Raw genomic sequence first — 111,854 nt, forward strand, 5'->3', positions numbered from 1 at the left:
AAGGATGGAGCACCTCGCCCTTCAACCTCTTCCCCGCCAAGGGCCGCTATATGTGGCGCGACATGGAGCGGGAGGCCGAGCGGCTGGGGCAGCCTTGCGTCCAGCCCGATCCCTTCCCGCAGAACGCGCTCCTCGCAGCCCGCGTCGCGCTGGTCGGCGACGACCACCCCTGGGGCCCAACCTTCACCAAGGCGGTCTACTGGGCCGAGTTCGGGGAGGGGCGCACGATCTCCGATCCCGCCGTCATCCGCGACGTGCTCGTCCAGCTCGGCCTCGACGCGGACCAAATCCTCACCATGGCGGGGGAGGAGGCGAACAAGGCTCGCCTGAAGGAGCAGACCGAGGAGGCCAGGACCCGCGGGATCTTCGGCGCGCCCACCTTCGTCACGCCGGACGGGGAGATGTTCTGGGGCAACGACCGCCTGGAGCGGGCGCTGGAATGGACGGCGAAGGGCTAAGCCGGCAGGGGCTGGAACGGGAATGTTCCTCAGAGCGGGCGCGGGCGGGCGGGGGTGCCCGGCGGGCATTCCAGCGCCGCCCGCGCCCAGCCACCAGTGTCGGCCGCCGCCGCATAGGTCGCTGACAGGAAATCGAGCAGCGCGTCGTCCGGCGAGGGGGCGGTGCGCACGGCCTCATAAGGCAGGATGAACTCGCTCAAGGTCGTGTCGAAGAGCCCGCCGGACGGCGCCAGTCGGTCGGCGCTGCTCACCTCGTGCGAATAGGCCTCGCGGGTGACCGCGTCCGGCAGTCCCGGCACGCCGCCGGGATGGAGCGGCGCGGTCCGCCCGGAAACACCGCGAGGTCAAAGCTGCCCCAGAAGAACTGGACCGGGCTCGCCTTGCCCAAAAAGCTGCTGCGGAAGAGCTTGAAGACCCGGTCGGCCCGGACGAGCGCGCGCCAGAGGCGATGGGCCGCGTCGGGATCGTAGGAGGCATGGATCCGGTCCTGCGGGAAGGGGACGGGATCGGGGAACTCGTTGGGCATCTCGCTGATCCTGACGGAGATCCCGAGCTTCCCCAAAAGGTCGAGCATCCGTGCATGGAACGCCGCAACCGTCTGCGGCTCCAGGGCGAAGGACCCCTCCTTGCCGCTGCTGGTCCAGGCCGAGAGGCGGTGGTTCACGAAATCGAACTCGATCTCGAAGATCTCGCGGCCGAACGGGACCGGCGAGGTGCCGAGGCCCCGCGCGGTGACATAGAGCGGCACCTGCCAGCCATGGTTCATCCAGGGCGCCAGCGCCAGCCGGACCTTGCCGACGATCTGTGTCCACAGATGCAGCGTCGCGGCGGTGTCCCGCCAGGCGGCGAAGGGCAGTTCGGGCCAGTCCTGCGCGGGGTCGGTCATGGGCTCCGCTCCTTTGGCAAGGCATCGCGGGAGACAGATAGGCTTCGTGCCGCCGGAGGCGAGAGGTTCTCAGGCGAAGACCGGCCGGGGCGGCCCGGACTCACGATGGACGGTGCAGCGCCCTGAAACCCTTGTGATCCGAGACAAACTGGATTAAATGAACGCCTATCCGACAGGACATTGACGGTGTTCTCCCATGAGGGTGCGCGTGACGCGCCCTTGCGGCGTTACCGCAAGGTCCTGGGATGTAAAGCGTTTCCATCCGTCGATGATACGCCGGCCCGCTTGGATAAGCGGCATGCCTTGGACTTGGCCCTCGAGGGGCGTCCGAAGGCAGCGGCGGCTGGAAACGGCCCGTTCACACGAGCCGCCGGCGTTGCCCCTTAAAGACAAGGGCCATTCAGGAGAACATATGTCCGCAGCATATCAGCAAGCGCCGAGCCGTGAGGATTTCGCGGCCCTGCTCGAAGAATCCTTCCGCACGTCCGAGATCAGCGAAGGCTCGGTCGTGAAGGGCAAGGTGGTCGCGATCGAAAAGGACGTCGCGGTCATCGACATCGGCGCCAAGACCGAGGGACGCGTTGCCCTCAAGGAATTTGCCGGCCCCAACCGTGACCAGACGATCAATGTCGGTGACGAGGTCGAGGTCTATGTCGAGCGCATCGAGAACGCGCTGGGCGAGGCCGTCATCTCCCGTGACAAGGCCCGCCGCGAAGAGTCGTGGGTGAAGCTCGAGAAGGCCTTTGAGGCCCAGGAGCGCGTCAACGGCGTGATCTTCAACCAGGTGAAGGGCGGCTACACTGTCGATCTCGACGGCGCCGTGGCCTTCCTGCCGCGCTCCCAGGTCGACATCCGCCCGGTGCGCGACGTCACCCCGCTCATGGGCGTGGCCCAGCCGTTCCAGATCCTCAAGATGGATCGCCGCCGCGGCAACATCGTCGTGTCGCGCCGCACGGTCCTCGAGGAGAGCCGCGCCGAGCAGCGCTCCGAGCTCGTGGCGAACCTCGAAGAGGGTCAGGTCATCGACGGCGTGGTCAAGAACATCACCGAGTACGGTGCGTTCGTTGATCTCGGCGGCATCGATGGCCTGCTGCACGTCACCGACATGGCATGGCGCCGCGTGAACCATCCGTCCGAGGTCGTAAACATCGGCCAGACGGTGAAGGTGAAGATCATCAAGATCAATCACGACACGCACCGCATCTCGCTCGGCATCAAGCAGCTGCTCGCCGATCCGTGGGAGGGCATCGCCGCCCGCTACCCGGTCGGAGCCAAGCTGAAGGGCCGCGTCACGAACATCACCGATTACGGTGCGTTCGTTGAGCTGGAGCCGGGCATTGAAGGCCTGATCCACGTCTCCGAGATGTCCTGGACGAAGAAGAACGTCCACCCGGGCAAGATCATCTCCACCTCCCAGGAGGTCGAGGTCGTGATCCTCGAGGTCGATCCCGTGAAGCGCCGCATCTCGCTGGGCCTGAAGCAGACGCTCCAGAACCCGTGGGAGGCCTTCGCCGAGAAGCACCCTGTCGGCTCCGTTGTCGAGGGCGAGGTGAAGAACAAGACCGAGTTCGGTCTCTTCATCGGCCTGGAAAACGACGTCGACGGCATGGTCCACCTCTCGGACCTCGACTGGAACCGTCCGGGCGAGCAGGTCATCGACGAGTTCAAGAAGGGCGACATGGTGCGCGCCCAGGTTCTCGACGTGGACGTCGAGAAGGAGCGCATCTCGCTCGGCATCAAGCAGCTCGCAGGCGATCCCTTCGCGGATGCCGGCGAGATCAAGAAGGGCCAGATCGTCACCTGCGAGGTTCTCGAGGTGAAGGACGGCGGCCTGGAGGTGAAGATCGTCGATACCGACCTCAGCACCTTCATCAAGCGCAACGAGCTGGCTCGTGACCGCGCCGACCAGCGCCCCGAGCGCTTCGCCCCCGGCGAGAAGCTCGATGCCCGCGTCACGCAGTTCGACCGCAAGGCCCGTCGCGTCACCGTCTCCATCAAGGCCCTTGAGGTCGCTGAGGAGAAGGAGGCCATGGCCCAGTACGGCTCGACCGATTCGGGCGCGTCGCTCGGCGACATCCTCGGCGCCGCCCTCAAGGCTCGCACCGACAAGAAGTGACACGCCTCCGGGCGTGTCTCCCCGACGGTCCGTGAAAAGACCTGCGAGGGGATCCTGATCGAGAAACCCGCGCGATCCGTCGCGCGGGTTCTTTTTGTTGGAGGATGAGGGCAGCCCTATCTGAAAGAGGCTGCCGGAGAAGTGTCATCGGAATGCCGGTCATGCGAGACCCGAACCGACGGAGCATTGAGCGATGAGCGAAGGTCGTTCCCGTGGCCTCCTCGCCCGCATGAAAGACTGGGCCCGGACCATCAGGGCCGATGTCATCGCCCTCTATCTCGCGGCCCGGCATCCGCTCGTGCCCTGGTACGCCAAGCTCGTTGCAGGCCTCGTCGCCGCCTATGCCCTGAGTCCCATCGACCTGATCCCGGACTTCATACCGGTTCTCGGCTATCTCGACGACATCATCTTGGTGCCGCTGGGCATCCTGCTGGCGGTCAGGCTCGTTCCGCGCGACCTGATGAGCGAACTGCGCGCCGAGGCGCAGAGGATCGCGGAGCGCCCCGTCAGCCGGACGGGCGCCCTCCTCATTCTGGCGCTCTGGATCCTGGCTGCTGGCCTCCTGCTCTGGGTCTTCTGGCCGCGTCAGGCCGCGTGACCCGGGCGACACTATCGCCTTCCGACAAAAGGAATTTTGTTGGATTGATCCCTTGCCGCCCTATCTGCCTTCGCAATAGGGTGCGGCTCACCGCAACGCGACACGTAAGAAGCAAGAGACGAGAAGATGTCCATCGATGCCGAAGCCATCGCCGACCGCCGCCGTCTGCGCCGCAAGCTGTCTTTCTGGCGAAGTGCGGGCATTGCCGGACTGATCGCCGCCGTCGCCGCTCTCGGCTACGCCGCCGCGGACCGGTCCGGCTACGGCATCATCGGCAACCAGATCGCCCGCATTTCCATCGACGGCCTCATTACCGGCAACCAGCGCATGACCGACCTCATGGAGCGCGTCGGTAAGGCCGATTCCGTGTCCGGCGTGGTCATCGCCATCGACAGCCCGGGCGGCACGACGACGGGTTCCGAACAGCTCTACCGCAGCATCCGCAGCCTCGCCGCCAAGAAGCCGGTGGTCACGTTCGTCGACGGCACGGCCGCCTCGGGCGGCTACATCAGCGCCATTGCGGCCGATCACATCGTCGCCCGCGAGACTTCGATCGTGGGCTCCATCGGCGTGCTCTTTCAATATCCGGATATCTCCGGCCTCCTCAACCAGGTCGGCGTGAAGGTGGAGGAGGTGAAGTCTGCACCCCTCAAGGCGGAGCCGAGCGCCTTCAAGCCGACAAGCCCGGAGGCCCGCGCCGCCCTGCAGCAGGTGGTCAACGACACCTATGACTGGTTCAAGACCCTCGTGCGTCAGCGGCGGAACCTGACCGACAGCGAGATGTCCGTCGCCGCCACGGGCCAGGTCTTCAGCGGCCGTCAGGGCGTATCCCTGCGCCTCGTCGACAGGATCGGCAGCGAGCAGGACGCCATCGCTTGGCTGGAGCAGGAGAGGGGCGTCGCCAAGGATCTGCCGGTCCGGGACTGGGAGCCGCGCGCGGAAGGAGAGCTCTCGATCCTCGGTGTAACGGCGACCGTATCGGACCTGATCGGCTTCGAGAGCGTGGCGGGTGCGCTGCGCCGGGCCGTCGTAAATGTGCAGAAGGCGCAGCTTGACGGTCTCCTGGCCGTCTGGCACCCTTCGGAAAAATGAAGCAGTGCCAAACATATAGCCGTTCCATGATAAAATCCGAACTCGTGCTCAAGATCGCTGAGCAGAACCCGCATTTGTATCAGCGCGACGTGGAGAAGATCGTGAATGCGATCCTCGACACCATCGCCGATGCCCTCGCCCGGGGCGACCGGGTGGAGTTGCGCGGCTTCGGCGCCTTTTCGGTCAAGAAGCGGGATGCCCGCACGGGCCGCAACCCACGCACGGGTGAATCCGTTTCCATTTCCGAAAAGGTCGTTCCCGTCTTCAAGACGGGCAAGGAAATGCGTCAGCGGCTCAATACAGCCCCGCCCAAGGTGCTCAAGGCCGCCGCTGCACAGTAAACAGACGAGGTGTTCGTGATTCGGTTCCTGAAGGCGCTCATCCTCCTGCCGGTCGCCATCATCGTGGTCCTGCTCGCAGTCGCGAACCGCGCGCCCGTGACCCTGTCGCTCGACCCGTTCTCGCAGGAGGCGCCGGAGTTTTCGGCGCAGATTCCCCTCTTCCTCGTGATCTTCGCAGCCGTCATGGTGGGCGTAGTGATCGGTGGGGTCGCGACATGGCTTGCCCAGAGCAAGAACCGCCGCAAGCGCCGCCATCTCCGTCGGGAGGCGAACACCCTGCGCCACGAGACCGAGCGCCTGCGCGCCCAGCAGCAGGCGAACGCTACGCTGCCCGCCCTGCCGTCCACGCAAGCTTCCCGGATCTGAGCGCCTCGGAAGGCGGCGAGCCGCTTCCCGGCCGGATCGCGCCGCCAGAGAGTGTTCCATGCGCGTCATTACCTCCGCCGAGATCGACCGGGTTCTCACCTTTCCAGCCCTGATCGACGCTCTCTCCGAGGCCTTTCGGGGCGATATCGTCACGCCAATCCGTCACCATCACGAGATCGAGCGTCATGGGGCCGACGGCACGCTCCTGCTCATGCCGGCCTGGACCGGTCCGGCCACGGCGGACGGCTTCGTCGGCGTGAAGATCGTCTCCGTCTTCCCAGACAATGGCGCCAAAAACCTTCCGAGCGTGCTTGGGACCTATCTCCTCATGAAGGGCGAGACGGGGGAGCCCGTGGCTGCCCTCGACGGCACGCGCCTGACGGTCTGGCGCACGGCCGCCGCCTCGGCGCTGGCGGCGCGTTTCCTGGCTCGCGAGGATTCCAGCCGCATGGTCATGGTGGGATCGGGCGCTCTCGCACCCTTTCTCATCCGCGCCCATATGAGCCAGCGCCCCATCCGCGAGGTGGCGCTTTGGAACCACCACCCCGAGAAGGCGGAAAGCGTAGCTGCGGAGCTGAGGGCTCAAGGACTGCCCGTGACGGCGGTGGCGGATCTGGAAAGCGCCGTGCGGGAGGCCGACCTCATCTCCTGCGCCACGCTCTCGACAGCCCCGATCGTCAAGGGCGGCTGGCTGAAGGAGGGCGCGCATCTCGATCTAGTCGGCGCCTTCAACATGAAGATGCGCGAGGCCGACGACGAGGCGCTGCGCCGCTCGCTCGTCTATATCGACACCCCGGCGGCGAAGACCGAAGGCGGCGACGTGGCCGTCTCCCTGCACAAGAGCGCAATCCCGGAAGGCCATATCCGGGGCACCCTGACGGATCTGTGCAAGAGCCCGCCCCATCGGGGGCAAGAGGCCGTGACGGTCTTCAAGTCCGTCGGCGCGGCACTTGAGGATCTGGCTGCGGCGATGCTGGTATGGCGTCTCCTGGCCAAAACGTCATAAAGTCGGCCCATGGACAATTGGATCAAGATCTGCGGGCTCTCGACGCCCGAAACCCTCGATGCTGCGCTGGAAGCCGGCGCGGATGTGGTGGGTTTCGTGCGCTTCCCCAAGAGTCCGCGCCATGTGAGCCTCGACCTCGGGCACCGGCTGTCCCGGCAGGCGAAGGGGCGCGCCCGGCGTGCGGTCCTGCTGGTCGATGCGGACGACGAGGCCATCGCCCAGGCTGTCGAGGCGCTCAATCCCGACCTGCTGCAACTGCATGGGCACGAGACCCCGGAGCGCGTCGCTGCGATCAGGGAGAGTTTCGGCCGCCCGGTCATGAAGGCCGTCGGCATTGCGGAGGCCTCCGATCTTGATGCTCTCGCAACCTATACCGGCGGAGTCGAACACATCCTGCTCGATGCCAAGCCGCCCCGCCATCCCGAGGCTCTGCCCGGCGGCAACGGGCTCTCTTTCGACTGGCGACTCCTGAACGGGCTTGACCCCCAGCTTTCCTTCATGCTGTCAGGAGGGCTCACCCCCGCCAACGTGGCGGAGGCCATCAGGCTCACGAGGCCGAGGGCCGTCGATGTGTCGTCGGGAGTGGAAAGCGGGCCGGGGATCAAGGACCCGGCCAGGATCGAGGCTTTCGTCAAGGCAGCCCGGGCGGCGTTTGCCGTTCCCAACCCCTAAGGCAGGACAGGCGTGTCAGCTCAAGCTCAACCCAATTCCTTCCGCACCGGCCCCGACGAGCGCGGGCATTTCGGCCAATTCGGCGGCCGCTTCGTCGCCGAGACCCTGATGCCGAACATCCTGGAGCTGGAGAAGGCCTATGACGAGGCCAAGAACGATCCCGCCTTCCACGCCGAGATGGCCTATTTCTCGACCCATTACATCGGCCGGCCGAGCCCGCTCTATTTCGCGGAGCGCATGACCGAGCATCTCGGCGGGGCCAAGATCTACTTCAAGCGCGAAGAGCTGAACCACACCGGCGCGCACAAGGTGAACAATGTGCTCGGCCAGATCCTTCTCGCCCGCCGTATGGGCAAGAAGCGCATCATCGCCGAGACGGGAGCGGGCCAGCACGGCGTCGCCACCGCCACCCTCTGCGCCCGCTTCGGGCTCGAATGCATCGTCTATATGGGCGCGGTCGATGTGGAGCGGCAGAAGCCCAACGTCTTCCGCATGAACATGCTGGGGGCCAAGGTCGTGCCCGTGCAGTCCGGCACCAGGACCCTGAAGGACGCCATGAACGAGGCCCTGCGCGACTGGGTCACGAACGTCGCCGACACCTTCTACTGCATCGGCACGGTGGCGGGGCCGCATCCCTATCCGGCCATGGTGCGCGATTTCCAGGCTGTGATCGGCGAGGAGACCCGCAAGCAGATGATGGAGGCGGAAGGCCGCCTGCCGGATTCGCTCGTCGCCTGCATCGGCGGCGGCTCCAACGCCATCGGCCTGTTTCACCCGTTCCTCGACGACAAGGACGTGGAAATCTACGGCATCGAGGCCGCAGGCCACGGGCTGTCGAACCTCCACGCGGCCTCACTGTCGGGCGGACGTCCCGGCGTGCTCCACGGCAACCGCACCTACCTCCTCATGAACGAGGACGGGCAGATCGCGGATGCCCACTCGATCTCGGCCGGCCTCGACTATCCGGGAATCGGCCCGGAGCATGCCTGGCTGCACGAAATGGGCCGGGTGCAGTACATCTCCGCAACGGATGACGAGGCGTTGGAGGCGTTCCAGCTCTGCTCCAAGCTCGAGGGTATTCTCCCGGCGCTGGAGCCGAGCCATGCGCTCGCCAAGGTGATGGAACTCGCCCCGCAGAAGTCCAAGGATCACCTGATGGTGGTCAACATCAGCGGCCGCGGCGACAAGGACCTGTTCACGATCGCCGAGCACCTGAAGCAGGACATTGCCTGAACGTTTCCCTGTTCCCTCTTCTCCATGCTATGGGAGCGCCCATGATCCAGCGCATCGAAGCCCGTTTTGAGAAATGCCATGCGGAAGGCCGCGCCGCCCTCGTCACCTATGTGATGGCGGGCGATCCCGACCCTGAAACTTCGCTCGAGATCCTCAAGAGCCTGCCCGGGGCCGGAGCCGACATCGTCGAGTTCGGTCTGCCCTTCACCGATCCCATGGCCGACGGTCCGGCGATCCAGGCGGCGGGCTTACGGGCGCTGAAAGTTGGCCAGGACACGGCGAAGACCCTCGATCTCATCCGCCGCTTCCGGGCGGAGGACGCCGAGACGCCCGTGATCCTCATGGGCTACTTCAACCCGATCTTCGTCTACGGCGTCGACCGATTTCTTGCGGATGCCAAGGAAGCCGGAGTCGACGGCCTGATCGTGGTCGATCTGCCGCCAGAAGAGGATGACGAGCTGTGCCTGCCGGCGCTCAGGGCAGGCCTTGCCTTCATCCGGCTCGCCACCCCGACCACGGACGACAAGCGCCTGCCGGCGGTGCTCGCCAACACGGCGGGGTTCGTTTATTACGTTTCTATCACCGGCATCACGGGGGCGGCGACCCCGGATTTCGGCAAGGTCGCGGCGGCCGTGGAGCGGATCAAGCGCCATACGTCCCTGCCGGTGGTGGTGGGCTTCGGCGTGAAGAGCGGGGCACATGCGGCGGCGGTGGCGCAGGGGGCCGACGGCATCGTGGTGGGCTCGGCGCTCATCGACGCGCTGAAAGGCACCCTCGACGATCAGGACCGCGCCACCTCGCGCACGGTCGAGGCCGTCACCACATTGGTAAGGGAATTGAGCCAAGGCGTGCGCTCGGTCACGAAGCGCGCGGCGGCTTGAGAGAACAATTGGCCTCATCCCGAGGAGCCGCGTCAGCGGCGTCTCGAAGGATGATCCAGCGGGCACGGGAGACGCCCTCGTCCTTCGAGACGGCCTTTCAGGCCTCCTCAGGATGAGGGCTCGGGTTGTGCCTCTGAAAAGGAAGTAAGCGATGAACTGGATTTCCGAAGTCGTCCGTCCGAAGATCAAGACGCTCTTCAAGCGCGAGACGCCGGACAATCTCTGGATCAAGTGCCCGGATACCGGGCAGGTGGTCTTCCACAAGGATGTGGAAGCGAACCAGTGGGTCATTCCCGGTTCCAACCACCACATGCGGATTTCCGCCACCCAGCGCCTGCAGCTCATGTTCGACGGCAGCACCTGGATCGATGTGGCCCTGCCGGAAGTCGCTCCTGACCCGCTCAAGTTTCGGGACAGCAAGCGTTACATCGACCGCCTGAAGGACGCACGTACCCAGACCGGATTGCAGGATGCCTTCAAGATTGGCTACGGCCGCGTCGAAGATATGCCGATGACGATCGCCGTGCAGGATCTCGGCTTTATCACTGGTTCGCTCGGCACGGCGGCCGGCGAGGCTTTCATCAAGGGAGCTGAAACTGCCGTCGAGAAGCAGACGCCTTACGTGGTCTTTACAGCCTCCGGCGGCGCGCGCATGCAGGAGGGCATACTCTCCCTCATGCAGATGCCCCGCACCACGATAGCCGTCCGCCGTCTGCGCGACGCGAAGCTGCCCTACATTGTCGTTCTCACCAACCCGACCACAGGCGGCGTGACGGCGTCCTACGCCATGCTCGGCGACGTGCATCTGGCCGAGCCCGGCGCGCTCATCGGCTTTGCGGGTCCCCGCGTGATCGAGCAGACGATCCGCGAGAAGCTGCCCGACGGCTTCCAGCGCTCCGAGTACCTGAAGGATCACGGCATGGTGGACATGGTCGTGCATCGCCACGACCTGAAGCCTATCATTGCGCGCCTCTCTCGCCTTTTCATGAAGGCTCCGGCTCCGGCCGTAACCGCGCCGGTGACGACCGAAGTGGCGGCCGCGGCCGAGTAAGTTCGAGAGCAGGGCGATGGATTCCTCCGATGCGCTGATCGCGCGCTTTCTCGCCCTGCACCCGAAGACCATTGATCTCTCGCTCGGGCGCATCCAGCGGCTGCTCGCCCAGCTCGGACATCCCGAGCGACGCCTGCCGCCCACGATCCATGTGGCGGGCACCAACGGCAAGGGATCCACTATCGCCTTCATGCGGGCGATCCTGGAAAGCGCGGGGCTTGCCGTCCACGTCTATACCTCGCCCCATCTCGTGCGCTTTCACGAGCGCATCCGCCTCGGCCGCTTCGGCGGCGGGCAATACGTGACCGAGGACAGGCTGGTCGAGGCCCTCCGGCGCTGCGAGGCGGTGAACGGGGGCGAGCCCATCACGGTCTTCGAGATCACCACCGCTGCTGCCCTGCTGATCTTCGCAGAGGAGCCTGCGGACGTCCTCCTGCTCGAAGTCGGGCTCGGGGGGCGCTTCGACGCGACAAATGTCATCGACCGCCCCGCTGCCGCCGTCGTCACCTCCATCGGACACGACCACGCGGAATATCTCGGCACGACCCTGCCGGCCATCGCGGGCGAGAAGGCGGGCATCTTCAAGCGCGGCTGCCCGGCCGTAATTGCGCCGCAGGATTATATCGAGGCCGACCAGACCCTCTATGACGCGGCCGAGCGCATCGGCGCCTCGCCGATTCTCGTAGGCAAGCAGGACTTCTCCATCCATGAGGAGGGCGGGCGGCTCGTCTATCAGGACGAGCAGGGCCTGCTCGACCTGCCGCGCCCCAAGCTCGCGGGCCGCCACCAGTTCATCAACGCGGGCACCGCCATCGCCGCGCTGCGCGCCGCCGGTTTCGAGCATTTCGAGACGTCGGCCTTCGAGACGGGGCTTGCCCGCGCCGAATGGCCCGGCCGACTCCAGCGCCTCTCAAAGGGTCGTCTGCCGGAGGTTGCGCCTCCCGGCTGCGAGCTATGGCTCGACGGCGGACACAACGTGGATGGCGGCCGGGTGCTCGCTGCCGCCATGGCGGACCAGAGCGAGCGTTCGGACACGCCTCTCGTGCTCATCACCGGCATGCTCGGCACCAAGGATTCCGGGGCGTTCTTCAAGAACTTTGCGGGCTTGGCCCGGGAAGTGATCGCGGTTCCCATCGCGGGCCAGATCGCGGCGCGCCCCGCGGAGGAGGTGGCCGCCATCGCCGCAGGCGTCGGTCTCACCGCTTCGACCGCTGCAAGCGTCGAATCGGCCCTCGCCTCGCTGCACGACTATGTCTGGGATCGCCCGCCCCGGGTGCTCATCTGCGGCTCGCTTTATCTGGCCGGCGAGGTCCTGGCGGCCAACGGCACGCTGCCGGAGTAGCGCAAGCCGACGGGCCCGCATGGCCGCAAGCTGCAGCAACTCTCGGCGCTGTAGCCCCTTTGAGCAGTTGCAACTGCGAGACCCCAAGCAGAACCTGATGCAGCCTGACTAAGGTCTGACTTGGAAACAGGGGCGCCGACGGATCGGCGAAAGGATCATGCCGCAGTTTGTGATCGAGCGAAACATGCCCGGAATCGGCAATGCGTCTCCCGAGGATCTCAAGGGGGCCTCCCAGACCTCGTGCGGCGTTCTCCGTGACCTTGGTCCCGAAATCCAATGGGTTCACAGCTACGTCACGGACGACAAGATCTACTGCATCTATCGTGCACCGAACGAAGACATGATCCGCGAGCACGCCCGAAGGGGCGGATTTCCAGCCGACAACATTTCCCAGGTCCGTTCGGTGATAGACCCCATGACGGCTGAATAGCAGGCCGGGTATGAAAAAGGGGCCGAGTGGCCCCTTCCAGTTCCGCCGTCGCTGAGATCAGGCCGAGGCCTGGATCCACTTGGTGAGCTCACCCTTGGGGGCGGCGCCGACCTTCTGGGCGACGACCTTGCCGTCCTTGAACATCATGAGCGCCGGAATCGAGCGGATGCCGAGCTGGGAGGAGATCTGCGGATTCTCGTCCACGTTGAGCTTCGCGATCTTCACTTTGCCTGCCATCTCGTCGGAAATCTCTTCCAGGGCCGGGCCGATCATGCGGCAGGGGCCGCACCATTCCGCCCAGAAATCGACCACGACGGGCTCGGAGGACTGCAGGACGTCCTGCGCGAAGCTTGCGTCAGTCACCTTCACGGTCGCCATCACATCACCTTTGACTTTCAAGCGCGACTCAATACGGAGCCGCTCGAGGGTAGGGCCAAGGTAAGAACCGGCCTTTCGGGAATCAAGCAAGGGAAATTTCCCTCACGCCGCTTTGATGAGGGAAAGAGCCGTTTCGAGTTCCGGTTCCATCAGCTCGTGAATCACGGGCCCGGAGGTCCAGATCAGGAAGGTGCGGATGCGCTTGTCCGGATAGATCTCCGACAGGAGCATCCGGTAGAGGGCAAGCTGGGCCACGTAGGATTGAGGCGGCGGCTGCCCGGGACGGGGAGGGCGGGCCGTCGTCTTGAAATCGGCGACCAGCACCTCGTCCTCCAGCACGGCGAGACGGTCGATCTGGCCGGACACCATGATCTCGCCGTCCACCGTCGTCACCCGCCCCGCAATCGGGGCCTCTGCCCGGGAGCCCGCGCCGAAGAGGGGCTTGAGATCCTTGTGATCGAGGACGCCCTGGGTATTCGCGATCACCGCTTCCGCGACGTCCTTCGACAGGCGCGGCGCGCGGGCCTTCACATAGGCGCGGGCCATGGCCTCCCGGTGCTCGGAAGTAAGCGCCGGCAGGCGCTCGAGCAGGGCATGGACCAGGGTGCCGCGAAGCCGCGCCTCGGGGGCATAAGGGCCGTCGCCTGGGCGGGTCATCCGCTCTGCCGCGCCTAGCGCGCTGGACGGCCTAATCGGGGGCAGGGGCTCGGGTTCCGGCATTACGGGAGCGAGGAGCCAGCCGGGGACGGCCAGGGGATCGAGGGGTGCCACCTCCGATTCAGCGGCAAGGGTGCGGGCAAGCGGCGAGCCCTCCCGCCAGACCGAGATCGGGCCGTAGGGGGCCTCGTCCAGTTCCAGGCCGCCCGCCTTGGCGACGAGGCCCTCCCGGATCATCTCGCACCAGGCTTCCTGCTTGGTCTCGTTGCCGCTCGTCCGATAGGGCGCGATCACCAGCCGGTCCTTGGCGCGGGTCATCGCCACATAGAGCAGCCGGTTGTGTTCCTCGTAGCCTTTGGCGTGCAGGCGCTCGCGTGCCGCCTCCATCACGCGCGAATCAGAATTCTTGCCCGAGGACCAGACGGGGATCTTCTCGCCCGTGGCGGTCTCCAGCTGCAGCAGCGGCGGGTCCTTGCCCAGCACCTCGCAGCCGTCGATAAGGACGACGATGGGAGCCTCCAACCCCTTGGCCCCGTGCACGGTCATCACGCGCACCTCGTCGTTCACCGAATCGAGATCGCGCTTGATGGTGTGCGAGGCGGATTCGAAACGGTTGAGGAAGACGGTGAGCGAGGGCGTCTCCGTCATCTCCGCCTGATGTGCGAAGCACAGGAACGCATCGATAGCGTCGCCGGCTTCGCTCCCCAGTCGCGCCACGAGCTGCGAGCGGCCGCCGCGCGGCCCGAGCAGGGTCGCGAAGAAGCCGAAGGGGCCATGGATGCGGGTAAGGTCGCGCCATGCCTCCAGCGCTTCGCAGCCGCGCTTTGCCTTCGCGTCGCCGGCCTCTGCGTGGCGCTCCAGCGCCGCATGGAGCGATTCGTCGTCCGCGCGGCCGGCAGCGATGCGGATGAGATCGTCGTCGGTGAGGCCGACGAGGGGGGATTTCAGCGCCGTCGCGAGCGTCAGGTCATCGTCGGGCAGGAGCGCCGAGCGGCCCGCCGCCACAAGGTCGAGCACGGCGATGTGCTCGCCGATATTGAGCCGGTCCGCGCCCGCCACCGGCACGCCTGCCTCCTTCAACGCACGGATGGCCGCTTCGAAAGCCGCCCCGCGCTTTCGCACCAGCACGAGCACGTCGCCGGCCTTCCAGATGCGACCCGTCTCGTCGCCCTTGCTGGTCCAGCATTTCACGGCCTGCGCGATGCGCCGCGCCACGACGACGGGCGGGGATTGCTGCTCGGCCTCGTCGATGGGCAGGACCCAGGCTTCGGTCTCCTCTTCCTCGGCAGGAATCTCTACCGGCCACAACTCGACGAGGCCCGGCGCATGAGGCCGTGCGCTCTCGTGCACGGTGCCGATGGCCTTGTCCTCGAAGGACAGGCCCTTGAAGTTCCGGTCGAGCGCGAAGGTCGCGTCCACGGCCGAGAGAACCGCTTTGCCTGAGCGGAAGGACATGGTGAGAGAGACGTCCTCGAAGGCGAGTTCCGCCTCGCGCACCTTCTGCGACCAGCTCCTGCGGGTCTGCTCGAATTCCTGCGGGGCAGCGCCCTGGAAGCCATAGATCGACTGCTTGGGATCGCCCACTGCGAAGAGCGTGCGCACGCGGTGGGCTGCCGCGCCTGCGCCTGCGGTGAAATCCTCGGTGATCTTGCGCAGGATCTCCCACTGCTCCGGATTCGTGTCCTGAGCCTCGTCGATGAGCACATGGTCGATGCCGCGATCGAGCTTGTAGAGCACCCAGGCCGTGTCGCCGCGGGAGAGCAGCGCCAGCGTCTTGTCGATGAGGTCCTGGAAGTCGAGTGCACCGAGGCGCATTTTCTGGTGCTCGACGCGTGCATGAATTTCGCTCGCGAGCGTGAACAAAGCCTCCGTGCGCTCGAAGGCGCGTGCGGCCTTGCGCCTGTCGATGAGAGAGCAGACGCGGTCCTGCTCGCGCAGCAGTTCGTCCTTCAGGCTCTCGTTGACATCCTTCGTGAGAAAGGCCGAACCCTTGCGCGGCGTTCCGCCGTCCGTGAGGAAGACCGAGAGATAATGTTCGAGCTTGTCGGCGATTTCTCCGGCTTCGGCCGCTGCAATGAGGGATGCGGCCCGCTTCTGGTCGGTTGTTTTTCCCCCTAGCAGCTCCTGCGCGATGGCAGGCCAGCTCTCAGGCCCGATCCCGCCTTCCAGCATCTCCCGCTCGATGCTCTCCAGCGTCTCACTGACCGACAGCCCCAGCTCCTTGCGCAGCTTCGCCGGGCCTTGCCGATCGTAAAGGAAGGCCTTGCAGCTCAAGGCCGACTTGAGGGCGGAGGTAAGCGCTTCGCCCGCCGCCTCGACGCTGATGATGTCGAGCGCTTCCTTGAGCTTCGGGGCAAGGCCGTTGGAGGCGTCCGCCAGCACATTGCCGGTCGCCTGCTCCAGCATCTCCTGCATCTGGCTCTCGTCGAGCACGGCGAAGCGCGCAGGCACATTGGCCTCGAAGGGCACGAGATGGAGGAGCCGCTCGCAGAAGGCGTGAATGGTGTCGATCTTCAACCCGCCCGGCGTCTCCACCGCGCGGGCGAAGAGGGTACGCGCAAGCTTCACCTGTTTCCGCGTCGGCCTCACGCCTTCGAGCTCGGTAAGTTCCTTGACGAGGCTCTCCTCGTCCAGCGTCACCCAGCGCCCCAGGCGCTCGAAGACGCGGATCGCCATGTTGGCGGCAGCGGCCTTGGTGAAGGTGAGGCACAGGATCCGGCCAGGCAGCGAGCCTGCGAGCAGCAGGCGCACGACGCGGTCGGTGAGAACCTTGGTCTTGCCCGCGCCCGCATTGGCCGACACCCAGGCCGAAGCGCGCGGATTGGCGGCGCGGCGCTGCGCCTCCTTCGTATAATCCGGAATGACGAGATCGGTGCTCATTCGGATTCCCCGCCGGTTCCTGCGCTCGCCAGCGACCATTCCTTGACGCGCGCCAGATGATCGTATTCGGAGAAGCGGCGCGCATATTTCGGGAAAGGCCGCGAGACGTAAGCCGCCTCTCCTTTCGCGAAGCGCGCGATCATGCCTTCGAAACGCCTGCGGTGCTCCTCGACGATTTCAGCGACCGTGCGCTCCTCGTCACGCCCCGGCTTGATCTCGCGCGGTGTGAGGGGATCGCGCCCGCCGGTGGTGTGGATGTAGATCAGGTCCGGCGTTTCCTTCGCATTGGGAATATCCTTGAAGGCTCCCTTCATCAGCATCATCGCCTCGAGCGTCAGCTGCGGCGAGAAGCCGGCATAGACCTCCTTCACGCCGGGGGGCTGGCCCGTCTTGAAATCGATGATGGCGAAGCCGCCGTCCCGCCGCTGCTCGATCCGGTCGGCGCGGGCGCGAAGGTTGAACACGGAGCCGTCAGGTAGCGGGATCGACAGACGGCCTAAGCGCTCCGCAAAGACTTCCGCAAGATCGGGACGGCGCTCCTGCTCCCAATTCACGAAGGCTGCGGCAAGCCTTTCGAAGCGCGGCCACCATTCGGCATAGAGCTCGGGATAGGTCTCGGCGATCTCCGTGAAGGCATCGGTGCCGAGCGCGAGCAGCTCCTCCAGCGCATGGGCGGGAACGGCCTTCGGGTATTTCTGCGCAAAGGTTCCGACCACGTCATGAATGATCGTGCCGCGATCCGCCGCGCCCGGCATGACGGCGATGGAATCGAGCGCATCGAGCTTGAGGATGTGGCGCGCGAAGATGGAATAGGGATCGCGCACCAGCGTCTCGATTTCCGTGACGCTCAAGGAACGCGGGAAGAGGACCGGGTCGGGCTTGGGGCGCGGGCGGGGCAGGGGCGGCGCGGGCTCCGGCATGTCGAGGGTGCGCGCAAGGCGGCGATAATACTCGCCCGCCTTCACCATGCGCCCCCACACATCCTTGCCTGCAAAGGCCTTCAGGCGCTGCAGGAACCGGGAGGGCACCATGGGCGATCCGTCCCGCTTGTGCGCGCGGGTGATCACCACATCATGAGTGCCCAGCGCCTGCACGAAATCGTGCGCCGTCTGGCCGATGCGCCGTTCCGGCGGCATCAGGCCGACGCGGGCGCGCATGGGCCGATTGAGGAAGGCGTCCGTCACGGTGCGCGGGGGCCATGTGCCTTCGTCCAGTCCGCCGAGCACCACCCGGTCGACGGAGAGGAGGCGCGCTTCCAGAAGGCCCAGGATCTTCAGGCGGCGATGGGTCGAGCGGGGCGAGGGGCTCAGTGTCCGCTGCTTGGCGAGCGCCGTGAAGAAGGTGGGGTAATCCACGAAGCGGCCTTCCAGCGGCTGCCCCTCCTCCTCGCGGATATCCGAGTTCTCGAGGTCGTCGAAGAGGGCGGCCAGCGCTTCTTGCGAGGGATCGCCCTCCGGCGCTTCGTCATCGGGCGCGGCGCAGAGCAGATCGGCGGTGCGGTGATGATGCTCGACCAGCGCCATGAGATCGATCTGGCCCTCGCCATGGGCAGCAGGGGTGAACGTTTCGAAGGCGGTGCCGAGGCGCTGGAGCAACTCGTCGGTGAGATCCCAGTCGGCTTCCGTCAGGCGCTTGCGGGGGCGCGGCGTGCGGTGATCCTTATCCGCGCGGCGGCTGGCGAGCGCAACGCGCATGCCCTGGATGCCGGGCGCGGGAGCGGGACCACGCAGCACGCCGATTTCGAGCACGCTCGCTGCGTGTTCGACTATCGCGCGGGGGAGGCCCAGGCGCACCAGCGGATGCGCGAGGAGCGCCAGCAGGCGCACGGGCCGCAAGTCGTCGGCCGCGGCTTCCGCCGCCAGCCGCGCCAGCCGCCCGGCGGGAGTGTTGGAGAGGGAAACGCCCGCTGAATCCTCGACGCTCACGCCCCAGCGGGCGAGCTCTGCAGAAACGCGTGCGGCGAGCGCCCGGTCGGGCGTCACGAGAGCTGCGGTCTTGTATGGATCGGCGAGCGTTTCGCGCAGGGCGATGGCGATGGCGAAGGCCTCCTCGCGCTCGTCCATAGCCTCCACGATGCACAGGCCCTCGCAGCCCTTTGCGCTCAGGGCCACGCGCTCGTCGGGCGCGATCAGCGCCCAGCGGTCGGTGGTGTCCGCCGGGCGCAGGGCCTCCGAGAGAAGGTGGTTGCGCGCCTTCGCGGCCTCCGGCAGGTCGCCGAGGATCGCGACCGCGGAGCGCGGGATGCGCAGGTGCCGGTCGATCAGACGACGAAGGGAGGCCTGCGGATGGCCGTGGACCGGATCGGTCTCGTCGTCCCCGACGCCGCCGATGGCGGACCAACTCTCCTCGTCCAGATCGGTATCGAGGCCGGGGAGCACGACGGCTCCCTTCGGCAGCCGCGCGATGACGCCCATGAGATTGGCGGTCGACGGCACGGAGCCGGTGGAGCCGGCCACGATCATCGGCTTGTCCGGACGTTCGCGGGCAAGACGCCTGGCCTCTGCCTCGATGAGCGCGACGCGGCGCTGCGCCGGGTCGCTCGCCTGACGCTCGGCGAGAATGTTGGGCCAGTTCTCGCTTGCAATCTGCACGAAATGGCGGGTGATGCGGAAATACTCGGAATAATCCGCATCCACCGCGAGTTCGAGGGCGTGCCAGTCGATGCCTTCCGTCGTGAAGGCGTCCATCAGCGTTTCGAGATCGCCTGCGAGATTGACCGCATCGGCCGGCGAGGCCGGGACCATGAAGGGCACGCCGGGGCCGAGCTGCAGGAGCGCACGGTCCACCTGAGCCGACCAGCGCTGCACGAGGCGGGTCAGGATGAGGCGGCGCTCCAGGGGCGGAATCGGAGGCCTCAGGCTCGCGGCTTCCTGGAGCGGCGTTCCCTCAAGCCCCGTCAGCTCGAATTCCGCCTCGTCGGTTTCGCCCAAGGGAACGATGCGCGGCAGAAGCTGCGCCTTCGCTCCCGCCTGTTCCGCAAGCAGCGCGATCAGGGCGCGCGTGGCGCGTCGCGTCGGGACATAGATCGTAATGTCGGCGAGGGCTGCGGGATCGTCGGGCAGCGGGCCGACGAGACGGCCGTCAAGCAGCGCATCCACGAGGGTCGGCAGAAAGGCGCATCCCGGAGGGATGGAGAAGACGTTCGGCGCTCCGCTCGACATGAAACCTCATCGCTTGCTGGCGGCAAGGCACTTTTCCGCCTCGGCGATTGCGTGAGGCTCTCCAACATGCAGCCATTGCCCCTCCAGGCACAAGCCGTAGAGCCGGTCCTTCGCAATGGCCCTGTCGTAGAAGGCGTTGGCCGAGAACGGTCCTTCCGGCGTGCCGGAGACGAGTTCCGGCTTCACGATGGCAACGCCCGCATAGACGAAAGAGGCGGAAGGGTCGGTCCCGCGGCGGCGCAGGCGGCCCTCGGGATCCTGATGAAAATCGCCGTATCCCTCGTAGCCGATACTTGTGGATAACGGCGCGACGAGCATGAGAATGTCCATCCGCTCCGGGTCCCAGGCGGTCACGAGGCGCCTGAGATTCGGCTCTCCCGCCTCGATCCATAGGGAATCGGAGTTGAAGGTGATGAACGGTCCATTCCCCAGGAGCGGCAGCGCCTTCTTCACGCCGCCGCCGGTTTCCAGAAGCTCATCGCGCTCGTCGGAGATGACGATGCGGGGCCTCGTGCGGCTCTTCAGGTGCGCTTCCAGCATGTCGGCGAAGTGGTGGGCGTTCACCACCACCTGCTCGATGCCAGCCTCATCCAGCCTGTTCAGGGCGAAGTCGATCAGGGTTTCGCCTGCGACCTTCACGAGGGGCTTCGGCATGGTGGACGTGATCGGCAGCATGCGCTTGCCCAGCCCTGCGGCGAGGATAATGGCGGTTCGGGGCGCACGCTCAGAGGGCTGGGACACGGGTTCTGACTCAGGATGACGGGGGATCTTCGCCCGCAGCCGCGACGAGGCCGGGGAGATAGGCCTTGTACCAGCCCTTGAGCCGGCTCAGGCTCGGATGGGCGAGATTGCGGGCGAGATAGGCTTCGATCCGCGGCAAGTGCTGCAGGTAATGCGGCTTGCCATCGCGCCGGTCGAGGCGCGCGAAGATGCCGAGGATCTTGGTGGCGCGCTGTGCGCCCATGATGGCGTAGGCGCGGGCAAAGTCCGCCACGTCGAAAGCGGGATCCGCCGCCTTACGCTCGCGCAGATAGAAGCCGATCAGCTTCAGTTCGAGTTCGGCCGGAACGGTTACCCGCGCATCCTGCAAGAGCGATGCGACGTCGTAGGCGGGAGAGCCCAGGACCGCATCCTGGAAGTCGATGAGGCCGACGCGGGCGAGGCCTTCCCTGTCCGGAAGCCAGATCAGGTTAGGGGAATGATAATCGCGCAGGACCCAGGTGGCCGGGCCGGCGGTGACCCCGTTCAGGGCTTCGGTCCAGATGTTGTTGAACTCGGCCCGTACCGAGCCCGAGAGTTGGGTGCCGACGATATGCGGCACGTACCATTCGAGGAGCAACTCCGCCTCGATCAGCAGGGCTTCGAGATCGTAGGGCGGAAGCGGGTGATCATATCCGTCCGCGACCGGCAGGACCTGGGGCAGGGTGGTCTCGTGCAGCCTGACGAGGAGCCTCGCCGCCTCGGCATAGCGCTCCGGGATAGGCCCGTTCTCGTCGGCGACAGGTTCGGATCCGAGATCCTCGATCAGCAGCAGGCCCGCATCCAGGTCTTCGCCGTAGATGCGCGGTGCGCTGAATCCCAAGGCGCGCAAGCCCTTGTCCATGGCGACAAAAGCGTGGACCGTCTCGGCGAGCTTCGCGATGGTTGTATAGGGCTTGCCCCGCCGGACCGGGGGACCGGGCGGGCGCGGGGGCGAGATCATCAGGAGGGCGGTCTCGCCATCCGGCTTCACGAGGCGCTCGTAGGAGCGGGTCACGGAGGCGTCGCCCGACATCGGCGTACGGACCGCATCCGTCCAGCCGCAGCGCTCCACGAGATTGCGGAAGGCCTTTAGGCGCAGAAGGCGGGATGCGAAGCGGCCGGTTCCGGTGAGGACGGCGATGCGCCCCTGCCCCGTGCCGCCGGGAGCGAAATCGAGCTGGATGTCGAGCCGCTCGGCCTTCAGGCCGTCCTCGGCGCGTTCCGGCCACTCGACGATGGCGACGGCCTTCTCCATCATCTCGTCCCAGCCCAGCTCCACCAGTTCGTAGCCGCCGGAGAGACGATAGAAGTCCGCATGCACGATGGGGCAGAGCGGGCTCTCATAGACCTGCATCAGGGTGAAGGTCGGGCTCGGAACCTCGAGGGCCGGGTCCCCTGCCAGGAGCCGCACGAGGGCGCGCGCCAGGGTCGTCTTGCCTGCGCCCAGCCCGCCCGAGAGCGTCACGAGGTCGCCGGGCTTGAGCTCCTCGGCCAGGATCCGCGCGAACTCCTCCATCGCTTCATGATCGGGAAGCGTGACGATCCATGCGGCCTGGAGGGCATCTTTCTCGGGCATGAGGGCCAATCCGTTCATCATCGCCGACCTACTCGGCTGCGATGGGAGTTAGCGCGCCGGGCGCGGATCGGCCATCCGAGGGCGATTCCATCCGCTCGTTCGGAAAGATGCAGGTGACCGTGGTGCCGAGTCCAGGGGCGGAGGACAGTTCGATGCGTCCGCCGTGCAGCTCCACGAAGGAGCGCACGATGGAAAGGCCGAGGCCCACGCCCCGGTGGCGGGTTCCGAGCGTGTGGCTCTCGAAGCGCTCGAAAATGCGGGCCTTAATTTCCGGCGGGATGCCGCGGCCCTGGTCCTTCACGGCGAAGATCACCTCGCCGTCCTTCTTGCGGGCCGAGACCCAGATGGACTGCCCCGGCGAGGAGAAGCCGACCGCATTGGAGAGCAGGTTGAACAGGATCTGGCGCACGCGCTTGCCGTCGGCGACGAAGGTGCCGATGTCGTCCGGCGCGTCGATGACGAGATTGAGCGACGACTCGGCCAGCCGGTCCTCGAGCCCGCGCATGGCGGCCTCGATGGTCGAGCGGATGTCCACGATCTCCGGGCTGAGCTCCAGGGAGCCGGTATCGATCGAGGCGAGATCGAGAATGTCGTTGAGGATCGCCAGCAGCGCGGTCGAGGAGCGCTTGATGTGGTCGGTGTAGTCGCGTTGGCGCGGGTTGAGCGGACCCACGGTCTCGTCGCCGAGAAGCTGCGAGAAGCCGATGATGGTGGTGAGTGGCGAGCGCAGCTCGTAGGAGACGTGGTGCACGAACTCGTCGCGCAGCCGCGACGCTCGTTCGAGCGCATCGTTGCGCTCGGTGAGCGCACGCTCCACGTTCACGCTCGCGGTTACGTCGGTGAAGCTCAAGAGCGTTGCGCCGTCCGGCAAGGGCTGCGCCGTGCAATCGAGGGCGGAGCCGTCGCGCCGTTCGATGCGGCAGGTGAGACCCATGCGCATATCGGCGAGCCCCGCAACCGCGCCTCGGAGATCGACCCAGGGCTCCTCCTGCGGCGCCAGAAGGCGGCAGGTTTTGATGACGGCGTCGATGTGGGGATGCTCGGCGGGCATGTCCGGAGGCAGATTCCACATCTCCGCGAAGGCGCGGTTGTGCAGCTTCAGGCGCCCGTCGGAGCCGAACACGGCCACGCCTTCCTTCAGCGTGTCGAGAGTCTCGCTCTGCACGCGGGTGAGCGAATTGACCTGCGATTCGAGCTCGAAGCGCTCGCTCACGTCGTCGAAGAGATAGGTCACGCCCCCCTGCGGATTGGGGTTGACGACCACGCGCAGCGTCCGGCGGTCGGGCAGGTGCCACCAGGTCTCCTGCGGATCGACCGTGCGGTAGCCGGACAGAACATCCGCCTTCCAGGCGCGGAAATCCGCCTGCTCGGGCAGCTTGCGCCCCGCGCGCAGGCGGTCGAGCACCTCGCTGTCCGTGGGACGCGAGCCGAGGAAAGCCGGGTCCAGGCCCCAGAGCTGCTGATAGGCGGCGTTGCTGAAGATGAGCTGCTGCGAGCCGTCGAAGATCGCCACCGCTGTGGGCAGCTGATCGAGAGTGCGCACATGGGCATCCATCTGCCGCTGCAGATCGGTCCGCACCGCCTCGAGCTCGGATACGTCGACCGCGATGCCGGCGCTGCCGCCGGTCGTCGGACGCTCGATCACGTCGAGGACGGCGCGCTGGCCCGCCACCACCGCCGTGACGCGGGCTGTGTAGGTCGCGCCGGCCCTGCGCTGGCGGATTGCCTCGGTGCGGGTCTGCTGGCTCAGGAGTTCGAGGGAACGGTTGATCGCATCGTCCAGGTCCACGGCCTCGACTGAGCGCAGATAGGCCTGGTTCGCCCACATGAGCCTGTCGTCGGCATCGCGGATCCAGAGAGGATAAGCGACATCGTCGAGGAGCATGGTCATGGAGCGCAGGTCGCTGCGCGCGAGGGCCAGATCCGCCCGTGCCCTGAGCAGCTCAGCCCGGTCGCCGGAGACCTCCCGCAGGCGCAGGATCGCCCGCCCGCCGATGGTCCGGCCCTCCACGTCGATGAACCGGCTGCCGACCGTCCTCGCGGTCAGGCGGAAGATCTCGCCGCGCTGCTTGAGCTGCTCCAGGGCGCTCTCCACGGTCGCGGCATCTCCCGGCGCGAGCCAGGTTCCGAAGGCGAGTGCGCGCTTGGCCGGCGCATTCTCGCCGACGATGGAGGGATCGCCCTCGAAGCGAGGCTCTCCTCCCCGCCCGTTCCAGCTCACGAGGAGCTGGCGCTCCGAGCCCATGAGAAGGGTGGCGAGATCGTCCGCGCCGCGAAGGGCGGCAATCTCGCTTCTCAAGGAGCGCTGGATCTGGGCGGAGCGCCGCTGCTCGCGCAGCAGCAGCAGGGCCGTCGTGGTCGAGAAGGCCACGAGGCCCATGAAGATGCCGGAATAGGCGGCGTCATGCAGGTCGAAGCCCGGCAGGATGGTGAGGTAATCGAGAGCCCTGTCGATGAGTGAAGAGGGGAATTCGGCTGCCAGCGCCGGCTGGGACACCCCCGCGAGCAAGGCCAGGGCGACAGGCGCACGGAGGAGGTCGGAGAAACGGTTCGTCTCCCCCCTTGCCCTGTCCTGGTGCTCTTCTTGCCCGGCCATGCCGCGCCGCCCCTTCACTGATTTGCAGCCCGCTGCCGGGCCGCGCTCGTCCATCTCCAGTCACGCCTTCCGGCGCACAGAGGTGACCCCGCTTGATCCTGAACGGAACTGCCGGCGCGGTCACGACCAACCGATACAGCCGGTAGATTCGGGCACACTCTAGACCAGCGTCGACTCCGCCAGGAAGAGGGTTAACGCCGGCTTAATTCTCCTTTGGAGAAGCTGTGAGCAATTCGTCGGGTCCTATTGCATTCGCGACACACACATGCCGCTGGGGCAGGACTCTCCGAGTCGCGGAATCCCGATATGAAAAAGCCCGGCAGTGCCGGGCTTTCGATGTCCTGAACAGGTCCGGGATCAGTAGCGGTAATGATCCGGCTTGAACGGGCCCTGCGGCGACACGCCGATATAGGAGGCCTGATCGGGGCGCAGCGTGGTGAGCTTCACGCCGATCTTCTCGAGGTGCAGCATCGCGACCTTCTCGTCCAGGTGCTTGGGCAGGGTGTAAACCTTGCGCTCGTACTTGCCCTGGTTGGTGAAGAGCTCGATCTGCGCCAGAGTCTGGTTCGTGAACGAGGCCGACATCACGAAGGACGGGTGGCCCATGGCGTTGCCGAGGTTCACGAGGCGGCCTTCCGAGAGCAGGATGATGCGGTGCCCGTCGGCGAACTCGATCTCGTCCACCTGCGGCTTGATGTTGGTCCACTTGAGGTTCTTGAGGCCCGCGACCTGAATCTCATTGTCGAAGTGGCCGATGTTGCAGACGATCGCCCGGTCCTTCATCGCCCGCATGTGGTCGAGGGTGATGACGTCCTTGTTGCCGGTGGCGGTGACGAAGATGTCGGCGCGGGGAGCCGCGTCTTCCATCGTCGTGACCTCATAGCCTTCCATGGCGGCCTGAAGGGCGCAGATCGGATCGACCTCCGACACCAGCACGCGGCAGCCGGCCTGGCGCAGCGAAGCGGCCGAGCCCTTGCCCACGTCGCCGAAGCCGGCGACCATGGCGACCTTGCCGGCCATCATCACGTCGGTGCCGCGACGGATGCCGTCGACGAGCGACTCGCGGCAGCCATAGAGATTGTCGAACTTCGACTTCGTGACCGAGTCGTTGACGTTGATCGCCGGGAAGAGGAGCTTGCCCTCCTTCTCCATGATGTAGAGGCGGTGAACGCCCGTGGTGGTCTCTTCCGATACGCCCTTGATCGACTCGGCGAGACCGGCGAACCAGCCCTTCGGCTTCTCGGAGAGAAGGCGCCTGATGAGAGCGAAGAACACCTCTTCCTCTTCGGAACCCGGCTTGTCGAGGAAGGCGGTGTCGCCCTGCTCGGCGCGCAGGCCGAGATGCACCAGCATGGTCGCATCGCCGCCGTCGTCGAGGATCATGTTCGGCATGCCGCCGTCGTGCCAGTCGAACAGCTTGGCTGTGTAGTCCCAGTATTCCTTCAGGGTCTCGCCCTTATAGGCGAAGACCGGGATGCCGGCGGCGGCGATGGCCGCGGCGGCGTGGTCCTGGGTGGAATAGATGTTGCAGGACACCCAGCGGATGTCGGCGCCGAGAGCCCTAAGAGTCTCGATCAGCACTGCGGTCTGGATGGTCATGTGGAGCGAGCCGGCGATGCGGGCGCCCTTCAGAGGCTGCTTCGGGCCGTATTCCTCGCGGACGGCCATCAGGCCCGGCATCTCGGTCTCGGCAATCGAGATTTCCTTGCGGCCGAAATCGGCAAGGCCGATGTCTTTGACGATGTAATCCTGTGCCATGATGGCCTCTCTCTGCACCAGTTTGGGTGAATTGGCGCCGTCTCTACCAGAGAGCCGGGGAAGAGGCAATCAAGACATAAAGATGTCTTTATATGTTTCTCGCGTGTCCGGGCGAAGGGACGACCGGATCGCCGTCAAAGGTCATGCCTCTGAGGCGGATCGATCACTCATCCTCGCCGAACTTATTGGCGAGGAGATCGTCGATGGCCTGCAGGCAGGAAGCTGCGTCTGCGCCCTTGGCGGAAACGGTGATGGTGGTTCCCTGAGCGGCCGCGAGGGTGAGGAGGCCCATGATGGAGCGCCCGCCCACGGTCTCGCCGCAGCGGGTCACCGTCACGTCCGCATCGAAACGCTCGACGGTCTGGACGAACTTGGCGGAGGCGCGGGCATGAAGGCCGCGGCGGTTGATGATGGGAAGTTCGCGGACCTCGGCTCCCTCGGGGATCGGGGCAGGGGGGCAATCCTGGTCGAGGGGATGGTCCATGGCGCTTATTTTCCCGACAGGACGCGCGAGGCGATGTTGATGTATTTCCGGCCGGCTTCCTGGGCGTGACATACGGCGTCGGACAGGGTTTCCTCGTCCCGGACGCTCGCCAGCTTGATGAGCATGGGAAGGTTGATGCCGGCGACCACCTCGACGGACTGGCCGTTCATGCAGGAAAGGGCGAGATTCGAGGGCGTGCCCCCGAACATATCGGTCAGCACCACGACCCCCTGCCCCGAATTGACCCGGCTCACCGCGGCCATGATGTCCTTGCGCCGGGTCTCCATGTCATCGTCAGGTCCGATCGTGATCGTTTCAAGCTGCTCTTGAGGCCCCACGACATGCTCCAGCGCGGCCTTGAACTCCGTCGCGAGCTGCCCGTGAGTGACGAGCACCATTCCTATCATAATGTTCCCGGTCCGATCGCTCCTTGAGCGGAGCCGCTATTTTGTGCACTGCGAAGCCAAGCGCAAGAGCAATGAGACGAAAAGTTCATCACAGTGTCACGACCGTGTCGCAGACACCACTCAGGCAGGCCAGAACAATGTCCGCGGAGCTTAGCGCGGATTTCAAACGGATGCGAGGGATTGTGACGCCACACAGGCTGCTGCTTTTGTCGTGCTCCTCCGGATAGCGCGGCGGGTCCTCGACAAGGTCGACGATAAGCCGGATCACAGCGGCGGATTCGTGGGGCTGCGCAACGATGCCGATGCCGTGGATCTCGATGAGGCCCTCGATGGGCTCCACCGGGATAGCGACGAGGCGGCCGTGCCGCTCCCTGATGCGGGTCCTGTCGTCGCTGACGAGCCTGGCGAAGCGGCCATCCCGGAGGGCGCTGCGGACCACGTCGCGGGCGAGGGTCGACTTCCCGGCTCCGGAATCTCCGCGGATCAGGAGGCCGGCCTCGCCCACCAGGACACAGCTGGCGTGGATGGTCTCCGGATCGCTCAAGACTCCCTCTTCCCCTGATCCCGGCGTCCCTGATCCTTTCGGCTCTTCGGGCCCTCGGCCGGGAGGCGGATGATGAAGCGGGCTCCGAGCCTCGTCGGCTCCCCGTCCTCGTCCGGCGGGCCGAGGCGGTTCTCCGCCCGGATGGTGCCCCGATGCGCCTCGACGATCTGGCGGGAGATGGAGAGCCCCAGTCCCGAATTCTGGCCGAAGCCCTGCTCGGGCCGGTCCGTGTAGAAGCGTTCGAAGATCCGGCTGAGGGCGTCGGGCTCGATGCCCGGTCCGCTGTCCTCCACGAGGATCTCGGCCTCGGTCTTGCGGCGGCGGAGCGTGATCCGCACCGGCTCGTCGGGCGGCGAGAAGGAGCGGGCATTGTCGATCAGGTTGTTGAGAACCTGGCTCAGGCGGCTGTCGTGGCCGAGCACCAGGAAGGCGTCCTTTCCGCCCGGGTGCTTCTCGACGGACAGGGTGATGAGAGGATCCGTCTCCTGGCGCCTCTCATTGGCGATGGAGACGACCGCATCGAGAAGCTGCGCGAGGTTGAGCGGCTCCGCATCGGCGCGCGCCAGTTCCGCATCGAGGCGGGAGGCGTCCGAGATGTCGCTGATGAGCCGGTCGAGACGCCTGACGTCATGCTGGATGATCGACATGAGCCGCTGGCGGGAGTCGTCGCTCTTGGCGAGGGGCAGGGTCTCCACGGCGCTGCGAAGGGAGGTCAGTGGATTCTTCAATTCGTGCGCCACGTCCGCCGCGAAGCTCTCGATGGCGTCGATGCGGTTGTAGAGCGCTCGCGTCATGTCCCGCAGAGCGCCGGAGAGATGGCCGATTTCGTCCGCGCGGGCGGTGAAATCAGGGATCTCCAGGCGGGACTTGGTGCCCCATCGCACCCGTTCGGCCGCCTCCGCGAGACGGCGGACGGGGCCAGCGATGGCGCCGGCGAGCAGCAGGGACAAAACGATCATCACCACCACGGCCACGAGGAAGACCTGGAGCAGGGCGAAGCGTTCGGAAGCGATGATGGCGTCGATGTCGCCTTCCTGCGTGGAGAGCAGGAGCACGCCCTGGACCGTGCGGAAACGTTGGACGGGCACCGCCACGGACACGATGGTCTCACCCCGCGCATTCACGCGCACGACGCTGGTCGGCTGTCCGGTGAAGGCCTGCTGCACTTCCGGCAGGGACTTGCCGTTGGCCGGACCCGGCTCCTCGCGGACGGGACGGCGCTGACGGCGGAAGAGCTTGCGGACGGTATTCCACATGCGCTCGATGGAGCTCGTCGTGTCCTCGACGGTCGCGACCGGCGGCAGGTCTTGGCGCAGGATGTCCCCGCGGGAATAGAACGTGCCGGAATCGAGCAGCAGGGTGCCTTCCCGGTCGAAGATACGGGCTCGGGTCCGGGTCGGGGTCACGAGGCGTCGCAGGAGAGGAGCGACCCGCTCGGGATTGATCGAGAATTCGAGGAAGGAGAAGGCCTCCTCGTTGAAGCGCTCCGTATCGCCCGCCTGCATCTGCAGCAGCTTGTCCGGGTCGATGGCGATGGTGTTGGTCTCCACCGTGGCGGAGCTGGCGATGGCGCCGGCGATGATCTCGCCCTGGATCAGGAGGCTTTGGACCCGCGCCTCGATCAGGCCCTCGCGAAACTGGTTGAGATAGAGAAAGCCGACGAGGAGAGCCACGAGGCCGACGAGGTTGAGAACGATGATCCGTCGCGTCAGGCTCGACGAGAGGCGCTGCGAGATCATGCGGCCGAACGTCCTCAGTCGCGCCAGGGCGCCACGGGGGGGCGGCAGGTCGTCGAGCGCCGCCTCGGCGTGGATGGGATCAGCCTTCATGCCACTCATTCAGCACGACCCGGCGAAACGAGGCCGCATCGTGCACGTCTTTCCTGGTTTGCGCCCGCCCGTTCCGAGGGCCGGCATCCGTTGCGCCGAAACGGCCCTCGAGATGGCGCCGCTCGCAGCGTCAGGCTTCCTTGAAGCGGTAGCCGACGCCGTAGAGGGTCTCGATCATTTCGAAACTCTGGTCAACCGACTTGAACTTCTTGCGCAGCCGCTTGATGTGGCTGTCGATGGTGCGGTCGTCCACATAGACCTGATCGTCATAGGCCGCATCCATGAGGGCGTTGCGGCTTTTCACCACTCCAGGGCGGGTGGCGAGCGCCTGGAGGATCAGGAACTCGGTGACGGTCAGCGTCACCGGCTCGCCCTTCCAGGTGCAGGCGTGACGCTCCGGATCCATCTTGAGCTGGCCGCGCTCGAGCGCCTTCGGGTCCGCTTCCCGGGGAACGGTCTGGTCCTTGGGGGCGAAGCGGCGCAGCACCGCCTTCACGCGCTCGACCAGCAGGCGCTGGGAGAAAGGCTTCCGAATGAAGTCGTCCGCGCCCATCTTGAGGCCGAACAGCTCGTCGATCTCCTCGTCCTTCGAGGTCAGGAAGATCACGGGCAGATCCGATTTCTGGCGCAGGCGGCGCAGCAGCTCCATCCCGTCCATGCGCGGCATCTTGATGTCGAAGATCGCAAGATCCGGGGGGGCATGCTTCAACCCGTCCAGGGCGGAAGCCCCATCGGTGTAGGTCTGAATGCGGTAGCCCTCCGCCTCGAGGGCGATGGACACGGAGGTCAGGATGTTGCGATCGTCATCGACAAGGGCGATCGTTGGCATGAACTCTTCCTTGCTCAACCAGAGTCACTGTCAGGGCTTCGCCTGACAACGCAAAGGGCCTTAAGACGTGCCCAACTGCGCCTTTCTCATGGCATAAATATGGTTTCCTCCTCGAAGAACCAGAGGAGAGGCTGCAGAGGTGGAGGCTATAGCCCGCCACTTCAACCGGAGGTGAACGATCATGAGCGATCAAGAGCGGGCCGAATCCGACTTCGACGCGGTCGGCCTAGCCAAAAATCTGCTGCGGACGATCAGGTCCGGGGCCCTTGCCACGCTTGGGCCGGACGGGATTCCCTTCGCCACTCTTGTGACGGTTGCGACCGATATCGACGGCTCGCCCCTTCTCCTCACCTCGCGCCTGTCGAGCCACACGGCCAATCTCGACTGTGAGCCGCGGGTCTCGATCCTCCTGGCCCAGACCGGGAAAGGCGATCCGCTCGCCCATCCCCGGCTGACCGTGATCGGCCGTGCCGAGCGGGCGCAGGAGCCCCGTATCCGCGCCCGCTTCCTGGCACGGCATCCCAAGGCCGCTCTTTATGCAGATTTTCCCGATTTTTCCTTCTGGCGGGTGGAAATCCTGGGCGGTCACCTCAACGGGGGCTTCGCCCGGGCGGCAGGGCTGGCCGCCGCCGGGCTTCTCACGGACCTTGCCGGGGCCGAGGCCCTGGTCGAGGCGGAGCCCGGGGCCGTGGAGCACATGAACGAGGACCACCGGGAGGCCCTGGAGCTCTACGCGACCCGGCTCGCCGGGGCGCCGGCGGGGGAGTGGCGGACCACTGGCATGGACCCGGAGGGCATCGACCTCCTGCTGGGCGACAAGACGGCGCGGGTCGTCTTCCCGGAGCGGGTGGTCCATCCGAAAGACCTCCGCCGGGTCTTAAAAAATCTCGCGGATCAGGCCCGCAGCGGCTAGCGCGTGGGAAAATAGAATGCCATGGAACGCCGTCGGTTGACGGCGACGTCCGCTGACCTAAACATCCCTTGTTCAGGCGGATGTGCGGAGAGGCGGGCCGTCTTCGTCTGAGATTTGTTCATGTGACGGCCATCGGGCGGCGGCGCATCATGCCGGCCGGCGATCGGCGATCAGGAGAAGTCTTCCGTGGAAAACATCGGCGTCTTCAACAGCGCTCGGGGCGCTGAAGCCTTCGGCTTCCGCAGCCTTAAGAAGGTCTACTGGAATCTCGAGGCTCCCGCGCTCTACGAGCAATCCCTGGGCCGGGCTGAGACCAAGCTCGTCAAAGGCGGCGCACTCCTGGCCGAGACCGGCATCCATACGGGCCGCTCCCCCAAGGACAAGTTCGTGGTGCGCGACGAGGCCGCGGAGAGCACCGTCTGGTGGGACAATAACGGCGCGATCACGCCCGGCAACTTCGAGACCCTGCTGCAGGATTTCCTCGCCCATGCGGAGGGCAAGGAGCTGTTCGCCCAGGATCTCTACGGCGGCGCGGACCCGTCCTACCGGGTCAAGACGCGCGTCTTCACCGAGTTCGCCTGGCACTCCCTCTTCATCCGCAATCTCCTGATCCGTCCGGAGATGGGCGAGCTGAAGGACTTCCTTCCGGAGCTCACCATCGTCGACCTGCCGACCTTCAAGGCGGATCCGGCCCGGCACGGCTGCCGTTCGGAGACAGTCATCGCCTGCGATTTCACGCGCAAGATCGTGCTGATCGGCGGCACGTCCTATGCGGGCGAGATGAAGAAGTCAGTCTTCACCTATCTCAACTACGTGCTGCCCACGCAGAACGTCATGCCCATGCACTGCTCCGCCAATGTGGGACACGGGGGCGACGTGGCCGTGTTCTTCGGGCTCTCCGGCACGGGCAAGACGACCCTCTCCGCCGATCCGAACCGAATCCTGCTGGGAGACGACGAGCACGGCTGGGGGCCGAACGGCGTCTTCAATTTCGAGGGCGGCTGCTACGCCAAGACCATCCGCCTGTCCCGCGAGGCCGAGCCCGAGATCTACGCCACCACGGAGCGCTTCGGCACGGTGCTGGAAAACGTGGTGATCGATCCCATCACGCGCATTCCCGATTTCGACGATGCGTCGCGCACCGAGAACACGCGCTGCGCCTATCCGCTCGACTTCATTCCGAACGCGAGCGCCACGGGCCGCGCCGGGATTCCGAAGAACATCGTGATGCTTACCTGCGACGCCTTCGGCGTGGTGCCGCCCATCGCCAAGCTGACGCCGGCCGAGGCCATGTATCACTTCCTCTCCGGGTACACCGCGAAGGTGGCGGGCACTGAGAAGGGCGTGAAGGATCCGGAGGCGACCTTCTCCACCTGCTTCGGCGCGCCCTTCATGCCGCGACACCCTTCCGTCTACGGCAATCTGCTGCGCGACCTCATCGCCAAGCATTCCGTCGATTGCTGGCTCGTCAATACCGGCTGGACGGGCGGCAAGTACGGGGTGGGACGGCGCATGCCGATCCGCGTCACCCGCCGCCTGCTGACGGCGGCGCTGGACGGCTCGCTCAACCGCGCCGATTTCCGCCGCGATCCCTATTTCGGTTTCGCGGTGCCGACCTCGGTGCCGGGCGTGGAGCCGCATATCCTCTATCCGGTCAAGACCTGGCAGAACAAGGCGGAGTTCGCCGAAACGGCGAAGCGCCTGATCGACATGTTCAACGAGAACTTCAAGCGCTTCGAGGCGCATGTGGATTCCGACGTACGTTCCGCCGGGCCGCAGACGTCGATTGCGGCTTGAAGCATCCCGATTGAACGGTAAGACAGGCGGCGGCTCTCGGGCCGCCGTTTTGCATTGAGGGTCGTCCATGGAGGTTCTCGTCATCGGAGCCGGCGTCGTCGGTCTCGCCATCGCGCGGGCGATGGCCCTGCGCGGCCACGGCGTCATCGTCGCCGAGGCGACGGGCGGCATCGGCAACGGCGTTTCCTCGCGCAACAGCGAAGTGATCCATGCGGGGATGTACTACCCGTCGGGCTCCTTGCGCGCCCGTCACTGCGTCGCCGGACGTCGGATGCTCTACGAGTTCTGCGGGAGCCACGGCGTGCCTCACAGGAAATGCGGCAAGCTCATCGTGGCGACGAACGAGCTCGAACAGGCCAAGATCGAGGGCATCTACGAGCAGGGCATCGCCAACGGCGTGGAGGGACTGTCGTTGCTCTCCGGTGAAGAGGCTAGGGCCCTCGAGCCGAACCTTGCCTGCGCCGGCGCGGTTCTGTCGCCGGAAACCGGCATCGTGGACAGCCACGCCCTCATGCTCGCCCTCCAGGGCGACCTCGAGGCGGCGGGGGGAATGATCGCCTTCCATACGCCCGTCGAGCGGATCGCGCAGAACGGGGCGGGATGGTACGTGCATGTGGGCGGAGCGGAGCCCGCGGAGATCGCCGTCGACGCGGTGATCAATGCGGCGGGCCTCGGAGCGCAGGCGCTTGCCCGTGCGACGGATGGCTATCCGTCCGAGCGCGTGCCGCCGCTCGTGCTGGCCAAGGGCAATTATTTCGGCTGCCTCGGCAAGCCCGCCTTCTCGCGGCTGATCTATCCGGCGCCCGTCGACGGGGGGCTCGGCACCCATGTGACGCTCGATCTCGCCGGGCGCATGCGGTTCGGACCCGATGTGGAATGGATCGAGGAGGAGGCCTACGAGGTCGATCCGCGCCGCGCGGAGAGCTTCTATGCCTCCATCCGCCGCTACTGGCCGGGGCTCCCCGACGGCGCGCTGGTGCCCGACTATTCCGGCATCCGCCCGAAGCTCTCAGGGCCCGGCGAGAAGGCGATGGATTTCATGGTCGACGGCCCGGCCGAGCACGGCCTTCCCGGTCTCGTCCACCTCTTCGGCATCGAGAGCCCGGGACTGACGTCTGCGCTCTCGCTCGCGGAAGACGTGGCGGAGCGTCTGAACACGTAAGGCGTCATCCCGGTCGGGCTGGCCGATCCGGGGTGACCTCATCGATCAGGCCCCGAAGAACAGGAACGTGGCGACGAGGAAGACCGGCACCAGGATGCCGCCCGACCACAGGAGATAGCCGAAGAAGCTCGGCATCTTCACGCCGCCGTTGCGGGCAATCGCATAGACCATGAAGTTGGGGGCGTTGCCGATGTAGGAGTTCGCGCCCATGAAGACGGCGCCGGCCGAAATGGCGGCGAGAGTCTGGGCTCCGATCGTCATCAGAGCCTGCGGATCGCCGCCGGCGAGTTCGAAGAAGACGAGGTAGGTGGGCGCATTGTCGAGGAACGAGGAGAGCCCGCCGGTGAGCCAGAAATAGGCGGCGTGGTTGGGGCTGCCGTCCTGGTTCGACACGAGCGCGACGAGAGGTGCGAAGGCGCCGTCCGCACCGGCCTGGAGCATGGCGAGCACCGGGATGATGGCGATGAAGATTCCGGCGAAGAGCTTCGCCACCTCCGCAATCGGCCCCCAGGAGAACCCGTTCTCGATCCGGTTCTTGCGCGGCGTCAGCATCAGCGAGACCACGGTGACGGCGATCATGGTAGCATCGCGCAGAGCGTTGGAGGCTGCAATCTCCGTGCCGAGCACGGTGAAGCGGCCCATGTCCACCGTTGCGCTCATGAGGATTGCGCCGATGATGACAAGGATCAGCAGGAAGTTGATGCCGCCCATGATGCGCACGGGGTTGTCCGGCGTCGGGTCGGGCTTGACGCGGCCCTCCTTCTTGTAAATCGCGAGATCCACGACGAAGAAGAGCGCGAGCAGGACGCCGGCGACGAAGAGTGTCTCGGACAGAAGATGCGTCGTCGTCCAGAAGAAGTCTACGCCGCGCAGGAAGCCCAGGAACAGCGGCGGATCGCCCAGCGGCGTGAGAGAGCCGCCGATATTCGACACGAGGAAGATGAAAAAGACGATCACGTGCACGTTGTGCCGCCGGTCGTCATTGGCGCGCATGATCGGGCGGATCATCACCATGGAGGCGCCGGTCGTGCCGATCAGGCTCGCGAGCACCGTGCCGAGGGCGAGAATGGCGGTGTTGGTGCCGGGCGCGCCATGGATGTTGCCGCGCACCAGGATGCCGCCGGCCACCGTGAACAGCGCGAACAGCAGCAGGATGAACGGGATGTATTCCAGGAAGGCCGTGTGGGCCAGCGCGTGGATCGCCGCCTCCGGCCCCGCGACGAGGGCCATGGGAATGAGGACGAGGAGCCCCCAGAAGACTGCGATCTTGCCCTGGTGATGTTCCCAGAAATGGTGCGCTACCAGCGGGAGAACGGCGATGGAGAGAAGAATTCCGGCGAAGGGCAGGGCCCAGACGAGGCCGAGGCTCGCTCCGTCGAAACCTGCGGCGAAGGCTGCCTGAGGCAACAGGGTCAAGGCGGCGGCGAGCGCCAGGCGGTGACGGCGAAGCATGTCTCTAAAAGCCCCATTGCGCCGGTTGGCCAGCGTTTCTTGTCTGGTATGGCAACGGTTTAAGGGAAGGGGGGCAACCCTGCAACGGCCTAGCCGTTAACTGGTTGTTCACCTTGAGGGAAAGATAGTACAACAAGGTTGCAAAGCCTTGCTGCGCCAGGGGTTGGATGCCGATGTGCCGCTTTCTTGCCTACCGGGGAGAGCCGATCTTCCTCGACGATCTCGTCTGTGCTCCGGCCCACTCGCTGGTCCACCAGTCGCTGCATGCGGTCGAGGCGAAGACAGGCACGAACGGGGACGGCTTCGGCATCGGCTGGTACGCGGAGCGCCAGGAGCCGGGGATCTACCGGGAGGTCCGCCCCGCCTGGTCGGACGAGAACCTGAGAAGCCTGTGCGAGCAGGTGCGCTCCGGCCTTTTCTTCGCCCATGTGCGCGCCTCCACCGGCACCTCCACGACACGGGCAAACTGCCATCCCTTCTACCACGGCCGCCACCTCTTCATGCATAACGGGCAGATCGGCGGCTACGGGCGCATCAAGCGCCGCCTTGAGAGCCTGATTCCGGACGACCTCTACGACCGCCGCCTCGGCACGACGGATTCGGAGGCGATTTTCCTCCTCGCGCTGGCCAATGGCCTGGCCGAGGCGCCGGTCGAGGCCATGGCCCGTACGCTCAAGCAGGTGCGCGCCATGATGAAGGAGGCCGGGATCGACGAGCCTCTGCGCTTCACAGCCGCCTTCACCGACGGCGAGGATCTTTGGGCCTATCGCTGGGCCTGCGACGCCAAGCCCCCGACCCTGTATTTCCGGGAGGAGAACGGCAATCTGCTCGTGGTCTCCGAACCCATCGACGACAAGGCGAAGGGCTGGCGGGAGGTGCCGAAAGGCTGCAGCCTCATCGCCAAGGGCGGCCGCGTCGAGCTGGAATGCCTCAACGAGGCCATGAGCCGGCTGGCGGCCTGAAGCCCTCCGACCTGAGGCGGCTGTCCGGGGGGCAGATCCGCCCTCTAGGAATTCAGCCCGCCGGTCGCCTGGGAGATCAGCGGCAGCAGTGCCCCTTTCAGAGCTTCCATCTGCATCTCGGTTTCGGCCTGAACAGATCCCGCATTCGGGTTCAGGAGGGCGCGCAGGCGGGCGTTTTCCGCCGCGAGCCGGTCGTTATCGGCCATCAGGATGGCCACCTTCTCCTCGGCGATGCGCAGGCGGGTCTGAGCCTCGTTCCGCTCCTGCTCACGGATCTGGACTCGGTCGCGCCAGAGCCGGGTCGCGACGGTTTCGGCTTCGTGGTTCATGGGCGGCTCCTGATCGATCAATGGCACGAACACAATGACGAGCCATGGCTCAGCCCCAGCCATGTCTACGGACAGTACAATCTTATTGCGCCATGAGGAACTGGCGCCGTACCTTGCCAGGTGAGGGCAGTCGCGTCGGCTCGGCCTTCATGGATATGTGATTGTGCGCGCTGTACCTTAACAGATCGTTGCCGGACCTTACCCATCCAGCTCCGGATAACGCCGGAAGATGCCGTCCTCGTTGAAGGGGATGCGGCGCGGGCTTTCGCAATAGGCTTTGATGCGCGGTCTTGCGGCGACGGCCTCGTGCAGCGCCGCCACGCGGGGAAACTCCTTCAGGATCCGCTCGGTGGCTTTGGGAAACGCATAAGAGAGACCCTCGACCGTCTGGAAGAGGGAGAGATCGGCATAGGTCAGTCTGTCGCCGACGAGATGCTTCTCGCCCGACGGGTTGCGGGCCAGGATGTCCTCGAACCAGCCCAGAAACTTCGGAATCCTGTTCTCGCGAAAGTCCTCCGCGCGCCGGAGGGCCTCCTCCTTCTGGTCGTCGTAATAGAGGTTCACGCTCACCGGATGATGAGTGTCATGCGCCTCCGCGACGAGATCCGCGATCGTAAGCTGGATCTGGTGCGTCCACAGGCCCCCGACCGGGTCTTTCGGGGCGAGATCGTGCCGCGCGCCGAGGTAGAGCAGGATCCCTGCCGTCTGGCTGACGATGGTTTCCCCGTCCTTGAGGAAAGGCGGCGCGAAGGGTGGATGCTCCGCATTTTCCATGATCCGCATCATGGCCTGAATGCCCTTGGGGCCCCGCGCCACGTCGACGTAGTCCGCTCCCGCTTCTTCGAGCGCCAGCCGCACGAACTCGCCGCGTCCCTGGATGGTCGGCCAGTAATAGAGTTCGTAGGCCATGGGGCGCTCCCTTCCTGCGATGTCGGGCGGAGAATTAGGAGGCTGTGTCGGAACGGCCAGAGCCCTCCGCGTCCTCCATCCCTTTGCGCTTGAGGTCCGCCTGCAGGGCGTCGATGACCTGCCCCATCACACGCAGGAAGGCCTTCCGGGCCACAGGTGGCAGGGGGGCGAGCGCCGCCTCGTTGACGGCCCGGGCCGCGTCTGTGGCGGGAGCCTCCAGGGCGCGGGCCTTGACGGTCAGATAGATGCACTGCGCCCGCCCGTCCTGCGGATGGGGCCTGCGCTCGATGAGGCCGTCCCGCTCCATGCGGGTGAGGGTGTTGGCGATGGTCGCCTGCTCCAGGTCGAGGCGCTCCACCAGCTGCTTCTGGGTGAGCCCTTCCTCGCTCCAGAGCTGGAGCAGGATGGGGAACTGGCCCGTGCTTAAACCCAGCGGCTTGATGCGCTCGGTCAGCGCCGCCGCGAACAGGCGCGCCATATGGTTGACCACATAGCCGGCCGATTGGTCCTTGTCGAAACTCATGGAAGAACTCGGAAAGATAGCGTGCATTCTAATTTGCATAGCGTCCTATTCAATGATATATAGCGTGCTATATACATGCAGGAGGCTATCATGCGTTTCGCCACAATGCTTGCCGCCGCAACGATCGCGGCCGCCGTCCCCGGCAGCACCTTTGCAGAGGAGGGGCCCAAGCTCTCGGATTTAGCCAGAAGCGACGGCACAAGCTTTGCCGAGCAGCTCCGTTCCGCTCCCGCCGGGCCCATCGTGCTTCTCAATACGTTCCTGGTGCAGCAGGGTGAGGCCGAGGCCTTCAGGCGGGGCTGGGCAAAAGCCGCCGAAGTGCTGCGCCGGCAACCGGGCTTCGTCTCGACCACCCTTCACCGGCCGGTCGGCGGCTCGCGCCTGTGGGTCAATCATGCAGTCTGGGAAAGTGCCGGGGCCTTCGCAGCCGCCCTTGCGACGCCCGAGTTTCGGGCTGCCGCCGCCTCCATGAAGCAGACCGGCTTCCGCCGTCTCTACCACGCCGAGCCAGCGCTCGGGCCTGCCCTCTGATCGGGAGATCCGCCATGACGATGAGAAGCACTTCTGAGCGATACGGAACCGTCGCCCTCGCGCTGCACTGGACGAGCGCAGCGCTGATCCTGGCGCTCATTCCCTTAGGCTTCGCCATGCAATCGGCCCCCGATGCCGCACGTCTCGGTCTCTACCGGGTTCATGTGGGGATCGGGATCCTCGTCGGGCTTCTGACCCTGGCCCGTCTCCTCTGGTGGCTCGCCCTCGACCGCAGGCCGGTGCCTTCCGTCTCGCATACGCTCCTTCAACGCCGCCTCGCCAAGGCCGTCCATGCCGGGTTCTACGGCGTGGTGCTCATCCTGGCCGTCAGCGGCATCGGCATGATGGCGGCAAGTCCCCTGGGCGAAGCGCTCGCCTCCGGCAAGCTTGCGCTCATGCCGGCGGACCTGATGAACCTGCCGCCGCGTCTCGCACATGGAGCCATGGCGCGGCTCTTGATGGCGCTGCTGGTGCTGCACGTGGCCGGAGCGCTCTACCATCATTGGGTCGGGCGCGATGGGACGCTGGGACGGATGGCGGTCCGGTTGCGCTGATTCGACCGGCCTTACGCATCAAGCCTCGGAGGCGAGCGTTTCGAGCGCCTCGCCTTCCAGCCGCATGTGGCGGTGGTGGAGGTCGCGCATGCCAATAGCCTCGTAGAATCGGATGGCCGGGCGGCCTTCTTCGACGAACAGCTCGACCCGTATCCAGCCGCGCTCCAGCGCAATCCTGGCGACAGCAGCCATCAACATCCGCGCCGCTCCCGTGCGGCGCTCCTGAGGCGCCACATAGAGAGCATGGACGATTCCCATCGGCCTGCCGCGCCAGCCGGCATAGCCGCGGAAAAAGGATACACATCCCACGGGCGTGTCGTTGCGCAGGGCGATCAACGCCTCGAAGAGGGGATCCGGGCCGAACCGGTCCGCCCGGATCCTCTCGATCGACGTCCAGGGAGCCTGGCCCGGCAGATGGTCCTCGATCAGCCCGGCAACGAGGCCAAAGATCGCTTCCGAATCCTCGGCAGTCGCCGGACGAATCTTCAGGTCGCATGAGGCGTGCTCCGGCATTGCCTAATGCGCCTCGTCCCAGTTCTGCGCCGCGCGCGCCTCGACGGCCAGCGGCACCTTCAGCATGATCGCGGGGAAGGGGGCTTCGGTCATGACGCGGGAGATCACCGGAAGGGTCGCCTCCACCTCCTCGTCGGGCGCTTCGAACACCAGCTCGTCGTGCACCTGCAGCAGCATGCGGGCGGAGAGACGCTCGGCTTTTAGCGCATCCTCCATGCGGATCATGGCGCGGCGGATGATGTCGGCAGCCGTGCCCTGGATCGGCGCGTTGATCGCCTGGCGCTCCACGCCCGCGCGCTCCGACGGGTTGCTCGACCTGATCTGCGGGTAATGGCACACGCGCCCGAAGAGCGTGGTCACATAGCCCTTGTCCTTACAGGCCCTCTTTGTCTCGTCGATATAGGTGCGGATGCCCGGGAAGCGCTCGAAATACTGCTTGATGAAGGCGGAAGCCTCCGCGTTCGGAATGCCGAGGCGGGTGGCAAGGCCGAAGGCCGAGATGCCGTAGATGATGCCGAAATTGATGGTCTTGGCCTGACGGCGCAGGTCGGATGTCATCTGGTCGAGGGGCACGCCGAACATGGCCGATGCCGTGGCCGCATGAATATCCTGGCCCCTCGCGAAGGCCTCCTGCAATTGCGGGATATCGGCGATATGCGCGAGGATCCTGAGCTCGATCTGGCTGTAGTCGGCCGAGATGATCTTGTGCCCTTCCGGCGCGATGAAGGCGGTTCGGATCTTGCGGCCGGCCTCCGTGCGGATCGGGATGTTCTGCAGGTTCGGGTCGGACGAGGACAGGCGCCCCGTCGTGGTGGCGGCGAGCGAGAAGGATGTGTGCACCCGCCTGGTGTCGGGGTGCATGTGCTCCTGCAGGGTGTCGGTATAGGTCGATTTTAGCTTCGCGAGCTGACGCCATTCGAGGATCTTCGCGGGCAGCTCATGGCCGGCCTGCGCGAGCTCTTCGAGGAGGGTTGCGGGCGTCGCCCACTGGCCGGACGGCGTCTTCTTCGCGCCGGGCAGGCCCATCTTGCCGAAGAGGATATCGCCGATCTGCTTAGGGCTTCCGAGAGCGAACTTCTCGCCCGCCATCTCCTGGATCTCGTCCTCCAGCCGCGCCAGCGTCTGGGCGAAATCGCCCGAAAGACGACTGAGGATCTGCCGGTCCACCAGGATGCCGCGCATTTCCATGCGCGCGATCACGTCGATGAGCGGGCGCTCCAGCGTCTCGTAGACGGTGGCGCGATGCTCCGCCACCAGACGGGGTTTGAGAAGCTGCCACAGGCGCAGGGTGACGTCCGCGTCCTCTGCCGCATAAGCCGTGGCCTTGGCGATCTCGACCTTGTCGAAGCTCACCTTGTTGCGGCCCGTGCCCGCGACCTCAGAGAAGCTGATCGGCGCGTGGCCGAGGTGGCGGCGGGAGAGCTCGTCCATGCCGTGCGAGCCCTTGCCTGCATCGAGCACGTAGGAGATCAGCATGGTGTCGTCGTAGGGTCGCACGTCGATATTGTGGCGCTTGAAGACGATCCAATCGTATTTCAGGTTCTGGCCGATCTTGAGAACGGAAGCGTCCTCGAGCATCGGCCGAATGACGTCGAGCGCATCCGTCACCGGAATCTGCCCCGCCACAAGCCCGCTGCCGAAGAGATCGGATTCGTCCCGGTGCTGGAGCGGCACATAGGCTGCCTTGCCGGGCTCCAGGGCCAACGAGAAGCCCACGAGATCCGCGCGGTTGGCGTCGAGGTCGCTGGTTTCCGTATCGACGGCGACATAACCCTGCTCGCGCGCCTGGGCCACCCACTCCTTCAGGCGTTCCAGGCTCATGATCGTCTCGTAGGACGTCACGTCGAAGGGTGTGGACGAGGCTTCCGTCGCCCGTTTGCCTGCGAGCTGCGAAGGCGTGCCGATTCCCTCGACGGGTTTGCGCGCAGCGCCCGCCTCCGGCAGGTCGAGACCGGCGAAGGGATCGACCTCGCCCGAGGCGGCTCCGTCCTCGCCGAAGAAGGGCGTGGCCTCGGGATGGGCGCCTGAAGGGCCGTTGCGTGTCCAGGCGATCGCCTCGCCGCCCGGCATGAGGCGCGGATCGGGCTCGATGGCGGCAGGATCGGCCTCGTAGAGCTCCGCCACCCGGCGGGTGACGGTGCTGAATTCCATGGCCTTGAGAAAGGCGATGAGCGTTTTCGGGTCGGGTTCGGGCAGGCGCAATTCGTCGAGCGCCACCGGCAGCGGGGCCTCGCAGTCGAGGGTCACGAGCTTCTTGGAGAGCCGCGCGGCCTCCGCATTGTTGATGAGGGTCTCGCGGCGCTTGGGCTGCTTGATCTCGGAGGCGCGCGCGAGAAGCGTTTCGAGATCGCCGTATTCCTTGATGAGCTGCGCTGCGGTCTTCAGCCCGATGCCGGGCACGCCCGGCACGTTGTCCGAGGTGTCGCCCATGAGCGCCAGCACATCGCCGATCTTTTCCGGCGGGATGCCCTCCCACTTCTCGGTGACGGCGGCCTCGTCCAGGTTCCGCTCGGGCCGGTAGCCCGGCTTGCCCTTGGAGCCCGATTCGAAATCGTAGAAGCAGACCTTGGGACCCACGAGCTGCATCAGGTCCTTGTCGGAGGAGATGATGAGCACGTCCGCGCCCCGCGCCTTCGCCTCCTGGGTATACGTGGCGATGAGGTCGTCCGCCTCGTAGCGGGCCTGCTCGATGGGCTCGAGACCGAAGGCGCGGATGGCCTCGCGCATCAGCGGCATCTGGACCTTCAGGTCGTCGGGCGCATCCGGGCGGTGGCCCTTGTAGTCCTCGTAGAGCTCCTTGCGGAACGAGCCTTCGGACTTGTCGAGGATGATGGCGAGATGGGTCGGCTTCAGGCCCGCCGCCCCGTCGCGGACGAATTGCAGGAGCTTGGACACGAAGAGCCGCACGGCCCCCGTCGGCATCCCGTCCGACACGCGGGCATTGTACTTCTGGTCCTGGTTCATGGACTGGAAGTAGGCCCGGAAGATGAAGGAGGAGCCGTCGACGAGAAAGACGTGGTCGCCGGCTTGAACGGGACGGGAGGAGGGCATCTGGTCTCGGGGCTTATTGGGGCTGCTCTGAGGGGAAGAAATAGCGGGTTCGGGGGCGGATGGCTATGGGTGGCTGACGGGGAGACCTCGCGGGCCTGCGACAGCATGACCGCCCGTGAGAGATGCTCGTCCGAAGAGATGCGCGGATCTGCCGTTTTCTTCCATTTTGATGTCTCCAGGGCCTTGGGAAGAAAGGCGTTTCATCCCCTCCGGAGACCTGTTCCTTGCTCAAGGGAGGCCTTGCCTATGTGCGCAGCAGCACTTCAAAGGCAGCCAGCGAAACGACATAGTGTTGCGAATCCGACTTCCGTAAGGTATGTGGCTGCGACCGTTATACCGTCTCGTGAGGGATGGTGCCCCACAACAGGAATGCCGGGAGACAGCCATGACCAAGACCTGGAAAGCCGACGCCCTGATCACCGACCATGATCAGGCGCGCCCCACCATCACCATGCTGCCGAATGGCGGCTATGTGGCGACCTGGCAGTATCCCAATCAAAGCAGGATCAATATCCGGATCTATGACGGCGACGGCAATCCGACCGGCCTGAAAAAGCGATCGAGACAGGACCGGGAGCCCAGAACGTCAGCGTCCTTGCCTACAACGACCAGAACGGTGACTTCGCCCTGACCTGGAGCGAAGGGACGAAGGGTTCGGGAGACCGGTCGGTCAAGATCCAGGCCTTCAGCATCGACGGAAGCCCCAAGACCGAGAACCCGGTCACCATCGGCTCCAACCTGCAACTCGCAGAAACCAACATTCCCGCGGTGGCCCGCTATGACGACGGCTATCTGGTGGCTTCCAGCACGGATGGAAGCAGTGAAGAATGCATCCTGCTGACCTTCCAGGGCACCGACACGCCACGCGAGCCCATAAAAATCCTAGGCCCGAGCCCAGGTCGTCCGGACATCACCCAAATTGGCGCAGACCTCTTTGCGGTCACATACAAGGCCGGGGCGAGCGTTTGTGTCGTTACCGTAAATGTCGTCACTCGGACCATTAGCGCAGTCACGGGCGACGACACCTACCACGTGGATGGCGCCGACACCGTCTTCGAGTTCGCCGGCGCGGGCTACGACAAGGTGGTGGTGACCACCAGCTACACCCTGACCGAGGGCTCGCAGGTCGAGGCCATCGAGGTCGCCGCACTGGCAGGCGTCACCCTGACCGGCAACAGCGCGTGGAACACGCTGTCCGGCAATGCCGGCAACGATGCGCTCCACGGCCAGGCCGGCAATGATGTCGTCGACGGCGGCGTCGGCGCGGACGTGATGCATGGCGGGCTGGGCGACGACGTGTTCTACGTCGACAACGCCGGCGACCAGGTGGTGGAGGCAAAGGGCGGCGGCCGGGATACGGTCTACGCCAGCGCCAACTTCGCCAGCCGTTCGAGCTACGAGGTGGATGTCATCTACGCCACCGCCGGCCACTCCAACCTCTCGCTCGAGGGCGACAAGGCGGCCAACTCGATCTACGGCAACGCGGGCAAGAACAAGCTCTGGGGCGGGTCGGGCAACGACTATCTCAAGGGCGGCTCGGGCAAGGACACCTTCGTGTTCGACACCAAGCTCTATTCGGCGAAGACCAACAAGAGCAAGGACCTGGACAAGATCGCGGACTTCAAGGTCAAGGACGACACGATCTGGCTCGACAACAAATACTTCAAGAAGATCGGCTCCGGCTCGGAGCGCAAGCCCAAGAAGCTGAAGAAGGACTTCTTCACCGTCGGCTCCGAGGCCGAGGACCGCAACGACCGCATCGTCTACGACAAGAAGAAGGGCGTGCTGTACTACGATGCCGACAGCTCGGGCTCGAAGGACGCGGTGGCGTTCGCCAAGCTCAAGAAGAACCTCAAGATGACCTACAAGGATTTCTACGTCATCTGAGGCTGAGCGGATTGCGACGCGAAAAGGCCCCGGCGGCAACCCCGCCGGGGCCTTTTGCCGTTCGCAGGCCCGCGCGGAAGGCCTCACGCCGCCTTCAGCCGCGCCAGGTCGAAATCAAGCTCGCGCAAGGCCTGCATCACCACGCCTTCCGTCAGCAGGTCCATGGAGGAGTCCACCACATGGATGGCGGCGAGGTCCCGCAGCTCCGGGATGGTCTGGATAGCGAGCGCCGCTTCGAAGGAGGGGCGCAGCAGGTCCATGGCCCGCGTGCCGGGGCCGCAGATCACGATGTGGTCAGGCTCGAGCGTCTGGACCAGGATGCCCACCGCATCGCCCAGAACTTCGCCCGCCGCCTGGAACAGGTTCAGGAGCGCGGGGTCGCCGGCGCGGGCCTGGGCGACGATCGCCTCCATGGAGTCTTCGCTCGGGATCAGCGTGGTCGGAGCCGGGCGGTGGTCGATGAGCTGGGCGTCCCGGTGAAGAGCGTAATCGGCGAGATAGGCCTCGATGCAGCCGCGCCCACCGCAGCGGCATTGCGGGCCGCTCCGGCGCAGGCGCACATGGCCGAACTCGCTGCCGCCGGATCGCGCGCCGCGATAGAGCTCCCCCTGGACGAGGAGGCCCAGGCCCACGCCGTCCCCCACCATCAGGCAGGCGGTCCGCCCGGAGCGGAAGTCGGGATTACGCTGGGCGATGGCGAAGGCCATGGCGCTGGCGTCGTTCTCGATCAGGACCGGCTTGCCGAGCCGGCGCTCCAGGCCCGCCGCGAGCGGCAGATCGCGGGCGCCGAGCACCGGGCTCCAGGCCACGATGCCGTCGCGGGTGTCCACATAGCCCTGGCAGGCCAGCCCCACCGCCTTCACGTCGGACGCGCCTGTCTCTGCGGCGAAGGCGGTGATCGTCTCCGCCAGGACGTCCATCAGCTCCTCGGCCTCGAGATTGCGCAGGGGGCGCTCCACGTGGCGGCTTGCCCGGTTGCGCCCGGCGCTGTCCACGAGCCGCAGCTCGATGCGGTTGAAGCCGGTCCAGACCCCCACCACGAAGCCGAGTGTGTCGGCGAAGAACAGGCGCACCTTGGGGCGGCCCCGCAGCAGGCCCGACGCATGCTCGCCGCTCTCCTCCGTCACCAGGATGCCCTCGTCCAGAAGGCTGGCGGTCAGGTCGGAAACGCTGGCCGGGCTCATGCCGAGGCGCTGGCCGATCTCCACCCGCGCCAAAGGGCCCTCGCGACGCAGCACGTCGAGCAGACGGCGCCGGGCGGATTCGCGGGGGGAGAGAGGGATCATGGTGGGGACTGCACTTTATTCGCGAAATGAATAAAACAATTCCGATCTGATAGCATATCCGACGAAAATATAACCGGTAACTGGCTTGAAGACCGGATCGATTACGGTAATTATTTTCCCGCTCGAAAAATTAAGAATGGCAGGCGAGCCATGTCCGTCCACCCTCAACGGGTCGACAGCCTGCCAGAAGCAGAAGGGGCACGGCGAGGAATGCGCCGCCCAGGAGGAAACGATGGTATTGAAAAATCTCGCTCTGATCAGTTTCGCCGCCCTGACGCTGTCGGCCACGACGGCCCTCGCGCAAGGGAAGGGTCCCACCGTCGGCGTCAGCTGGTCCAACTTCCAGGAAGAGCGCTGGAAGACCGACGAAGCAGCTATCAAGGCCGCTATCGAGAAGGCCGGCGGCACCTATGTCTCGGCGGACGCCCAGTCCTCGCCGGCCAAGCAGCTCACCGACATCGAGAGTCTCATCGCCCGCGGCGCGGATGCGCTGATCGTGCTGGCGCAGGATTCGGACGCCATCCGCCCGGCCGTGGAGAAGGCCATCGCCGAGGGTATCCCGGTCGTCGGCTATGACCGCCTCATCGAGATCCCGCAGGCCTTCTATCTCACCTTCGACAACGTCGAGGTCGGCCGTCTCCAGGCCCGCGAAGTAATGAAGGTGAAGCCCGAGGGCAACTACGTCTTCATCAAGGGCTCCGGCTCCGATCCGAATGCGGACTTCCTGTTCCAGGGCTCGATGGAAGTGCTCAAGCCCGCCATCGACGCCGGCAAGATCAAGAATGTCGGCGAGGCCTACACGGACGGCTGGCTCCCTGCCAACGCGCAGCGGAACATGGAGCAGTTCCTCACCAAGAACAACAACAAGGTCGATGCGGTCGTCGCGGCCAATGACGGCACGGCGGGCGGCGCCATCGCGGCTCTTGCCGCGCAGGGCATGGCAGGCTCGGTGCCGGTCTCCGGTCAGGACGCCGACAAGGCGGCCCTCAACCGCGTGGCGCGCGGCACGCAGACCGTGACGGTGTTCAAGGATGCCCGCGACCTCGGCCGCAACGCGGCGGAAATCGCGGTGCAGCTCGCGGGCGGCAAGAAGCTCAACGAGATCCAGGGCGCGACGACCTGGAACCAGGGCCCGAAGAAGCAGAACATGACCGCTCTCTTCCTGCGCCCGGTGGCGATCACGAAGGACAACCTCAACGTCGTGATCGACGCGGGCTGGGCCTCGAAGGACGTGGTCTGCCAGGGCGTCGAGAAGGGCACCGTCAAAGCCTGCGACTAAACCTCTGGCCTGAAAAGCTCCGCCTCCGTGTCATCCCCGGCTGGAGGCGGCCATAACGCTGGGGGAAGGGGATCCATCGCCACGTCCTCGTGTTTGTGGATCCCCTTTCTGCACCTGCGACGCGCCGGGGATGACACCCTCTTGTGTGAAGCCATGACCGTACCCGCCGCCACGACCGCCCCACCGCAGAGCACGGCTTCCGGCTCGCTCCTCTCGCGCCTCGAGATCGACGTTCGCATGCTTGGCATGGTGGCGGCGCTCGCCGTCATCTGGGTCCTGTTCGACCTCCTGTCGGGCGGCCTGTTCCTGACGCCGCGCAATCTCTGGAACCTGTCGGTCCAGACCGCCTCCATCGCAGTCATGGCGACAGGCATGGTGCTCGTCATCGTCACCCGCAACATCGACCTGTCGGTCGGCGCGATCCTCGGCGTGGTCGCCATGATCATCGGCGTGGTGCAGGTGCAGCTGTTGCCGTCCTGGCTCGGCTTCAATCACTGGCTCACGGCTCCCATCGCCGTTCTCGTCGCGGTGACCGTCGGCGGGCTGATCGGCCTCTTCCAGGGCTGGCTCATCGCCTACCTCGCCATTCCCTCCTTCATCGTGACGCTCGGCGGTCTGCTCGTCTGGCGCGGCGCGGCCTGGTGGGTCACGACGGGCCAGACCATCGCCCCCATGGACGCCAACTTCAAGGCGCTCGGCGGCGGCATCGAAGGCGCGCTCGGCGCAACAACCACCTGGATCATCGCCGCCGTCGCCTGCGGGCTGATCGTCGTGGCGCTCGGCTTCTCCCGCCGTCGGCGAGTCCGTTTCGGCTTCCCCGTTCGCCCGGCCTGGGCGGAGGCCGCCATCGCTCTCGTCGCCTGCGGCGCAGTGCTCGGGGCGGCGGCCATCGCCAATTCCTATCCGCTTCCCGTCCGCACGGCCCGGCGCTGGGCCGAGGCCAACGGCATTCCCTGGCCGGAAGGCGGGCTGTTCATTCCGCACGGCGTCGCCCTGCCTGTGCTGGTCGCGATCCTCGTCGGTCTCGTGATGACCTTCCTCGCGCGGCGCATGCGCTTCGGCCGCTATGTCTTCGCCATCGGCGGCAATCCGGAGGCGGCGGAGCTGTCGGGCATCAACACCCGCTGGACGCTGATGAAGGTGTTCGGCCTCATGGGATTCCTGTGCGGCATCTCCGCCTGCATCTCGACCGCGCGCCTCAACGCGGCGACGAACGCGGCGGGCACCCTCGACGAGCTTTATGTGATCGCCTCCGCCGTGATCGGCGGCACCTCGCTCGCCGGCGGCATCGGCACCATCGCGGGCGCGATGCTCGGCGCCCTCGTCATGCAGTCCCTGCAATCGGGCATGGTGCTGCTCGGCGTCGACGCACCGCTGCAGAACATCGTCGTCGGCGCGGTGCTGGTGCTCGCGGTCTGGGTCGATGGCCTCTATCGCCGCCGCATCAAGTAAGGAAAGACGCGTCATGCAAGGAAATGGAACGACGCCTCTCGTCGAGATGCGCAACATCTCCATCGCCTTCGGCGGCATCAAGGCGGTGGACGGCGTGTCCGTCGACCTGCGCCCCGGCGAGGTGGTGGGGCTGCTCGGCCACAACGGCGCGGGCAAGTCGACCCTCATCAAGATTTTGTCGGGCGCCTACAAGCCGGATGCAGGCGAGATCTATGTCAATGGGGAGCGCGCCGATATCGACACCCCGCGCGACGCCAAGGGCTACGGTATCGAGACCATCTATCAGACGCTGGCGCTCGCCGATAACATCGATGCCGCCGGCAACATCTTCCTCGGGCGAGAGGTGCTCACGACCTACGGCACGCTGGACGATGCCACGATGGAGGCCGAGACCCGCAAGGTGATGGCGCGCCTCAACCCGCATTTCCGCCGCTTCAAGGAGCCGGTAAAGGCCCTGTCCGGCGGCCAGCGCCAGTCGGTGGCGATTGCGCGCGCGATCTACTTCAACGCCCGCGTTCTCATCATGGACGAGCCGACGGCGGCGCTCGGCCCCGCCGAGACGCAGCAGGTGGCCGATCTCGTGCTGCAGTTGAAGAAGGAAGGCATCGGCATCTTTCTCATCAGCCACGACATCCACGACGTCTTCGGCCTCGCGGATCGCGTCAGCGTGATGAAGAACGGCAAGCTCGTGGGCTCTGCCAATGTCCAGGACGTCACACAGGACGAGGTGCTCGGCATGATCATCCTGGGCAAGTGCCCACCGGGTGCCGTTCCGGGACCGGGCGCAAGCTGATCGTCAACAATTCCGCAAGAGAGATTCCATGACCCAGACCATCTATCCCTCCCTGAAGGGCAAGGCCGTTCTCGTCACCGGTGGTGCAAGCGGCATCGGCGAGAGCATCGTCCGTTCGTTCCATGCTCAGGGGAGCAAGGTCGCGATCCTCGACTACAATGCGGAGGCGGGCGAGGCCCTGGCGAAGGAGCTGGGCGAGCGCGTTCATTTCGAGCACAACGACGTGCGCGATGTTCCCGCGCTCCAGGCGGCGATCCGGCGCGCGAGCGAGGCGCTCGGCCCCATCACGATCCTGGTGAACAATGCCGCGCGCGACGACCGGCACACCGTCGATCAGGTGACGCCCGAGTACTGGCGTGAGCGCTTCGCCACCAATCTCGACCACCAGTTCTTCGCGGCGCAGGCCGTGCTGCCGGACATGGAAAAGGCCGGCGGCGGCTCCATCATCAACATGGGCTCGACGAGCTACATGGTGAGCGACGATTCCTTCGCGGCCTACAAGACTGCGAAATCCGCCGTCGTGGGGCTCACCCGTGCGCTGGCGCGCGAGCTCGGATCCAAGGACATTCGCGTCAACTGCATCGTGCCGGGCTGGATCATGACGCAGCGCCAGATCGACCTGTGGCTCACGCCCGAAGGCGAAAAGGAGCTGCTCAAGCGTCAGTGCGTGAAGCGCAAGCTCGTGCCACAGGACATCGCCAACTTCGCCCTCTTCCTCGGCTCGGAGGATTCCAGCGCCATGTCCGCGCAGACCTATCTCGTGGATGGCGGCTGGGTTTAAGCGCGCGACCCGGCGCCGAGAGCGGGAACGGCCTTGTCTTCCGGCGCCTCGTCCTTCTCCCTCACAGTCTTCAACGTGTCACGCCGCACGACGAAGCACAGGATTACCAGGGGGATGCCGATGCTGGCGGTGGCGGTGAAGAGCAGGGGATAGCCGTAGGCGTCCACCACCGCTCCTGAGGCGCCGCCGATGAGCTTGCCGGGCAGGGCGTAGAGCGAGCTGAGCAGGGCGTATTGGGTCGCGGCAAATCCCGGCGCGGTCAGGCCTGACATGTAGGCCACGAGAGCCGCGCCCGCAAAGCCACCGGCGAAGTTGTCGACGCTGATCGAGAGGATCAGCAGGTTGAGGACAGCGCCCTCCGCTGCGAGCCAAGCGAACATCAGGTTCGATCCGGCGGCGATGGCGGCGCCGATCAGCAGGGACCACCAGAGGCCGATGCGGGTGAGCGCCAGACCGCCGGCGAACGCCCCGATGATGCCGATCCAGACTCCGTAGAGCTTCGAGACGCTCGCGATGTCCGCCTTCGAGAAGCCGAGGTCGATGTAGAGCGGATTGGCCATGATGCCGCCCGCGTAGTCGGGAATCCTGTAGCAGGCGATCAGGGCCAGGATCGGAATCAGCATCTTTCCCTTGCGCCGGAAAAGATCGGCCAGAGGCTCGACGATGGCCTGGGCGAAGGGAAGACGCTGCCGGGCCGGACCCTCGTCAATCCGGGGGGCCAGCAGAGTGCCGATCAGGCCGACGCCCATGAGCGCAGCCATGGTGAAGTAGGCGCTCGTCCAGTTGACGAATTCCGCGATGTAGAGCGCGCCCGCACCTGCGGTGATGAGGGCGAGGCGGTAGCCGAGCAGGAGGCTTGCCGCCATCATGCCCTGGCGCTCCGTCGAGGCCGCATCGATGCGCCAGCCGTCGATGACCACGTCCTGCGTTGCCGAGAAGAATGCGACAAGAACGGCAAAGACGATCGTGAGCGTGAGACCGCTCTGCGGGTTGCTCAAGGCCATGCCGGCCAGTCCGGCTGCCAGGGCGAGCTGCGACAGGGCCATCCAGGCGCGTCGCCGCCCGAGAAGGTTCGAGAGAACCGGCACGTCATAGCGGTCGACGAAGGGAGCCCAGAGGAACTTCAGGGAATAGGCCAGAGCGACCCAGCTCATCAGCCCGATGAGCGTCAGCGAAATCCCGGCTTCCCGCAGCCAGGCCGAGAGCGTGCTGAAGACGAGAAGGATTGGCAGTCCCGAGGAGAACCCCAACGGCAGCATGAGCGCGATGCGCCCGTCGGTCAGGACATCGCGAATGGTGAGGCGGCGTTTGGAAACAGGAGCCATGGAACAGTCTTGCGGCTGACAAAGGGCTACATTGGCACAGGGCGCCGCCGCTACAAAATCACGCCTTTTCTTTCTTTTTTCCTACCGCCTCGCTGAGCTTGGTGAGGAAGACCTCCAGCGCCTGGTCCGGCGGGCAGTCCTTCTCGGTCAGCACCCGCAGGCCCCATTGCTCCAGCACGGCCTCCTCGACCGGGTTGTGGCGCAGCATGAAGACATAGGACGGCGGCCGGTCGCGATCGTAACCGGAGCCGATCCAGGTCCGCCAGAGGCGGTGCAGCAGGAAACGGATGTTCAGGTCGCTCATGCTGTAGCCGACGAAGAGGATCGTCTTGCCCAGCGCATCCGAGCGGAACTTGATGTCGAGGGGCGACTCGAAGGAGAGGCGCTCGAGGTAGTCGGTCTCGGCGATGACGATGGATTTATCGTCGTCGAAATCGCCGTGGTACTTCACGATCTGCGTCACGCCATTGCGGACGCGGGCGATGTCCTTGGCATTGACGATCTTCACATAGTCCCTGCCATGCAGGTCGAAGGCGGTCTCCAGGTTCCGGTCGAAATTGGTGGTGTAGATGATCGGGAAATCGAGGCGGCAGATGAGATCGTGCACGCGGGAGGCTTTCAGCGCATCCTCCGGAATGCTCCAGTTCCGGTCCATCCAGCTGCGCAAAGGGCCGATGCTGCCCTGCCTCAGGCGGTAGAACTCGGCAAGGGTCAGGTGGTTGATGTCGCCGTCGAACTGGGAGAGGTCGATTTCGAGCTCCCGGGCGATATGTTCGATGAGGGTCTGCCAGGAGGGAAGGCCGACGGTCATCGAAACGCCGGCCCCGGCAAAAAGAATCGCTTGCCGTTCCTCAATGGCTCTGACCAGATCTTCCAGCACGCAAGACTCCCGACAAGGTTCCGTGCCGCTAACGCGCAGACCCGCCGCTAAGCTTCAATGGTGCTGCTGGAGCGCCTCGAGGCTCGACCCACAGGAGACACCAGGACGTGACGGCCTACCGCATCATCGACGTCGCAACGCTCTATGAGGGTTGGCGCAAGCTGCTCAAATTCACCGTCCGGATGCCCGATGGGCGGACGATGGAGCGCGAGGTGCTCAACAGCGCCCCTGCGGCCGCCGTTCTGCCCTATGACGCCGAGCGGCGCAGGGTCATTCTGGTCCGGCAGCTGCGCGTGCCGGTCATGCATGTGGAAGGCCATGCCGACATGCTGGAGGCGGTTGCGGGCATGCTCGACGGCAACGAGCCGGAGGAATGCGCACGCCGCGAGGCCATGGAGGAGGCGGGAGTCCGGCTCGCGACTCTGGAGCCGGTCGGGACGGCTTGGTCCGCACCGGGGATCACGACCGAAACGGTCACCATGTTCCTGGCCCCCTACGGCGCCTCAGACCGGGTGGGGGAGGGCGGCGGGCTCGCCGAGGAACACGAGGATATCGAGGTGGTGGAGATGGGCATCGACGACCTTTCCGCCATGCTGCAGCGGCAGGCCATCACCGACATGAAGACCCTGATCCTGGCCCAGGCCCTTCAGCTCCGGCATCCGGAGCTGTTCAAGGGCTGAGGGGCTTCCCTTCAGGGGCCGATTGCGCCCGAGGCCGCGGCATCGATCCGGGCGACCGTTCTGGGATCGAGGCCGAGCGCGGCGGAAAGGTGGGCGAGGAAAACGCGCTCCTCGACGGAGTTCGGCGTGATGATGTGCCGGGCCGCCGAATAGACCTGCTCCGCCATGGCGGGCGTCTTCACGGCGGCGGCAAGATCCGCCACGCTCGCCGGGCGGCTCAGCTCCGCCTCGACCATCGCCATGCCTTCGCCTACGAAACCGGCCCGTTCGAGGGTGCCCAGGATGCGCTCGCGCTCCTCCGGGTCGATGCGCCCGTCAGCGGCCGCCGCCGCGATCATGGCGCGCATGATTAGGAGAGCGGTCTCGCCGCTGTGATCGGCCACCGGAGCGGGAAGAGCGGCCGGTGCGGCCGGGAGGGTCGTTGCCGTGGCCTCGATCAGGGGTGCGGAAGGGTCCTTCCTCATGAAGCGGCTGAAGAAGGCGGTCCCCTTCACCCTGGCGCTGGTGGCGAGCCTGCGCGTGGCCTGGGAATTGACCACGGCCTTCGTCACGCCGAGAACGACGGCATTGGCGACCGCGTTGCCCTGAGGCGTCTTCAGAAATTCCTGGGTCCTCTTGAGCAGCAGGTCCGTCAGGTCCGCGGGCGGCGGCGGGGCGGACTGCCTGGCCGGAGCAGGCTCGGGTGCCGCATTCGGATCCTCCGGGGTCGCGTCGGAGGGCGGCGGTGGGGGTGGAGGCTGGTTCGCGAAGCCGATCAGCTCGCTCAACAGGGTTCCGGCGCCCAGAGAGCCGGCGGCAGCCGGCTTCGTCTCGGCGGGCCTGAGTTCCGCGGGCGCCGGACCGGCCGGAGCGGGAGCGGCTGGGGCAGCCTGCGTGCCCAGGGCGTCGAGAAGTTTCTTGGCGTCGAACATGGACTTAATCCTAAGAACTCTGAGTTCCTTACCTGAGGATCGTCCGGCGGCGCAAATCGTCGGCGGGAGAGGCGCTTAGAAGACGGTCGAGACCACGGTGGAGAGCAGGCTCCAGATCATCATGGCGCCCATGGCGTAGTAGATCCATTTCGGCATTCCGCCAGGAGCGGCCGCCACGCGCGACTGGGCGTCCACCGCATTGATGAGCTCCGCCTGCACCTTCTGGCCCTTGAGGACGAGGAGCGTCAGGCCCTGGATCGCCTCCGCCTGGGCGTTGAGCAGGGACGCGATATGCGGCTGGCGGGCTGCCGGATCCGGCGTTTCGTCCATCTGGGAAAGGGAATGCCCGATCTGGCCGATGGCGTTGCGCATCACGTCGAAGCTCTGCCTCTGCTCCGCCAGAAGGACCCGCGCCTGGGTCAGCGGGTCGGGCCCGTGCGACTGGGCAGCCTGGGAGAGGTGCTGCATCAGCCCGTCCTGCCCTTTCAGGAAGGCGGCCCGCAGGGCCCTGCCGGCATCGGTGGACATGGCCGACCGGGTGATGCCGGCGGCCTTGCTCGCGAGCTTGCCGGCATCGGTATTCAAAAAGGATTCGCGGGTCGGTTCCATAAGGGCATGGGCCTAAAGGCAAAGACTAGGAATCGCCACATATCCGTTCTGATTTCGAATTGCTACGCTTTATCATTCGAAATTCAGTGACTCCTCAACGTCATCTTTCCCAATTGTGTGCCACGGCACACAGAAACAACGTTCGCTAGAACTCTAGAGGTCTCCCAATCTCTTCGCGTGCCAGCGCAGGTGGTCTTCGATGAAGCTGGCGATGAAGAAGTAGGAATGGTCGTAGCCTTCCTGCATCCTCAGGATCAGCGGCTGGCCGGCCCTCGCGCAGGCCTCCTCCAGAAGCTGGGGCTTGAGTTGGTTCTCCAGGAAGGTGTCGGCCGTGCCTTGGTCGACCAGAAGATCGGGCAGGCGCGCGCCGTCCGCGATCAGGGCGCAGGCATCGTAATCGCGCCAGGTGGAGCGGTCCTGTCCGAGATAGCCCGCCAGCGCTTTCTCGCCCCAAGGGCAGTTCATCGGCGAGGCGATGGGGGCGAAGGCGGAGACCGAGCGGAAACGGTCCGGATTGCGCAGGGCAATGGTCAGTGCCCCGTGCCCGCCCATGGAATGGCCCATGATGCCCTGACGCGTCATGTCGGCCGGGAGCTCACGCCCGATCAGCTCCGGCAGCTCCCGGGAGAGATAGGAGTACATCCGGTAGTGCCGCACCCAGGGGGGCTGCGTCGCGTCCACATAGAAGCCGGCGCCGAGACCGAAATCGTAAGCGCCTTCCGGGTCGTCCGGCACGCCCTCGCCCCTCGGGCTCGTATCCGGCGCGACCAGGATCAGGCCGAGCTCCGAGGCGACCCGCTGCGCGCCCGCCTTCACGGTGAAGTTCTCCTCCGTGCAGGTAAGCCCGGACAGGAACCACACCACGGGCGTCCTGCCCTTCTCGGCCTGGGGCGGAACGAAGACCGCCACGCGCATGGGCGTGCCGGTCTCGACCGAGCCGTGGCGATAGACGGACTGCGTGCCGCCAAAGCAGCGCGACTGCGAGACGGTCTCGAAGCTCAACGGCTCTCTCCGGTCAGTAGAGCACGACGGAGCGGATCGATTTGCCCTCGTGCATGAGGTCGAAGGCGGTGTTGATCTCGTCGAGCGGCATGGTGTGGGTGATCAGATCGTCGATGTTGATCTTGCCTTCCATGTACCAGTCCACGATCTTCGGAACGTCCGTGCGGCCCCGCGCGCCGCCGAAGGCCGTGCCTTTCCAGACGCGGCCGGTGACGAGCTGGAACGGACGGGTCGCGATCTCCTTGCCTGCATCGGCCACGCCGATGATGATGCTCTCGCCCCAGCCGCGGTGGCAGCATTCGAGCGCCTGGCGCATGACGTTCACGTTGCCGGTAGCGTCGAACGAGAAGTCCGCGCCGCCGCCCGTGAGATCGATGATCGCCTGCACGACCTTGTCCGTGCCGACCTCGTTGGGGTTGATGAAATCCGTCATGCCGAACTTCTCGGCCATGGCGCGCTTGGCGGGATTGATGTCGACGCCGATGATCTTGTCCGCGCCCACCATGCGCGCGCCCTGGATCACGTTGAGGCCGATGCCTCCCAGGCCGAACACCACGACATTCGCGCCGGGCCAGACCTTCGCCGTGTAGATCACTGCGCCGATGCCGGTGGTGACCCCGCAGCCGATGTAGCAGATCTTGTCGAAGGGAGCGTCCTCGCGAATCTTGGCGAGCGCGATCTCCGGCAGAACGGTGAAGTTCGAGAAGGTGGAGCAGCCCATGTAGTGGAGGATGGGCTCGCCGTCGCAGCGGAAGCGGCTGGTGCCGTCCGGCATGACGCCGATGCCTTGCGTCGAGCGGATGGCGGTGCAGAGATTGGTGCGGCGCGACAGGCAGGATTTGCAGTTGCGGCATTCGGGCGTGTAGAGCGGGATCACGTGATCGCCGGGCCTGAGCGTGGTCACGCCCGCGCCGACCTCGCGCACGATGCCCGCGCCCTCGTGGCCCAGGATCGCCGGGAACTTGCCCTCCGGGTCCATGCCCGATAGCGTGTAGGCGTCCGTGTGGCAGACGCCCGTCGCCATGATCTCGACGAGAACCTCGCCCGCCTTGGGCCCCTCGATGGTGATGGTCTCGATGGTGAGCGGCTTGCCAGCCTCCCACGCCACGGCGGCCCTGGTTTCCATGCTCGTGTCCTCGTTCGTGATTCGGTGAGGGCACTATGTGAACCCGCCTCCCGCAAGGTCAATAGAAGCGGCCGGAGGCTCGACGCTTTCCAGCCGCGCGTTCACGGCATATGTCTGCTCGGGACAGAATGAGGATTTCACCGTGCCAGACATCCGCGCCGCCATCATCCCCGTGACGCCCTTCCAGCAGAACTGCACCCTGCTCTGGTGCGAGAAGACGAAGAAGGCCGCTGTCGTCGATCCCGGCGGCGATGTCGACCGTATCAAGGACGCTATCGCTCAGAGCGGCGTCACCGTCGAAAAGATCATCCTCACTCACGGCCATATCGACCATGCGGGCGGTGCAGCGGAGTTGAAGGAGGATCTCGGCGTTCCGATCGAGGGACCGCACCGGGATGACGACTTTCTCCTCCAGGGGCTCGCGGTGCAGGGACGCGCCTACGGGTTCGAGGCGCGCGCCGTCACGCCCGACCGCTGGCTCGAGGAAGGCGATACGGTAAGCGTGGGCGAACTCACCCTCGGCGTTCTGCACTGCCCCGGGCATTCGCCGGGCAGCGTCGTGCTGGTCTCGCGCGAGCAGCGCTTTGCGCTCGTGGGCGACGTGCTGTTCCAGGGCTCGGTCGGACGGGTGGATCTGCCCGGCGGTGATGGCAAGGCGCTGATCCGCTCGATCAAGGACAAGCTCCTGCCGCTCGGCGACGACATCGCCTTCATCTGCGGCCATGGTCCCATGAGCACCATCGGTCAGGAGCGGCCGACCAATCCCTTCCTGCAGGGCGAAGGATTGCTGTGAGACATCGGCGCCCACCGTCTTATCCCACCTCAGGATGAGGCCGTGGTGTATGCAGTGCAAAGAGAAGCGGCACGGGATGGCTCCCGCGCCGCTCCGTCCGACAGATGATTGCGCCCCTACGGCCTTCTTCACTGTCGGTTGCCGTCGAGAGCGCCGAGAACCGGCGCTCTGCGCTTTTGATGCGTCAGGCCGCCTGGATCCGTACGGCGTCCTTCACGCCCATGCGCTCGGCCACACCGAGGCCATAGGCCTTGTCCGCGAGATAGAAGTGCACGATCTGGCGCTTCACGATCTCGACCGGCACACCCTGCATCGCTTCCGCGATATTGTCCATGAGCCGGTTCTGCTCGTCGGGCGTCATGAGGCGGAACAGGTCGCCGGGCTGCTTGTAGTCGTCGTTTCCTGCGCGGTGGTCGTAGCGGTCGGCGTCGCCCGAAATCTTGAGCTGCGGCTCGGCGGCGCGCTTCGTCTGCACCGGACCGTCGAAGGAGTTCGGCTCGTAATAGGCATCGCCCCGGTTCGGGATGTCGAACAGCATCGAGCCGTCGGCATGATAATGGCGGACCGGGCAGCGCGGGCGGTTCACCGGCAGAGCCTCGTAATGCGTGCCGACGCGATAGCGGTGCGCATCCGCATAGGCGAAGATGCGTCCCTGCAGCATCTTGTCGGGAGAGAAGCTGATGCCCGGCACGATGTTCGACGGCGAGAACGAGGACTGCTCCACCTCCGCGAAATAGTGCTGGGCGTTGCGGTTGAGCTCGAGCACGCCGACCTCGATCAGCGGGTAGTCCCCATGCGGCCACACCTTAGTGAGGTCGAACGGGTTGTACAGGGTCTTCTCCGCGTTGGTCTCGGGCATGATCTGGACGCAGAACTTCCAGCGCGGGAAGTCGCCCTTCTCGATGGCTTCGTAGAGATCGCGCTGGGAGCTCTCGCGGTCCTTGGCCACGACGGCTTCGGCCTCGCGATTCGTCCAGGTCTTGATGCCCTGCATGGACTTGAAGTGGAACTTCACCCAGAAGCGCTCACCGGCCTCGTTAATGAACGAGTAGGTGTGCGAGCCAAAGCCGTGCATGGCGCGGTAGTTCTGCGGCAGGCCGCGATCCGAGAACAGGATCGTGACCTGGTGCAGGCTCTCGGGGCTGAGCGACCAGAAATCCCACATGGCGGTGGGCGAACGCAGATTCGTCGAGGGATGGCGCTTCTGCGTGCGGATGAAGTCGGGGAACTTCAGCGGGTCCCGGATGAAGAACACCGGCGTGTTGTTGCCCACGATGTCCCAGTTGCCTTCTTCCGTGTAGACCTTCAGCGCGAAGCCACGCACGTCGCGCTCTGCATCGGCCGCGCCGCGCTCGCCCGCGACGGTGGAGAAGCGCAGGAACACTTCCGTCTGCTTGCCGACCTCGGAGAAGACCTTCGCCTTGGAATACTTGGTGATGTCGTTGGTGATCGTGAGCGTGCCGTAAGCCGCCGATCCCTTGGCGTGCACCACGCGCTCCGGAATGCGTTCCCGGTTCTGGTGCGCCAGCTTCTCGATGAGCTGGTAATCCTGGAGCAGCAGCGGACCGCGCTCGCCGGCGGTGAGGCTGTTCTGGTTGTCGGCGATCGGCGCGCCGGCCGTCGTCGTCATCGTCGGTTTCGTCATGATCGTCCCCCTATGGATTGGGGACGCAAGATGCACAGCTAGGCCTATAAGATCCAATTGTATTGATTAGAAAGTGCGATCAGATATTCTTATCGCCATCATGGTCACCCTCCGTCAGCTCCGCTATTTCGAAGCCCTCGCCCGGATGAAGCATTTCGGCATGGCGGCCAGCGCCTGCGCCGTGACCCAGCCCGCTCTCTCCATGCAGATCAAGGAGCTGGAGCGGGAGCTTGGCGTGGAACTCGTCGAGCGGCGAGGCAACTCCGTTGCGCTGACCCATGTCGGCCAGGAGATCGCCGGACGGGCCGAATCGATCCTGAACCAGGTGCGGGAACTCTCCGACTGCGCCCGCCAGCACCAGGGCATTCTCGCCGGGCCGCTGCGGCTCGGAATCATTCCCTCCATCGCGCCCTATCTCCTGCCCGTCATCCTGACGGAAGCAGGAAGGCATTATCCCTCCCTCGACCTGCAGATCCGCGAAACGCAGACCGGCGCCCTCGTCGACGAGTTGATCCGGGGCGACCTGGACGCCGTTCTGCTGGCCCTGCCCGTTCAGCAGCCGCAGCTCGAAGCCATGGAGCTTTTCGACGACCGTTTTCTCATCGCCGTCCAGAGCCAGTCCGCTCGGGACTGGGAGGCCTGCGACCTGCGCACCCGCATCGGGCAGGAGCGGCTTCTGCTGCTAGAGGAGGGCCATTGCCTGAGAGATCAGGCGCTTCAGTACTGCCACATCGCCAACATGCAGGCCCGCAAGGCGCTGGGCGCTGCCTCGCTCACCACCATCATGCAGATGGTGGCGGCCGGCCACGGCATCACGCTCCTGCCGGAACTCTGCGCCGAAGCGGAGGTCGACCGGCAGAGGGTGGCCCTTATCGCCTTTCCTGAGGATCCCCCGATGCGCACCATCGGCCTCGCCTGGCGGCGGACATCGAGCCGGAAGAGCGATTTTGCGGCACTCGGCCATCTCATCCAAAACATGCGGCAGAGCGAAGCCGCCTGATGCAAAGAAAAAGGCTCCCGGCGCGAACCGGAGAGCCTTGCCTGTGAGGACCGGGCGGCTCAGCAGCCGGTGAGCTTCACGCGCTCGACCTCAAGACCGAAGAGCGGGCGCACCCGCGTGCCGATCACGTTGCCGGCGAAGGCCGCCACGAGCCAGACCCAGCCGTGCAGGCTGCCCGAGGCGATGCCGGAGAAATAGGCTCCGATATTGCAGCCATAGGCGAGCCGCGCCCCATAACCGAGGAGCAGGCCGCCGGCGATGGCGGCGGCAGCCGAGCGGAGGGGAATCTTCCACACGGGAGAAAAGCGCCCGGCGAGCGCAGCGGCGAAGAGCGCACCGAGGACGATGCCGAAATTCATCACGCTCGTGATGTCGTTGAAGACGCTGCCGTTGAGCTCGGCCTGCCGGGCGGGCGAGGACCAGTAGGGCCAGGTCGCCGGTTCGAACCCGATGACGGCCGCGATCTTCGACCCCCAGAGCGCGAAGGCCGAGGTGATGCCCCAGGGGCGTCCGGCGAGATAGAGCGTCGCGAAGTTCAAAAGCGCCAGCGCCACCGCGCCTGCCACGAGCGGCCAAGGCCCGCGCAGGAAGCGGGCAAGGCCCTGACGGGGCGACGGATTGGCCTCGACTAGGCGGCCGTGGCGGCGCTTCTCCAGCACGATCGTCACGGCGGTGATGGCGGCGAAGACGGCGAGCTGGACGGCAAGCCCGGTCCAGAGACCCCAGAGCTCGATGACGGAGACCTTCGGCAGACTCGGCAGGGCCATCCACCAGTGCAGGTGCGCTGCGCCGATGGCGGAGCCCGCGATGAAGGCGGCGAGCGTGATCAGCATGCGGGTCGACCCGCCGCCGACCGTGTAGAGCGTGCCGGAGGCGCAGCCGCCCCCGAGCTGCATGCCGATGCCGAAGAGAAAGGCGCCCACGATGACCGAAAGGCCTGCGGGCGCGACGAGCCCGGCGACCGGCTGGCCGAAGAGGGAGCCGGAGGCGAGGACCGGAAAGAACAGGGCGGAGGCGACGGCGAGCATCACCATCTGGGCCCTAAGGCCTTCGCCGCGGCGATCCGCGATGAAGACTCGCCAGGCCGAGGTGAAGCCGAAGGCCGCATGATAGAGCACGAGGCCGAGGGCCGCCCCGAGGACATAGAGCGCGGCCTGGCGCGGATCGATGGCGGCGCCCAGAAGCGCCGCGCCGCCGATGATGCCGGCCGCCGCCGTAAGGGAGGCCGGGGCGTTGATGTTCAGGCCCGTCCGGCTTCCGATGGAAAGCGGCGAGACCACTGCAGAGCTGGACATGGATTTTTCCTGGCTGCGTGAAGGCGGCGCCTGCCGGGGCGCCTTGCAGATTCACAATGTGGTTTATCATATAATACGTCAAGTGGTGTGTTTTAAATCATAAATTCACATTTTAAATGTGATTAAACCTTGCTATAGAAGGCCCTTGCACCTTCCATTCCCCGAGGCAGACCAAGATATGAGCATCAAACCCGACGTTCTCGCCGCCATCGGCCAGACGCCCCTGATCAAGCTGCGCCGCGCCTCCGAGCTGACCGGCTGCACGATCCTGGGCAAGGCCGAGTTCATGAATCCCGGCCAGTCCGTGAAGGACCGGGCGGCTCTCTTCATCGTGCGGGATGCGATCCGCCGGGGAGCGCTCAGACCCGGCGGCGTCGTCGTCGAGGGCACGGCGGGCAATACCGGGATCGGTCTGGCGCTGGTGGGCAATGCTCTGGGATTCAGGACGGTGATCGTGATTCCCGAGACGCAGAGCCCGGAGAAGAAGGACATGCTGCGGCTCGCGGGCGCGGAGCTGATCGAGGTGCTCGCCGTGCCCTACGCCAATCCCAACAACTACGTGAAGGTCTCAGGCCGTCTGGCCGAGCGCCTCGCAGCCTCCGAGCCGAACGGGGCGATCTGGGCCAACCAGTTCGACAACGTGGCGAACCGGCAGGCGCATATCGAGGGAACGGGGCCCGAGATCTGGGAGCAGACGGAGGGTAAGGTCGACGGTTTCATCTGCGCCGTCGGCACGGGCGGCACGCTCGCGGGAACCGGCATCGCGCTGAAGGAGAAAAATCCGAAGGTCGTGATCGGCCTCGCCGACCCGATGGGTGCGGCGCTTCACTCCTACTATACCGCCGGCGAGCTGAAGGCGACCGGCTCCTCGATCACGGAAGGCATCGGGCAGGGACGCATCACAAAAAACCTGGAAGGCGCACCCATCGACGTCTCGTTCCAGATTCCCGACGAGGAGGCGGTTCCGGTCATCTTCGACCTTCTGGAGCATGAGGGCCTGTGCCTCGGCGGCTCGTCCGGCATCAACGTGGCGGGCGCGATCCGTCTCGCTAAGCATCTCGGGCCGGGGCACACCATCGTCACCGTGCTCTGCGATGCCGGCACGCGCTACCAGTCGAAGCTCTTCAACCCGGACTTCCTGCGCGCGAAGAACCTGCCGGTTCCCGCATGGATCGAGCGGACGACGAGGATCGATCCGGGACTCGTCTAGGCGGCGGGCCGCCAGACCGGCTGTACGGGTCGGGCGGCCAGTCTGTGCGTCAGGCGGCGGCGGGAGCGCTGCTCTCCGGCATCGCAGGCGTGGGGCTCTCGTCGGGCCGCAGCTGGCTGCTCCGGGTCAGGTTCGTCGTCGGGCGGCTCGTCACCGTCTGCGCCGGTTTCGCAGGCGTGCTCTGAAGATCCATCTGGATGCTTTCGAGAAGATCGAGCAGCCAGGACTGTCCGGGCTGGAGCCTATCCTGCAGCGCCGCCTTCGCGACATCGACCTTTGCGGAGATTTCCAGCGCGCTGCGGGACTGCGCCGCGCTGAAATCCTGCTCCAGCGTCTCGAGCTCGCGCAGGAGTTCGTCGCGAAGCGGCCGCTGGTCCTCGACAGAGATCAGCGGCGAGTTCAGCATGCCGCGCAGGGCCGCCCACCGCAGGCCGAGTGCGCTCACCGTTTGAGTTCCGTCGAGTCCCGCCAGATTCTTGGTTTCAGCCATGGTCCGTCCCTTTCGTGAGTACTGAATCGCACCGCGACAGGAAGAGCCATGCTTATGGCGTCAATCGGGCAGCGCACCGGACTTTCGCGAAGCGGCGGCAGCCCTTTCGGAGCATGGTGAATGCATCGTTAAGAAGGGGCCGGTCTCATTCTAGCGAATGAAGAACACGAGCGTCAGGGCCGCGCCTACGAGAATGACGAGCCAGCGGATGACGCTGGCGGGCAGGCGGCGTCCGAACACCACCCCGAGATAGCCGCCCGCGACCGAGGCCACGCCGACGATGAAGGTCTCCTGCCAGCTGACGAGCCCCGCCACGACGAAGATCACCACGGCGATCAGCTGAATCAGCGTCGAGCACAGGTGCTTGGCGGAATTGATCAGGTGGAAATCGTCGCCCTCGGTGATGGCGAGCGCCGCCAGCATGACTATGCCCATGCCCGCGCCGAAGAAGCCGCCATAGATCGCGACGCAGAGCTGGAAGGCGAGCCCCGCCGCCCAGGCCTTGGTGGAGGGATGATCGTCTTCCTGCTTGCCGATCCTGCGGGCGAGCGCCACGATCTTGGGGCTTGCCGCGAAGAGGAGGGTGGCGAAGAGCAAGAGCCACGGCACGAGCTGCCGGAAGGCGGCATTGTTGGTGACTGTGAGAATGTAAGCCCCGATCAGGCCGCCGATGAGGCTCACGACGCCAAGGGCCGCGAAGCGCCGGAGATTGGCGGCGAGCTCCCGGCGATAGGCCCAGGCGCTGGCGAGATTGGCAGGCGTGACCGCCACTGCGCTTGTCGCATTGGCGACGATCGCCGGCAGGCCGGAAGCCACGAGCGCCGAGAAGGTAAAGAAGGTACCGCCGCCCGCAATCGCATTGACGAGACCGGCTGCAAGGCCGGAGGCGGCGAGCAGCGCCGCAGTGGTCAGTTCCATGATCGGTCAGTCTTGAGGTGGAAACGGGAGCGGAAGGGTCGGAGAGGCGGACATAGCACGGCGGATTTTTCGCAGCCCATTGGGCGAAGGTCTACCATGAAGCCCCGGTCCAAATGCCGCAAAAGGCCCCTCCGCAGCGCTTTGCTGTGGATCGCAGGGCCTCCATCCATTGCCAGAATTCCCAGAAATGCGGATTTTGATCACATGACGAATGTGATCCCGTTCGCACCGCGCATGAAGCAGGGTCCGTCCACCGCCCCCGAGGCGGAGGACAGGGCTGCGCTCGCGGCCGACCTGATCGACCTCGTCGAGCGCGTCAGGGAAATGACCGAGCGCGCCGCCGCCCTTCCGGGTCCATCGCTCCAGATCGAGCAGACGGCCCAGAACCTCCTCGATGCCGGCACTGCGCTCGAACGCGCGGTGGAAGCGCTCACCGAGGACGGGGAGTGGGTGCCTTTCTAGCCTCCCGCCTCAGCCCGCTCGCGGGGCTCGTCACTTCAAAGCCTGGAGCCGTTCGCCGGCCTGAGCGATGCCGGAGGCCAGCGCCTTGGCATAGAGGTCCCGCGCCTTCTTCGCATCGCCGCGAATGCCCAGCACGCCGATCTTAGCGAGCATATGGGGGTCGAAGGTCTCCGCCAGCATGAAGGTGGCGCGCGGATTGCCGTCCTCCATGGAGCGTTCGAGTAGAAGGCGCGCGCCGCTCACGTCGCCATTGCGGATGAGTTCGTCGGCGCGGGCGGTGAGACGGTCGTCCGTGATCGCCGGCGCGCGGATGGCCTCGATCTTGTCGGCGGCGGAGGGAATGGACGCCGTGGTCGCGAGCGGATCGTCGATGGGCGCGGCCGCCAGCGGCGCAAGCTCCGACATCGGAAGGGCGGATGCGACCTCCCGCGGCGCCGGTTGGGGTGGGGGCATGGGAGAGGCGGAGCCGGTGACCAGAAGGAGCTGGAACGCCCGCGGATGGGGCGCTTCGTTCCAGGCAGGCGGCGGCAGCGTGTCGGTGTCGTCGAGACGCATCATCAGCGGCACCGCGGCACTCTGCTCCGCCTCCGCCTGGATGACGCGCAGCTCCTCGATGGCGTCCGCAAGCTCACGGGTCAGGGCATCGCCGCGCACCTGCGCCTGTGCGAGGTGCTCCGTCAGCTCGCTGATGCGCGAGGAGGCCGACGCGGCGCTGCGCTCGGCCTCAGCCTGCATCGCGCTCAATTCTTCCTGCGCCTCCGTGAGGTCTCGCGCGACGCTCTCGCTCTTCTCCCGCTCCTGCTGCACCTGGTATTCTAGCTCCGCGATCTTCGCTTCGCTCTCGGCGGTCTTCTGACCGTTGAGATCCTGCGCGGTGCGGTGCTCGCTCTCCAGAGTTTCCAGCCGTCGTGCGGACTCGTCGCTCTTGGCCTGCGCTTGGCTCAAGGCGTCCTGCAATTCGGCAATTCTGGCTGCGGAAGACGCCATATCGTTCTCGCGCAGCGTAAGCAGGGCGCGGTGCTCCTCGGCAAGGGCATCGAATTCCTGCGAGAGAGCGCCGTGTCGTGTCTGCTCCTGCTCAAGGGCTTGCCGCAGCTCGTCCATGGCGGCGGTATCGGGCGGTGCGGGAAGGGCGCAGATATCTGCGGCCGGCTGGGCATCCTTCAGATCGGCTGGAGCGGGAACGGCGGAGGAATCCTCCCCGCGAATGCCGAGATTCTGCAAGGCCGGGAGCAGATTCGGGTCCTCGACCCGGTCGATGAGAACGATGGCAAGGGTTCCCATCTCGATCGCCGCATTCAGCCGCTTGCGGGCTTGGTCTACTTGGCCTTCCCTGATGAACGCTTCGAGTTCACCTGCGAGCTTCTTACGCTCTGCGGTGCTGAGCAGCACCGGCAGAAGCGTCGAGAATTCCTCCGGGCTTCCCAGTGCAAGGGACATAGGACTCCTCTGCTGGCCGTCAGAGCCTGCGGGAGGTGTTTCCTGCGCCCGTGCGGAGTTGGGAAGCACAGCGGTGGACAGCGCGATTATTCCCGCGGCTGCAGTCGAGAATACGAGATGATTGCGTCCACTCATTTCGGACTTCCCTTGCCTCTGATGCCGAAGGCGGCACGACCGGCCTTGGCTTCCAGTCGTGCCTGTGGCTGTTCTTAGTCTTGCCGCGCGCTGCGCCGGTTCGCCTTCTGCCGGTCGTTCTGCCAGGCGATGAACTCCCTGAAGAGGGTTTCACGCTGCTCGGCGGAGGCCGACAATCCCTTGCTGTTCATAAAGTCCTCGAAGCTGTCGGCGAGGGGGGAAGCCTTGTCGGCGACCGAGGCTGCGCGGTCCAGCCAGTCCTGGGCGGGCTTCACGCGCTCCCAGCCGGGCACATCGGCCGCAAGGTTCACCTCTTTCCACTTCGGGTGCCGTCCGGCCTGCAGGAACTCGTCGAAGCGCGAGAAGAACGAGTCGACGAAGCGCTTCACGCGGTTGTAGCGGTCCGAGTTCACGGGCCAGTTGAACACGGCGAGCAGGCTGCCCACGGCCAGGGTGTCGACTGTCTTGCCCTCATCGACGAGGCGAGGGTAATCCGCATTCGTGAAGCGGGCCGGGAAATAGCTCTCCGCGATCTCTCCCTCGAAAGGAATGGGGAGAAGGTGGAAGCGCCCGTCGCCCTGGAACTCGGCGATGGCGCGGACCGGGCGCCCGGCCACATATACCGCGGCCTCGATCTCGCCCGACTTGAGCTGCGCATAGGACGAAGCCTGATCGAAGGTCGTCACATCGGGCTTGATCCCGAGCTTGTCGAAGATCAGGCGCGCGGTGAGGTTCGTGCCGCTGCCGTCCTTGTCGATATTGACCTTCTTGCCGTCGAGCTGCCGGATGTCGGTGATCTCGCGGTTGGCGATGATGTGGATCTCTTCGTTGTAGAGCCGCGTGATGAAGCGCAGGCGCTTGGAGGCGTCGTCGTGCAGGCTTTCCGCCTTCAGTTGCTCGCGCGCATCCATCTGCACGATTCCGATATCGACGCCGCGCAGGAACATGATATCCTTCAGGTTCTGCAGCGATCCGCGCCCGATCATCGGCAGCACGCGCAGGTTCTCGCCGTCGAGCACGTTGGCGAGATCGGCCGCGATACGGATATAGGTGCCGTCCGCGCCACCCGAGACGATCCCCACCGTGCCGGCATTGATGCGGGCGGCGGTCGTGCTCTGGGCCGATGCGCCCGCAATGCCCGCAACGAGAGCCGCCGCCACGGCTACGGAGCGGATGATTTTCCTGCCGCAGATCGTCCGAAGAGAAGCAAAACTGGAGACTCGACCCGACATTCTTGTGTCCTCCCTGGACTGCCTTGCGGCCGCGCATTCCCTGAGTGTTTCGACCGTCCGCCCGGATGTTTTGAAGGAAAGATGACGCCGGAGGTAAGATCGAAGAGACATCATGGTATGCCTCTCCCGACCTCGGTCAATGAAGCTTTGCCCCCGGATTAATACTCACGAAGGGGTAGCCAATACTCATAAAGGGATAGTTCTTATCTTTATATTCCTTGCAAAAGGCGAATGTCTCATTCGCCGCCGAACCCGAGCCCCTGGCGCCTCCCGCTGAAAAATAGTTTCGCGCCGCTGCCGTTCTTAACGGTCCGTTAACCATAAAAGGTCGAAATCAGAGACGTAGAAGGAAATTCAAATCCCGTGACCATCGCCGTGCGACCCCGACCCTCTCTTCGCTTCCGTGGCAGGTCCTTCATGGCCCTGGTCCTCGCGCCTGAAGTGCCGCTCAGGGACTGGCTCGAAGATCTCGATGCCGTTTCGGAGCGTTCGCCGGGGTTCTTCGCCGGACGGCCTATCATCGTGGACGTGTCCTCGCTCAAGCCCTCCAAGTCGGAGCTCAAGTTCCTGCTGGCGGCGCTCAAGATGCGCGACATCCGCATCATCGGTCTCGAGGGGGCCGCGCCCGCGGTAGTCGACGCCGACATGCCGGCTCCCGTCAATGGCGGCAAGCCGGCGGGCGAGATCGACATTCCCGACGCAGCCAATGCCGCCGTCGCCGCAGCCTCCGCCTTCCAGACGCCCGCGCCCGAGAAGTCGCTTCTCATCGAGGGCTCGGTCCGCTCGGGCCAGTCGATCCTTCATCCCGAAGGCGACGTGACGGTGCTGGGCTCGGTTGCATCGGGCGCTGAGATCGTGGCGGGCGGTTCCATTCACGTCTACGGCGTGTTGCGCGGCCGGGCCATTGCAGGCTGCACGGGCAATGCACGCGCGCGCATCTTCTGCAGAAAATTCGAAGCCGAACTGATCGCAATCGATGGGCTCTACAAGACGGCCGACGACCTCGGATCGAAGTATCACGGTCAGGCCATTCAAGTGAACCTGGATGGCGACTCGATCATCCTGAAAACGCTGGATTGAGGAAAGAGGGACGACAATGGCCAAAGTCTTGGTCGTAACATCAGGCAAAGGTGGCGTTGGCAAGACAACGTCTTCAGCAGCTCTGGGCGCAGCGCTGGCGCATGGCGGCGACAAGGTCGTCGTCATCGACTTCGACGTCGGGCTACGCAACCTGGACCTCGTGATGGGAGCGGAGCGCCGGGTCGTCTTCGACCTCATCAACGTGGTGCAGGGCGATGCGAAGCTGAACCAGGCTCTCATCCGCGACAAGCGGCTGGAGAACCTCTCGCTTCTTCCCGCCTCCCAGACCCGCGACAAGGATGCGCTCACTGAGGAGGGCGTCGCCCGGGTCCTGAACGAGCTTCGCGAGAAGTTCGACTGGATCATCTGCGACAGCCCGGCGGGCATCGAGCGCGGCGCGACCATGGCCATGCGGCACGCGGATGTCGCCGTCGTCGTCACCAACCCGGAAGTCTCTTCGGTGCGCGACTCCGACCGCATCATCGGTCTCCTCGACTCGAAGACCGAGCGCGCGGAGAAAGGCGAGCGCATCGAGAAGCACCTGCTTCTCACCCGCTACGATCCCATCCGCGCCGAGCGCGGCGAGATGCTGAAGGTCGAGGACGTTCTGGAGATTCTCTCGATCCCGCTGATCGGCATCATCCCGGAGAGCGAAGAGGTGCTGCGCGCCTCGAACGTCGGATCGCCGGTCACGCTCAACAACCCGTCGAGCGCGCCGGGCCGGGCCTATTTCGACGCCTCGCGGCGGCTGAAGGGCGAGACCGTCGAGCTCACGATTCCCACCGACAAGAAGAGCCTGCTCGGCAAATTGTTCGGACGGAGGGCTGCATGAGCCTTATGAACTTCTTTAACCGTCGCACTTCCGCGCCGGTTGCCCGCGAGCGCCTGCAGATTCTGCTGGCGCATGAGCGGGGGATCGTCGGGGGCAAGCCCGATCTTGTCGCACAGCTGCGGGAAGAGATCCTGGCTGTCGTCAGCCGGCATATCTCGGTCCAGCGCGACAATGTCCAGGTCAAGATGAACCGCGACTCCGACATTTCAACCCTCGAGATCGAAGTCGAGATTCCCGCCCCCGCCGAAGCGCGGGCTTAGGCGCATCAGCACGAGAAACGACGGCCAGCCGATCGCATCGGCTGGCTGAATTCGCTTGAACCTATTGCGGGCTCCACACGCCGATCTTGGACTGGCGCGCCTGTTCGGCTGCCGCCTTGAGTTCGGGCGTCGCCTCGTCCGTCGGCTTGCCGCCGCCATTGAACAGCACGACCCGCGACAGATCCCGTCCGTCGACCTCGCAGCGATAGGTGTCGTTCCCGCCCGCAGGCTCGCAGGAGACCTCGCGGCCGCCGAGATAGCTGGCCATGTCCTCGGGCTTTCCGGCCCCGGGCGCCCATTCCACCCCGAACAGGCGGACGACCTCGCCTTCGAGCGAGAGCGTCGCCGTATCGAGCACCTCCGGCACGCCCTTTAGGCTGCGCGGCCGCGACGGCGCTGCAGCCGGAGCAACGTCGGCAACGGCCTGCGTGGTAGGAGTAATCGTGCCGGTCGCTTCGGGGCCGTCGCTGTCCGCAGCGACCGCTACCGGCGGCTCCGGCTCTGAATCGAACAGCGAATAGGTTCCGAGCCCCAGAAGGGCGGCGACAAGGAGGGCGCCGATGGCGAAGCCCCGGCCGCGCGGCAGGGAGCGCTCCCTCAGGCCGTCGACGAAGCTCCGCGCCCTGTGGCCCGAGATCGGGAAGCCGTCGCGCGCCGCATGGAAGCGGGCCGCGTCGCCTGTCGCCGGAGAGGCCTGCCGCGACGCGAAGAAGTCACGCAACGTCTCGCCGCCGAAGAGCCCTGCGGAGGCGGCCTCCCGGGAGGCCTCGCCGGAATCGACGTTCAGCCAGTCGCGCCGCGGCTTTTCCGGCTGCGGTGGGGGTGGCGCGGCGACCGGCCGCTCGTGGACGATCGGATTCTCGAGAGGCGGCGGCGCCTCCGCCGCGGGTTCAGGGGATAGGGCCCTGGATTGCTGGAAGAGAACCGGGTGACTTTCTCGCAGCTCGTCCAGAAGATCGCGGATGGTGAACTCGATGCTCCGCCCATCCTTGTCGATCATGCGCGGCCGGCCCTTCGGGTCGATCACCGTGATCCTCAGTGTGCCGTCCACCAGCGAATAGCGCAGCGACGATTCGATGATCAGCTCCAGCGGGCGGCGGGCATCGGCGGTGGGGTTGAGCCTGTCGACCTCCTGCCGGATGACCGCACGCACCTCCTCCCGCATCTGGGACCAGGTGCGGCTGGAGCCGCCTTCTGGCGCGGAGCTCCTGTAGGCCTGCTCATCCATGGGACGAATCCTCCCGGTCGGCGTCTCGCCTGCTCGTGCGGCGGATAGTCGAGGAATGCTCCGCGACGATCACGGGCTTGTCGCCGATGAAATGCACGATCAGCTGGAGCGCGCCGGTTCCCTCGGCGCGCCGCCGGCGCTTGGGATGCGAGGCGCTGTAATCGAAGACCGCGCGCACCGTGCAGATGTCGGTGCGCGGCTTGCAATCGACGCCGATCGATTCGGGCCTGACGCGGTAATCCCGCTGGGGCCAGCGCTGGGCGAAGCGCCGCTTCTCCTGATAGAGCGCCCGCATGCTCAGCCTGCGGCCGTGGAACAGGATGTCGGGCCCATAGAACTCCGCCATGGAGTCGAGCGCTTCATCGTTCGGCGAGGACCATGCATCCAGGTAGTCGACGGCAAAGTCCCGCGCGATTTCGCTCCGGGACAGGCGTCTTTCGGGGAGCGGACGACGCGGTTCCTCCGCCACGGTGGGAGCCGTCGGGGAAGGCAGGGGCGGCGCCATTGGCTCGGTCGCCTGCCACGAAGGCGACGGCTCCGGCGCGACTGTCTGGGGCTGAACCGCCTGGCCCGCAGGCGGAGCGGACGTTGGAGCGGCGGGCCGAGGGGGCGCCTGCTCGGCCTGCGGTGGAGCCACCGTGTCCGTCGGCGGATCGACCCATGGCCTGCCTGCCTGGGCGAACACGGAATTCCCGCCCGCGCACAGGAACAGGGCCGTTGCCGTGGTCAGAATCCCGTTCGCCCGCATGAGCATGTCCCGAGGGTCTCTCCTGAAGATAGGTTCGCGGGAGAAAAGCGGTTTGCCGGGGGCAGGGTTCCACGACCGGCCTGGCTGAAAGAGCTCCGGCAGGTCGTGGAAGGAGGCGTCTGACAGAGGCTGTCAGTGAAGCGTCAGAGCTGCGCCAGTTCGACGGCGCCGACACCCGAGATGCCGATGGCCTGCGCGGAGGCGCGGGAGAGATCGATGACGCGTCCGTGGGCATAGGGGCCCCGGTCGTTGATGCGCACCACCACCGACTTGCCGGTCTTCTTGTTCACCACGCGGACCTTGGTGCCGAAGGGCAGGGTGCGGTGGGCGGCAGTCATCTCGTTGGTGTTGAAGGTTTCGCCGCTCGCGGTCTTCTTTCCGTGAAAGCCGGGACCGTACCAGGAGGCTTTTCCGCTCTGAATGACTTTGGCGGATTTCTTGTTCGGCTCTGCGCTGACGAGGGTGGGAGACAAGACGGCAGCAGCCGAGACGAACAGGCTGGCGATAGTAAGCGTAACCTTGCGTTGATCCACAATGCATCCCCTTGCTGTTGTAGAGGGGGCGCAAAATATCCGGTAATAAGGCAAGAATAAGATTGTTCCTGATTTAATTTTATAGCCTGCCGAATGTAGAAATATTGAACATGAGATGAAGATGATCTGTAAAGTTATGCCATAACGCTGCAGAAATAGCCTGGCTATGGGGAGCTCTACCGCTGTATCTCGCTGCGATCACGGAAGGTTGGAGACCGGAGCCTGAGCGCAATGCCGAGCGCGAGAATGAGGTTGGCTGCAACCAGTCCCGCCACGCCCGGCCAGCCCCAGGCGCTCCAGAACAGGCCGCCGAGGGTGCCGATGGTGCTTGAGCCGAGATAGTAGCAGAAGAGATAAAGCGCCGAGGCCTGGGCCTTAGCGACCGTGGCCTGATGTCCGACCCAGCTGCTGGCGATGGAATGTGCGCCGAAGAAGCCGAAGGTCACGGCGACGACGCCTGCGAGAATGAGGGCGAGGTGGCTCGGCAGAGTTAGCCCGACGCCTGTGAGCATGATTGCGATCATCACCCACAGCACCCGCGAACGGCCGAGCCGTCCCGCCAGCGCGCCGATCCAGGCGGAGCTCGCGGTGCCGATCAGGTAGCTGACGAAGATCAGGCCGATGGCGGTCTGGCTCAGGGAGTAGGGCGGCGCGACCAGCCGATAGGCGAGGTAGTTGTAGACCGTCACGAAGCCGCCCATGAGCAGGAAGGCTTCCGCGAAGAGGCTGCGCAGGCCCGGATCGCGCAAGTGATCCGCAAAGGAGCGCAGGAGATCCGTCAGACGGGCGGAGCGCGGCTGGAAATGGGCGGAGTTCGGAAGGCTCCGCCAGGCCGCCACCGCCGTGACGAGGCCGATGGCCCCGATCGTGCCGATAGCGATCCTCCAGGAGCCGAGATCCGTCAGAAAACCGCCCAGAATCCTGCCCGCCATGCCCCCGACTGCATTGCCGCCGATGAAGAGGCCCATGGCAAGGCCGATGGATTTGGGGTGAACCTCCTCGCTCACATAGGCCATGGCCACGGCCGGCAGCCCGCTGAGGGTGATGCCGATTGTCATCCGGGCGAGGAGAAAGATGCTCCAGGTTGGGGCGAGCGCCGAGAGGATCGTCAGGACCGCGGAGGCGAACAGGGACGCGATCATCACGGGCTTGCGCCCAAAGACCTCCGAGACGGAGCCGGCGACCAGCATCGCCACCGCCAGCAGGCCCGTGGAGAGCGAGAGCGACAGGCTGCTCGCCGCCGCGCTGACGCCGAATTCCTGCGAAAAGGCCGGCAGCAGGGGCTGCACGCAATAGAGAATGGCGAAGGTCGAGAAGCCCGCCGCAAAAAGGGCGAGGTTCAGCCGGCGGAAGGCGGGCGTTCCGGTTTCGAGGCGCTGAGCGATCTCCGGCGCGTGCTTATTCATGGCTGCCCCTTGCGCTGTCCTGCTCTCATGGAGTGGTTTGGATGCCCATGTGGAAGGTGCAAGTCTAGTGCAGGCCCTATCCTGATCCATTCGCCTGAAGCATGGAGCAGGTGCCGTCTTTGCAGTTTCTTTCTGATGCGAAACAGCCTCTTGTCGACTTGCATTCATGCCCCCGGGCCCGCCGCCGCGCGTGCGGCTGACGTTTCGAGATTTTCATGACCACCGAATTTACGGCCCGGTCGGGCGCTGCCGCTCCGGCTCCGACGCAGAGCCTGCCCGCCGCCTCTCCGTTGCGGGGCATCCTGCTTCTCGTCGCCTCTACGGTCTTCTTCTCCGTGTCCGACGTGATCACGAAGCAGCTCGCCGCGACCCTGCCTGCGGGCCAGGTTGCCTGGATGCGCTACGCGGTCTTCGCGCTCCTCGTCATCCCACTCCTGGGCATGAATGGAGGCGGCACGCTGCTGCGCTCGCACCGCCCCGGTCTGCAGGTCTTGCGCGGCCTCGGCATGGTGGGCTCGACGATCATGTTCACCCACGGCCTGCGCTTCCTGCCGGTGGCGGATGCGACGGCGATCTATTTCGTCTCGCCCATCCTCATCATGGCGCTGTCCATCCTGTTTCTCGGCGAGCAGGTGGGCTGGCGGCGCTGGACCGCCGCTGCCGTCGGTCTCGTCGGTGTGCTGATCGTGATCCGCCCGGGCACGGGATCCTTCCAGACGGCGGCCCTCCTGCCGCTTGCCGGCGCAACGAGCTGGGCGGCTGCCGCCGTCGTGACCCGCCGGATGAGCGGCAGCGATCATGCCCTCACCACGCTCGCCTATTCCGCCTTTATCGGCTTTGCCGTGCTGAGCGCGGCCTTGCCGTGGTCCTGGGAGATGCCGGATGGAGGCGAGATGGCGCTGGGCCTGTGCGTCGGCCTTCTCTCCACCGTCGGGCACTGGTTCGTCATCCAGGCCTACCGGCACGGCAGCGCCTCGATCATCGCGCCCTTCTCCTATGTGCAGCTGATCTGGGCCGGCAGCCTCGGCTACCTGGTCTTCGGCTCCCTGCCCGACGGCTGGACCATCGTGGGAGCGGGGATCATTGCAGCGAGCGGCCTCTACACGGCCTATCGCGAGCGGGTGCGCTCGCTGCAGAAGGCGACGGCCTGATTCAAGCTCTGGAATGGACCACCCGCAGGCGGGGGCGTGCCGTGCGGTTGTAGAAAGTGATCTCGGTCCACTCCTCCTCGGCGGGCCCCTCCACGAGGCGGTAGCCGAGTTGCTCGGCGAGCGCGCGGACCTGGCCCAGATTGGCGCTGGAGATCCGGCGGCTGAATTCCGGCATGTCCTGGCTCATCAGCACGGCGAGCATGCCGATCTCGACGCCCTGGTCGAAATCCACGCTGCGGGCAGGAAAGCGCAGCCGCATTCCTTCGGCGAGATGGATGTGATGCATGTGACCCTGTTCGGTTGACGACTAGATTTCGCCATTATTCGCAAAAGGTCCTACCGCATCTTTAAAGCCCGACCGCAGGGCGCAGAGGGGCGCTTTCGCATAAGCCGGCCTCATGACGGTTGCCCTGACGCCCCTAATCAGGTAGGGAGAAGGCTAGGCCCAGGCGCCGCACGCACCCGTAGCTCAGCTGGATAGAGCGTTGCCCTCCGAAGGCAAAGGTCACACGTTCGAATCGTGTCGGGTGCGCCATTTCTCCCTCGTTTCTCCCCCTACCGCCGACCTCCTCGCCTGTGCGAGGCCGGGCCGCTTGACACGACGCTCAAGGGCCTGAGGGAAGGTTCGCCTGACGAATCGCGGTTGGCGAGGTGGTCGATGGCCGATTTGAGCAGGCCGGCATAGACCTGGGAGCTGAGGCCGAAGGTCAGGTGGACGTTGCCGTTCCTGACCTCGGCTGCCAGGGACCAGTCCTCGCCGCGCACCAAGTCCGACTCGTCCAGGATGCCGCTCAGCTCCGCGAGAAATCGGGACGAGATCTCGGTCGGCAGGGTGACGTGGACGGAATAGGGATGCGCATGGGCCGCATCGACCAGGATCGTCATCGGATAGGCTCCGCTCAACGGGTGTCGTGACGGACGAACTATCGCATCCCTCCGGGAACGGATCGACCCCTCCACTATTTCCTGTTGACTGCAATTGACCCTGCGTATCGGGAGCGGCCACATTTATCGGGATATGCATCGCCTTCTCTCCTCCTTTCGCAGCGCTTTGTCCCGGCTCTTCGGCCGCAGACCGCGCACTGAGAGCCTGACGGCCGTTGAATACGAGGCTGTGTGCCTCATCGCCTATGAGGGGCGCGAGGCCTATGCCCGCGCCTGCGAGCAGGCGGAGTATTGCCGGTCCAGGGGCGTTCCCAACGGCGTGGCGTTCTGGAGAGAGGTCGCCGCCGAGGTCGCCCGGCGGACGGGCCGGGCGGGGCGGGGAAAGACGACGGCCTTCCCCGAATGAATCCGCAGAGCCTCTGAGCCCGAGGCGAGTATTCCCATCGACATGTCGGCGCGAAGCTCTATTTTCCCAGGTCAGGGAGGCTTCGGTGAAAAGACTTGTGATCGCAATCGGGATGGCCGCGGGCGTTGCCGGATGTGTTTCCGTGACTCAGCAGACGGTGGTTGCGACCTGTTCCGATTATGTCGGCCGTCCCATCTCCGAGCGCATCGCCGCCGATGGGCCGCCGAAGGCGGTCCATCGGATCAGCCCGACCCGGCTGGGCTATGTATTCGAGACCTCCGAGACGCGCTTCGTCGGCGGACATCCCTATTACTCGGTCAATTACCTGGTCGGCGTCGACGTCCACCGCACGCCGGTCTATCCCGTGACCACTACCTGCCGGGGCACCTTCATCGTCCATGCGCCATCCGACGCCGTTCCCCTGTCGCAGCGGGTGATCGTCGACGTTTATTGAGCAGAGTACAGGAAGATCCGCCCTGCGCGACGGCTTCGTTTCATCGCGCAGGGCAAGCAAAATCACTGTTTAGCGCAGCGTGTTCCGCATGGCTTTTTCCGTAAGCTGCATCGTCAGGTCGGCGAACCGGAAAGTGTTCGCCAGTGTCTGCTCGAAATTGTCCCTCATCAGCGACGCCTGCACGGCGGCCCAATCCTGCGGGGACCGGCATTGGGTCAGCCTGTTCAGGCCTTCGAGATTCGTCTGCAGACGTTTCTGGCTCATGCGAAGGCATTCCCGCGACAGGTCCTGGACGCCGTGCGCCACAACCTGCGCCGGTACGGTTGCGGTCTGCATCGCGTCCATGGCCTCGTTGGCGAGGGGCTGGGCCATTTGAACCTGCCCGTCGATGAGGCTGCTCTGAGCCCGCCGCGCCTCCTCAAAGCTCGCGACATCGTCTTCCACCCGTTCAGTGACGGCGTCGGTCTCCTCGTCGCTCAGGACCTCAAGCACAGCTGGCAGCAGTTCCTTCCTGTCATTGCGGATATGCTGCTGAAACACACGCCTCAGCTCCGCCACCTTTGCAAGAAACTCGCCGCCATTCTTCGGCATGTGGTCGAGTTCTGCGAGAAGCGCATTCGTCTCCTCGTTGTCGCTCGTGGCATCCCGCAGCAGATCGTTCATCCCATGCTCGCGCAGGACCGGAAACAGATGCTCCTCCTGCAGGCCTGCCAGGAGCTGCAGCTCCTCCTTCAGATCCGCAAATAGCCGCTCGCGGGTTTTGACGGCGTTATCCGAGGTGGCGAGAAGCTTATCGAAGAGTTCGTTTGCCCGGTCGGGCGGGGTCTTGCTGAAATGTCTACGGGTCATTGTGTTCCTCGTGAAGCGGAGACGTGGGCTGAAGCGATGCAGGCTCTGGGCTCTGACGGAATGGCTCGCGCCAGGAAATGGGGGACGCATTGGCAGTGTCTCGAACCTGCCTTCGATACGAACGCTTTTCGGCAGAAGAAGGGCCCTGCGGTCCAGCACCAATCTGCGAGAATCTGCGAGGCCGGCTAGAGTTCCCGCATCGCATATGGTGACCCCTGGAACATTCGTCTCCCGGTCCTCTTGAATCCTCATCAGGCTTTCAGGAGAGCGACGCAGTGTTCAAGCTAGTCCAAAGCAATTTCCTTCTGCGGCAGGCGTGAACTCGCGTGAACACCGATACTGAGGGATAGCCGGATGCCGCGCCGAGTAATTATTCCTGATGCGCCGAAAACAAGCCTCGGATACTGAGAAAATTTGCAGTGGATCTCAGGGATAACTTTTTAAGATTCGACGCGTACCATATTTTCGTCATAAATACTTCAAGCGAGACGATATAGGGGCGATGTCGTGGCGAAGTTTTTGTCTTTTCCCTTGCAGGTCGAGAACCCGGTCACAACGGCGGCTTTTGCTGCCGTCACCGATGAGGCCGGTGCCGAAACGGGCCGGACGCCGGAAACCGCGGCGCATACGGATTCGCGGAAGAAAGAAAACGAGATGAAGATGTCCAATCCTCCGCGTGGGGTGCGCTTCGGGTTTTCCGGTCCCGATAACCGGATCATGTCGTTCAATGTGCCGGCAGCGGACGACTATGGGGCCGAGCACCCGTTCTATTCCTTCGAGGTCGAGTACGACCCGGAAGAGCCGGACCGGCTGGTGATCTGCCTCATGGAACTCGACGAGGACCGTTTCGTCCGCGTGGCCCGCAGCAGCGTACCGTTCTCCGCCTGGCATCTTGCCGATCTCGTCACCAAGCGAAAGGCGACGGAGGAAGAGGAAGCCGCATGGAAGGACGCGCCGGACGAGTGACGGTTCGCCGGGCGATCCCGGTTCAAATCGGTCCCCGCGGAATGTCGTTCCAGTAGTCCCGGATGTTCTGCTCGCGCTTGCGGTCGAACCAGACCTCGTCGTCTCCGTGAAAGGCCGGGGCGTTCCGGACCTGCGCTTCCGTGATATCCGTGCGGTATCCTTCGCGCTCCTTGTCGTAGGACAGCTTCTCCCACGGGATCGTGCGATGCTGGGCGCCGATTCCGAGAAAGCCGCCGAACGCCACATCCACGAGAATCACACGGCCGCTCACCTTCTCGATGAGGAGCCGCTTGATCGTGCCGATCTGGTTGGCCTCCTGATCGAACACGGCAGTGCCCTCGACGCGGTCGCTGCCGATGATGGGGTGAACCAGCGCAGCCTGGCTCACCGGGCCCCACAGGTAAAGGCCGCTCTCGATGAGACCCGCTGTCACCATGGCCCTGCTGACATCGAGATTCCATTCCTCGTCCGGTTCGATCCGGCGCACGAGGGTCCAGGGCCCGTGCTCAGGAGGAAGGGAATGTCCTTCTGCATCGTCGGCGAAAGCGCGAAGGTCAGGGGCGCTGGCCGACTGGAACACATGATAGGTTCTCATGAGCGCTCCCTTTCGATGGGATGCAGGCCCCGCATCGATTGACTCACGAGAAGCCGGGAAATGCAACTGTTCGGAGCCATTCAGATTGAATAGGAAGTGGCGCTGGCCGCCTGCAGGCCCAAGCGACGGGTCGCGCTGGCGCCGATCTTGCAGGCATCTTATAAAAGGCTAAGTTCGGTTCCCTGATGAGGGGAATAGTCCATTCCGGAGACCCGCATTGCTGACCGACGTCGCAATCGCGCTTACGGCCATCGTCGCAGGCTTCCTCACCGCCCTGTGGCTTCTCCTCCTTTGGGTCGGAGACGCCGTCGATCTGGAAGGGGAACGCGATCTCGATCCGATCCTCGGCGCGCGCGATCCGGTGGCGATATATGAATCGCAGGGGCCATACATCCCCATGCCTGATCACCTCAGGACGCGCGACGAGATGGTCGACTGGCTCACCAAGGACCTGCCCAGGCTGACCTCCGAGATGCAGAACCCCCGCACCTAGCTGAGTGCATCCGTGCGGGGGAACTGGCGTCAGTCGCAGCGGCGAATGCGCCGGGTCACCGTGCGGCCCCAGGCATCCTGCTCCTCGATGGTGATATTGCGGCAATTGTCCCGGTAGGCGCGGCGCTCGCGCATGGCGTCGCGACGGCCCTCCTCGTAAGCGCGGGCGCGATCCTCCTCCCGGCGCTCACGCCAGCGCTCGCGGCGCTCGTAGCGTTCCTGAGCGGGATCGCTGAGACCGAATTGCGGCCGTCCATCCGGGCCGATGCCGAACTGGAACTGCGGCTGGGCCACGCTGGGCGCAGCGATAAAGAGGCTGGACCCAATGGCGGCCGCCGCGATGAAAGCAAATCTTTTCATGACGTAAAATCCTTGTCCGTTGGTTGCTGGCAACGCGAGCCGGCAGTCACGGTTCCAAGCGAGACTTTGCTTCAGGGTGGCTTTGGAAATGGCGCATTACACGCGATTTTGTCGCGCAATCACCCAGACGGCATGCACGATGCCTGGGATATAGCCGAGGATCGTCAGGAGAATGTTGATCCAGAACTGCACACCGATACCGACGGTGAGAAAGACACCGACGGGCGGCAGCAGAATCGCAAGTAGAACGCGGAGAATGTTGGCCATGGGAACCCTGCCCGTTGTGGAATGACGGATGGTGAACGGCAGCGGTTCCATCCCGTTCCACAGCAGGCTATCGCGTCAGCGTTCCCACTGGATATTGAGCGCGCTGGCGACGAGGCGGTCGATCAGGACCGGCGCATCCGCCGCCATGCGCTCGATGCCGGACACCGCCTGGCGCGTCATGCGGCCGTCGAGAAAGGCGTAATCCATCACCACCGCGCTGACGAGCGCGATGACGGTCTTGAAGAAGCGCGATGCGAGATCGGACCAGGTCATGAGGCCCCTTGAAAGGTTATCATGAGGCTCATGCCGGAAAGAATGCGCGGGATCAAGAGAGGGTTGGGCCCTCAGGCCCTCGCCAGCATCCACTCGTGGTCCGGATCGTTGTGGAACTTCCAGATCCGCTTCGGACCCGCCATCACGTTGAGATAGTAGAGTTCATACCCGTGCGGCGCGCCGACAGGGTGATAGCCCTTGGGGACCAGCACCACATCCCCGTCGCCCGCGGCCAGCGTCTCGTCCAGGGAGCGATCATCCGTATAGACCCGCTGGAGCGCGAAGCCCGAGGGCGGGCTGAGGCGATGGTAGTAGGTCTCTTCCAGGAGCGATTCCTGCGGCAGCATGTCCCGGTCGTGCTTGTGCGGCGGATAGCTCGACCAATGGCCCGAAGGGGTGATGACCTCGACCACAAGCAGGCTCTCCGCCGGCTCCGTCTCGGGCAGGATGTTGCGCACGTGGCGGATATTCGTGCCCTTGCCGCGGGTTTCCTGCCCCACCTGCTCCGGGCGGACCACACGCGGCGGAAGCTTGCCTTCCGCCGGTGCGGTGCAGACGGTGACCTCGCAATCGGTTTGCGCCTGAAGCGCCCATTCGGAACGGGCGGGCGCATAGAGCGACCACGGATCCGGTTCGAAAGGCGAGGAACGCCCGCCGATGATTCCGAAATCCTCGGCGCCGGCCGATACACGAGCTTTGCCGGAGAGCATCACGATGCAGGCCTCCCGGTCTCCTGTGGCCTGCTTCAAGCTCTGTCCGCTTTTGAGCTGGTAGACCTCGAAGCCCACATAGGTCCAGCCGGCGGATTCCGGCGTGATGGCGTGAATGCGCCCGCTTTGATCGGGCTTCGACGGCTTGACGAGAAGCTTCGACATCGGCAGCGCTCCTTACCGTAGTCCGGCTTCCTTCAGGAAGCGGGTGAGATTAGCATAGCCCATCTTGGCATAGGTGAGGGGATGCGCCTTCTTCGGATCCTGCTCAGCCTCGATGACCACCCAGCCGCTGTAATCCGGCAGTTCCCGGAACACGGAGACGAAGTCCACCATGCCGTCGCCGGGCACCGTATAGACGCCCTCGAGCACGGAATCGAGGAAGCTCCAGTTCTCGGCCCGCGCCTTCTCCATCACGCTCCTGCGCACGTCCTTCGTGTGCACGTGGCTGATGCGCTTGCGATAGCGCCGGGCGAGATCCGCGGGGTTCGCACCGCCCCAGGTGGCGTGGCCCGTATCGAGCAGGAGATGGACCGCTTCACCCGTGGCCTTCATGAAGGCGTCGATATCCGCTTCCGATTCGACGATGGTGCCCATGTGGAGGTGATAAACGAGGCGTACGCCTTCCTGCAGCGTGCGCTCCGCCACTTCCGTGATGCGCCGCCCGAACTCCGCCCAGTCGCCGTCCTGCATGACGGGACGCTGCGAGAGCGGCTTGGAGCGGTCGCCATGGATGGCGTTCGAAGTCTCGGCGAAGACGAGTACGTTCGAGCCCATGGCCTTGAGAAGGTCGAGATGCGGGCGAAGCGCCTGCATCTCCGCATCCGCATCGCGCATCAACAGCTCAGCGGAGTACCAGCCCGACACGCAGGCAAGGCCGAAGGGCGCCAGCGCCTTCTTCAGGGCCTCCGGCTCGCGCGGAAACTTGTTGCCCAGCTCCATGCCCTCGAAGCCTGCTTCCTTCGCTTCCGCGAGGCAGATCTCCAGCGGCGTCTCGCCGCCGAGCTCCAGCATGTCGTCGTTGGACCAGCCGATGGGATTGGCCCCGATGCGGATCGTCATTGTCGTTGTCCTTTTTGGGTTCTTCAGTCGCCGACCCGCTGGGAAGCGAGGGCTGTCTCGTAATCCTTGCGCGCCGCCTTCACCTGGTCGCGAACGGAGACTTCCGGCACCGCCACGTCCCACCAATGGCCGCCCGCGTCTGTCGAGGCGAGCGGATCGGTGTCGATGACGATGACCGTGCTGCGATCCGCGCCGCGCGACTGCCGAAGCGCATCCTCCAGCTCGCCGATGCCCTTCACCTTCACGGCCTTCGCGCCGAGGCTCGCGGCATGGGCCGCAAAGTCGATATCGGGCAGGGCAACGTGATGGGTGTGCTGCAGCAGGTTGTTGAAGCTCTCCCCGCCCGTTGCGCGCTGCAGGCGGTTGATGCAGCCGAAGCCGCGATTGTCGAGGAGAACCACGGTGAGCTTCTGGCCGAGCATAACGGACGTGGCGAGCTCGGAGTTCATCATGAGATACGAGCCGTCGCCCACCATCACGATCACCTCGCGGTCGGGACAGGCCATCTTCACGCCGACGCCGCCTGCGATCTCATAGCCCATGCAGGAATAGCCGTATTCCATGTGGTAGCCGAGAGCGGTGCTCGCCTTCCAGTGCTTGTGCAGCTCGCCCGGCAGGCCGCCCGCGGCGCAGACGACGATGTCGGTCGGCGAGGCACTGCGCTGCACCGCGCCGATCACCTGCGCATCGGAGGGCAGTTCCGCATTGGTCGGGTCCGTGTAGCGTGCTGCCGCGTCGAACCAGCGGGCCTTCTCGTCGCGTCCTTTCGCCGTCCAGGCTTCGGGAGCCTTCCAGTCTTGAAGCGCGCGACTCAGTTCCTCAAGCCCGACGCGCGCATCCGCCACGAGGGGCAGGGCGCTGTGCTTGGTGGCGTCGAAGGCCTGCACGTTGAGGCCGACGATCTTCCGGTCCGGGCTCTTGAACAGGGCCCAGGAGCCGGTGGTGAAGTCCTGCAGGCGCGTACCGACAGCGATCACCACGTCGGCCTCTTCCGCCAGCGCATTGGCCGCGCCCGTACCCGTCACGCCGACGGCGCCGAGATTGGCCTGATGATCGTGGGGAAGACTCGACTTGCCCGCCTGCGTCTCGCCGACGAAGAGGCCATGCTTCTCCGCGAAATCCGCCAGAGCCTTTTCCGCGCCGGAAAAGAGCACGCCGCCGCCCGCGACGATGAACGGCTTCTTCGCATTGCGGATGAGGGCGGCGGCATCCTCGAGCTCCGTCACATCGGGCCGGATGCGGCGCGGCGTCCAGACCTTCTCCGCGAAGAAGCTCTCAGGATAATCGTAGGCTTCCGCCTGGGTGTCCTGGCAGAGGGCCAGAGTGACGGGGCCGCATTCGGCCGGGTCGGTGAGCACGTTCATGGCGCGCTGAAGCGCGGGAATGATCTGCTCCGGGCGCGCGATGCGGTCGAAATAGCGGGAGACGGGCCTGAAGCAGTCATTCGCCGATATTGTGCCGTCCGAAAAACTCTCGATCTGCTGCAGCACCGGATCGGGCCTGCGGTTGGCGAAGACATCGCCGGGCAAAAGCAGCACGGGAAGACGGTTCACATGGGCCACGGCGGCGGCCGTCACCATGTTGGTCGCGCCGGGGCCGATAGAGGTGGTGCAGGCCATCATCCGCCGCCGCCGCGAAGCCTTGGCGAAGGCGATCGCCGCATGGGCCATGCCCTGCTCGTTATGGGCGCGGTAGGTGGGAAGCCGGTCGCGCACCCCGTGCAGCGCCTCGCCCATGCCCGCCACATTGCCGTGGCCGAAGATGGCCCAGACGCCTGCGAAGAGGGGCAGGATTTCTCCGTCCACATCGGTCTTCTGCGCCGTCAGGAACCGGGCGATGGCTTGCGCCATGGTCAGGCGGATCGTGCTCATGCGTGCTCCATTCGAATGGCGCCGACCTTGGAGGAGAGGCGCAGTCTTCTCAAGTCGATCTTCAGGATAGGGCAAGCTCCTGTTGCTCACGCGCCTCGGCATGGCCTGCAGCGCGCCGCCAGGCCTCGACGAGACGCTGGAAGCGGGCGGCCATGTCGGCGATGGCGGCCTCGTCCGACATCTCGCCTTTGAGCCAGCGGCGGGCGGCGTCGTTGAATATGGTCCGCCCGACCGCGAAGCCCTTCACCTGCGGCTCGCTCGCGGCGGCGGCGAAGGCGGCCTCCAGCTCGTCCTCCGGCGCTTCGAGGCCGAGCAGCACGATGCCCCGGCAATACGGGTCGTTTCTCGTGATGACCTCGCCGATGGCGCTCCAGGCCGCCTTTTCCCGCTGCGGCTCCAGCTTCCACCAGTCCGGCTTGATGCCGAGATCGTAGAGGCGCTGAAGGATGCCGGCCACCGTGTCGGCCTTCAGCTCTCCGTGCTTTCCTGCAATGATCTCGACCAGGAGCTCGCGGCCGATGTGGCGGGCGGCGTCGTAGAGCCGCAAAAGCTCGCGCTCCTGGCGTTGCTTCAATTCCGGCGGATCGTCCGGATGGTAGAAGCAGAGGCACTTGATGGTGTGGCCCACAGGCCATTCGACAAGCTGTGCGCCGAGGCTGCCGCCATTCTCGAAATCGAGCGGACGCGAGCCCGGCAGCTCCACCGGGCGGCCGATCCAGAACGGATGGTCGGCGGCGCGAAACAGGGCCTCGCGGCCATAGGTGCCGTCGATCAGCATGCCGAAGCCGGGACGGCCCTTCGCCACCCGCGCAGCAGCCTCGACCGCAAGCACCTTGAAGTCGGGAATGCGCTCGATGGGCGCGCCGATCTCCTTCGCCATGGCCTCAAGCTGCATGCGGTGATCGATGGCGAGCGCCATGAGGCTGTCGGCCTCGGGCCGGCGCGTCGTCGCCCAGTGGATGTGGTTGATGTCCTCGTCGAACCTCAGCGCCCTGTGGCGGCTGCCTTCTTTCAGGAAATGCTGCAGTTCCGGGAAGGTCGGAATCTCGGGCGAGCAGAGGAGGCGCGAGACCGCGAAGGCCCCGCTTGCATTCGCGTAGGCGCAGCAGGTCTCGAGCGCCTCGCCCTTCAGCCAGCCGCGCAGAAAGCCGGACATGAAGGCGTCGCCTGCGCCGAGCACGTTGTAGACATCGACCGGGAAGCCCGGACCCTTCACGCCCTCCTCGAGCGAATCCGGAATCTCGCCCGGAAACACCACGCAGCCCATGGGGCCGCGCTTGCAGACGATGGTGGCCTTCGAGACGGCGCGGATGGCGCGGATGGCGGCAAGCGTCTCCTCCGAGCCGCCGGCGATGTGCAGCTCCTCCTCCGTGCCGACGACGAGGTCGCAATCGGCGAGGATCGGCTGCAGATGCTCCGTCACTTTGTCGGAGCGCACGTAGCGCGACTCGCCCGCCCCATGGCCGAGGAGGCCCCAGAGATTGGGGCGGTAATCCACGTCGAACGCGACCTTGCGTCCGTTGGCCTTGGCGATGCGGATCGCCTTTCTCTGGGCGGCAGCACTTGTCTCGCGCGAAATGTGCGTGCCGGTCACGACGATGGCCGCGGCGGAGGCGACGAAATCCTCGTCGATGTCGTCCTCGGTCAGCGCCATGTCGGCGCAGTTGTCGCGGTAGAAGATGAGCGGGAAGGAATCGGAGTCGCGAACGCCGAGGATCACGAGGGCGGTCAGGCGCTCGGGATCCGTGACGATGCCTTGGGTCGCGACGCCTTCGCGCTCCATCTGCTCGCGGATGAAGCGTCCCATGGCCTCGTCCCCGACGCGGGTGATGAGGCCCGATTTCAACCCGAGCCGGGCCGTGCCGATGGCGATGTTGGCCGGGCATCCGCCGACCGCCTTGGAGAAGGAGGCCATGTCCTCCAGGCGTCCGCCGACCTGCTGGCCGTAGAGATCGACCGAAGCGCGGCCGATGGTGATGACATCCAGGGTCGGCTTCATGCTCTCCTCCCGCTCCCGGAAAACGCCTTTGTCGGACGGTATTCCCGAGCCTGTCCCGGCTCTTGCAGCTGTAGAATGTTTATTCTATTTAGCATCTTGTGCTGGAACATCAATTCCAAATTTTGTCGTGAGCCGGCAAAGAACTCGGGGAAACATGATCAGGATCGCCGTTCTGGGAGCAGGCCGAATCGGCCGCATTCACGGGCGCAACGCCGCCAACCACCCGCAGGCCCGCCTCGTGGCGGTGGCCGATCCGCATGCCCCCTCGGCCGAGGAGCTGGCGGCGGCGACAGGGGCGGAGGTCGCCGCGCTCGACAGCATCGTCGAGCGCCCGGATGTGGACGCCATCCTCATCTGCACGCCCACGACGACCCATGCCGACCTCATCGAGCGCGGCGCGCGCGCCGGCAAGGCGGTGTTCTGTGAGAAGCCGGTCGATCTCTCCAGCGCACGGATTGAGACCTGCCTCGCTACCGTCGAGAAGGCCGGCACGCCGCTGATGATTGGCTTCAACCGCCGCTTCGACCCGAATTTCGCGAGCCTGCGCCGCCGTCTCGCGGATGGCGAGGTGGGCGAGGTGGAAATCGTCACCATTCTCTCCCGCGATCCCGGCCCGCCGCCGGTGAGCTACATCGCCACCTCCGGCGGTCTGTTCCGGGACATGATGATCCACGATCTCGACATGGCCCGCTTCCTGCTTCTCGGCGACGAGCCGGTGGAAGTGCATGCGGTGGGCTCCTCCCTCGTCGATCCGGCCATCGGCCAGGCAGGCGACGTGGACACGGCGGCCGTGACTCTAAAGACCGCCAAGGGCCGGATCGTGCAGATCTCCAATTCCCGCCGGGCCACCTACGGCTACGACCAGCGCATCGAGGTGCACGGCTCGAAGGGCATGATCCGCGCAGGCAACATCCATCGCACGACGGTGGAGGTGGCGAACGCCTCCGGCATCGCCGCCGATCCGGTTCAGGATTTCTTCCTGGAGCGCTATGCGGAGGCCTACCGGGCCGAGCTGGACGCCTTCCTGTCCGCCGTCGCGGGCGGCAAGCCCTGCGACCCGACCGGCCAGGACGGCCTCAAGGCCCAGCGCCTGGCGGATGCGGCGACGGAAGCGGCGCAGGCGGGCAGGCCGGTGCGGCTGTAAACACGAGTTGTCGTCCCGGACCGGCTTGCGCCGTCCGGGACGGTGCCTGACTTCTACCCTTCCGCCCGCTTTTCCGCCGTGCCGACGGCCAGCGCCATGGCCAGCGCGAAGGATGCGGACAGCGAGCGGAACGCGCTGAAATCGGCCTCCGCCACTTCGAGCCACACATCGGCGCTCGTCACCAGCGGACTGAAGGCGGAATCCGTGATCGCCACCACGGGGATATTGCGCTGCGCCGCCACCGCCGCGAGATCCGCGGTGACGGGCGCATAGGGCGTGAAGCTGATGGCGAGAACCGCATCCCGTTCCGTTGCGGTCGCCAGCTGCTCGGGGCCGAGCTGCGCCACGTGATCGATCAGGATCGCCCGCACACCCAGTTTGCCGAAGGCATAGGCGCAGTAGGCGGAGATGGGAAACACACGGCGCGCGCCCAGAAGATAGATCGTCTCGGCCTTCGCCAGGGTCTCGATGGCGCGGGAAAGCTCCTCCGGCCGCACGGAGTCGCGCATGCGGTCGAGCGAGAGCGCCGCCGCACTGGCGAAACCCTCCAGAAGAGAGGCCGCATGGACATGGTGGCCTTCCGACTCGCGCAGCACGCGAAGGCGCTCGCGGTAGTCCGGAAAGCGCTCCCTCAGGCGGTCGCGGAAGATCTGCTGCAGGTGGGAGAAGCCGTCATAGCCCAGGCTCTTGGCGAAGCGCACGAGGGTCGAAGGCTGCACGCCTGCATGCTCCGCGATGCCCGCAACCGTCCCGAAGGCGACTTCCTCGGGGTGCTCCATGGCGAAGGCGGCGAGCTGCTTCAGACGCTTGGGCATGGTGTCCCGGCGGCTGAGTAGGAGCGCGCGCAGGCCTTCGTAATCATCAGGGGCGGTTCCTATCGCTGCGTCCAGGGCGCCGCTCATGTCGTCCTCGGGCTTCATGATGCCTTTCACCTCAGGTCCCAGATCGGACCTTGACACCGATCCCCCATAAATGGAATAAAAATTCTAAAGATACGAACAAAAGGTTCGCGCGTTCCGTTTTCGGGGCCGACGAACCGGTGGAGGGAACGCCGGACGACTGCCGAACCGAGAAATCCGCATCGGTCGTTTTCCTTCCGCCAACTCCATCGCACGGCTGGGGGCCGTAGCGTTCATCGCGCCTGACTTTCGGTGCGGTGTCCGAGTGAAACCCAAAGGGAGGAAAGCCAATGAAGTCGTTCGTTACGGGTCTGGTGGCCGCAGCAGCCCTGACCGCCGCCGCCGCCGTTCCGGCCTCGGCGCAGCAGAACAACCGCATCATCGTCGTCACCCACGGCCAGGCCAACGATCCGTTCTGGTCGGTGGTGAAGAACGGCGTCGCCGCCGCCGGCGAGGACATGAAGGTCCAAGTTGATTACCGCGCGCCCGAGACCTTCGACATGGTCGCCATGAGCCAGCTCATCGATGCCGCCGTGAACCAGCGCCCTGCGGGAATCGTCGTCTCCATTCCGGACGCCTCGGCCCTCGGCCCGTCGATCCAGAAGGCGACCGCCGCCGGAATTCCGGTGATCTCCATGAATTCCGGCTCGGACGTCTCGAAGAAGCTCGGCGCGCTGCTCCATGTGGGCCAGGACGAGGCTGAGGCCGGACGCATCGCCGGCGAAAGGCTCAAGGAAATGGGCGGCAAGGTCGCCCTCTGCGTCAACCAGGAGGTCGGCAACGTCTCGCTCGACCTGCGCTGCAAGGGCTTCGAGGAGGGCTTCGGCGGCAAGGTGACCGTGCTGCCCGTCACCAACGATCCCGCCGATGTGCGCGCCAAGGTGAAGGCGGCGCTCGCCTCCAATGCGTCTGTCGACACTATTCTGGCGCTCGGCGCCGGCACCGCCGGCGAGCCGACGGTCGCGGCCGTGAAGGATGCCGGCAAGACCGGCTCCGTGAGGGTCGCCACCTTCGACCTCTCGCCGAACTTCCTGAAGGCGGTCGCAGCGGGCGAGGCGGCCTTCGCCATCGACCAGCAGCAATACCTGCAGGGCTATCTGCCGGTGACCTTCCTGGCCCTTAACGCGAAGTACGGCCTCGTGCCCGGCGGCGACGTTCCGTCCGGCCCGAACCTGATCACCAAGGAAAAAGCCGACCAGGTGATCGAGCTATCCGCGAAGGGCATCCGCTAAGCGGCGCCTGAGCCTGCGGGCGTCAGCGCCCGCAGGCCTCTGCTTTCATTTGTGTCTTTGCTCTGGGAGGCGCCCCGTGGTGGATATCACCCAGCCCGTCAATGCCGCTCCTGTCGGCCGTCCGGCTCAGGACGAACGCCTGAAGGAAACCTCACTTCTCACGCGGCTGATGCGCCGTCCGGAACTCGGGGCGCTCGCCGGGCTCGTGCTCGTCACCCTCTTCTTTCTCGCCACCGCCGACGCTTCCATGTTCACCCTGGCGGGGCTGATGAACATCCTCGCGCCCGCATCCCAGCTCGGCATCCTCGCCATCGCGGCGGCGCTGCTCATGATCGGCGGCGAGTTCGACCTCTCCATCGGCTCGATGATCGCCTTCGCAGGCCTCGTCTTCGGCTCCTTCGTCGTCCTGACGGAATGGCCGCTGCTGCTGGCCATCGCCGCCACCTTCGTCGTTGCGGGGCTGATCGGCGGCCTCAACGGACAGATCGTCATCCGCACGAAGCTGCCGTCCTTCATCGTGACGCTCGCCTTCCTGTTCATCCTGCGCGGGCTTGCACTGGTCGGGCTGAAATGGGCGACGGGCGGCTCGACGCAGCTGCGCGGCGTCGGCGGCGAGGCCGGAGAAGGCTGGGTGCGCGAGATCTTCTCCGGCAATGCCTTCGAGGGCCTATTCGCGTGGCTTGCGGCGAACGACCTGATCGACAAGTTCCCCACCGGCCTGCCGACGGTGACAGGCATTCCGGTCTCCATCGTCTGGTTCGTCCTCTTCGCGCTCGTTGCGACCTGGGTCCTCCTGCGCACGCGGGCCGGCAACTGGATCTTCGCCGCGGGCGGCGACCCCAATGCGGCGCGCAATTCCGGCGTGCCTGTCGACCGGGTGAAAACCGCTCTCTTCATGCTCACCGCGTGCTCGGCGGCGCTGGTCGCGGTCCTGACCGTGCTCGACGCCGGGTCGACCGATGCGCGGCGCGGCTTCCAGAAGGAGTTCGAGGCCATCATCGCGGCCGTGATCGGCGGCAGTCTGCTCACCGGCGGCTACGGCTCGGCCATCGGCGCATTCTTTGGCGCCATCATCTTCGGCATGGTCTCCATCGGCCTTACCTACACGCGCTTCGATGCGGACTGGTTCCAGGTGTTCCTCGGCGCCATGCTGCTGCTCGCGGTGCTGTTCAACAACTTCATCCGCCGCAAAGTGACGGGAGAGCGGTAATGGCGACGAATGCTCCCCTCATCGAGGTCCGCAACCTCGTCAAGCATTTCGGTTCGGTGATCGCGCTGTCGGGCGTCTCGCTCTCCGTGCATCGCGGCGAGGTGATGTGCCTTCTCGGCGACAACGGCGCGGGCAAGTCCACGCTCATCAAGACCCTCGCGGGCGTTCACAAGCCGACATCCGGCGATTTCCTGGTCGAAGGCCGCCCCGTGAGCTTCCAGAGCCCTCGTGATGCGCTGGATGCGGGCATCGCGACGGTCTACCAGGACCTCGCCATGATCCCGCTCATGTCGGTGACGCGCAACTTCTTCATGGGTCGCGAGCCGGTGAAGGGAGCCTGGCCTTTCCGCCGGGTGGACTTCGCCTATTGCGATGCGGTGACCCGCGAAGAGATGCACAAGATCGGCATCGACGTGCGCGATCCGCACCAGGCTGTCGGCACCCTGTCGGGCGGCGAGCGGCAATGCGTGGCGATTGCCCGCGCGGTCTATTTCGGCGCGAAGGTGCTGATCCTCGACGAGCCGACATCGGCGCTCGGCGTGGCGCAGACCTCCATGGTGCTGAAATACATCCACCAGGTCCGCCAGAAGGGCCTGGGCGTCATCTTCATCACCCACAACGTGCGCCATGCCTATGCGGTGGGCGACCGCTTCACGATCCTCAACCGCGGCAAGACGCTCGGCACCTACGCCAAAACCGAAATCGCCATCGACGAGCTGCAGAATCTGATGGCCGGTGGCAAGGAGTTGCAGGCAGTATCGGAAGAACTCGGCGGGATGGTCTAAGAGATTTCGGACATGACACATCTTGGTATCGGCCTTATCGGGACCGGCTATATGGGCAAGTGCCACGCGCTCGCCTGGAATGCGGTGGCGCCGGTCTTCGGCGATGTGCCGCGTCCCCGCCTCGCGGTGCTCGCCGAGGCCACGCAGGAGCTTGCGGAGAAGAAGGCGCGCGAGATCGGCTTTGAGCGGGCGACGGGAGACTGGCGCACGCTCGTCACGGATCCCGCCGTCGATGTGGTCTCCGTCACCACGCCTAACGCCTTCCACGCGGATATGGCGATTGCGGCGCTGGAGGCGGGCAAGCATGTCTGGTGCGAGAAGCCCATGGCGACGAGCCCTGCCGATGCGGAGCGCATGCTCGCCGCAGCCCGCGCCTCGGGCAGGGTCGCGGCGCTGGGCTACAACTACATCCAGAACCCGGTCATCCGCCTGATCCGCCGCCTGCTCGACGAGGATCGCATCGGCACGGTCAACCATGTGCGCCTCGAAATGGACGAGGACTTCATGGCCGACCCGGAGGACCTCTTCTCCTGGAAGAGCGAGGCCACGTCAGGCTATGGGGCGCTCGACGATTTCGGCGTCCATGCCCTGAGCCTGATCCGGGTGCTCTTCGGCGGCGTGCGCCGGGTCTGCGGGCACACGGCGAAACCTTATGCCGACCGTCCCACGCGCGAGGGCGGTCGTCGCGCGGTCGAGACCTACGACATCGCGACGACGCTGATTGAGCTGGAGAACGGCGCATCTGGAGTGATCGCGCTCAACCGCTCCGCCTGGGGCCGCAAGGGGCGCATCGCCGTGCAGCTCTTCGGCGCGAAGGGCGCCATCGCCTACGACCAGGAGCGCATGAACGAGGTGCAGCTCTATACGGCTGAGGGTATAAGGGAAACGCAAGGGTTCCGCACCATTCTCGCAGGACCGCAGCACCCGCCCTACGACAGGTTCATTCCCGCGCCCGGCCACGGACTCGGCTTCAACGACCTGAAGATCATCGAATGCCGCGAGCTGATCCGCCGCATCGAAGGCGAGGCGGCGCACCTGATCGAGTTCGAGGACGGCATCCGCATCGAGCGCACGGTGGACGCCATGGCGCGAAGCGCCCATGGAGGGGGCTGGGTCGAGGTGAGTTGAGGCGGAGGCGCGCTTAGGCCGCGTGCGCCTTCAGAACTTCCAGGAACGCATCCGCATAGCGGTCGAGCTTGGCCTGGCCGACGCCGTGAACCTCGCCGAAGGCCCAGACGGTCGTGGGTTTCCTGACCGCCATGTCGATGAGGCTGCGGTCGGAGAAGATCACGTAAGCCGGCACGCCCTCTTCCTTGGCGAGCCGCATGCGCAGGGCCTTGAGATCGAGGAGCAGCGGATCGTCCGTGGGCACGACGGATTGCGCCTCCATCCGGCCGCGCCGCCGCCGCCGCTCAGCGGGCTTCATGAGGACATCGGAGCGCAGCTCGATCCGCTCCTGGCCCTTGAGCACCGCCACGCCCCTGTCCGTGATGGTCCAGCGGCCGTACTCGGCAAGCTCCAGCCCCACGAGTCCGGCCGCATAGATCTGCCGCAGCAGCGAGCGCCATTCGGTTTTCGAGCGGTCACTGCCCACGCCGAAGGTCTTCAGCTTGTCGTGGCCGAAGCGGCGGATCGAGTCCGTCTCCTCGCCGACGAGGATGCCGATGAGATGCTCGGTGCCGAAGCGTTCGCCCGTGCGCACGATGGCGGACAGGATCTTCTGCGCCTCGATGGTGCCGTCGAAGGACATGACGCCCTCGATGCACAGGTCGCAGTTCCCGCAGGGCTCGGTGGTTTCGCCGAAATAGGCGAGCAGAGTCTGGCGACGGCAGCGCGGCGCTTCGCACAGAGCCACGAGCGCGTTGAGGCGCTGGCGCTCCACGCGTTTCTGCTCGTCGGAGGCGTCGCTGTCCTCGATCTGCAGGCGGCGCAGGCGCATGTCGTCGAGGCCGTAGAGGGTGAGCGTGTCGGCAGGCGCGCCGTCGCGGCCCGCACGGCCGATCTCCTGGTAATATGCCTCGATGGATTTCGGCAGGGCGGCATGGGCGACGAAGCGCACGTCGGGCTTGTCGATGCCCATGCCGAAGGCGACGGTGGCCACCATCACCACGCCGTCTTCCTGCAGGAAGATGTCCTGGTTCTTGGCGCGGTCCGGCTGGCTCATGCCGGCATGGTAGGGCAGGGCGCGGTATCCCGCCTGGGAGAGGGAGTCCGCAAGTTTCTCGGTGGCGTCGCGGGACGAGCAATAGACGATGCCGCTTTCGTGCCGGTGCCTGTCCAGGAAGGCGAAGAGCTGGCGGCGCGCATGCTCCTTCGCCTGCATGGCGAGCCGCAGGTTCGGGCGGTCGAAGCCGTGAATGAAGAGGCGCGGCTCGGTCTCGAAAAGCCGGTACATGATGTCGCCGCGCGTCGCCACGTCCGCAGTGGCGGTAAGCGCGATGGTCTGCACGTTGCCGAGCCGATGGCGCACCTCGCCCAGCATGGCGTATTCGGGGCGGAAATCGTGTCCCCACTGCGAGACGCAATGGGCCTCGTCGATGGCGAGCATGTTGACGCCCGCGCGGGCGAGCCATTCGGTCGTGCCGGTGTTCGCGAGGCGCTCGGGCGAGGCGTAGAGGATGCGCATGCGTCCGTCGCGCACGGCGCCCACCACGCGGCGGTTCTCCTCCGGATCGTTGGCCGAGTTGAGGCTTCCCGCCTCGACGCCGAAATGGCGAAGTGCCGCCACCTGGTCGCGCATGAGGGCGATGAGCGGGGAGACCACGAGGGTCAGGCCCTCGCGGGCAAGCGTCGGCAGCTGGTAGCAGAGCGACTTGCCCGCGCCCGTCGGCATGATCGCCAGCACGTCTTCGCCGGCGAGCACCGCGCGCACGATCTCCTCCTGCCCTTCGCGGAAGGAGGAAAAGCCGAAAACGTCGTGGAGAATCTTGAGCGGGTCGATCACGACTGCCGTGTGGCCGAGGCAGGCCCCAAGGTCAATGCGGCAATGGGAATCCCGAGCCGCGCCAGCACGCCCTTGGCCGCGGCAACGCCTGTGGCGAAGGTCGCCTGGAGCAGGTAGCCCCCGGTGGGGGCCTCCCAGTCCAGCATCTCGCCCGCCACGAAAACCCCCGGCATGCGACGCAGCATCAGGTGCGCGTCGACCTCGGCGAAGGGGACCCCGCCTGCCGTGGAAATGGCCCGCCCCAAGGATTTCGCGCCGGAAAGCGCCAGGGGCACGGCCTTGATCAGCGCCGCCAGCCGCTGGGCCTCGGAGGGCAGGGCGGGGGAGGCCTCGCGCAACAGGGCAATGCCCAGCGGATTCAGGCCCGCCGCCTTGCGCAGGAAGGTGGAGGCGGACTGGCCCTTCCGGGGAGCCGCGAGCCTTTGCGCCAGGTTTTCTGTGGAGAGATCGGGCCGCAGGTCGATCCGGAGCGTGGCGCTTCCCTGCCGCGCGATGGCCTCGCGCAGCCTGGAGGAGAGGGCATAGACCGCCCCGCCCTCGATGCCATCCCCTGTGACGACCGCTTCGCCGCGAACGGTCTCGCCCTCGAACGTCAGGGCGATGCGCTTCAGGGGCTTCCCCTCGAAACGGCTGCGAATCACCTCCGACCAGGGAACGAGGAAGCCCATATTGGCGGAGCGCAGAGGGCTCAGCGCGATGCCGCGGCTTTCGAGAAGGGCCGTCCAGCCGCCGTCGGAGCCCAGCCGGGGCCAGCTCGCGCCGCCCAGGGCCAGGATCGTCGCATCGGGCTTTGCCGTGAGGGGCTCACCCATGGGGCCGGTCAAGACCAGATTTCCTTCTGCATCCCAGCCCTGCCAGCTTTGGCGCAGGGCAAAGCGGGTACCGAGTTCCTCCAGCCGGGACAGCCAGGCCCGCAGCAGGGGCGAGGCCTTGAAGGCCTTGGGGAAGACCCGGCCGCTCGAGCCTACGAAGGTCTCCTGGCCCAGGCCCTCGCACCAGGCGCGCAGGTCCTCCGGGCGGAAGTCCTCGATCATGGGGCGCAGGATCGGCGCAGCCTCGCCGTAGCAGGCCAGGAAGCGCTCGAACTCCTCGGAATGCGTCAGGTTCAGCCCCCCGCGTCCGGCCATCAGCAGCTTGCGGCCCAGCGACGGCATCCGGTCGTAGACCGTCACGGCGAGGCCGGCGCGTCCCAGGATCTCCGCCGCGATCAGCCCGGCGGGGCCGCCGCCGATGACGGCGATGGAGGGTGAGGAGGGGGCAGGGGACATGCGGTCAGCTGACGCGGAGAGGGGGCGGGGTTCTGGATTCCGGGGCCGCCTCATGGCATGCAGCGGCTTCAAGGTCGTGGTTTTTGCACATGACCGCCATGGCTCCGTTTTTCAAGAGGAGCGGCGCTCAACGCCGCCAAAGGGGATTTTGCAATGCGGATCGCTGCCTTCTGCGCCCTGATCGCCCTCGGCCTCGCAGGCTGCGCGAGCGACTCGGCCCTGGCGCCGTCCCATAAGATCCTGGCCAGCTCCACCACGGATGCCGCCGCGGCAGCCCAGCTGATCTCGGCCTATCGCGTCTCCCGGGGCCTGAGCCCGGTCACGGTTGATTCCCGCCTCAACGAGGCGGCGGAACATCAGGCGCGGGTCGTGGCCGCCGCCGGCCGCCTCAGCCATGGCAACTTCATCAAGCGCATGGACCAGTTCGGCATCATCGGCTACTCGGCCGAGAACCTGTCCGCGGGAGCCAAATCGGTCGACGCCACCATCGGCCGGTGGAAGGCCTCGCCCGGGCACAACAGCAATCTCCTGATGCCGCAGGCGCGGAGGATCGGGCTCGCCCGCGCCGATGCTGATAGCCGCTATGGCCGCTATTGGGCCCTGGTGATCGGGCAGTGAGGCAGGGCACAAAAGGAGCGGGCGCGCGTTAGGCGCAAGGACCTCCTCTGTGCATCTAATGACCCATCAGCAAATGCTTGCCTTCGCCATCGTCGCCGCGATGATGGCGCTCTTCCTCTGGGGCCGTTTCCGCTACGATCTCGTCGCCGTCATGGCGCTCCTGGCGGGCGTCCTCGCGGGCCTGATCCCGGCCGAGGCAGCTTTCTCGGGCTTCAGCGACGACATCGTCTTCATCGTGGCGAGTGCGCTTCTCGTCAGCGCCGCGGTGGCGAAATCCGGCGTGATGGAGGCGGCGCTCGCCCGGGTGGGGCCCTACCTGCGCACCACGCAGAGCCAGGTCGTCGTGCTGGTCGGGGTGGTGACGGTCCTCTCCGGCTTCGTGAAGAACATCGGCGCGCTGGCCATGATGATCCCGGTCGCCTTCCAGATCGCCCGGCGGACGAACACGCCGCCATCGAGCTTCCTGATGCCGATGGCCTTCGGCTCCCTGCTCGGCGGCATCGTGACGCTGATCGGCACCTCGCCCAACATCATCGTCTCGCGCCTGCGGGGCGAGATCGTGGGCGAGCCATTCGATATGTTCGATTTCGCGCCCGTCGGCATCGGCATCGCGCTTGCCGGGCTCGTCTTCCTCGCCTTCGGCTATCGCCTTCTGCCGCAAGGGCGCAAGGGCGCCGCCTCCCTGGACGAGGCGCTGAACATCAAGGACTACATCACCGAGGCGCGCGTGACGTCCGAGTCGGAAGTAGTGGGCCTCACGGTGGCGGACCTGCACAGGATGGCGAACGACGAGGTGAAGGTCGCCGCCATCATTCGGAAGGAGACCCGCAGCTCCAGTCCCCTCCCGGATGCAAAGATCCGCGAGAACGATCTTCTCATGCTCGAAGGCGAGCCCGATGCCCTGGAAAGCGCCGTCGCCCGGGCCGGTCTGAAGCTCAGCGGTGAGCATCGCAGGCCGAGAACCGACGAGGCCACGGATGAGATCGGCGTCATCGAAGCCGTGATCGGACCCAACTCGGTTCTCTCCGGCCTCTCGGCGGAGCGCATCGCCCTCTATGAACGCTTCCAGGTGAACCTGATCGCGGTGAGCCGCAGCGGGCAGCGCTTCAAGGAGCGCCTGCGCACGATCACCCTGCGCCCGGGCGACGTGATCGTGCTCCAGGGCAACCTGAAGAAGCTGCCCGATACCCTGCGCGATCTCGGCTGCCTGCCCTTGGCGGAGCGCGACATCCGGCTCGGCAATGCGCGCCGGAGCCTCCTGCCGATCGCGATCCTCGCCGCCACGATGCTCGCCGTCGCGTTCGACCTCCTGCCGGTCGCCATCGCGTTTTTCACGGCCGGAACGCTTCTCGTGCTCCTGGGCTCGATCACCCTTCGCGAGGCCTACGAGGCCATCGACTGGCCGATCATCGTGATGCTCGGAGCGCTGATTCCGGTCAGTGACATGATTCGCACGACCGGCGGCACGGGCCTTATCGCCGAGTGGCTGTCATCGACCGCGAGCATGCTGCCGCCGGCCGGTGCGCTCGTGCTCATCATGGTCGTCGCCATGGCCGTGACGCCGTTTCTCAACAACGCAGCGACCGTGCTGGTGATGGCCCCCATCGCTGCGAGCTTCGCGCGGCAGCTCGGGTTCCAGCCGGACGCCTTCCTGATGGCGGTGGCCATCGGGGCTGCCTGCGACTTCCTCACCCCCATCGGCCACCAGTGCAACACGCTCGTGATGGGGCCTGGCGGCTACCGCTTCGGGGATTACTGGCGGCTGGGCCTGCCGCTCTCGATCATCGTGGTGGTGGTCGGCATCCCGCTCATCATGCTGATCTGGCCGATCCGCTAGCCGGTTCAGTACAGGGAGGCCGTCAGCAGGAGGGCCGTGCCGGCGGCCGAGGAGGCCACGGCGACGATCATGGCCCAGCAATGGAGCCGGTCCCGCTCCTCCTGGTTGAGCAGAGGCCGCATGCGCGCATCCGAGCGGCCGAAGATGAAGCTGCCGGCCCGTGCGGGCTTGGGAGTATGCGGCATGACGCAGAAGCTGGATCTCGCCACCGCGCGAGCCGGCCCGTCATGGGCGGCTTCGGCAGCATAGGACTGATCGTGGGAGATCTGCGAGGTCATGGCTGTCACGGCTCGAGGAAAGATCGCGAGCCCACACTCGCCCCGAAGACGTGAACGTCAGGTAAAGGAGCCGGGAAACTTGGCAATTTCGTAAACGAATTCTTTCGATGGGCCCGTTCAGGCCCGGCCGGCGCAGCCTTGCACGCCATGCTGTTGCCGGAGCAGCTCCCGTGTTATGTGATAACGCAAAATTCGAGAGTGATTCATGATCAGGACCTCCATCAGGGGAGGCGCGCTTGCGCTTGCGCTGTCGCTGGCCGCCTGCAACCAGACCAGCGGCTCATCCGTCGCGGCCAATGCCTTGGCCGGGCTCGACCAGACCGGGATCGCAGGTCTTGCGGTCAGCATGGCCGAAAGCGACGAGCCGGAGACCTCCAAGTCGGACATTGATCTCAGCGCGATCGCCATGCGCCTCGAAGATGTCGCAGCCGGCAATACGGCGCCGCCCAACTACCTGCGCGATTTCGACCGGGGAAACAGCATCGTCATGGCGAAGGAGGCCAGCGCCGACATCGCCATCGCGGAGACCCAGAGAGCCGCCGAACAGCTCGTCCCGAACGCCGACCGCCCCGCGGAGGCTCGGGCCATCCTTTCCCTCGTCGACCGACCGGGCGGAGGCAGCGCCGCCTGGCAGAATCCGGCCACGGGGGCCTCCGGAACGGTCACGGTCCAGGAGATGGGCAGGGGCATGACCGGCAGCCTCGAATGCAGGAACGTGAAGCGCGAATGGCGAGGCGGCGGTACGGTGCGCAGAGGCGACATGCTGGCCTGCCGGAACAGGGGCGAATGGTACGAGATGTCCTGATCTCAGGAAACGGCTCGCGCCGATTGCCGGCTTGTGTCATTCCTCGCTCCGACATCCGGAACTGCATGAATGACCCAAAGCCCCGTTCAGAAGACCATGAGCGCCTCCGACTGGGCGATGCTGATCACCCTCTCCATCGTCTGGGGCGGCTCGTTCCTGTTCATCGCGGTAGCCGTCAAGGAATTGCCGCCCCTGACCATCGTGGCCTGCCGCGTCGCGCTGGCCGCTCTCGCCCTGCAACTCGTGCTTCGAATCATGGGTGTCCCGCTGCCCCGTGACCGGCAGGCCTGGGCTGCCTTTCTCGGAATGGGCATCCTCAACAACGTCATTCCCATGGCCCTGATCGTCTGGGGGCAGGGTCACATCGCCAGCGGCCTGGCGTCGATCCTGAACGCCACGACCCCGCTCTTCACCGTCATCGTGGCGCATTTTCTCACCTCGGATGAGCGGCTGACGGGACAGCGGCTTGCCGGAGTCCTTGTCGGCTTCATCGGCGTTGCCGTCATGATCGGCGCGGCCGCCATGGCGGCCTGGAACGTGAATATCCTGGCGCAGCTCGCCGTCCTGGCCGCGGCCCTTTCCTATGGCTTCGGCGGCGTCTTCGGCCGGCGCTTCAAGACGATGGGGATCGCGCCCATGGCCACCGCGACCGGGCAGGTGACCGCGTCGAGCGTCATCCTCCTGCCCTTGAGCCTCGTCGTCGACCGTCCCTGGACCCTGACCATGCCGAGCACTGTGACCGTCCTGTCCCTGACCGGGCTGGCCCTCGTCTCTACGGCCTTCGCCTATATTCTGTTCTTCCGCCTGCTCGCCCGGGCCGGGGCCACGAACGTCAACCTCGTCACCTTCCTCATCCCCGCCAGCGCCATCCTGTTCGGGGTGATCCTTCTCGGGGAGACCCTGGAATTGCGGCACATCGCCGGAATGGCCCTCATCGGAGCGGGGCTCATCGTCATCGACGGCCGTATGGTCGCGGCGGCAGGGGGCCTCTTCGGCGTCAGGAAGCCTGCGCCCCACCCGGGGGCCTGAGCTTCACGGATGCGCGAGGATGCCTGTTGACCGGGCATGACTGCCATCCCATCTGCGGGATTAGGGTTCGGAGCGAGCCTGTGATAAGGTCCTCCCGAGCCGGAAGCGTCGCTGTGGCAGCGGCCCGTCGCCGCGCGGAGATCTCCGACGTTCCATGAAAAGGCCGTTCACCTGAGTTCACCGATGATGCGCCTCACCCTGAGCCTGTCCGACAACCCCGCGATGACCTCGGTCGAGCGCGCTCTGATGGAGTTTCGCAGCGCCCGCCCGGTGGTGATCGACAGCGACGAGGTGAGTGCGCTCGTGGTCGGCGTCGAGAATCTGGACGAGGCGATGAGCGCCGAGCTCGAGGCCCTTGCCGGCGGCCACGCCCATCTCGTCCTTCCTCCCGCGCGGCTGCGCCGCCTCGGTCTCGACCGGGACGCACCGGGCCTCGTGGCCCTGCCGGTAGTCGACCGGGAGCGGATCGAGACCTTGGCCCTGAAGGTCGAGGGCCGCATCGATGCGCCTGTGCGCATGGCCGAGGCGGTCGACGAGGAGGCGCTGGAACTCGCCCGCCTCTCTCTCATCCTCCCGGCCGTGGTCGTGGTGCCCCTGGCGGCAGGGATCCAGGTCGATCCCTCCCTGGTGCGGGTGGCGGGTTCGGCCATCCGGAACTACCGGCGCGCCAGAGCCATGGATCTGAAGATCGTCAGCCGTGCGCCCGTGCCGCTGGAAGGCGCGCCGAGCGCCGAATTCGTGGTCTTCCGCGGCGGCGAGGGCCTGCGCGATCAGGTGGCGATCGTGGTCGGCAAGCCGGACCTCTCCAAGCCCGTTACGGTGCGCCTGCACTCGGCCTGCCTCACGGGCGACCTTTTCGGCAGCCTGAAATGCGATTGCGGCGACCAGCTGCGCGAGACCGTGCGCTTCATGGCGGGCAGCGAGGGCGGCATCCTGCTCTATCTCGACCAGGAAGGGCGCGGAAACGGCATCGCCAACAAGATACGCGCCTACAAGCTCCAGGCGCAGGGTTACGACACCTATGACGCCGACGAGGTCCTGGGCTTCGGCGTGGACCAGCGCCGGTTCGAATTCGCGGCCGGCATGCTCAAGCAGCTCGGCGTCGGCAAGGTGCGCCTGATGACCAACAACCCGGAAAAGATCAAGGCCCTGTCCGAGGCTGGGCTCCAGGTGATCTCGGACCACCGGGTCCTGGGCCGTCCGACGGCGGAGAACGTGAGCTATCTCGCCGCCAAGCGGGACCGGGCCGGGCATTATATCGATCTCGAGGGCCTGCTGGCCTGCTCGAACAAGGATTGAGACCTTCCGGTCTCAATCCTTCTGGCATTCTGCTGTGTCTCAGCGCGCCGGCATGCCGGTTTCGATGATCTTCGCCCAGAGCGAGACGCCGTAGGGGCTCGCCTCGTCGTTGAAGTCATAGGCCGGGTGGTGGACCCCCGCCGTGTCGCCGTTGCCGATGAAGATGTAGGCGCCCGGGCGCTCCTCCAGCATGTAGGAGAAATCCTCGGCTCCCATGAGGGGCAGGACCGTGGTGTCGACGCCGTTCGCACCCGCGACCGCACGGGCGACCTCGGCCATGAACTCGGTCTTTTCCGGATCGTTCATTGTGACCGGATAGCCGCGGTCGTAATCGACGTCGGCCTTGGCTCCGAAGGCGGCGCAGACATTCTCGACGATGGCGCGGATGCGGGTCTCGGCGAGATCGCGCATCTCGGGCGAAAGGGTGCGCACGGTGCCGAGCAGCATCGCCGTCTGGGGAATGACGTTGAAGGCCTCGCCCGCCTTGACGGTGCAGACCGAGACCACCACGGAATCCAGCGGATCGGCGTTGCGCGCAGCGATGGTCTGAAGGGCCGTGATCACGTGGGCCGCGACCACTACGGTGTCGATGCAGTTATGCGGCATGGCGGCGTGGCCGCCCTTGCCCTCGATGTTGATGGTGAACCGGTCCGCCGACGCCATCATCGGGCCAGGGCGAATCGCGAAATGGCCGACGGGAATGCCCGGCATGTTGTGCATGCCGTAGACCTCCTGCACGCCGAAGCGCTCCATGAGCCCGTCCTTCACCATGGCGTCTCCGCCGCCGCCGCCTTCTTCCGCCGGCTGGAAGATCATCACCGCCGTGCCGTCGAAGTTGCGCGTCTCGGCAAGGTACTTCGCCGCGCCCAGCAGCATGGCGGTGTGGCCGTCATGGCCGCAGGCATGCATCTTGCCGGGCACCTTGGACTTGTGGGGGACGTCCGTCGCCTCCTCGATGGGCAGCGCGTCCATGTCGGCGCGCAGCCCGATCACGCGGCCCGAATTGTTGCTCCGGCCCCTGATGACGCCGACGACGCCCGTCTGGCCCAATCCGGTCACGACCTCGTCGCAGCCGAAGCTCTTCAGCTTCTCGGCCACGATGCCCGCCGTCCGGTGCACGTCGAAGAGGAGTTCGGGATTCTCATGGAAATCCCGGCGCCAGGCGGTGATTTCGGGGGCGAGATCGGCGACGCGGTTGATGATCGGCATGGATGACCCTTGGCTGAGAAAGCAGAACCCCTAACGAAGCAGAGGCCAAGCCTCCTCGTCAATCGTTACAGGATACCTCTGCCAGGATCAGGAAGCCCGGCGCAGGATCGCCTTGGGGCGCTTGGTGCGGAACTGTCCGCGCTCGATGGCGACGAAGACCAGCACGACGAGCACGAGGGCCGTGAACCACCAGACCTGCGCGGTGCCGATGCCGAAGCAGCCGAGCGCATAGGCGGTCGCAAAAGCCGCCATGATGCCGGGCCCGAGGACGGGCCGGTGCCCGCCTGCGGCCAGGGCGGTGCGGTAGAGCAGGACGGCCGCCGCCACCGCGCCGACGAGGCCCAGCTCGTACCAGATCTCGAACAGGAACGTGTTGGGCGCGGCGGACGGAAGGAGGCCTGAGACCTTGCTGCGCAGGGTCGTCTCGAAGCCATGCCCGGTCACGAGGCTGAGCGGATCGGCCAGAATGATCCTGCCCCAGAGGTCGAGGCTTGCGACAGCGGGTGAGCGCGGCCCCAGGAGGCCGGCGGCCAGGGGCTCGAGGATGAAGGGCAGGACGGGCCCGAGAAGCAGAAGGCCCGCCATGGCGAAAGCGGTCAGGCGCGCGCCGGCGGAGGGGTTGACGACGGTCAGGGCGAAGACGACGGCTCCGGCCGCGAGCCCCTGAAGGGGCAGGCCGTCTGTCGCGAAGAAGGCTCCCGCGGCGACGATCAGGGCCAGGATTCCCCCTTCCAGGTTGCGCCCGCGGGAATGGAGCCAGGTCACGGCCGGCCAGAGCAGCAGGACGAGCACGATCATGCCCCGCTCCAGGCTCCCGTCCTCCGGATCGACGCCCGATTTGTTCCGCCAGGCCAGGGCGGTGCCCGTGAGGGCCGCAAGGCCGATTCCGACCGGCAGGAGATAGAGATTGGCCGAGCGCATCCGCTCCGGCATGGCGACAAAGCCGGCGACCGCCATCAGGGCCATGCCGGCGATGTTGAGCAGGCGCTCGGAGGCCTCCGGCAGGAACGGGGTCCAGACCAGGGACAGGCCCATCCAGAACAGGAGGACCGCCCCGGCAAGCCCACCGGGCGAGCCTGCAAGGCCGATCAGCCTTTCCCGGACATGCTTCGGCGGACCGTCGAGGATGGCGGCCAGGACGAGGAGCGTAACCGCCAGCGGCGCCAGCACGACGACGGCGCGGCGGGTGAAGAGCGCACCGACCGGGATGGCGAAGGCCAGAATCGCAAAGCCGAGACGCCGCAGCACGGCGGCGGCATCGGCGGAGGGGTTGGCCACGGAAGAGTGAGGACGCACCATCGGGCGGACATCGATCATTGAGCGCTCGGAAGCGCGGAGACTAATGGACGGGAGAACCAAAAGCTGTAGGTGTCTTGCAACACTGACCCGGCCTTTACGTCACGCAGCGCGTTCCTGAAACCATGGCCTCCAACCGCTCCCAAGCCAATAAGAACCTTCTCCTCGTCGGCGGAGGGCATGCCCATGTCTTCGTCCTGGAGGCCTTCGCCCGCAATCCCGAGCCCGGCCTGCGGCTGATCCTCGTCGCGAAGGATGTCCGGACGCCCTATTCCGGCATGCTGCCGGGGCACCTGGCGGGGCTCTATTCCCGGGACGAGATGCATATCGATCTGGAGGTCCTGGCAAGGCGCAGCGGCGCAACGCTGATCCAGGACGAGGCGGTCGGGTTCGATGCGGCTGGGAAGCGGGCCCTCCTCAGGAGCGGAGAGGCGCTCTCCTACGATATTCTCTCCATCGACATCGGCATCACGCCGGACCTTTCCGGCATCGAGGGGGCTGCCGAGCACGCCCTGGCGGTCAAGCCCATCGGAGACCTGCTGGAGAAATGGGACCGGCTCGTCGAGAAAGCCCTCAGGCCCGACGGCCCGCGCCGCTTCGCCATCATCGGCGGCGGGGTTGCGGGGATCTGTCTCGCCTTTGCGGTCAGGGCCTTCCTCGGGACGCGGTTGAGCGATCCGCTGCATCTCGCCCTGATCGGCGCCTCCGACGCTCCGGGGATCAATGCAGGCATGCGCAGACGGATCGCGCGCGCCTTCGAGCGTCGCGGGATCGAGGTCTTCAAGGGCGAGGCCGCCGGCGTGGACCCGAAGGGCGTGACCCTTTCGAGCGGAGAGCGCATTGCGGCCGATGCCGTCCTCGTCTCGACCCATGCCGCGCCGCCGCCGGCGCTCGCCGGTACCGATTGGGCGAAGGATGAGCACGGCTTCCTCGCCATCCGCCCGACCTTGCAGGTCCTGAACGACAATTCTGTCTTCGCAGCCGGCGACTGCGCGACCATGCCGGCCCATCCGCGCCCGAAGGCCGGTGTCTTCGCCGTGCGGCAGGGGCCGGTGCTGGCCCGCAACCTGAGACGTTACGGGCGCGGCGAGGCGCTGGAGGAGCATCGCCCCCAGCGCAAGCATCTCGTCCTGATCTCGACAGGAGACGGCCGCGCCATCGGCGGGCGCGGCCGGTTCGTCGCCTTTCAGGGACGCTTCGCCTGGCGGCTGAAGGACTGGCTCGACCGGCGCTTCATGCGCCGGTTCACCTGATCAGCCGTTCGACCCGCGGATGAAGTTGATGATGCCCGAGAAGTCTTCGCCGTCGTGGCCCGCATTGGCGAAGAGGGCGTAGAGCTGGGCGGCTTCCGCGCCGAGCGGCGTGGAGGCGCCGGAGGCGAGCGCCGCTTCCTGCGCGAGCTTCAGGTCCTTCAGCATCAGGGCCGCCGCGAAGCCGGGCTTGTAGTCGTTGTTGGCGGGCGAGGTCGGCACCGGCCCCGGAACCGGGCAATAGGTGGTGAGCGACCAGCACTGGCCCGAGGAGGTGGAGGCGACGTCGAACAGCGCCTGATGGGAGAGCCCGAGCTTTTCCGCCAGCACGAAGGCTTCCGCCACGCCGATCATCGAGATGCCGAGGATCATGTTGTTGCAGATCTTCGCCGCCTGACCCGCGCCCGCTTCGCCGCAATGGACCACCTTCCTGCCCATCTTCGACAGGATCGGCTTGGCTTGCTCGAACGCGTTGCGCGCGCCGCCCGCCATGAAGGTCAGCGTCGCGCCCTGCGCGCCGCCGACGCCGCCGGAGACCGGCGCGTCGAGGGATTGCAGCCCGCGCTCGTCCGCCAGCCCATGCGCCCTGCGCGCGCTTTCCACATCGATGGTCGAACAGTCGATGACGAGCGCGCCCTTCTGTAGCGAGGGCAGGATCTCGGCCCAGACGGCCAGCACATGCTTGCCCGCCGGCAGCATGGTGACGACCACCTCGGCATCCTTCACCGCCTCCGCGGCGGAGCCGGCGACCGTGACGCCGTCCGCCCTCGCCTGATCGCAAGAGGCGGGGGACAGGTCGAAGCCGGTCACCGCATGCCCCGCCTTGACGAGGTTGGCGGCCATCGGTCCGCCCATGTTGCCGAGCCCGATGAAGGCGATGTTGGTCATGATGGCATTCCTCCCATGTTGTCGTGTTTGGATCGGACGAGCAGCCAGATTGAGGCCGCCAGCATCGTTGCGCCGCTGAATCCGTGCAGCAGCAGGTAGCCTGCAGCCTCGAGACCTCTTTCAACGGCGATGATCGTCATGTCGCCGATGGGGATCAGAACGGTCGCGCCGAAGATCAGGCCTACGATCCGTCGCGTCGCCGTCAGCGACAGGATCAGAAGGTAGATGCCGAAAGCGAGATCGCGCAATCCGATCGCGGGAAGATAGCCGAAGCTCGTTCCCTCGGGGGCCGGAAGGCCGAAGACGAGGGCCCCCAAGCCCGGAGCAAGAACGAACAGCACTCCCAGGCCGACGAAGGTGGCGGCCAGGAGCCAGACGAGCCAGGTGCTCGGCTCGCGAGGAGGCAATCCGCGCCGCTCGCTTCCTGACGTCATGCGCACCGTGCCCTCCAGAGGGAGCCGATCAGGGCGAAGCCGTAGAACCAGAGCATCAGCGAGCCGAAGACCTTGTCCAGGGACGGGTTCAGGCTGGGAAAGAACACCGCGAAATGCGAACCCACCGCCGCCATCAGCAGCATGCCCGGAACGGCTGCGAGCGCCATGGCCGTCACCGCCTTTCCATCAGGGATCCGCAGGATGCGGTCGATGGCAACACCCAGAACAAGTCCAAGGGCCGCTCCGGCGGCGAAGTTGAGCTGGAACGGCCGGCGGCCTTCCAGGAAGAACCATGGGCCTGCAAAGTGGAACAGAGCGAAGATCGCAATGGCGATGCCAAAACCAAGACCGAGCGATCTGAACGCTAGCCGCATGATGCTCGCCCTCATCCTGAGGAGGTCGCGCAGCGACCGTCTCGAAGGATCGTCCAGCGGGAACTGGAGACGCCCTCGTCCTTCGAGACGCGAGCAGGCTCGCTCCTCAGGATGAGGGCTGCGTGGGAGAGACGGAGACGGGAACGGCAACCCTCCACCTTCACCGGTTGCCGCGCCCCACGAGGTCGCGCGCCACGATCAGGCGCATGATCTCGTTGGTGCCCTCCAGGATCTGGTGGACGCGAAGGTCGCGCACGATCTTCTCCACGCCGTAATCGGCGAGATAGCCGTAGCCGCCGTGGAGCTGGAGCGCATCGTTCGCCACCTGGAAGCCGGTATCGGTCGCCACGCGCTTGGCCATCGCGCAGAGCTTGGTGGCGTCGAGCGTTTTGGCGTCGAGCGCCGCGGCCGCGCGCCAGAGCAGGGTGCGCGCGCATTCGAGCTCCGTCGCCATGTCGGCGAGCTTGAACTGCAGCGCCTGGAAATCCGCGATGCGCTTGCCGAAGGCCTTTCGGTCCGCCGTATAGGCGAGCGCCTTGTCGAGCGCGGCCTGCGCGCCGCCGAGCGAGCAAGCGCCGATATTGAGGCGTCCGCCGTCGAGGCCCAACATGGCGATCTTGAAGCCCATGCCCTCGTCGGAAAGACGGTTGGCGACAGGCACGCGCACATCCTCGAAGATCACCGCCGCGGTGGGCTGCGCATTCCAGCCCATCTTCTTTTCCTGCGCACCGAAGGACACGCCGGGCATGTCCTTCTCGATGACGAGCGTCGAAATTCCCGACGGCCCTTCTTCGCCCGTGCGCACCATGGTGAGATAGATGTCGGACGTGCCCGCTCCCGAAATGAACTGCTTCACGCCGTTGACGACGTAATGGTCGCCGTCGCGCACCGCACGAGTCTTGAGCGCCGCCGCGTCCGAGCCCGAGCCCGGCTCCGTCAAGCAGTAGCTCGCGATCAGTTCCATGGTGCAAAGGCGCGGGATGTAACGCTGGCGCTGTTCCTCCGAGCCGTAGCGGTCGATCATCCATGTCGCCATGTTGTGGATCGACAGATAGGCCGAGACGGCCGGGCAGCCCGTGGCGAGCGCCTCGAAGATGAGCGCCGCGTCGAGCCGCGTCATGCCCGACCCGCCTAAATCCTCGCGGGTGTAGATCGCGGCCATGCCGAGTGATGCCGCCTCGCGCATCACGTCCACGGGAAAGTGCTTCTTCTCATCCCATTCAAGGGCGTGAGGCGCAAGATTATCCGCTGCAAAGGCAAGGGCCATGTCGCGGACGGCGATTTGATCTTCGGTAAGGGAAAACTGGGTCATAGCTCTAAATCGGCATGTGAGAGGCGTTTCGTGCACCCCGACTTTGGATCTAGAGCGGAGATTTCAGGATGCAAAGCGGGACTCCATGGCTTGTCATGGTTTGATGGAGGGCAGCTTCTCCAGCTCTGACGTCCTGATGAGAAGATCCATGAACTGACTGTGATTCATGAGTGAGCCGTGGGCGTATTCGATGTTGATCACGTTCATGGAATTCACACGCAGACAGATGGAAATGCTCCCGTCCAAGTCCTCTGGAAGTTGTTCCAGATCATGATTGGACAGATGCAATTTGGGCGAGCTAGCGATGTAAATCCGCTCCTGGTTATCCAGCATCAGATTTTCCATGACAGCTGCGGTATCGCATTCCTTTGGGCACCAGACCGTGCGGATAAGCTTGGCATGAGAGCCGCCACGGCCTTTCTTCCAGTCCGTAACCTTGTAGGTGATGATGAAGAAGCGAAGATTGTCGTCGTCTCGAAAAAGGCAGGTGCTCCAAGGAAGCTGCCTGGCCTTTGAAGATGGATTGCGCCATCTCAAAATGCCTTTTGGCGCTGTCGGAAATGACTTTCGTCTTTCTCTCGCTCGGCAGTTTCTCACCCCACAGATAATGGGACGTCGGGCATGGAAGCGCTTGCGCATCCAAAGCGAAAACCGACGCTCCCAAGCTGAGAGCGGCGGCGAAAGAGTATCGTGGAAGGGCTTTCACCCCATCCTCACTTCATCGTCGGAATCGAGAACTCCGCGCCTTCCTTGATGCCGGACGGCCAGCGGGAGGTGACGGTTTTGGTCTTGGTGTAGAAGCGGATCGCGTCGGGGCCATGCTGGTTGAGGTCGCCGAAGCCGGAGGCCTTCCAGCCGCCGAAGGTGTAGTAGGCGATCGGAACCGGGATCGGCACGTTGATGCCGACCATGCCCACATTCACCTTGGCGGCGAAGTCGCGGGCGGCATCGCCGTCGCGGGTGAAGATCGCGACGCCGTTGCCGTATTCGTGCTCAGAGGGGAGACGCAGCGCCTCGTCGTAGTTCTTCGCGCGCACCACCGACAGCACCGGGCCGAAAATCTCTTCCTTGTAGATGCGCATAGTGGGCTGCACCTCGTCGAAGAGGCAGCCGCCCATGTAGAAGCCGTTCTCATAGCCCTGCATCTTGAAGTTACGGCCGTCCACCGCGAGCTTCGCGCCCTCCTGGACGCCGAGATCCACGTAGGACTTGACCTTCTCGAGATGCGCCTTGGTGACGAGAGGTCCGAAATCGGCCGAGGGATCGGTGGAAGGGCCGACCTTCAGGCTCTCGACCCGCGGGATCAGCTTGTCCATTAGCGCATCGGCGGTCGCCTGGCCCACGGGCACCGCGACCGAGACCGCCATGCAGCGCTCGCCCGCCGAGCCGTAGCCTGCGCCGATGAGGGCGTCCGCCGCCTGGTCGAGATCGGCGTCGGGCATGATGATCATGTGGTTTTTCGCGCCGCCGAAGCAGTGCGCGCGCTTGCCCGTCGCGGTGGCGCGGGAATAGACGTACTGGGCAATCGGCGAGGAGCCGACGAAGCCGACCGCCTTGATGTCCGGATCGTCGAGGATCGCGTCCACCGCTTCCTTGTCGCCGTTGACCACGTTGAGGATGCCGGCGGGCAGGCCCGCCTCGATCATCAGCTCGGCCAAGCGCATCGGCACGCCGGGATCGCGCTCGGAAGGCTTCAGGATGAAGGCGTTGCCGCAGGCGATGGCCGGGGCGAACTTCCACATCGGGATCATGGCCGGGAAGTTGAAGGGCGTGATGCCCGCCACGACGCCGAGCGGCTGGCGGATCGAATAGATGTCGATGCCGGGACCAGCGCCTTCGGTGAACTCGCCCTTGAGCAGGTGCGGGATGCCGCAGGCGAATTCCACCACCTCGACCCCGCGCTGAATGTCGCCCTTGGCGTCGGGAATCGTCTTGCCGTGCTCGCGGGCGAGGAGTTCGGCGAGCGAATCCATCTCCTTCGCGATGAGCTCCAGGAACTTCATCATCACGCGCGCACGGCGCTGCGGGTTCGTGGCGGCCCAGGCCGGCTGGGCGGCCTGGGCGTTCTCCACCGCCTCGCGCATCTCCTCACGGGAGGCGAGCGCCACCCGGCCGATGACCTCGCCGGTCATGGGCTGGAAGAATTCCGTGGTTCGGCCGGACTTGCCCGGAACCTGCTTGCCGCCGATGAAATGGCCGACTTCGCGCATGGCGTCTCTCTCCTGAATGGGTGTTGTCTTGCGTTTCTTCTATCATTGTCAAAATCGCACGACTATGGGTGAAAGCGAAGCTGCGTTGTGTGAAAGCCCCAATGTGGTATGACGCGCCATGAGCGCTTTCGACTGGGACGACCTCCGCTTCTTCCTCGCCGTCGCCCGGGCCGGCCGGTTGACAGTCGCCGCCCGCCAGCTGGAGGCGGACCACACCACCGTGTCCCGCCGCATCTCGGCCCTGGAGCGCTCGCTCAAGGCCAAGCTCTTCGAGCGCAAGCCCCAGGGCTATTCCCTGACCGAGCAGGGGGAGCGGCTCCTTGCGCATGCCGAGAGTATGGAAAGCCAGGCCTTCGCCGTAGCAAGCGAGGTCGGGGGCGCGGATCTCGCGCTCGCCGGCACGGTGCGCATCGGCGCGCCGGACGGGATCGGCACCTATTTTCTCGCGCCCGAACTCGGAGCCCTGGCCGAGCGGCATCCCGGCCTCACGCTCCAGCTCGTGGCGCTTCCCCGCACCTTTTCGCTCTCGAAGCGCGAGGCCGATATCGCGGTCACCCTGGAGCAGCCGACGGAAGGCCGCCTCGTCTCCCGCAAGCTCACCGATTACCGCCTGAGGCTCTACGCCTCGAAGGATTATCGCGACCGCCACGGGCCGGTCGCGGACCTCGCGGATCTTTCGGGCAAGACCCTCGTGACCTATGTGGCGGACCTGCTCTACAGCCCGGTGCTCGATTATTTCTCAGGACTCGAGAAATACACCTCCCGCCGCTTCGAGTGCGCCAGCGTGGTGGCGCAACTCGAGGCCGTGCGGGCAGGCGCCGGCATCGGCATCCTGCACGATTACGCCGCGCGGAGCTTCCCGGAGCTTCAGGTCGTGCTGCCCGAGATCTCGTACCTTCGCACCTACTGGCTCGTGACCCATGCGGATGTGCGCTCCTTGCGCCGGGTCGAGGAGGTCTATTCCTTCATCCTCAGCCGCGTGAGGGCGAACCGGGGTCTTTTCCTGTGACCCCACAATGTCATCCCCGGCGAGCCGAAGGCGAGGGAAGGGGATCTATGGCGCTGCGCGCGAACGATGGCTTCCCTTCCCCTGCGATGGCTGCGCCATCTCCGGCCGGGAATGACAACAAGGTCCCACTTGGTGCTTTGCTCTTCCCGTGAGCCTCCCGAGCCATTAAGTCTGCCCCGAACGAAACCCATGGAGACCGGAATGCCCTCCAAGCTCGACCAGTTGCGCGCCATGACGGTCGTCGTCGCCGATACGGGCGACCTCGATGCGGTGCGCCGCCTGAAGCCCCAGGATTGCACCACCAACCCGACCCTGCTGCTGAAGGCGGTCGAGACTCCCGCCTATGGGCATATCCTGGACGAAGCGCTCGCCTGGAGCCGCTCGCAGGGCGGAAGCCGCGAGAGCGTGGTCGCCGCCATCTGCGACCGGCTCGCGGTGGCCTTCGGCGCGGAGCTTGC

The 111,854-nt window shown here is 65.7% G+C and carries 109 protein-coding genes, 1 tRNA gene and 1 pseudogene (2 of these 111 running past the window's edge); 52 read left to right on the plus strand and 59 right to left on the minus strand.

Translation table 11 applies throughout. The features are described from left to right. Positions 1–458 carry the 3' portion of a 2-hydroxychromene-2-carboxylate isomerase gene (locus LG661_RS00295; protein ID WP_230529853.1) on the plus strand. 145 nt of this gene lie to the left of the window's left edge, so only the last 458 of its 603 coding nucleotides appear in the window; its start codon lies off the left edge, out of view; it ends in the stop codon at positions 456–458. Positions 459–487: 29 nt separating this feature from the next. Here the strand turns inward: LG661_RS00295 and LG661_RS00300 are convergent. Then, positions 488–1,344: pseudogene (locus LG661_RS00300) on the minus strand (DUF5996 family protein). Positions 1,345–1,756: 412 nt separating this feature from the next. Between LG661_RS00300 and rpsA the strand changes: the two are divergent. The 12 genes from rpsA (at position 1,757) to LG661_RS00360 (ending at position 12,472) form a co-directional block, all read left to right on the plus strand. Further along, the gene (gene rpsA, locus LG661_RS00305; RefSeq protein WP_230529854.1) at positions 1,757–3,460 is read left to right on the plus strand and encodes a 30S ribosomal protein S1; all 1,704 of its coding nucleotides are present in this window, start codon (positions 1,757–1,759) and stop codon (positions 3,458–3,460) included. 193 nt (positions 3,461–3,653) lie between these two features. Next, a complete protein-coding gene (locus LG661_RS00310; protein ID WP_230529855.1) occupies positions 3,654–4,058 on the plus strand; it encodes a YkvA family protein in 405 nt (134 codons plus the stop codon). A gap of 126 nt (positions 4,059–4,184) precedes the next feature. Further along, a complete protein-coding gene (gene sppA / locus LG661_RS00315) occupies positions 4,185–5,150 on the plus strand; it encodes a signal peptide peptidase SppA (RefSeq protein ID WP_230529856.1) in 966 nt (321 codons plus the stop codon). Positions 5,151–5,176: 26 nt separating this feature from the next. Then, entirely contained in the window at positions 5,177–5,491 is a 315-nt protein-coding gene (gene ihfB / locus LG661_RS00320) for an integration host factor subunit beta (protein ID WP_230529857.1), read from the plus strand. A gap of 15 nt (positions 5,492–5,506) precedes the next feature. Beyond that, a complete protein-coding gene (locus LG661_RS00325) occupies positions 5,507–5,857 on the plus strand; it encodes a lipopolysaccharide assembly protein LapA domain-containing protein (protein ID WP_230529858.1) in 351 nt (116 codons plus the stop codon). A gap of 58 nt (positions 5,858–5,915) precedes the next feature. Further along, positions 5,916–6,863: a bifunctional Delta(1)-pyrroline-2-carboxylate/Delta(1)-piperideine-2-carboxylate reductase gene (gene lhpI, locus LG661_RS00330; RefSeq protein ID WP_230529859.1), complete on the plus strand. Its 948-nt coding sequence runs from the start codon at positions 5,916–5,918 to the stop codon at positions 6,861–6,863. A 9-nt stretch (positions 6,864–6,872) separates the two neighbouring features. Further along, positions 6,873–7,535: a phosphoribosylanthranilate isomerase gene (locus LG661_RS00335; protein WP_230529860.1), complete on the plus strand. Its 663-nt coding sequence runs from the start codon at positions 6,873–6,875 to the stop codon at positions 7,533–7,535. Positions 7,536–7,547: 12 nt separating this feature from the next. Continuing rightward, on the plus strand, positions 7,548–8,768 hold the full coding sequence (gene trpB / locus LG661_RS00340; RefSeq protein ID WP_230529861.1) for a tryptophan synthase subunit beta: 1,221 nt from the start codon (positions 7,548–7,550) through the stop codon (positions 8,766–8,768). 41 nt (positions 8,769–8,809) lie between these two features. Continuing rightward, positions 8,810–9,649 carry a tryptophan synthase subunit alpha gene (gene trpA, locus LG661_RS00345; protein ID WP_230529862.1) on the plus strand — a complete coding sequence of 280 codons (840 nt, stop codon included), beginning with the start codon at positions 8,810–8,812 and terminating at the stop codon, positions 9,647–9,649. A gap of 151 nt (positions 9,650–9,800) precedes the next feature. Continuing rightward, a complete protein-coding gene (accD, locus tag LG661_RS00350; RefSeq protein WP_230529863.1) occupies positions 9,801–10,700 on the plus strand; it encodes an acetyl-CoA carboxylase, carboxyltransferase subunit beta in 900 nt (299 codons plus the stop codon). A gap of 16 nt (positions 10,701–10,716) precedes the next feature. After that, the gene (locus LG661_RS00355; RefSeq protein ID WP_230529864.1) at positions 10,717–12,042 is read left to right on the plus strand and encodes a bifunctional folylpolyglutamate synthase/dihydrofolate synthase; all 1,326 of its coding nucleotides are present in this window, start codon (positions 10,717–10,719) and stop codon (positions 12,040–12,042) included. A gap of 157 nt (positions 12,043–12,199) precedes the next feature. Then, positions 12,200–12,472 carry a DUF4242 domain-containing protein gene (locus LG661_RS00360; RefSeq protein WP_230529865.1) on the plus strand — a complete coding sequence of 91 codons (273 nt, stop codon included), beginning with the start codon at positions 12,200–12,202 and terminating at the stop codon, positions 12,470–12,472. Positions 12,473–12,529: 57 nt separating this feature from the next. Here the strand turns inward: LG661_RS00360 and trxA are convergent, their stop codons facing one another. The 12 genes from trxA to LG661_RS00420 all read right to left on the minus strand — a co-directional run bounded on the left by trxA (position 12,530) and on the right by LG661_RS00420 (position 30,312). Continuing rightward, complete coding sequence (gene trxA, locus LG661_RS00365; RefSeq protein ID WP_230530065.1) at positions 12,530–12,850, minus strand: thioredoxin; 321 nt, start codon at positions 12,848–12,850, stop codon at positions 12,530–12,532. A 102-nt stretch (positions 12,851–12,952) separates the two neighbouring features. Then, positions 12,953–16,387, minus strand: coding sequence for a double-strand break repair helicase AddA (gene addA / locus LG661_RS00370; protein ID WP_230529866.1), 3,435 nt, complete (start codon positions 16,385–16,387; stop codon positions 12,953–12,955). Further along, positions 16,384–19,548 carry a double-strand break repair protein AddB gene (gene addB / locus LG661_RS00375; RefSeq protein ID WP_230529867.1) on the minus strand — a complete coding sequence of 1,055 codons (3,165 nt, stop codon included), beginning with the start codon at positions 19,546–19,548 and terminating at the stop codon, positions 16,384–16,386. Before addB ends, addA begins: the two co-directional genes overlap by 4 nt. Positions 19,549–19,554: 6 nt before the next feature. Continuing rightward, positions 19,555–20,289, minus strand: coding sequence for a nucleotidyltransferase family protein (locus LG661_RS00380; protein WP_230529868.1), 735 nt, complete (start codon positions 20,287–20,289; stop codon positions 19,555–19,557). A gap of 10 nt (positions 20,290–20,299) precedes the next feature. Further along, positions 20,300–21,865, minus strand: coding sequence for a tRNA (adenosine(37)-N6)-threonylcarbamoyltransferase complex ATPase subunit type 1 TsaE (tsaE, locus tag LG661_RS00385; RefSeq protein WP_230529869.1), 1,566 nt, complete (start codon positions 21,863–21,865; stop codon positions 20,300–20,302). A 28-nt stretch (positions 21,866–21,893) separates the two neighbouring features. Next, on the minus strand, positions 21,894–24,515 hold the full coding sequence (locus LG661_RS00390) for a PAS domain-containing sensor histidine kinase (protein ID WP_230529870.1): 2,622 nt from the start codon (positions 24,513–24,515) through the stop codon (positions 21,894–21,896). 303 nt (positions 24,516–24,818) lie between these two features. Next, entirely contained in the window at positions 24,819–26,219 is a 1,401-nt protein-coding gene (gene ahcY, locus LG661_RS00395) for an adenosylhomocysteinase (protein WP_230529871.1), read from the minus strand. Positions 26,220–26,382: 163 nt separating this feature from the next. Next, entirely contained in the window at positions 26,383–26,703 is a 321-nt protein-coding gene (locus tag LG661_RS00400; protein ID WP_230529872.1) for an HPr family phosphocarrier protein, read from the minus strand. A gap of 5 nt (positions 26,704–26,708) precedes the next feature. Then, complete coding sequence (locus LG661_RS00405; RefSeq protein ID WP_230529873.1) at positions 26,709–27,110, minus strand: PTS sugar transporter subunit IIA; 402 nt, start codon at positions 27,108–27,110, stop codon at positions 26,709–26,711. An 88-nt stretch (positions 27,111–27,198) separates the two neighbouring features. Beyond that, positions 27,199–27,654 (minus strand): HPr kinase/phosphorylase, encoded by a 456-nt coding sequence (locus tag LG661_RS00410; RefSeq protein WP_230529874.1) that lies wholly within the window; start codon positions 27,652–27,654, stop codon positions 27,199–27,201. Further along, the gene (locus tag LG661_RS00415; RefSeq protein ID WP_230529875.1) at positions 27,651–29,483 is read right to left on the minus strand and encodes a sensor histidine kinase; all 1,833 of its coding nucleotides are present in this window, start codon (positions 29,481–29,483) and stop codon (positions 27,651–27,653) included. Before LG661_RS00415 ends, LG661_RS00410 begins: the two co-directional genes overlap by 4 nt. Positions 29,484–29,613: 130 nt before the next feature. Then, positions 29,614–30,312 carry a response regulator transcription factor gene (locus LG661_RS00420; RefSeq protein ID WP_230529876.1) on the minus strand — a complete coding sequence of 233 codons (699 nt, stop codon included), beginning with the start codon at positions 30,310–30,312 and terminating at the stop codon, positions 29,614–29,616. 181 nt (positions 30,313–30,493) lie between these two features. Between LG661_RS00420 and LG661_RS00425 the strand changes: the two genes are divergently transcribed. The 3 genes from LG661_RS00425 (at position 30,494) to LG661_RS00435 (ending at position 34,184) form a co-directional block, all read left to right on the plus strand. Then, positions 30,494–31,225: a HugZ family pyridoxamine 5'-phosphate oxidase gene (locus LG661_RS00425; protein ID WP_230529877.1), complete on the plus strand. Its 732-nt coding sequence runs from the start codon at positions 30,494–30,496 to the stop codon at positions 31,223–31,225. 186 nt (positions 31,226–31,411) lie between these two features. Further along, complete coding sequence (locus LG661_RS00430) at positions 31,412–33,022, plus strand: phosphoenolpyruvate carboxykinase (RefSeq protein ID WP_230529878.1); 1,611 nt, start codon at positions 31,412–31,414, stop codon at positions 33,020–33,022. 67 nt (positions 33,023–33,089) lie between these two features. Continuing rightward, a complete protein-coding gene (locus tag LG661_RS00435; protein WP_230529879.1) occupies positions 33,090–34,184 on the plus strand; it encodes an NAD(P)/FAD-dependent oxidoreductase in 1,095 nt (364 codons plus the stop codon). 45 nt (positions 34,185–34,229) lie between these two features. Here LG661_RS00435 and LG661_RS00440 read toward each other — a convergent pair whose 3' ends face one another. Then, entirely contained in the window at positions 34,230–35,636 is a 1,407-nt protein-coding gene (locus LG661_RS00440; protein WP_230529880.1) for a sodium:proton antiporter, read from the minus strand. A 173-nt stretch (positions 35,637–35,809) separates the two neighbouring features. Between LG661_RS00440 and LG661_RS00445 the strand changes: the two genes are divergently transcribed. Next, on the plus strand, positions 35,810–36,598 hold the full coding sequence (locus LG661_RS00445) for a class II glutamine amidotransferase (protein WP_230529881.1): 789 nt from the start codon (positions 35,810–35,812) through the stop codon (positions 36,596–36,598). A 44-nt stretch (positions 36,599–36,642) separates the two neighbouring features. On the opposite strand, the gene LG661_RS00450 is transcribed toward LG661_RS00445, so the two are convergent. From LG661_RS00450 to LG661_RS00460, 3 genes are all read right to left on the minus strand, one after another. Then, complete coding sequence (locus LG661_RS00450) at positions 36,643–36,927, minus strand: hypothetical protein (RefSeq protein ID WP_230529882.1); 285 nt, start codon at positions 36,925–36,927, stop codon at positions 36,643–36,645. Between the two features lie 198 nt (positions 36,928–37,125). Further along, positions 37,126–37,836, minus strand: coding sequence for a glutathione S-transferase (locus tag LG661_RS00455; protein WP_230529883.1), 711 nt, complete (start codon positions 37,834–37,836; stop codon positions 37,126–37,128). A 34-nt stretch (positions 37,837–37,870) separates the two neighbouring features. Further along, positions 37,871–38,359: a MarR family winged helix-turn-helix transcriptional regulator gene (locus LG661_RS00460; protein ID WP_230529884.1), complete on the minus strand. Its 489-nt coding sequence runs from the start codon at positions 38,357–38,359 to the stop codon at positions 37,871–37,873. Positions 38,360–38,449: 90 nt separating this feature from the next. Between LG661_RS00460 and LG661_RS00465 the strand changes: the two genes are divergently transcribed. Continuing rightward, a complete protein-coding gene (locus tag LG661_RS00465; protein ID WP_230529885.1) occupies positions 38,450–38,890 on the plus strand; it encodes an antibiotic biosynthesis monooxygenase family protein in 441 nt (146 codons plus the stop codon). Positions 38,891–38,904: 14 nt separating this feature from the next. Beyond that, the gene (locus tag LG661_RS00470) at positions 38,905–39,444 is read left to right on the plus strand and encodes a cytochrome b (protein ID WP_230529886.1); all 540 of its coding nucleotides are present in this window, start codon (positions 38,905–38,907) and stop codon (positions 39,442–39,444) included. An 18-nt stretch (positions 39,445–39,462) separates the two neighbouring features. Here the strand turns inward: LG661_RS00470 and LG661_RS00475 are convergent, their stop codons facing one another. Then, the gene (locus LG661_RS00475) at positions 39,463–39,957 is read right to left on the minus strand and encodes a GNAT family N-acetyltransferase (protein ID WP_230529887.1); all 495 of its coding nucleotides are present in this window, start codon (positions 39,955–39,957) and stop codon (positions 39,463–39,465) included. Positions 39,958–39,960: 3 nt separating this feature from the next. Next, positions 39,961–43,008, minus strand: coding sequence for a DNA polymerase I (gene polA, locus LG661_RS00480; protein WP_230529888.1), 3,048 nt, complete (start codon positions 43,006–43,008; stop codon positions 39,961–39,963). A gap of 385 nt (positions 43,009–43,393) precedes the next feature. Between polA and LG661_RS00485 the strand changes: the two genes are divergently transcribed. Both LG661_RS00485 and LG661_RS00490 read left to right on the plus strand, forming a co-directional pair. Beyond that, a complete protein-coding gene (locus LG661_RS00485; protein WP_230529889.1) occupies positions 43,394–43,639 on the plus strand; it encodes a hypothetical protein in 246 nt (81 codons plus the stop codon). A gap of 137 nt (positions 43,640–43,776) precedes the next feature. Continuing rightward, positions 43,777–44,895, plus strand: a complete 1,119-nt coding sequence (locus LG661_RS00490; protein ID WP_230529890.1) for a calcium-binding protein — start codon at positions 43,777–43,779, stop codon at positions 44,893–44,895. Positions 44,896–44,978: 83 nt separating this feature from the next. Here the strand turns inward: LG661_RS00490 and LG661_RS00495 are convergent, their stop codons facing one another. Further along, positions 44,979–46,181 carry an ROK family protein gene (locus LG661_RS00495; protein WP_230529891.1) on the minus strand — a complete coding sequence of 401 codons (1,203 nt, stop codon included), beginning with the start codon at positions 46,179–46,181 and terminating at the stop codon, positions 44,979–44,981. A 232-nt stretch (positions 46,182–46,413) separates the two neighbouring features. Here LG661_RS00495 and xylF point away from each other — a divergent pair, with 232 nt between their 5' ends. The 4 genes from xylF (at position 46,414) to LG661_RS00515 (ending at position 50,486) form a co-directional block, all read left to right on the plus strand. After that, positions 46,414–47,460, plus strand: coding sequence for a D-xylose ABC transporter substrate-binding protein (xylF, locus tag LG661_RS00500; RefSeq protein ID WP_407666606.1), 1,047 nt, complete (start codon positions 46,414–46,416; stop codon positions 47,458–47,460). A gap of 153 nt (positions 47,461–47,613) precedes the next feature. Beyond that, positions 47,614–48,912 (plus strand): sugar ABC transporter permease, encoded by a 1,299-nt coding sequence (locus LG661_RS00505; protein ID WP_230529892.1) that lies wholly within the window; start codon positions 47,614–47,616, stop codon positions 48,910–48,912. A gap of 13 nt (positions 48,913–48,925) precedes the next feature. Next, on the plus strand, positions 48,926–49,705 hold the full coding sequence (locus LG661_RS00510) for an ATP-binding cassette domain-containing protein (protein ID WP_230529893.1): 780 nt from the start codon (positions 48,926–48,928) through the stop codon (positions 49,703–49,705). Positions 49,706–49,733: 28 nt separating this feature from the next. Continuing rightward, entirely contained in the window at positions 49,734–50,486 is a 753-nt protein-coding gene (locus LG661_RS00515) for an SDR family NAD(P)-dependent oxidoreductase (protein WP_230529894.1), read from the plus strand. Here the strand turns inward: LG661_RS00515 and LG661_RS00520 are convergent. After that, complete coding sequence (locus tag LG661_RS00520) at positions 50,483–51,811, minus strand: AmpG family muropeptide MFS transporter (RefSeq protein WP_230529895.1); 1,329 nt, start codon at positions 51,809–51,811, stop codon at positions 50,483–50,485. The genes LG661_RS00515 and LG661_RS00520 overlap by 4 nt on opposite strands. Before the next feature lie 58 nt (positions 51,812–51,869). Beyond that, positions 51,870–52,691 carry an SIR2 family NAD-dependent protein deacylase gene (locus tag LG661_RS00525; RefSeq protein WP_230529896.1) on the minus strand — a complete coding sequence of 274 codons (822 nt, stop codon included), beginning with the start codon at positions 52,689–52,691 and terminating at the stop codon, positions 51,870–51,872. Between the two features lie 107 nt (positions 52,692–52,798). On the opposite strand from LG661_RS00525, the gene LG661_RS00530 reads away from it, so the two are divergent. Then, complete coding sequence (locus tag LG661_RS00530; RefSeq protein ID WP_230529897.1) at positions 52,799–53,371, plus strand: NUDIX domain-containing protein; 573 nt, start codon at positions 52,799–52,801, stop codon at positions 53,369–53,371. Between the two features lie 11 nt (positions 53,372–53,382). Here LG661_RS00530 and LG661_RS00535 read toward each other — a convergent pair whose 3' ends face one another. From LG661_RS00535 to LG661_RS00550, 4 genes are all read right to left on the minus strand, one after another. Then, entirely contained in the window at positions 53,383–54,282 is a 900-nt protein-coding gene (locus tag LG661_RS00535) for a DUF533 domain-containing protein (RefSeq protein WP_230529898.1), read from the minus strand. A gap of 75 nt (positions 54,283–54,357) precedes the next feature. Then, positions 54,358–54,867: a hypothetical protein gene (locus LG661_RS00540; protein WP_230529899.1), complete on the minus strand. Its 510-nt coding sequence runs from the start codon at positions 54,865–54,867 to the stop codon at positions 54,358–54,360. Between the two features lie 177 nt (positions 54,868–55,044). After that, positions 55,045–55,893, minus strand: coding sequence for an S-formylglutathione hydrolase (gene fghA, locus LG661_RS00545; RefSeq protein WP_230529900.1), 849 nt, complete (start codon positions 55,891–55,893; stop codon positions 55,045–55,047). 13 nt (positions 55,894–55,906) lie between these two features. Further along, positions 55,907–57,019, minus strand: coding sequence for an S-(hydroxymethyl)glutathione dehydrogenase/class III alcohol dehydrogenase (locus tag LG661_RS00550; protein ID WP_230529901.1), 1,113 nt, complete (start codon positions 57,017–57,019; stop codon positions 55,907–55,909). 142 nt (positions 57,020–57,161) lie between these two features. On the opposite strand from LG661_RS00550, the gene LG661_RS00555 reads away from it, so the two are divergent. Next, positions 57,162–57,812 (plus strand): MBL fold metallo-hydrolase, encoded by a 651-nt coding sequence (locus LG661_RS00555; RefSeq protein ID WP_322098823.1) that lies wholly within the window; start codon positions 57,162–57,164, stop codon positions 57,810–57,812. A 184-nt stretch (positions 57,813–57,996) separates the two neighbouring features. Here the strand turns inward: LG661_RS00555 and LG661_RS00560 are convergent, their stop codons facing one another. After that, on the minus strand, positions 57,997–59,460 hold the full coding sequence (locus LG661_RS00560) for a catalase (RefSeq protein ID WP_322098828.1): 1,464 nt from the start codon (positions 59,458–59,460) through the stop codon (positions 57,997–57,999). Positions 59,461–59,530: 70 nt separating this feature from the next. On the opposite strand from LG661_RS00560, the gene LG661_RS00565 reads away from it, so the two are divergent. Beyond that, a complete protein-coding gene (locus LG661_RS00565) occupies positions 59,531–60,457 on the plus strand; it encodes a hydrogen peroxide-inducible genes activator (RefSeq protein WP_322098824.1) in 927 nt (308 codons plus the stop codon). Positions 60,458–60,516: 59 nt separating this feature from the next. Here the strand turns inward: LG661_RS00565 and LG661_RS00570 are convergent, their stop codons facing one another. After that, positions 60,517–61,752, minus strand: coding sequence for a YeeE/YedE family protein (locus tag LG661_RS00570; protein ID WP_230529903.1), 1,236 nt, complete (start codon positions 61,750–61,752; stop codon positions 60,517–60,519). A 178-nt stretch (positions 61,753–61,930) separates the two neighbouring features. Here LG661_RS00570 and LG661_RS00575 point away from each other — a divergent pair, with 178 nt between their 5' ends. Continuing rightward, positions 61,931–62,962 (plus strand): cysteine synthase A, encoded by a 1,032-nt coding sequence (locus LG661_RS00575; protein WP_230529904.1) that lies wholly within the window; start codon positions 61,931–61,933, stop codon positions 62,960–62,962. A gap of 49 nt (positions 62,963–63,011) precedes the next feature. On the opposite strand, the gene LG661_RS00580 is transcribed toward LG661_RS00575, so the two are convergent. After that, positions 63,012–63,452 carry a hypothetical protein gene (locus tag LG661_RS00580; RefSeq protein WP_230529905.1) on the minus strand — a complete coding sequence of 147 codons (441 nt, stop codon included), beginning with the start codon at positions 63,450–63,452 and terminating at the stop codon, positions 63,012–63,014. Between the two features lie 150 nt (positions 63,453–63,602). Beyond that, entirely contained in the window at positions 63,603–64,370 is a 768-nt protein-coding gene (locus LG661_RS00585) for a sulfite exporter TauE/SafE family protein (RefSeq protein WP_230529906.1), read from the minus strand. A gap of 204 nt (positions 64,371–64,574) precedes the next feature. On the opposite strand from LG661_RS00585, the gene LG661_RS00590 reads away from it, so the two are divergent. After that, positions 64,575–64,832 (plus strand): hypothetical protein, encoded by a 258-nt coding sequence (locus LG661_RS00590; RefSeq protein ID WP_230529907.1) that lies wholly within the window; start codon positions 64,575–64,577, stop codon positions 64,830–64,832. A 30-nt stretch (positions 64,833–64,862) separates the two neighbouring features. On the opposite strand, the gene LG661_RS00595 is transcribed toward LG661_RS00590, so the two are convergent. Further along, a complete protein-coding gene (locus LG661_RS00595; RefSeq protein WP_230529908.1) occupies positions 64,863–66,272 on the minus strand; it encodes a hypothetical protein in 1,410 nt (469 codons plus the stop codon). Positions 66,273–66,481: 209 nt separating this feature from the next. After that, positions 66,482–67,639 carry a TAXI family TRAP transporter solute-binding subunit gene (locus LG661_RS00600; protein ID WP_230529909.1) on the minus strand — a complete coding sequence of 386 codons (1,158 nt, stop codon included), beginning with the start codon at positions 67,637–67,639 and terminating at the stop codon, positions 66,482–66,484. Positions 67,640–68,056: 417 nt separating this feature from the next. Between LG661_RS00600 and minC the strand changes: the two genes are divergently transcribed. Genes minC through minE form a run of 3 tightly spaced genes read left to right on the plus strand, consistent with a single transcriptional unit; the run spans position 68,057 to position 69,811 of the window. Then, positions 68,057–68,719, plus strand: coding sequence for a septum site-determining protein MinC (gene minC, locus LG661_RS00605; RefSeq protein WP_230529910.1), 663 nt, complete (start codon positions 68,057–68,059; stop codon positions 68,717–68,719). 16 nt (positions 68,720–68,735) lie between these two features. Continuing rightward, positions 68,736–69,551 (plus strand): septum site-determining protein MinD, encoded by an 816-nt coding sequence (minD, locus tag LG661_RS00610; RefSeq protein ID WP_230529911.1) that lies wholly within the window; start codon positions 68,736–68,738, stop codon positions 69,549–69,551. Beyond that, positions 69,548–69,811, plus strand: coding sequence for a cell division topological specificity factor MinE (gene minE, locus LG661_RS00615; RefSeq protein ID WP_230529912.1), 264 nt, complete (start codon positions 69,548–69,550; stop codon positions 69,809–69,811). Before minD ends, minE begins: the two co-directional genes overlap by 4 nt. Positions 69,812–69,872: 61 nt before the next feature. Here minE and LG661_RS00620 read toward each other — a convergent pair whose 3' ends face one another. The 4 genes from LG661_RS00620 to LG661_RS00635 all read right to left on the minus strand — a co-directional run bounded on the left by LG661_RS00620 (position 69,873) and on the right by LG661_RS00635 (position 73,726). Continuing rightward, positions 69,873–71,039 (minus strand): thermonuclease family protein, encoded by a 1,167-nt coding sequence (locus LG661_RS00620; protein WP_230529913.1) that lies wholly within the window; start codon positions 71,037–71,039, stop codon positions 69,873–69,875. Continuing rightward, on the minus strand, positions 71,032–71,793 hold the full coding sequence (locus LG661_RS00625; protein WP_230529914.1) for a hypothetical protein: 762 nt from the start codon (positions 71,791–71,793) through the stop codon (positions 71,032–71,034). Before LG661_RS00625 ends, LG661_RS00620 begins: the two co-directional genes overlap by 8 nt. A gap of 137 nt (positions 71,794–71,930) precedes the next feature. Next, entirely contained in the window at positions 71,931–72,320 is a 390-nt protein-coding gene (locus LG661_RS00630) for a septal ring lytic transglycosylase RlpA family protein (RefSeq protein ID WP_407666608.1), read from the minus strand. Positions 72,321–72,496: 176 nt separating this feature from the next. Then, positions 72,497–73,726 carry an MFS transporter gene (locus LG661_RS00635; protein ID WP_230529915.1) on the minus strand — a complete coding sequence of 410 codons (1,230 nt, stop codon included), beginning with the start codon at positions 73,724–73,726 and terminating at the stop codon, positions 72,497–72,499. Positions 73,727–73,941: 215 nt separating this feature from the next. Here LG661_RS00635 and LG661_RS00640 point away from each other — a divergent pair, with 215 nt between their 5' ends. Next, positions 73,942–74,877, plus strand: a complete 936-nt coding sequence (locus tag LG661_RS00640; RefSeq protein WP_230529916.1) for a DMT family transporter — start codon at positions 73,942–73,944, stop codon at positions 74,875–74,877. A 1-nt stretch (position 74,878) separates the two neighbouring features. Here LG661_RS00640 and LG661_RS00645 read toward each other — a convergent pair whose 3' ends face one another. Further along, positions 74,879–75,163, minus strand: coding sequence for a hypothetical protein (locus LG661_RS00645; protein WP_230529917.1), 285 nt, complete (start codon positions 75,161–75,163; stop codon positions 74,879–74,881). 172 nt (positions 75,164–75,335) lie between these two features. Here LG661_RS00645 and LG661_RS00650 point away from each other — a divergent pair. Further along, positions 75,336–75,412: transfer RNA gene (locus tag LG661_RS00650), tRNA-Arg, on the plus strand. A 20-nt stretch (positions 75,413–75,432) separates the two neighbouring features. On the opposite strand, the gene LG661_RS00655 is transcribed toward LG661_RS00650, so the two are convergent. Beyond that, on the minus strand, positions 75,433–75,762 hold the full coding sequence (locus LG661_RS00655; protein ID WP_230529918.1) for a hypothetical protein: 330 nt from the start codon (positions 75,760–75,762) through the stop codon (positions 75,433–75,435). A gap of 133 nt (positions 75,763–75,895) precedes the next feature. On the opposite strand from LG661_RS00655, the gene LG661_RS00660 reads away from it, so the two are divergent. Both LG661_RS00660 and LG661_RS00665 read left to right on the plus strand, forming a co-directional pair. Then, positions 75,896–76,168: a hypothetical protein gene (locus tag LG661_RS00660; protein ID WP_230529919.1), complete on the plus strand. Its 273-nt coding sequence runs from the start codon at positions 75,896–75,898 to the stop codon at positions 76,166–76,168. A gap of 142 nt (positions 76,169–76,310) precedes the next feature. Continuing rightward, entirely contained in the window at positions 76,311–76,622 is a 312-nt protein-coding gene (locus LG661_RS00665; RefSeq protein WP_230529920.1) for a hypothetical protein, read from the plus strand. A gap of 69 nt (positions 76,623–76,691) precedes the next feature. Here the strand turns inward: LG661_RS00665 and LG661_RS00670 are convergent, their stop codons facing one another. After that, positions 76,692–77,471 carry a phasin family protein gene (locus LG661_RS00670; RefSeq protein WP_230529921.1) on the minus strand — a complete coding sequence of 260 codons (780 nt, stop codon included), beginning with the start codon at positions 77,469–77,471 and terminating at the stop codon, positions 76,692–76,694. Between the two features lie 507 nt (positions 77,472–77,978). On the opposite strand from LG661_RS00670, the gene LG661_RS00675 reads away from it, so the two are divergent. Continuing rightward, positions 77,979–78,437 carry a hypothetical protein gene (locus tag LG661_RS00675; RefSeq protein WP_230529922.1) on the plus strand — a complete coding sequence of 153 codons (459 nt, stop codon included), beginning with the start codon at positions 77,979–77,981 and terminating at the stop codon, positions 78,435–78,437. 22 nt (positions 78,438–78,459) lie between these two features. On the opposite strand, the gene LG661_RS00680 is transcribed toward LG661_RS00675, so the two are convergent. Next, positions 78,460–79,032, minus strand: coding sequence for a PRC-barrel domain-containing protein (locus LG661_RS00680; protein WP_230529923.1), 573 nt, complete (start codon positions 79,030–79,032; stop codon positions 78,460–78,462). Between the two features lie 217 nt (positions 79,033–79,249). On the opposite strand from LG661_RS00680, the gene LG661_RS00685 reads away from it, so the two are divergent. Beyond that, complete coding sequence (locus tag LG661_RS00685) at positions 79,250–79,525, plus strand: hypothetical protein (protein WP_230529924.1); 276 nt, start codon at positions 79,250–79,252, stop codon at positions 79,523–79,525. 29 nt (positions 79,526–79,554) lie between these two features. Here the strand turns inward: LG661_RS00685 and LG661_RS00690 are convergent, their stop codons facing one another. The 7 genes from LG661_RS00690 to LG661_RS00720 all read right to left on the minus strand — a co-directional run bounded on the left by LG661_RS00690 (position 79,555) and on the right by LG661_RS00720 (position 86,066). Next, entirely contained in the window at positions 79,555–79,884 is a 330-nt protein-coding gene (locus tag LG661_RS00690) for a hypothetical protein (protein WP_230529925.1), read from the minus strand. A gap of 96 nt (positions 79,885–79,980) precedes the next feature. Further along, on the minus strand, positions 79,981–80,151 hold the full coding sequence (locus LG661_RS00695) for a YqaE/Pmp3 family membrane protein (RefSeq protein ID WP_230529926.1): 171 nt from the start codon (positions 80,149–80,151) through the stop codon (positions 79,981–79,983). Between the two features lie 75 nt (positions 80,152–80,226). Continuing rightward, positions 80,227–80,424, minus strand: a complete 198-nt coding sequence (locus LG661_RS00700; protein WP_230529927.1) for a hypothetical protein — start codon at positions 80,422–80,424, stop codon at positions 80,227–80,229. A 71-nt stretch (positions 80,425–80,495) separates the two neighbouring features. After that, positions 80,496–81,299 carry a 5-deoxy-glucuronate isomerase gene (gene iolB / locus LG661_RS00705; protein WP_230529928.1) on the minus strand — a complete coding sequence of 268 codons (804 nt, stop codon included), beginning with the start codon at positions 81,297–81,299 and terminating at the stop codon, positions 80,496–80,498. Between the two features lie 12 nt (positions 81,300–81,311). Further along, positions 81,312–82,196 carry a myo-inosose-2 dehydratase gene (iolE, locus tag LG661_RS00710; RefSeq protein ID WP_230529929.1) on the minus strand — a complete coding sequence of 295 codons (885 nt, stop codon included), beginning with the start codon at positions 82,194–82,196 and terminating at the stop codon, positions 81,312–81,314. 23 nt (positions 82,197–82,219) lie between these two features. After that, positions 82,220–84,067 (minus strand): 3D-(3,5/4)-trihydroxycyclohexane-1,2-dione acylhydrolase (decyclizing), encoded by a 1,848-nt coding sequence (gene iolD, locus LG661_RS00715; protein ID WP_230529930.1) that lies wholly within the window; start codon positions 84,065–84,067, stop codon positions 82,220–82,222. Between the two features lie 61 nt (positions 84,068–84,128). After that, positions 84,129–86,066 carry a bifunctional 5-dehydro-2-deoxygluconokinase/5-dehydro-2-deoxyphosphogluconate aldolase gene (locus tag LG661_RS00720; protein ID WP_230529931.1) on the minus strand — a complete coding sequence of 646 codons (1,938 nt, stop codon included), beginning with the start codon at positions 86,064–86,066 and terminating at the stop codon, positions 84,129–84,131. A gap of 154 nt (positions 86,067–86,220) precedes the next feature. On the opposite strand from LG661_RS00720, the gene iolG reads away from it, so the two are divergent. Then, complete coding sequence (gene iolG / locus LG661_RS00725; RefSeq protein ID WP_230529932.1) at positions 86,221–87,210, plus strand: inositol 2-dehydrogenase; 990 nt, start codon at positions 86,221–86,223, stop codon at positions 87,208–87,210. A gap of 53 nt (positions 87,211–87,263) precedes the next feature. On the opposite strand, the gene LG661_RS00730 is transcribed toward iolG, so the two are convergent. After that, complete coding sequence (locus tag LG661_RS00730) at positions 87,264–88,130, minus strand: MurR/RpiR family transcriptional regulator (protein ID WP_230530070.1); 867 nt, start codon at positions 88,128–88,130, stop codon at positions 87,264–87,266. A 269-nt stretch (positions 88,131–88,399) separates the two neighbouring features. Between LG661_RS00730 and LG661_RS00735 the strand changes: the two genes are divergently transcribed. The 4 genes from LG661_RS00735 to LG661_RS00750 all read left to right on the plus strand — a co-directional run bounded on the left by LG661_RS00735 (position 88,400) and on the right by LG661_RS00750 (position 92,464). Further along, the gene (locus tag LG661_RS00735) at positions 88,400–89,341 is read left to right on the plus strand and encodes a sugar ABC transporter substrate-binding protein (protein WP_230529933.1); all 942 of its coding nucleotides are present in this window, start codon (positions 88,400–88,402) and stop codon (positions 89,339–89,341) included. A 76-nt stretch (positions 89,342–89,417) separates the two neighbouring features. Then, positions 89,418–90,551: an ABC transporter permease gene (locus LG661_RS00740; RefSeq protein WP_230529934.1), complete on the plus strand. Its 1,134-nt coding sequence runs from the start codon at positions 89,418–89,420 to the stop codon at positions 90,549–90,551. Next, a complete protein-coding gene (locus LG661_RS00745; protein WP_230529935.1) occupies positions 90,551–91,336 on the plus strand; it encodes an ATP-binding cassette domain-containing protein in 786 nt (261 codons plus the stop codon). The genes LG661_RS00740 and LG661_RS00745 overlap by 1 nt, the downstream gene beginning before the upstream one ends. Positions 91,337–91,348: 12 nt before the next feature. After that, positions 91,349–92,464, plus strand: coding sequence for a Gfo/Idh/MocA family protein (locus tag LG661_RS00750; protein ID WP_230529936.1), 1,116 nt, complete (start codon positions 91,349–91,351; stop codon positions 92,462–92,464). 13 nt (positions 92,465–92,477) lie between these two features. On the opposite strand, the gene recQ is transcribed toward LG661_RS00750, so the two are convergent. Together recQ and LG661_RS00760 are read right to left on the minus strand one after the other, a co-directional pair. Then, on the minus strand, positions 92,478–94,280 hold the full coding sequence (gene recQ / locus LG661_RS00755) for a DNA helicase RecQ (RefSeq protein ID WP_230529937.1): 1,803 nt from the start codon (positions 94,278–94,280) through the stop codon (positions 92,478–92,480). Then, positions 94,277–95,548, minus strand: a complete 1,272-nt coding sequence (locus LG661_RS00760; protein ID WP_230529938.1) for a BaiN/RdsA family NAD(P)/FAD-dependent oxidoreductase — start codon at positions 95,546–95,548, stop codon at positions 94,277–94,279. The genes recQ and LG661_RS00760 overlap by 4 nt, the downstream gene beginning before the upstream one ends. 153 nt (positions 95,549–95,701) lie before the next feature. Between LG661_RS00760 and LG661_RS00765 the strand changes: the two genes are divergently transcribed. Further along, on the plus strand, positions 95,702–96,166 hold the full coding sequence (locus tag LG661_RS00765) for a CAP domain-containing protein (RefSeq protein WP_230529939.1): 465 nt from the start codon (positions 95,702–95,704) through the stop codon (positions 96,164–96,166). 58 nt (positions 96,167–96,224) lie between these two features. Then, positions 96,225–98,003: an SLC13 family permease gene (locus LG661_RS00770; protein WP_230529940.1), complete on the plus strand. Its 1,779-nt coding sequence runs from the start codon at positions 96,225–96,227 to the stop codon at positions 98,001–98,003. Between the two features lie 5 nt (positions 98,004–98,008). Here the strand turns inward: LG661_RS00770 and LG661_RS00775 are convergent, their stop codons facing one another. Further along, complete coding sequence (locus LG661_RS00775; protein ID WP_230529941.1) at positions 98,009–98,281, minus strand: hypothetical protein; 273 nt, start codon at positions 98,279–98,281, stop codon at positions 98,009–98,011. A 205-nt stretch (positions 98,282–98,486) separates the two neighbouring features. On the opposite strand from LG661_RS00775, the gene LG661_RS00780 reads away from it, so the two are divergent. From LG661_RS00780 to ribA, 3 genes are all read left to right on the plus strand, one after another. After that, a complete protein-coding gene (locus LG661_RS00780; RefSeq protein WP_230529942.1) occupies positions 98,487–99,086 on the plus strand; it encodes a hypothetical protein in 600 nt (199 codons plus the stop codon). A gap of 69 nt (positions 99,087–99,155) precedes the next feature. Next, positions 99,156–100,115 (plus strand): DMT family transporter, encoded by a 960-nt coding sequence (locus LG661_RS00785; protein ID WP_230529943.1) that lies wholly within the window; start codon positions 99,156–99,158, stop codon positions 100,113–100,115. A 186-nt stretch (positions 100,116–100,301) separates the two neighbouring features. Continuing rightward, positions 100,302–101,414, plus strand: coding sequence for a GTP cyclohydrolase II RibA (gene ribA, locus LG661_RS00790; RefSeq protein ID WP_230530071.1), 1,113 nt, complete (start codon positions 100,302–100,304; stop codon positions 101,412–101,414). Between the two features lie 39 nt (positions 101,415–101,453). Here ribA and LG661_RS00795 read toward each other — a convergent pair whose 3' ends face one another. Then, positions 101,454–102,623 carry a M20 aminoacylase family protein gene (locus LG661_RS00795; RefSeq protein WP_230529944.1) on the minus strand — a complete coding sequence of 390 codons (1,170 nt, stop codon included), beginning with the start codon at positions 102,621–102,623 and terminating at the stop codon, positions 101,454–101,456. Between the two features lie 87 nt (positions 102,624–102,710). After that, positions 102,711–103,940 carry a peptide ABC transporter permease gene (locus LG661_RS00800; RefSeq protein ID WP_230529945.1) on the minus strand — a complete coding sequence of 410 codons (1,230 nt, stop codon included), beginning with the start codon at positions 103,938–103,940 and terminating at the stop codon, positions 102,711–102,713. 104 nt (positions 103,941–104,044) lie between these two features. On the opposite strand from LG661_RS00800, the gene LG661_RS00805 reads away from it, so the two are divergent. Further along, positions 104,045–105,172, plus strand: coding sequence for an FAD-dependent oxidoreductase (locus LG661_RS00805; RefSeq protein WP_230529946.1), 1,128 nt, complete (start codon positions 104,045–104,047; stop codon positions 105,170–105,172). Here the strand turns inward: LG661_RS00805 and mmsB are convergent, their stop codons facing one another. The 6 genes from mmsB to LG661_RS00835 all read right to left on the minus strand — a co-directional run bounded on the left by mmsB (position 105,173) and on the right by LG661_RS00835 (position 110,387). After that, positions 105,173–106,057, minus strand: a complete 885-nt coding sequence (gene mmsB / locus LG661_RS00810; protein WP_230529947.1) for a 3-hydroxyisobutyrate dehydrogenase — start codon at positions 106,055–106,057, stop codon at positions 105,173–105,175. Then, complete coding sequence (locus LG661_RS00815) at positions 106,054–106,491, minus strand: DUF4267 domain-containing protein (protein WP_230529948.1); 438 nt, start codon at positions 106,489–106,491, stop codon at positions 106,054–106,056. The genes mmsB and LG661_RS00815 overlap by 4 nt, the downstream gene beginning before the upstream one ends. Then, on the minus strand, positions 106,488–106,865 hold the full coding sequence (locus LG661_RS00820; protein WP_230529949.1) for a DUF5367 family protein: 378 nt from the start codon (positions 106,863–106,865) through the stop codon (positions 106,488–106,490). The genes LG661_RS00815 and LG661_RS00820 overlap by 4 nt, the downstream gene beginning before the upstream one ends. A gap of 160 nt (positions 106,866–107,025) precedes the next feature. After that, the gene (locus LG661_RS00825) at positions 107,026–108,177 is read right to left on the minus strand and encodes an isobutyryl-CoA dehydrogenase (protein WP_230529950.1); all 1,152 of its coding nucleotides are present in this window, start codon (positions 108,175–108,177) and stop codon (positions 107,026–107,028) included. 93 nt (positions 108,178–108,270) lie between these two features. Next, on the minus strand, positions 108,271–108,816 hold the full coding sequence (locus LG661_RS00830) for a hypothetical protein (RefSeq protein WP_230529951.1): 546 nt from the start codon (positions 108,814–108,816) through the stop codon (positions 108,271–108,273). Between the two features lie 74 nt (positions 108,817–108,890). Continuing rightward, positions 108,891–110,387, minus strand: a complete 1,497-nt coding sequence (locus LG661_RS00835) for a CoA-acylating methylmalonate-semialdehyde dehydrogenase (protein ID WP_230529952.1) — start codon at positions 110,385–110,387, stop codon at positions 108,891–108,893. 118 nt (positions 110,388–110,505) lie between these two features. Here LG661_RS00835 and LG661_RS00840 point away from each other — a divergent pair, with 118 nt between their 5' ends. Both LG661_RS00840 and tal read left to right on the plus strand, forming a co-directional pair. Next, positions 110,506–111,396 carry a LysR family transcriptional regulator gene (locus tag LG661_RS00840; RefSeq protein WP_230529953.1) on the plus strand — a complete coding sequence of 297 codons (891 nt, stop codon included), beginning with the start codon at positions 110,506–110,508 and terminating at the stop codon, positions 111,394–111,396. Positions 111,397–111,597: 201 nt separating this feature from the next. Beyond that, a protein-coding gene (tal, locus tag LG661_RS00845; protein ID WP_230529954.1) for a transaldolase crosses the window boundary here: on the plus strand, positions 111,598–111,854 show its start. The gene runs 715 nt beyond the window's last position; the window shows 257 of its 972 coding nt (coding positions 1–257); its start codon is at positions 111,598–111,600; its stop codon lies off the right edge, out of view.

Source organism: Microvirga roseola, assembly GCF_020866965.1.
GTDB lineage: Bacteria > Pseudomonadota > Alphaproteobacteria > Rhizobiales > Beijerinckiaceae > Microvirga > Microvirga roseola.

What these genes read in the sequence shown, in the direction of transcription:
- rpsA (WP_230529854.1), top strand. Translation starts at nt 1,757, where the DNA reads ATGTCCGCAGCATATCAGCAAGCGCCGAGCCGTGAGGATTTCGCGGCC.
- LG661_RS00310 (WP_230529855.1), top strand. Translation starts at nt 3,654, where the DNA reads ATGAGCGAAGGTCGTTCCCGTGGCCTCCTCGCCCGCATGAAAGACTGG.
- sppA (WP_230529856.1), top strand. Translation starts at nt 4,185, where the DNA reads ATGTCCATCGATGCCGAAGCCATCGCCGACCGCCGCCGTCTGCGCCGC.
- ihfB (WP_230529857.1), top strand. Translation starts at nt 5,177, where the DNA reads ATGATAAAATCCGAACTCGTGCTCAAGATCGCTGAGCAGAACCCGCAT.
- lhpI (WP_230529859.1), top strand. Translation starts at nt 5,916, where the DNA reads ATGCGCGTCATTACCTCCGCCGAGATCGACCGGGTTCTCACCTTTCCA.
- LG661_RS00335 (WP_230529860.1), top strand. Translation starts at nt 6,873, where the DNA reads ATGGACAATTGGATCAAGATCTGCGGGCTCTCGACGCCCGAAACCCTC.
- trpA (WP_230529862.1), top strand. Translation starts at nt 8,810, where the DNA reads ATGATCCAGCGCATCGAAGCCCGTTTTGAGAAATGCCATGCGGAAGGC.
- accD (WP_230529863.1), top strand. Translation starts at nt 9,801, where the DNA reads ATGAACTGGATTTCCGAAGTCGTCCGTCCGAAGATCAAGACGCTCTTC.
- LG661_RS00355 (WP_230529864.1), top strand. Translation starts at nt 10,717, where the DNA reads ATGGATTCCTCCGATGCGCTGATCGCGCGCTTTCTCGCCCTGCACCCG.
- LG661_RS00360 (WP_230529865.1), top strand. Translation starts at nt 12,200, where the DNA reads ATGCCGCAGTTTGTGATCGAGCGAAACATGCCCGGAATCGGCAATGCG.
- trxA (WP_230530065.1), bottom strand. Translation starts at nt 12,850, where the DNA reads ATGGCGACCGTGAAGGTGACTGACGCAAGCTTCGCGCAGGACGTCCTG.
- addA (WP_230529866.1), bottom strand. Translation starts at nt 16,387, where the DNA reads ATGAGCACCGATCTCGTCATTCCGGATTATACGAAGGAGGCGCAGCGC.
- addB (WP_230529867.1), bottom strand. Translation starts at nt 19,548, where the DNA reads ATGTCGAGCGGAGCGCCGAACGTCTTCTCCATCCCTCCGGGATGCGCC.
- tsaE (WP_230529869.1), bottom strand. Translation starts at nt 21,865, where the DNA reads ATGCCCGAGAAAGATGCCCTCCAGGCCGCATGGATCGTCACGCTTCCC.
- LG661_RS00390 (WP_230529870.1), bottom strand. Translation starts at nt 24,515, where the DNA reads ATGGACGAGCGCGGCCCGGCAGCGGGCTGCAAATCAGTGAAGGGGCGG.
- ahcY (WP_230529871.1), bottom strand. Translation starts at nt 26,219, where the DNA reads ATGGCACAGGATTACATCGTCAAAGACATCGGCCTTGCCGATTTCGGC.
- LG661_RS00400 (WP_230529872.1), bottom strand. Translation starts at nt 26,703, where the DNA reads ATGGACCATCCCCTCGACCAGGATTGCCCCCCTGCCCCGATCCCCGAG.
- LG661_RS00405 (WP_230529873.1), bottom strand. Translation starts at nt 27,110, where the DNA reads ATGATAGGAATGGTGCTCGTCACTCACGGGCAGCTCGCGACGGAGTTC.
- LG661_RS00415 (WP_230529875.1), bottom strand. Translation starts at nt 29,483, where the DNA reads ATGAAGGCTGATCCCATCCACGCCGAGGCGGCGCTCGACGACCTGCCG.
- LG661_RS00420 (WP_230529876.1), bottom strand. Translation starts at nt 30,312, where the DNA reads ATGCCAACGATCGCCCTTGTCGATGACGATCGCAACATCCTGACCTCC.
- LG661_RS00425 (WP_230529877.1), top strand. Translation starts at nt 30,494, where the DNA reads ATGAGCGATCAAGAGCGGGCCGAATCCGACTTCGACGCGGTCGGCCTA.
- LG661_RS00435 (WP_230529879.1), top strand. Translation starts at nt 33,090, where the DNA reads ATGGAGGTTCTCGTCATCGGAGCCGGCGTCGTCGGTCTCGCCATCGCG.
- LG661_RS00440 (WP_230529880.1), bottom strand. Translation starts at nt 35,636, where the DNA reads ATGCTTCGCCGTCACCGCCTGGCGCTCGCCGCCGCCTTGACCCTGTTG.
- LG661_RS00445 (WP_230529881.1), top strand. Translation starts at nt 35,810, where the DNA reads ATGTGCCGCTTTCTTGCCTACCGGGGAGAGCCGATCTTCCTCGACGAT.
- LG661_RS00450 (WP_230529882.1), bottom strand. Translation starts at nt 36,927, where the DNA reads ATGAACCACGAAGCCGAAACCGTCGCGACCCGGCTCTGGCGCGACCGA.
- LG661_RS00455 (WP_230529883.1), bottom strand. Translation starts at nt 37,836, where the DNA reads ATGGCCTACGAACTCTATTACTGGCCGACCATCCAGGGACGCGGCGAG.
- LG661_RS00460 (WP_230529884.1), bottom strand. Translation starts at nt 38,359, where the DNA reads ATGAGTTTCGACAAGGACCAATCGGCCGGCTATGTGGTCAACCATATG.
- LG661_RS00465 (WP_230529885.1), top strand. Translation starts at nt 38,450, where the DNA reads ATGCGTTTCGCCACAATGCTTGCCGCCGCAACGATCGCGGCCGCCGTC.
- LG661_RS00470 (WP_230529886.1), top strand. Translation starts at nt 38,905, where the DNA reads ATGACGATGAGAAGCACTTCTGAGCGATACGGAACCGTCGCCCTCGCG.
- LG661_RS00475 (WP_230529887.1), bottom strand. Translation starts at nt 39,957, where the DNA reads ATGCCGGAGCACGCCTCATGCGACCTGAAGATTCGTCCGGCGACTGCC.
- polA (WP_230529888.1), bottom strand. Translation starts at nt 43,008, where the DNA reads ATGCCCTCCTCCCGTCCCGTTCAAGCCGGCGACCACGTCTTTCTCGTC.
- LG661_RS00485 (WP_230529889.1), top strand. Translation starts at nt 43,394, where the DNA reads ATGACCAAGACCTGGAAAGCCGACGCCCTGATCACCGACCATGATCAG.
- LG661_RS00495 (WP_230529891.1), bottom strand. Translation starts at nt 46,181, where the DNA reads ATGATCCCTCTCTCCCCCCGCGAATCCGCCCGGCGCCGTCTGCTCGAC.
- xylF (WP_407666606.1), top strand. Translation starts at nt 46,414, where the DNA reads ATGGTATTGAAAAATCTCGCTCTGATCAGTTTCGCCGCCCTGACGCTG.
- LG661_RS00505 (WP_230529892.1), top strand. Translation starts at nt 47,614, where the DNA reads ATGACCGTACCCGCCGCCACGACCGCCCCACCGCAGAGCACGGCTTCC.
- LG661_RS00510 (WP_230529893.1), top strand. Translation starts at nt 48,926, where the DNA reads ATGCAAGGAAATGGAACGACGCCTCTCGTCGAGATGCGCAACATCTCC.
- LG661_RS00515 (WP_230529894.1), top strand. Translation starts at nt 49,734, where the DNA reads ATGACCCAGACCATCTATCCCTCCCTGAAGGGCAAGGCCGTTCTCGTC.
- LG661_RS00520 (WP_230529895.1), bottom strand. Translation starts at nt 51,811, where the DNA reads ATGGCTCCTGTTTCCAAACGCCGCCTCACCATTCGCGATGTCCTGACC.
- LG661_RS00535 (WP_230529898.1), bottom strand. Translation starts at nt 54,282, where the DNA reads ATGTTCGACGCCAAGAAACTTCTCGACGCCCTGGGCACGCAGGCTGCC.
- LG661_RS00550 (WP_230529901.1), bottom strand. Translation starts at nt 57,019, where the DNA reads ATGGAAACCAGGGCCGCCGTGGCGTGGGAGGCTGGCAAGCCGCTCACC.
- LG661_RS00570 (WP_230529903.1), bottom strand. Translation starts at nt 61,752, where the DNA reads ATGTCCAGCTCTGCAGTGGTCTCGCCGCTTTCCATCGGAAGCCGGACG.
- LG661_RS00575 (WP_230529904.1), top strand. Translation starts at nt 61,931, where the DNA reads ATGAGCATCAAACCCGACGTTCTCGCCGCCATCGGCCAGACGCCCCTG.
- LG661_RS00580 (WP_230529905.1), bottom strand. Translation starts at nt 63,452, where the DNA reads ATGGCTGAAACCAAGAATCTGGCGGGACTCGACGGAACTCAAACGGTG.
- LG661_RS00585 (WP_230529906.1), bottom strand. Translation starts at nt 64,370, where the DNA reads ATGGAACTGACCACTGCGGCGCTGCTCGCCGCCTCCGGCCTTGCAGCC.
- LG661_RS00590 (WP_230529907.1), top strand. Translation starts at nt 64,575, where the DNA reads ATGACGAATGTGATCCCGTTCGCACCGCGCATGAAGCAGGGTCCGTCC.
- LG661_RS00595 (WP_230529908.1), bottom strand. Translation starts at nt 66,272, where the DNA reads ATGTCCCTTGCACTGGGAAGCCCGGAGGAATTCTCGACGCTTCTGCCG.
- LG661_RS00600 (WP_230529909.1), bottom strand. Translation starts at nt 67,639, where the DNA reads ATGTCGGGTCGAGTCTCCAGTTTTGCTTCTCTTCGGACGATCTGCGGC.
- minC (WP_230529910.1), top strand. Translation starts at nt 68,057, where the DNA reads ATGGCCCTGGTCCTCGCGCCTGAAGTGCCGCTCAGGGACTGGCTCGAA.
- minD (WP_230529911.1), top strand. Translation starts at nt 68,736, where the DNA reads ATGGCCAAAGTCTTGGTCGTAACATCAGGCAAAGGTGGCGTTGGCAAG.
- minE (WP_230529912.1), top strand. Translation starts at nt 69,548, where the DNA reads ATGAGCCTTATGAACTTCTTTAACCGTCGCACTTCCGCGCCGGTTGCC.
- LG661_RS00620 (WP_230529913.1), bottom strand. Translation starts at nt 71,039, where the DNA reads ATGGATGAGCAGGCCTACAGGAGCTCCGCGCCAGAAGGCGGCTCCAGC.
- LG661_RS00625 (WP_230529914.1), bottom strand. Translation starts at nt 71,793, where the DNA reads ATGCTCATGCGGGCGAACGGGATTCTGACCACGGCAACGGCCCTGTTC.
- LG661_RS00635 (WP_230529915.1), bottom strand. Translation starts at nt 73,726, where the DNA reads ATGAATAAGCACGCGCCGGAGATCGCTCAGCGCCTCGAAACCGGAACG.
- LG661_RS00640 (WP_230529916.1), top strand. Translation starts at nt 73,942, where the DNA reads ATGACCACCGAATTTACGGCCCGGTCGGGCGCTGCCGCTCCGGCTCCG.
- LG661_RS00645 (WP_230529917.1), bottom strand. Translation starts at nt 75,163, where the DNA reads ATGCATCACATCCATCTCGCCGAAGGAATGCGGCTGCGCTTTCCTGCC.
- LG661_RS00655 (WP_230529918.1), bottom strand. Translation starts at nt 75,762, where the DNA reads ATGACGATCCTGGTCGATGCGGCCCATGCGCATCCCTATTCCGTCCAC.
- LG661_RS00660 (WP_230529919.1), top strand. Translation starts at nt 75,896, where the DNA reads ATGCATCGCCTTCTCTCCTCCTTTCGCAGCGCTTTGTCCCGGCTCTTC.
- LG661_RS00670 (WP_230529921.1), bottom strand. Translation starts at nt 77,471, where the DNA reads ATGACCCGTAGACATTTCAGCAAGACCCCGCCCGACCGGGCAAACGAA.
- LG661_RS00680 (WP_230529923.1), bottom strand. Translation starts at nt 79,032, where the DNA reads ATGAGAACCTATCATGTGTTCCAGTCGGCCAGCGCCCCTGACCTTCGC.
- LG661_RS00690 (WP_230529925.1), bottom strand. Translation starts at nt 79,884, where the DNA reads ATGAAAAGATTTGCTTTCATCGCGGCGGCCGCCATTGGGTCCAGCCTC.
- LG661_RS00695 (WP_230529926.1), bottom strand. Translation starts at nt 80,151, where the DNA reads ATGGCCAACATTCTCCGCGTTCTACTTGCGATTCTGCTGCCGCCCGTC.
- LG661_RS00700 (WP_230529927.1), bottom strand. Translation starts at nt 80,424, where the DNA reads ATGACCTGGTCCGATCTCGCATCGCGCTTCTTCAAGACCGTCATCGCG.
- iolB (WP_230529928.1), bottom strand. Translation starts at nt 81,299, where the DNA reads ATGTCGAAGCTTCTCGTCAAGCCGTCGAAGCCCGATCAAAGCGGGCGC.
- iolE (WP_230529929.1), bottom strand. Translation starts at nt 82,196, where the DNA reads ATGACGATCCGCATCGGGGCCAATCCCATCGGCTGGTCCAACGACGAC.
- iolD (WP_230529930.1), bottom strand. Translation starts at nt 84,067, where the DNA reads ATGAGCACGATCCGCCTGACCATGGCGCAAGCCATCGCCCGGTTCCTG.
- LG661_RS00720 (WP_230529931.1), bottom strand. Translation starts at nt 86,066, where the DNA reads ATGAAGCCGACCCTGGATGTCATCACCATCGGCCGCGCTTCGGTCGAT.
- iolG (WP_230529932.1), top strand. Translation starts at nt 86,221, where the DNA reads ATGATCAGGATCGCCGTTCTGGGAGCAGGCCGAATCGGCCGCATTCAC.
- LG661_RS00730 (WP_230530070.1), bottom strand. Translation starts at nt 88,130, where the DNA reads ATGAAGCCCGAGGACGACATGAGCGGCGCCCTGGACGCAGCGATAGGA.
- LG661_RS00735 (WP_230529933.1), top strand. Translation starts at nt 88,400, where the DNA reads ATGAAGTCGTTCGTTACGGGTCTGGTGGCCGCAGCAGCCCTGACCGCC.
- LG661_RS00745 (WP_230529935.1), top strand. Translation starts at nt 90,551, where the DNA reads ATGGCGACGAATGCTCCCCTCATCGAGGTCCGCAACCTCGTCAAGCAT.
- LG661_RS00750 (WP_230529936.1), top strand. Translation starts at nt 91,349, where the DNA reads ATGACACATCTTGGTATCGGCCTTATCGGGACCGGCTATATGGGCAAG.
- LG661_RS00760 (WP_230529938.1), bottom strand. Translation starts at nt 95,548, where the DNA reads ATGTCCCCTGCCCCCTCCTCACCCTCCATCGCCGTCATCGGCGGCGGC.
- LG661_RS00765 (WP_230529939.1), top strand. Translation starts at nt 95,702, where the DNA reads ATGCGGATCGCTGCCTTCTGCGCCCTGATCGCCCTCGGCCTCGCAGGC.
- LG661_RS00770 (WP_230529940.1), top strand. Translation starts at nt 96,225, where the DNA reads ATGACCCATCAGCAAATGCTTGCCTTCGCCATCGTCGCCGCGATGATG.
- LG661_RS00775 (WP_230529941.1), bottom strand. Translation starts at nt 98,281, where the DNA reads ATGACCTCGCAGATCTCCCACGATCAGTCCTATGCTGCCGAAGCCGCC.
- LG661_RS00780 (WP_230529942.1), top strand. Translation starts at nt 98,487, where the DNA reads ATGATCAGGACCTCCATCAGGGGAGGCGCGCTTGCGCTTGCGCTGTCG.
- LG661_RS00785 (WP_230529943.1), top strand. Translation starts at nt 99,156, where the DNA reads ATGACCCAAAGCCCCGTTCAGAAGACCATGAGCGCCTCCGACTGGGCG.
- ribA (WP_230530071.1), top strand. Translation starts at nt 100,302, where the DNA reads ATGCGCCTCACCCTGAGCCTGTCCGACAACCCCGCGATGACCTCGGTC.
- LG661_RS00795 (WP_230529944.1), bottom strand. Translation starts at nt 102,623, where the DNA reads ATGCCGATCATCAACCGCGTCGCCGATCTCGCCCCCGAAATCACCGCC.
- LG661_RS00800 (WP_230529945.1), bottom strand. Translation starts at nt 103,940, where the DNA reads ATGATCGATGTCCGCCCGATGGTGCGTCCTCACTCTTCCGTGGCCAAC.
- LG661_RS00805 (WP_230529946.1), top strand. Translation starts at nt 104,045, where the DNA reads ATGGCCTCCAACCGCTCCCAAGCCAATAAGAACCTTCTCCTCGTCGGC.
- mmsB (WP_230529947.1), bottom strand. Translation starts at nt 106,057, where the DNA reads ATGACCAACATCGCCTTCATCGGGCTCGGCAACATGGGCGGACCGATG.
- LG661_RS00815 (WP_230529948.1), bottom strand. Translation starts at nt 106,491, where the DNA reads ATGACGTCAGGAAGCGAGCGGCGCGGATTGCCTCCTCGCGAGCCGAGC.
- LG661_RS00820 (WP_230529949.1), bottom strand. Translation starts at nt 106,865, where the DNA reads ATGCGGCTAGCGTTCAGATCGCTCGGTCTTGGTTTTGGCATCGCCATT.
- LG661_RS00825 (WP_230529950.1), bottom strand. Translation starts at nt 108,177, where the DNA reads ATGACCCAGTTTTCCCTTACCGAAGATCAAATCGCCGTCCGCGACATG.
- LG661_RS00830 (WP_230529951.1), bottom strand. Translation starts at nt 108,816, where the DNA reads ATGCGCAAGCGCTTCCATGCCCGACGTCCCATTATCTGTGGGGTGAGA.
- LG661_RS00835 (WP_230529952.1), bottom strand. Translation starts at nt 110,387, where the DNA reads ATGCGCGAAGTCGGCCATTTCATCGGCGGCAAGCAGGTTCCGGGCAAG.
- LG661_RS00840 (WP_230529953.1), top strand. Translation starts at nt 110,506, where the DNA reads ATGAGCGCTTTCGACTGGGACGACCTCCGCTTCTTCCTCGCCGTCGCC.